Annotated in this window: 108 protein-coding genes and 1 tRNA gene (2 of these 109 only partly in view); 60 read left to right on the top strand and 49 right to left on the bottom strand. The window is 68.8% G+C overall.

What is annotated here, in order from left to right; genetic code table 11:
- On the bottom strand, positions 1 to 231 hold the beginning of the coding sequence (locus TMO_RS11175) for an SOS response-associated peptidase family protein (RefSeq protein ID WP_081598874.1). 270 nt of this gene lie to the left of the window's left edge; the window shows 231 of its 501 coding nt (coding positions 1–231); it begins with the start codon at positions 229 to 231; its stop codon lies off the left edge, out of view.
- Positions 232 to 276: 45 nt separating this feature from the next.
- Between TMO_RS11175 and TMO_RS11170 the strand changes: the two genes are divergently transcribed.
- The 3 genes from TMO_RS11170 to TMO_RS11165 all read left to right on the top strand — a co-directional run bounded on the left by TMO_RS11170 (position 277) and on the right by TMO_RS11165 (position 1874).
- Positions 277 to 864 (top strand): SOS response-associated peptidase, encoded by a 588-nt coding sequence (locus TMO_RS11170; protein WP_014745732.1) that lies wholly within the window; start codon positions 277 to 279, stop codon positions 862 to 864.
- 215 nt (positions 865 to 1079) lie between these two features.
- Positions 1080 to 1253 (top strand): hypothetical protein, encoded by a 174-nt coding sequence (locus TMO_RS31665; RefSeq protein WP_014745731.1) that lies wholly within the window; start codon positions 1080 to 1082, stop codon positions 1251 to 1253.
- 132 nt (positions 1254 to 1385) lie between these two features.
- Complete coding sequence (locus TMO_RS11165; RefSeq protein ID WP_051045504.1) at positions 1386 to 1874, top strand: hypothetical protein; 489 nt, start codon at positions 1386 to 1388, stop codon at positions 1872 to 1874.
- A gap of 40 nt (positions 1875 to 1914) precedes the next feature.
- Here the strand turns inward: TMO_RS11165 and TMO_RS11160 are convergent, their stop codons facing one another.
- Positions 1915 to 2241 (bottom strand): DUF6894 family protein, encoded by a 327-nt coding sequence (locus TMO_RS11160; protein WP_041604926.1) that lies wholly within the window; start codon positions 2239 to 2241, stop codon positions 1915 to 1917.
- Positions 2242 to 2425: 184 nt separating this feature from the next.
- Here TMO_RS11160 and TMO_RS11155 point away from each other — a divergent pair, with 184 nt between their 5' ends.
- The 4 genes from TMO_RS11155 (at position 2426) to TMO_RS11140 (ending at position 8871) form a co-directional block, all read left to right on the top strand.
- A complete protein-coding gene (locus tag TMO_RS11155; RefSeq protein WP_014745728.1) occupies positions 2426 to 3178 on the top strand; it encodes an ImuA family protein in 753 nt (250 codons plus the stop codon).
- Positions 3093 to 4604 (top strand): DUF6504 family protein, encoded by a 1512-nt coding sequence (locus TMO_RS11150; RefSeq protein WP_041604925.1) that lies wholly within the window; start codon positions 3093 to 3095, stop codon positions 4602 to 4604. The genes TMO_RS11155 and TMO_RS11150 overlap by 86 nt, the downstream gene beginning before the upstream one ends.
- Positions 4604 to 7870, top strand: coding sequence for an error-prone DNA polymerase (locus TMO_RS11145; RefSeq protein WP_014745726.1), 3267 nt, complete (start codon positions 4604 to 4606; stop codon positions 7868 to 7870). The genes TMO_RS11150 and TMO_RS11145 overlap by 1 nt, the downstream gene beginning before the upstream one ends.
- A 677-nt stretch (positions 7871 to 8547) precedes the next feature.
- On the top strand, positions 8548 to 8871 hold the full coding sequence (locus TMO_RS11140) for a DUF736 domain-containing protein (protein ID WP_014745725.1): 324 nt from the start codon (positions 8548 to 8550) through the stop codon (positions 8869 to 8871).
- Positions 8872 to 8945: 74 nt separating this feature from the next.
- Here the strand turns inward: TMO_RS11140 and TMO_RS11135 are convergent, their stop codons facing one another.
- Together TMO_RS11135 and TMO_RS11130 are read right to left on the bottom strand one after the other, a co-directional pair.
- A complete protein-coding gene (locus tag TMO_RS11135) occupies positions 8946 to 9779 on the bottom strand; it encodes a class I SAM-dependent methyltransferase (protein ID WP_014745724.1) in 834 nt (277 codons plus the stop codon).
- A gap of 63 nt (positions 9780 to 9842) precedes the next feature.
- Positions 9843 to 10100, bottom strand: a complete 258-nt coding sequence (locus TMO_RS11130) for a helix-turn-helix domain-containing protein (protein ID WP_041604924.1) — start codon at positions 10098 to 10100, stop codon at positions 9843 to 9845.
- Between the two features lie 236 nt (positions 10101 to 10336).
- Between TMO_RS11130 and TMO_RS11125 the strand changes: the two genes are divergently transcribed.
- The 25 genes from TMO_RS11125 to TMO_RS30390 all read left to right on the top strand — a co-directional run bounded on the left by TMO_RS11125 (position 10337) and on the right by TMO_RS30390 (position 30722).
- On the top strand, positions 10337 to 10621 hold the full coding sequence (locus TMO_RS11125; RefSeq protein ID WP_014745722.1) for a hypothetical protein: 285 nt from the start codon (positions 10337 to 10339) through the stop codon (positions 10619 to 10621).
- A gap of 179 nt (positions 10622 to 10800) precedes the next feature.
- Positions 10801 to 11085, top strand: coding sequence for a transcriptional regulator domain-containing protein (locus tag TMO_RS32915; RefSeq protein ID WP_416069006.1), 285 nt, complete (start codon positions 10801 to 10803; stop codon positions 11083 to 11085).
- 187 nt (positions 11086 to 11272) lie between these two features.
- A complete protein-coding gene (locus tag TMO_RS31660; RefSeq protein ID WP_041604923.1) occupies positions 11273 to 11680 on the top strand; it encodes a DUF2285 domain-containing protein in 408 nt (135 codons plus the stop codon).
- Between the two features lie 106 nt (positions 11681 to 11786).
- Complete coding sequence (locus tag TMO_RS11115) at positions 11787 to 12074, top strand: helix-turn-helix transcriptional regulator (RefSeq protein ID WP_014745720.1); 288 nt, start codon at positions 11787 to 11789, stop codon at positions 12072 to 12074.
- Positions 12075 to 12089: 15 nt separating this feature from the next.
- Positions 12090 to 13163 (top strand): replication initiator protein A, encoded by a 1074-nt coding sequence (locus TMO_RS11110; RefSeq protein WP_014745719.1) that lies wholly within the window; start codon positions 12090 to 12092, stop codon positions 13161 to 13163.
- Complete coding sequence (gene parA / locus TMO_RS11105) at positions 13160 to 13798, top strand: ParA family partition ATPase (protein ID WP_014745718.1); 639 nt, start codon at positions 13160 to 13162, stop codon at positions 13796 to 13798. The genes TMO_RS11110 and parA overlap by 4 nt, the downstream gene beginning before the upstream one ends.
- On the top strand, positions 13795 to 14040 hold the full coding sequence (locus TMO_RS11100) for a hypothetical protein (protein ID WP_014745717.1): 246 nt from the start codon (positions 13795 to 13797) through the stop codon (positions 14038 to 14040). The genes parA and TMO_RS11100 overlap by 4 nt, the downstream gene beginning before the upstream one ends.
- The gene (locus TMO_RS11095) at positions 14037 to 14501 is read left to right on the top strand and encodes a DUF2840 domain-containing protein (RefSeq protein ID WP_014745716.1); all 465 of its coding nucleotides are present in this window, start codon (positions 14037 to 14039) and stop codon (positions 14499 to 14501) included. Before TMO_RS11100 ends, TMO_RS11095 begins: the two co-directional genes overlap by 4 nt.
- Positions 14498 to 15016: a S26 family signal peptidase gene (locus TMO_RS11090; protein WP_014745715.1), complete on the top strand. Its 519-nt coding sequence runs from the start codon at positions 14498 to 14500 to the stop codon at positions 15014 to 15016. Before TMO_RS11095 ends, TMO_RS11090 begins: the two co-directional genes overlap by 4 nt.
- Before the next feature lie 2 nt (positions 15017 to 15018).
- Positions 15019 to 15930 carry a lytic transglycosylase domain-containing protein gene (locus tag TMO_RS11085; protein WP_014745714.1) on the top strand — a complete coding sequence of 304 codons (912 nt, stop codon included), beginning with the start codon at positions 15019 to 15021 and terminating at the stop codon, positions 15928 to 15930.
- Between the two features lie 244 nt (positions 15931 to 16174).
- Positions 16175 to 17914, top strand: coding sequence for a relaxase/mobilization nuclease domain-containing protein (locus TMO_RS11080; protein WP_041604922.1), 1740 nt, complete (start codon positions 16175 to 16177; stop codon positions 17912 to 17914).
- 120 nt (positions 17915 to 18034) lie between these two features.
- Positions 18035 to 20035 (top strand): conjugal transfer protein TraG, encoded by a 2001-nt coding sequence (locus tag TMO_RS11075; RefSeq protein WP_014745712.1) that lies wholly within the window; start codon positions 18035 to 18037, stop codon positions 20033 to 20035.
- A gap of 9 nt (positions 20036 to 20044) precedes the next feature.
- The gene (locus TMO_RS11070) at positions 20045 to 20473 is read left to right on the top strand and encodes a hypothetical protein (protein ID WP_014745711.1); all 429 of its coding nucleotides are present in this window, start codon (positions 20045 to 20047) and stop codon (positions 20471 to 20473) included.
- 14 nt (positions 20474 to 20487) lie between these two features.
- Positions 20488 to 20931: a hypothetical protein gene (locus TMO_RS11065; RefSeq protein WP_041604921.1), complete on the top strand. Its 444-nt coding sequence runs from the start codon at positions 20488 to 20490 to the stop codon at positions 20929 to 20931.
- A 232-nt stretch (positions 20932 to 21163) separates the two neighbouring features.
- Positions 21164 to 22084, top strand: coding sequence for a P-type conjugative transfer ATPase TrbB (gene trbB / locus TMO_RS11060; protein WP_014745710.1), 921 nt, complete (start codon positions 21164 to 21166; stop codon positions 22082 to 22084).
- Positions 22081 to 22401: a TrbC/VirB2 family protein gene (locus TMO_RS11055; protein ID WP_014745709.1), complete on the top strand. Its 321-nt coding sequence runs from the start codon at positions 22081 to 22083 to the stop codon at positions 22399 to 22401. Before trbB ends, TMO_RS11055 begins: the two co-directional genes overlap by 4 nt.
- Positions 22401 to 22673, top strand: a complete 273-nt coding sequence (locus TMO_RS11050) for a VirB3 family type IV secretion system protein (RefSeq protein WP_014745708.1) — start codon at positions 22401 to 22403, stop codon at positions 22671 to 22673. The genes TMO_RS11055 and TMO_RS11050 overlap by 1 nt, the downstream gene beginning before the upstream one ends.
- 4 nt (positions 22674 to 22677) lie before the next feature.
- A complete protein-coding gene (trbE, locus tag TMO_RS11045) occupies positions 22678 to 25116 on the top strand; it encodes a conjugal transfer protein TrbE (protein WP_014745707.1) in 2439 nt (812 codons plus the stop codon).
- Positions 25113 to 25877: a P-type conjugative transfer protein TrbJ gene (gene trbJ / locus TMO_RS11040; RefSeq protein ID WP_014745706.1), complete on the top strand. Its 765-nt coding sequence runs from the start codon at positions 25113 to 25115 to the stop codon at positions 25875 to 25877. Before trbE ends, trbJ begins: the two co-directional genes overlap by 4 nt.
- A 9-nt stretch (positions 25878 to 25886) precedes the next feature.
- On the top strand, positions 25887 to 26279 hold the full coding sequence (gene trbK-alt, locus TMO_RS11035; RefSeq protein ID WP_051045371.1) for a putative entry exclusion protein TrbK-alt: 393 nt from the start codon (positions 25887 to 25889) through the stop codon (positions 26277 to 26279).
- Positions 26280 to 26282: 3 nt separating this feature from the next.
- Entirely contained in the window at positions 26283 to 27581 is a 1299-nt protein-coding gene (trbL, locus tag TMO_RS11030; RefSeq protein ID WP_014745705.1) for a P-type conjugative transfer protein TrbL, read from the top strand.
- Between the two features lie 2 nt (positions 27582 to 27583).
- A complete protein-coding gene (trbF, locus tag TMO_RS11025) occupies positions 27584 to 28267 on the top strand; it encodes a conjugal transfer protein TrbF (protein ID WP_014745704.1) in 684 nt (227 codons plus the stop codon).
- Positions 28264 to 29244 (top strand): P-type conjugative transfer protein TrbG, encoded by a 981-nt coding sequence (trbG, locus tag TMO_RS11020; RefSeq protein WP_051045370.1) that lies wholly within the window; start codon positions 28264 to 28266, stop codon positions 29242 to 29244. The genes trbF and trbG overlap by 4 nt, the downstream gene beginning before the upstream one ends.
- Positions 29241 to 30431, top strand: a complete 1191-nt coding sequence (locus tag TMO_RS11015; protein ID WP_041604920.1) for a TrbI/VirB10 family protein — start codon at positions 29241 to 29243, stop codon at positions 30429 to 30431. The genes trbG and TMO_RS11015 overlap by 4 nt, the downstream gene beginning before the upstream one ends.
- A 3-nt stretch (positions 30432 to 30434) precedes the next feature.
- Positions 30435 to 30722, top strand: coding sequence for a DUF2274 domain-containing protein (locus TMO_RS30390; protein WP_014745701.1), 288 nt, complete (start codon positions 30435 to 30437; stop codon positions 30720 to 30722).
- Here TMO_RS30390 and TMO_RS11010 read toward each other — a convergent pair.
- Genes TMO_RS11010 through TMO_RS10995 form a run of 4 tightly spaced genes read right to left on the bottom strand, consistent with a single transcriptional unit; the run spans position 30672 to position 34874 of the window.
- Positions 30672 to 31625 (bottom strand): LysR substrate-binding domain-containing protein, encoded by a 954-nt coding sequence (locus TMO_RS11010; RefSeq protein ID WP_041604919.1) that lies wholly within the window; start codon positions 31623 to 31625, stop codon positions 30672 to 30674. The two genes, TMO_RS30390 and TMO_RS11010, sit on opposite strands and share 51 nt — an antisense overlap.
- 20 nt (positions 31626 to 31645) lie before the next feature.
- Positions 31646 to 32941, bottom strand: a complete 1296-nt coding sequence (locus tag TMO_RS11005) for an FAD-dependent oxidoreductase (protein WP_014745700.1) — start codon at positions 32939 to 32941, stop codon at positions 31646 to 31648.
- Between the two features lie 12 nt (positions 32942 to 32953).
- Entirely contained in the window at positions 32954 to 34099 is a 1146-nt protein-coding gene (locus tag TMO_RS11000; RefSeq protein ID WP_014745699.1) for a hypothetical protein, read from the bottom strand.
- Entirely contained in the window at positions 34086 to 34874 is a 789-nt protein-coding gene (locus tag TMO_RS10995) for a DsbA family oxidoreductase (RefSeq protein ID WP_014745698.1), read from the bottom strand. The genes TMO_RS11000 and TMO_RS10995 overlap by 14 nt, the downstream gene beginning before the upstream one ends.
- A gap of 115 nt (positions 34875 to 34989) precedes the next feature.
- On the opposite strand from TMO_RS10995, the gene TMO_RS10990 reads away from it, so the two are divergent.
- From TMO_RS10990 to TMO_RS10980, 4 genes are all read left to right on the top strand, one after another.
- Complete coding sequence (locus TMO_RS10990; protein WP_014745697.1) at positions 34990 to 35364, top strand: winged helix-turn-helix transcriptional regulator; 375 nt, start codon at positions 34990 to 34992, stop codon at positions 35362 to 35364.
- Positions 35365 to 35416: 52 nt separating this feature from the next.
- Positions 35417 to 35725 (top strand): hypothetical protein, encoded by a 309-nt coding sequence (locus tag TMO_RS31225; RefSeq protein ID WP_145978114.1) that lies wholly within the window; start codon positions 35417 to 35419, stop codon positions 35723 to 35725.
- Positions 35726 to 35874: 149 nt separating this feature from the next.
- Complete coding sequence (locus TMO_RS10985) at positions 35875 to 36465, top strand: TetR/AcrR family transcriptional regulator (protein ID WP_014745696.1); 591 nt, start codon at positions 35875 to 35877, stop codon at positions 36463 to 36465.
- Positions 36462 to 37367 carry an AraC family transcriptional regulator gene (locus TMO_RS10980; protein ID WP_051045369.1) on the top strand — a complete coding sequence of 302 codons (906 nt, stop codon included), beginning with the start codon at positions 36462 to 36464 and terminating at the stop codon, positions 37365 to 37367. Before TMO_RS10985 ends, TMO_RS10980 begins: the two co-directional genes overlap by 4 nt.
- A gap of 6 nt (positions 37368 to 37373) precedes the next feature.
- Here the strand turns inward: TMO_RS10980 and TMO_RS10975 are convergent, their stop codons facing one another.
- A complete protein-coding gene (locus tag TMO_RS10975) occupies positions 37374 to 37928 on the bottom strand; it encodes a Dps family protein (protein WP_014745694.1) in 555 nt (184 codons plus the stop codon).
- Between the two features lie 69 nt (positions 37929 to 37997).
- On the bottom strand, positions 37998 to 38480 hold the full coding sequence (locus tag TMO_RS10970; RefSeq protein ID WP_041604918.1) for a MerR family transcriptional regulator: 483 nt from the start codon (positions 38478 to 38480) through the stop codon (positions 37998 to 38000).
- A 331-nt stretch (positions 38481 to 38811) separates the two neighbouring features.
- On the opposite strand from TMO_RS10970, the gene TMO_RS10965 reads away from it, so the two are divergent.
- The 3 genes from TMO_RS10965 (at position 38812) to TMO_RS10955 (ending at position 41554) form a co-directional block, all read left to right on the top strand.
- A complete protein-coding gene (locus TMO_RS10965; RefSeq protein ID WP_041604917.1) occupies positions 38812 to 39561 on the top strand; it encodes a glutaredoxin family protein in 750 nt (249 codons plus the stop codon).
- A gap of 759 nt (positions 39562 to 40320) precedes the next feature.
- Positions 40321 to 40851 (top strand): hypothetical protein, encoded by a 531-nt coding sequence (locus TMO_RS10960; protein ID WP_014745692.1) that lies wholly within the window; start codon positions 40321 to 40323, stop codon positions 40849 to 40851.
- A 4-nt stretch (positions 40852 to 40855) separates the two neighbouring features.
- The gene (locus TMO_RS10955) at positions 40856 to 41554 is read left to right on the top strand and encodes a PIN domain-containing protein (RefSeq protein ID WP_014745691.1); all 699 of its coding nucleotides are present in this window, start codon (positions 40856 to 40858) and stop codon (positions 41552 to 41554) included.
- Positions 41555 to 41686: 132 nt separating this feature from the next.
- Here the strand turns inward: TMO_RS10955 and TMO_RS10950 are convergent, their stop codons facing one another.
- From TMO_RS10950 to sfsA, 9 genes are all read right to left on the bottom strand, one after another.
- On the bottom strand, positions 41687 to 43477 hold the full coding sequence (locus TMO_RS10950; protein WP_014745690.1) for a phosphatidylserine synthase: 1791 nt from the start codon (positions 43475 to 43477) through the stop codon (positions 41687 to 41689).
- The gene (locus TMO_RS10945) at positions 43474 to 47049 is read right to left on the bottom strand and encodes a DEAD/DEAH box helicase (RefSeq protein ID WP_014745689.1); all 3576 of its coding nucleotides are present in this window, start codon (positions 47047 to 47049) and stop codon (positions 43474 to 43476) included. The genes TMO_RS10950 and TMO_RS10945 overlap by 4 nt, the downstream gene beginning before the upstream one ends.
- A gap of 110 nt (positions 47050 to 47159) precedes the next feature.
- Positions 47160 to 47831 (bottom strand): Abi family protein, encoded by a 672-nt coding sequence (locus TMO_RS10940; protein WP_014745688.1) that lies wholly within the window; start codon positions 47829 to 47831, stop codon positions 47160 to 47162.
- A 113-nt stretch (positions 47832 to 47944) separates the two neighbouring features.
- Positions 47945 to 48439, bottom strand: coding sequence for a helix-turn-helix domain-containing protein (locus tag TMO_RS10935; RefSeq protein ID WP_014745687.1), 495 nt, complete (start codon positions 48437 to 48439; stop codon positions 47945 to 47947).
- Between the two features lie 270 nt (positions 48440 to 48709).
- Positions 48710 to 49132, bottom strand: a complete 423-nt coding sequence (locus tag TMO_RS10930) for a thermonuclease family protein (protein WP_228382219.1) — start codon at positions 49130 to 49132, stop codon at positions 48710 to 48712.
- The gene (locus TMO_RS10925) at positions 49129 to 50382 is read right to left on the bottom strand and encodes a tyrosine-type recombinase/integrase (RefSeq protein ID WP_041604915.1); all 1254 of its coding nucleotides are present in this window, start codon (positions 50380 to 50382) and stop codon (positions 49129 to 49131) included. Before TMO_RS10925 ends, TMO_RS10930 begins: the two co-directional genes overlap by 4 nt.
- A 180-nt stretch (positions 50383 to 50562) precedes the next feature.
- A complete protein-coding gene (locus TMO_RS10920) occupies positions 50563 to 51402 on the bottom strand; it encodes a JAB domain-containing protein (RefSeq protein ID WP_014745685.1) in 840 nt (279 codons plus the stop codon).
- Positions 51403 to 51433: 31 nt separating this feature from the next.
- A complete protein-coding gene (gene map, locus TMO_RS10915) occupies positions 51434 to 52228 on the bottom strand; it encodes a type I methionyl aminopeptidase (RefSeq protein ID WP_014745684.1) in 795 nt (264 codons plus the stop codon).
- A 150-nt stretch (positions 52229 to 52378) separates the two neighbouring features.
- Positions 52379 to 53170 carry a DNA/RNA nuclease SfsA gene (sfsA, locus tag TMO_RS10910; RefSeq protein WP_014745683.1) on the bottom strand — a complete coding sequence of 264 codons (792 nt, stop codon included), beginning with the start codon at positions 53168 to 53170 and terminating at the stop codon, positions 52379 to 52381.
- A gap of 161 nt (positions 53171 to 53331) precedes the next feature.
- On the opposite strand from sfsA, the gene TMO_RS10905 reads away from it, so the two are divergent.
- The 4 genes from TMO_RS10905 (at position 53332) to TMO_RS29405 (ending at position 56156) form a co-directional block, all read left to right on the top strand.
- A complete protein-coding gene (locus TMO_RS10905) occupies positions 53332 to 54357 on the top strand; it encodes an NAD-dependent epimerase/dehydratase family protein (protein ID WP_014745682.1) in 1026 nt (341 codons plus the stop codon).
- On the top strand, positions 54354 to 55157 hold the full coding sequence (locus tag TMO_RS10900) for a competence/damage-inducible protein A (protein ID WP_014745681.1): 804 nt from the start codon (positions 54354 to 54356) through the stop codon (positions 55155 to 55157). Before TMO_RS10905 ends, TMO_RS10900 begins: the two co-directional genes overlap by 4 nt.
- A 92-nt stretch (positions 55158 to 55249) precedes the next feature.
- Positions 55250 to 55335, top strand: a tRNA-Leu gene (locus tag TMO_RS10895).
- A gap of 308 nt (positions 55336 to 55643) precedes the next feature.
- Entirely contained in the window at positions 55644 to 56156 is a 513-nt protein-coding gene (locus tag TMO_RS29405) for a hypothetical protein (RefSeq protein WP_145978113.1), read from the top strand.
- Positions 56157 to 56167: 11 nt separating this feature from the next.
- Here TMO_RS29405 and TMO_RS10885 read toward each other — a convergent pair whose 3' ends face one another.
- Both TMO_RS10885 and TMO_RS10880 read right to left on the bottom strand, forming a co-directional pair.
- Entirely contained in the window at positions 56168 to 56665 is a 498-nt protein-coding gene (locus TMO_RS10885) for a hypothetical protein (RefSeq protein ID WP_014745679.1), read from the bottom strand.
- An 18-nt stretch (positions 56666 to 56683) separates the two neighbouring features.
- Positions 56684 to 57721: an SDR family oxidoreductase gene (locus tag TMO_RS10880; RefSeq protein WP_051045500.1), complete on the bottom strand. Its 1038-nt coding sequence runs from the start codon at positions 57719 to 57721 to the stop codon at positions 56684 to 56686.
- A gap of 277 nt (positions 57722 to 57998) precedes the next feature.
- On the opposite strand from TMO_RS10880, the gene TMO_RS10875 reads away from it, so the two are divergent.
- Positions 57999 to 58898, top strand: coding sequence for a 3-keto-5-aminohexanoate cleavage protein (locus TMO_RS10875; RefSeq protein ID WP_228382218.1), 900 nt, complete (start codon positions 57999 to 58001; stop codon positions 58896 to 58898).
- Positions 58899 to 58915: 17 nt separating this feature from the next.
- Here TMO_RS10875 and TMO_RS10870 read toward each other — a convergent pair whose 3' ends face one another.
- Positions 58916 to 59221, bottom strand: a complete 306-nt coding sequence (locus tag TMO_RS10870) for a cupin domain-containing protein (RefSeq protein WP_014745676.1) — start codon at positions 59219 to 59221, stop codon at positions 58916 to 58918.
- A 109-nt stretch (positions 59222 to 59330) separates the two neighbouring features.
- Positions 59331 to 59939 (bottom strand): TetR/AcrR family transcriptional regulator, encoded by a 609-nt coding sequence (locus TMO_RS10865; RefSeq protein WP_014745675.1) that lies wholly within the window; start codon positions 59937 to 59939, stop codon positions 59331 to 59333.
- Between the two features lie 264 nt (positions 59940 to 60203).
- Here TMO_RS10865 and TMO_RS10860 point away from each other — a divergent pair, with 264 nt between their 5' ends.
- From TMO_RS10860 to gltS, 4 genes are read left to right on the top strand one after another with little or no spacing between them, the layout of a single operon-like run.
- On the top strand, positions 60204 to 61235 hold the full coding sequence (locus TMO_RS10860) for an HlyD family secretion protein (RefSeq protein ID WP_014745674.1): 1032 nt from the start codon (positions 60204 to 60206) through the stop codon (positions 61233 to 61235).
- 2 nt (positions 61236 to 61237) lie between these two features.
- Positions 61238 to 63967 (top strand): ribosome-associated ATPase/putative transporter RbbA, encoded by a 2730-nt coding sequence (gene rbbA / locus TMO_RS10855; RefSeq protein ID WP_014745673.1) that lies wholly within the window; start codon positions 61238 to 61240, stop codon positions 63965 to 63967.
- Positions 63968 to 63974: 7 nt separating this feature from the next.
- Positions 63975 to 65087 (top strand): ABC transporter permease, encoded by a 1113-nt coding sequence (locus tag TMO_RS10850; protein ID WP_014745672.1) that lies wholly within the window; start codon positions 63975 to 63977, stop codon positions 65085 to 65087.
- Entirely contained in the window at positions 65084 to 66283 is a 1200-nt protein-coding gene (gene gltS, locus TMO_RS10845) for a sodium/glutamate symporter (protein WP_014745671.1), read from the top strand. The genes TMO_RS10850 and gltS overlap by 4 nt, the downstream gene beginning before the upstream one ends.
- Here the strand turns inward: gltS and TMO_RS10840 are convergent.
- From TMO_RS10840 to TMO_RS10795, 11 genes are all read right to left on the bottom strand, one after another.
- Positions 66270 to 68642 (bottom strand): xanthine dehydrogenase family protein molybdopterin-binding subunit, encoded by a 2373-nt coding sequence (locus TMO_RS10840; protein ID WP_014745670.1) that lies wholly within the window; start codon positions 68640 to 68642, stop codon positions 66270 to 66272. The genes gltS and TMO_RS10840 overlap by 14 nt on opposite strands.
- 180 nt (positions 68643 to 68822) lie before the next feature.
- The gene (locus TMO_RS10835) at positions 68823 to 70313 is read right to left on the bottom strand and encodes an ATP-binding protein (protein WP_187297771.1); all 1491 of its coding nucleotides are present in this window, start codon (positions 70311 to 70313) and stop codon (positions 68823 to 68825) included.
- 26 nt (positions 70314 to 70339) lie between these two features.
- Positions 70340 to 71341 carry a glycosyl transferase family protein gene (locus tag TMO_RS10830; protein ID WP_051045499.1) on the bottom strand — a complete coding sequence of 334 codons (1002 nt, stop codon included), beginning with the start codon at positions 71339 to 71341 and terminating at the stop codon, positions 70340 to 70342.
- Between the two features lie 20 nt (positions 71342 to 71361).
- Positions 71362 to 72741, bottom strand: a complete 1380-nt coding sequence (cobA, locus tag TMO_RS10825) for a uroporphyrinogen-III C-methyltransferase (protein ID WP_041604914.1) — start codon at positions 72739 to 72741, stop codon at positions 71362 to 71364.
- Positions 72725 to 72886: a bacterioferritin-associated ferredoxin gene (locus TMO_RS32170; protein WP_014745666.1), complete on the bottom strand. Its 162-nt coding sequence runs from the start codon at positions 72884 to 72886 to the stop codon at positions 72725 to 72727. The genes cobA and TMO_RS32170 overlap by 17 nt, the downstream gene beginning before the upstream one ends.
- Before the next feature lie 25 nt (positions 72887 to 72911).
- Positions 72912 to 75434: a molybdopterin oxidoreductase family protein gene (locus TMO_RS10820; protein WP_014745665.1), complete on the bottom strand. Its 2523-nt coding sequence runs from the start codon at positions 75432 to 75434 to the stop codon at positions 72912 to 72914.
- On the bottom strand, positions 75431 to 75838 hold the full coding sequence (gene nirD / locus TMO_RS10815; RefSeq protein WP_014745664.1) for a nitrite reductase small subunit NirD: 408 nt from the start codon (positions 75836 to 75838) through the stop codon (positions 75431 to 75433). The genes TMO_RS10820 and nirD overlap by 4 nt, the downstream gene beginning before the upstream one ends.
- 14 nt (positions 75839 to 75852) lie before the next feature.
- Positions 75853 to 78330, bottom strand: a complete 2478-nt coding sequence (nirB, locus tag TMO_RS10810) for a nitrite reductase large subunit NirB (protein WP_014745663.1) — start codon at positions 78328 to 78330, stop codon at positions 75853 to 75855.
- Between the two features lie 14 nt (positions 78331 to 78344).
- Positions 78345 to 79172, bottom strand: a complete 828-nt coding sequence (locus TMO_RS10805; protein WP_014745662.1) for an ABC transporter ATP-binding protein — start codon at positions 79170 to 79172, stop codon at positions 78345 to 78347.
- Between the two features lie 27 nt (positions 79173 to 79199).
- Positions 79200 to 80021, bottom strand: coding sequence for a nitrate ABC transporter permease (ntrB, locus tag TMO_RS10800; RefSeq protein WP_014745661.1), 822 nt, complete (start codon positions 80019 to 80021; stop codon positions 79200 to 79202).
- Between the two features lie 17 nt (positions 80022 to 80038).
- Positions 80039 to 81493: a CmpA/NrtA family ABC transporter substrate-binding protein gene (locus TMO_RS10795; protein ID WP_014745660.1), complete on the bottom strand. Its 1455-nt coding sequence runs from the start codon at positions 81491 to 81493 to the stop codon at positions 80039 to 80041.
- Between the two features lie 331 nt (positions 81494 to 81824).
- Here TMO_RS10795 and mobB point away from each other — a divergent pair, with 331 nt between their 5' ends.
- The 6 genes from mobB (at position 81825) to TMO_RS10765 (ending at position 87447) form a co-directional block, all read left to right on the top strand.
- Positions 81825 to 82391 carry a molybdopterin-guanine dinucleotide biosynthesis protein B gene (gene mobB, locus TMO_RS10790; RefSeq protein ID WP_014745659.1) on the top strand — a complete coding sequence of 189 codons (567 nt, stop codon included), beginning with the start codon at positions 81825 to 81827 and terminating at the stop codon, positions 82389 to 82391.
- A 116-nt stretch (positions 82392 to 82507) separates the two neighbouring features.
- Positions 82508 to 83683, top strand: a complete 1176-nt coding sequence (locus tag TMO_RS10785) for a benzoate/H(+) symporter BenE family transporter (RefSeq protein ID WP_014745658.1) — start codon at positions 82508 to 82510, stop codon at positions 83681 to 83683.
- A gap of 161 nt (positions 83684 to 83844) precedes the next feature.
- Positions 83845 to 85071 (top strand): MFS transporter, encoded by a 1227-nt coding sequence (locus tag TMO_RS10780; protein WP_014745657.1) that lies wholly within the window; start codon positions 83845 to 83847, stop codon positions 85069 to 85071.
- Between the two features lie 71 nt (positions 85072 to 85142).
- Positions 85143 to 86051 carry a ZIP family metal transporter gene (locus TMO_RS10775; protein ID WP_416069005.1) on the top strand — a complete coding sequence of 303 codons (909 nt, stop codon included), beginning with the start codon at positions 85143 to 85145 and terminating at the stop codon, positions 86049 to 86051.
- Positions 86052 to 86188: 137 nt separating this feature from the next.
- On the top strand, positions 86189 to 86572 hold the full coding sequence (locus TMO_RS10770) for an encapsulin-associated ferritin-like protein (RefSeq protein ID WP_014745655.1): 384 nt from the start codon (positions 86189 to 86191) through the stop codon (positions 86570 to 86572).
- A gap of 47 nt (positions 86573 to 86619) precedes the next feature.
- Positions 86620 to 87447 (top strand): family 1 encapsulin nanocompartment shell protein, encoded by an 828-nt coding sequence (locus tag TMO_RS10765; RefSeq protein WP_014745654.1) that lies wholly within the window; start codon positions 86620 to 86622, stop codon positions 87445 to 87447.
- Positions 87448 to 87553: 106 nt separating this feature from the next.
- Here TMO_RS10765 and TMO_RS10760 read toward each other — a convergent pair whose 3' ends face one another.
- The 9 genes from TMO_RS10760 to TMO_RS10720 form a co-directional block, all read right to left on the bottom strand.
- The gene (locus TMO_RS10760; RefSeq protein WP_014745653.1) at positions 87554 to 88771 is read right to left on the bottom strand and encodes an ABC transporter substrate-binding protein; all 1218 of its coding nucleotides are present in this window, start codon (positions 88769 to 88771) and stop codon (positions 87554 to 87556) included.
- Positions 88772 to 89099: 328 nt separating this feature from the next.
- Positions 89100 to 90782: a methyl-accepting chemotaxis protein gene (locus TMO_RS10755; RefSeq protein WP_014745652.1), complete on the bottom strand. Its 1683-nt coding sequence runs from the start codon at positions 90780 to 90782 to the stop codon at positions 89100 to 89102.
- Between the two features lie 200 nt (positions 90783 to 90982).
- The gene (locus TMO_RS10750) at positions 90983 to 91966 is read right to left on the bottom strand and encodes a branched-chain amino acid ABC transporter permease (RefSeq protein ID WP_014745651.1); all 984 of its coding nucleotides are present in this window, start codon (positions 91964 to 91966) and stop codon (positions 90983 to 90985) included.
- 4 nt (positions 91967 to 91970) lie between these two features.
- Entirely contained in the window at positions 91971 to 92858 is an 888-nt protein-coding gene (locus TMO_RS10745; RefSeq protein WP_014745650.1) for a branched-chain amino acid ABC transporter permease, read from the bottom strand.
- A 60-nt stretch (positions 92859 to 92918) separates the two neighbouring features.
- Positions 92919 to 94139, bottom strand: coding sequence for an ABC transporter substrate-binding protein (locus tag TMO_RS10740; RefSeq protein WP_014745649.1), 1221 nt, complete (start codon positions 94137 to 94139; stop codon positions 92919 to 92921).
- A 300-nt stretch (positions 94140 to 94439) separates the two neighbouring features.
- Complete coding sequence (locus TMO_RS10735; RefSeq protein WP_041604912.1) at positions 94440 to 95177, bottom strand: ABC transporter ATP-binding protein; 738 nt, start codon at positions 95175 to 95177, stop codon at positions 94440 to 94442.
- Positions 95170 to 95925 (bottom strand): ABC transporter ATP-binding protein, encoded by a 756-nt coding sequence (locus TMO_RS10730; RefSeq protein WP_014745647.1) that lies wholly within the window; start codon positions 95923 to 95925, stop codon positions 95170 to 95172. Before TMO_RS10730 ends, TMO_RS10735 begins: the two co-directional genes overlap by 8 nt.
- Positions 95926 to 96236: 311 nt before the next feature.
- Positions 96237 to 97256, bottom strand: a complete 1020-nt coding sequence (locus TMO_RS10725) for a fumarylacetoacetate hydrolase family protein (protein ID WP_014745646.1) — start codon at positions 97254 to 97256, stop codon at positions 96237 to 96239.
- Between the two features lie 50 nt (positions 97257 to 97306).
- Positions 97307 to 98083, bottom strand: coding sequence for a cyclase family protein (locus tag TMO_RS10720; protein ID WP_014745645.1), 777 nt, complete (start codon positions 98081 to 98083; stop codon positions 97307 to 97309).
- 246 nt (positions 98084 to 98329) lie between these two features.
- On the opposite strand from TMO_RS10720, the gene TMO_RS10715 reads away from it, so the two are divergent.
- The 4 genes from TMO_RS10715 (at position 98330) to TMO_RS10700 (ending at position 102164) form a co-directional block, all read left to right on the top strand.
- Positions 98330 to 99061, top strand: coding sequence for an FCD domain-containing protein (locus TMO_RS10715; RefSeq protein WP_014745644.1), 732 nt, complete (start codon positions 98330 to 98332; stop codon positions 99059 to 99061).
- A gap of 120 nt (positions 99062 to 99181) precedes the next feature.
- Positions 99182 to 100285, top strand: a complete 1104-nt coding sequence (locus TMO_RS10710; RefSeq protein WP_014745643.1) for a C4-dicarboxylate TRAP transporter substrate-binding protein — start codon at positions 99182 to 99184, stop codon at positions 100283 to 100285.
- Positions 100285 to 100845 carry a TRAP transporter small permease subunit gene (locus tag TMO_RS10705; RefSeq protein WP_014745642.1) on the top strand — a complete coding sequence of 187 codons (561 nt, stop codon included), beginning with the start codon at positions 100285 to 100287 and terminating at the stop codon, positions 100843 to 100845. The genes TMO_RS10710 and TMO_RS10705 overlap by 1 nt, the downstream gene beginning before the upstream one ends.
- Positions 100842 to 102164, top strand: a complete 1323-nt coding sequence (locus TMO_RS10700) for a TRAP transporter large permease (RefSeq protein ID WP_014745641.1) — start codon at positions 100842 to 100844, stop codon at positions 102162 to 102164. The genes TMO_RS10705 and TMO_RS10700 overlap by 4 nt, the downstream gene beginning before the upstream one ends.
- 25 nt (positions 102165 to 102189) lie before the next feature.
- Here the strand turns inward: TMO_RS10700 and TMO_RS10695 are convergent, their stop codons facing one another.
- Together TMO_RS10695 and TMO_RS10690 are read right to left on the bottom strand one after the other, a co-directional pair.
- Entirely contained in the window at positions 102190 to 104547 is a 2358-nt protein-coding gene (locus tag TMO_RS10695) for a penicillin acylase family protein (RefSeq protein ID WP_014745640.1), read from the bottom strand.
- Between the two features lie 175 nt (positions 104548 to 104722).
- Entirely contained in the window at positions 104723 to 105427 is a 705-nt protein-coding gene (locus TMO_RS10690; RefSeq protein WP_014745639.1) for a glutathione S-transferase family protein, read from the bottom strand.
- Positions 105428 to 105576: 149 nt separating this feature from the next.
- Between TMO_RS10690 and TMO_RS10685 the strand changes: the two genes are divergently transcribed.
- Positions 105577 to 107358: an SLC13 family permease gene (locus TMO_RS10685; protein WP_014745638.1), complete on the top strand. Its 1782-nt coding sequence runs from the start codon at positions 105577 to 105579 to the stop codon at positions 107356 to 107358.
- A 16-nt stretch (positions 107359 to 107374) separates the two neighbouring features.
- A complete protein-coding gene (locus tag TMO_RS10680) occupies positions 107375 to 108076 on the top strand; it encodes a glutathione S-transferase family protein (protein WP_014745637.1) in 702 nt (233 codons plus the stop codon).
- 10 nt (positions 108077 to 108086) lie between these two features.
- Here TMO_RS10680 and TMO_RS10675 read toward each other — a convergent pair whose 3' ends face one another.
- From TMO_RS10675 to TMO_RS10660, 4 genes are all read right to left on the bottom strand, one after another.
- Positions 108087 to 109085 carry a DnaJ C-terminal domain-containing protein gene (locus TMO_RS10675; protein ID WP_014745636.1) on the bottom strand — a complete coding sequence of 333 codons (999 nt, stop codon included), beginning with the start codon at positions 109083 to 109085 and terminating at the stop codon, positions 108087 to 108089.
- 259 nt (positions 109086 to 109344) lie between these two features.
- The gene (locus tag TMO_RS10670; protein WP_014745635.1) at positions 109345 to 110043 is read right to left on the bottom strand and encodes a class I SAM-dependent methyltransferase; all 699 of its coding nucleotides are present in this window, start codon (positions 110041 to 110043) and stop codon (positions 109345 to 109347) included.
- Positions 110040 to 112364 (bottom strand): patatin-like protein, encoded by a 2325-nt coding sequence (locus TMO_RS10665; RefSeq protein WP_014745634.1) that lies wholly within the window; start codon positions 112362 to 112364, stop codon positions 110040 to 110042. The genes TMO_RS10670 and TMO_RS10665 overlap by 4 nt, the downstream gene beginning before the upstream one ends.
- A gap of 319 nt (positions 112365 to 112683) precedes the next feature.
- A protein-coding gene (locus TMO_RS10660; protein ID WP_051045365.1) for a multidrug effflux MFS transporter crosses the window boundary here: on the bottom strand, positions 112684 to 112928 show its 3' end. It continues 1006 nt past the right edge of the window; only the last 245 of its 1251 coding nucleotides appear in the window; the start codon falls outside the window, past its right edge; its stop codon occupies positions 112684 to 112686.

Below are 112928 nucleotides of genomic sequence, written 5' to 3'. Positions count from 1 at the left end.
GGAACCCGTGGAGAAGAAGAACTCCGAGGCGGGCACAAGGCAGCGATGGCTCGGGAAATGCCGCCCCTCCGAGCGGATATTGATCGCCGGACGATCCTCCGGGCTCCTCGGCTTCAGGCCCCAATGGAGCTCGACGAGCTCGATGTCGTCGCCCGTCCGCCGAATGACCGGCGCAGGCTCGCCGGGCCTGTTTCGTGTCCAGTCTCCCCATAAGCTAAGCTGCCGACGCATCGAACTCAGTATATACGCAACCCAGCACCGAATATTGGGCCTCTCATGTGCAATGACTACCGCAGCCGCGTCGACCTGGACACGATCCGGCAGGACTTCAGCGACATCAAAGTCCGGATCCGTTTCCCGGAAGGCATCCCAAACCTGGAGCCGCGGGACGGCATCAAGATCACCGACATCGGAGCGATCGTCAGGGCCGCGCCCGACGAGCCCGGGACGGCCGACCTCGTCCAGCGCCGCTGGAGCTGGCCGGGGCCGAACAAACAGCCGGTCTACAACTTCAGGTCCGATGGCCGGGAGTTCATGAACGGCCGCTGCCTGATCATCGCCGACGGCTTCTACGAGTTCACGGCCCCAGAGGACCGCAAGGCCAAGCGGAAGCACAAGTGGCTCTTCACCAAGGCCGACGAGCCCTGGTTCTGCATCGCCGGCATCTGGCGCAGCACCGACGTCGGCGAGGCCTTCACCATGCTGACCACGGAGCCCGGTCCCGACGTCGCGCCCTACCACAACCGGCAAATCGTGGTGCTTCACCGGGCCGACTGGACGCGCTGGCTCGATCCCAAGGTCCCGGCCAGGGAGCTGCTGCGGCCGCTTGCTGCCGGAAGCCTGCGCGTGGAGCAGGTTGCTTGAGCGTCGGCACTCCTCGGAGGGCGGCCACCCCGCTCTTTGAGGCGCTATCCTTGGTCCGGCGCCTGGCCTGACGCCATCAACCCGTGAAGGGTCCGCTTACGCTGTCGCGTGCGGCCGCGGCGGCTTCGCCTTCGCGGTGATTGCGGCCAGCCGCCGGACACATCGGGCGCCTGTCGAGCGGGGACGGTCCCCGCTCCGAAGACAGGAGCCGACCGATGTCCGACAACCTCAGCCTCGCCCAGCAGCTCGCCTGGGACCTCGCTACCACCCTGATGGCCTGCGTCACCCTCTTCAAGGCCGGCAACGGCCTCTTCAGCGTCTGCCCGTCAGCCGAGTTCGACGGCGATCCCGACACGATCGTGACCGAATATGACCCGTTCGCCGCCTGAACGGGTCATCCGCCGGTCGGCCCGGACTTCCGAAACCGGATTCCGGGCCGGCCTCTCATCTGCTATTGCTGCCGACGCGCCGTGGAGGAGGTGGGAAGCGCGTCCGATGATCCATTCGTCATGGAGGACGCCATGTTTCTCGCCGTCGTGCTGACCATCCTGGGCCTCGGCTTCATCTGCTGGCTGCTGTTCACGCTCGCCGTCTACGCGCTGCCGTTCTTCGCCGCCGTGACCGCCGGCATGTGGGCCTACGGCACAGGCGCCGGCGTCCTCGGCTCCTTAGCGGTCGGCCTCATCGCGGGTGTCGCCACGCTCGTTGGCGGCCAAATCCTTTTCAGCACCATCCGCTCGCCCGTCGTGCGCCTGGCGCTCGCGGTGGCCTTCGCCGCACCGGCGGCCGTTGCCGGCTATCACGCCATCCTCGGCCTCTCGGCCATCGGCATCCCGTCCGAGACGTGGCGGCAGGTGTTCGCCGTAATCGGAGCGGCGATAGTCGGGTTCACCGCGGCGGCGCGTCTGACCCTGTTCACGGACCTCTCAGTACAGGCGCGCTCAGCGCCTGGCGGAGTTCCGCCGCAACCCCCTCCGGAGCCGCTGCGGCTGCCCGCTCCAGCCGAGTAATCTGCGGCGCCGCGACCGGGCGCAGCGCCGGCCTTGATCCCTAAGCGTGCTGGGTGACGCGCACCTCGGCCGTGACCTCACCCACCCTTTGGCCACGCTCGTCGCGCACCGCCACGAACAACTCCGTCGCGTCGCAGGGAACCAGGCTCTTGAGCATTTCAGCCGCGGCGACGGCGGCTTGCGCGCAGGCCGCCTCGGCATCCGGCATATCGACTCCATCATCATCGATCGTGCTGCTGCGACGGTCGCGAACGTCGAAGTAAAAGCGGGGCATTGTATCAGCGATCGTCAATTGCTTGTCGCCGGACCAATACCGCTCCGCCCAAGCGGTTGCATTCACCTGAGTAATGAACTCGGCAGTACCCATCCGGTCAGGTCGGGGTGCCTCTCGCGCAGGGTGAATTGCACCTCCCGAGACACCGAGTGGCTTCCCCGCAATCCCAACTTGCCACCCTTAGCTAATCCGCAGCTTCCCGGTGCGGCGGATTGACTCTGCGGCGAACAATAGAACATAACAGGAACATGGATCGGCTCGCAGCCGTTGGAGGACCATGGCGCATCCGCGGCACACCCGCGTTCTGGACGACTTGCGCGCGCAGATCGCGCGCGTCGAGCGTTCGGGGCGGACCCGCCGCGCCGTCCTGCCGTTCGGGGCGCCCGCCATCGACGGGCGCTTGCCGGACGGCGGCCTGGCGCTCGGCGCCCTTCACGAGGTCGGCCCGTCCGGACCCGAGCTGACGCACGCCGCCGCCGCCGGCCTGTTCGTCGGCGGCATCCTGGCACGCCTCAACGGGCCGGTGCTGTGGTGTCTCAGCCGCCGCGACCTGTTCGCGCCGGCGCTGTCGGCGGTCGGCCTGAAGCCCGAGCGCCTCCTGTTCGCCGAGACGCACGGGGGTGACTCAAGCGTGCTCCTCGTCATGGAGGAGGGCCTGCGCCACCGCGGCCTCGCCGGCGTCGTCGGCGAGGTCCGCAAGCTTTCCTTGACCGAGGCGCGCCGCCTGCAACTCGCCGCCGAGGCTTCCGGCGTCGTCGCGCTGGCGCTCAGGCGCTGGGCCGGGGCGGCCGTCACCGACCCGACGGCTGCGGCGAGCCGCTGGCGGCTGACGGCGCTGCCCTCGACGCCGCTGCCGGTCGCCGGAGTCGGCCGGCCGCGCTGGCGGGTCGAGCTCACCCGCTGCCGCGGCGGGGAGGCCGCCGACTGGATCATGGAGGGCTGCGATGTGCAGGGTCGTCTCGCTGTTCCTTCCGACGTGGCCGACCGATCGGCTTCGGCGGACGAACGGCACCGCGCTGCCGCCCGGTAGGCCGTTCGTCACCGCCGCGCGGGACGGCGCGCGCCGGGTGGTCGCGGGCGCCTGCGCTGCCGCGCGTTCCGCCGGGCTCCGTCCGGGCATGTCGATCGCCCACGCTAACGCGCTCGTCGCCGGGCTGGAGGTCGCCGACGCCGATCCGGACGCGGACGCCGCCGGCTTGCGCCAGCTCGCCATGTGGGCCGCCCGGCGCTGGTCGCCGATCGCCGCGCCCGACCCGCCGGACGGCATCCTCATCGATGCGACCGGCTGCGCGAATCTCTTCGGGGGCGAGGAGCCCATGCTGGCGCGAATCACCGGTACGCTGGAGCGGGCCGGAATCACCGTGCGCGCGGCCATCGCCGACACGCCGGGCGCGGCGCATGCCGTCGCGCGCTTCGGCGGTGAGCCCGTCAGCGTGGTCGCGCCGGGCCGGACGGCCGAGACGCTGGCGCGTCTGCCCGTCGCCGCGCTACGGCTGGAGCCTGAGGTGGCCGGCGATCTCCATCGCTTCGGCTTCAAGCGCGTGGGCCAGCTTTACGGCGAGCCGCGCGCGCCGCTCACCTTGCGCTTCGGCCCCGAGCTCGGCCGCCGCCTCGATCAGGCGCTCGGGGGCGCCTTCGAGGCGATCACGCCGCTGTTCCCGGAAGAGGCCCCGCGCCGCCGGTGCGCCTTTGCCGAGCCGATCGGCAGCGCCGAGGCGCTTGCCGGGGCGGCCGAGCGCCTCGCGGGGGACCTGTGCACCGACCTCGAACGGCGCGGCTACGGCGCGCGTTCGCTCGACCTCCTGTTCGAGCGCGTCGATCGCGTCACGCTCGCGCTGCGGGTTGGGACGGCGCGGCCCTCGCGCGACCCGCGCCACCTCGCGCGGCTCTTCACCGACCGGCTGGAGGAGGTGGACCCCGGCTGGGGCGTGGAGGCCATGATGCTGGTCGCCTCGCTGACCGAGCCGCTCGGGGCGCGCCAGTCCGCCCTGGCCGAACTGGGCGAGGGTGCCGGCCTGAGCGGCGACCTCGCCGAGCTGGTCGACCGGCTCGCCAACCTGCCGCAAGTCGCGCGGGTCTATGGCGCGGCCCCCGTCGAAAGCGACCTGCCCGAGCGGACGGTGCGCCGCATCGATCCGCTGAGCGTCGCGGCCGACACCGCCTGGCCGGCCCTGCCGCGCCCGTTCTGGCTGTTCGCGCCCGAGCCCGTGCAAACGGTGGCGCTCCTGCCGGACGATCCGCCGGCCCGCTTCGTCTGGCGCGGCCGCGCCTATCGCGTCCGGCGCGCCGACGGCCCGGAGCGCATCCATCTCGAATGGTGGCGGCAGCCTTCCGAGATCCGCGGCACCCGCGACTACTACCGGATCGAGGACGAGGAGGGCGGCCGCTTCTGGCTATTCCGCGACGGGCGCAGCAACGCCGGCGTGCGCTGGTTCATCCACGGGGTGTTTGGCTGATGGCCTATGCCGAGCTCCAGGTGACGACGCACTACAGCTTCCTGCGCGGGGCCTCGAGTCCCGAGGAACTGTTCGCGACCGCCGCCTTGCTCGGCCTGCCGGCGCTCGGCGTCGCTGACCGCAACAGCCTCGCCGGCATCGTCCGCTGCCATGAGGCGGCCAAGACCACCGGCGTCCGGCTCGTCGTCGGCTGCCGCCTCGACCTCGCCGGCGGCACGTCGCTCCTCGTCTATCCCACCGATCGCGCGGCCTATGGCCGGCTCTGCCGGCTGCTGACGCTGGGCAAGGGCCGGGCCGGGAAGGGCAAGTGCCGGCTGGCGTGGGCGGACGTGGCGGAGCACGGGGCGGGGCTCCTCGCCGTGCTGCTGGCCGGCGAGCCCGGCGACGAGCTGGCCGCGAACCTCTCGCGGCTGCGGGCGGCATTCGGGAACCGGGCGTATCTGGCGCTCACGCCGCGGTTCCGGCCGGACGAGGCGCTGCGGCTCCACGCGCTCGCCGGCCTCGCGGCGCGAGCGCGCGTGCCGACGATCGTGACGAACGACGTGCTGTTCCACGCCGAGGAGCGCCGCATCCTGCAGGACGTGGTCACGGCCGTGCGCGAGAAATGCACGGTCGACGCGCTCGGCTACAGGCGCGAGCGCCACGCCGACCGCTTCCTGAAAAGCCCGGCGGAGATGGCGCGGCTCTTCAAGGAGCATCCCGAGGCCGTCGCGCGGACGTTGGAGGTTGTGGACCGCTGCCGCTTCTCGCTCGCCGAGATCAAGTACCAGTACCCGACGGAGGCGTTGATCCCCGGCCTCACGCCGCAGCAGGCGCTCGAGAAGCTCACCTGGGAGGGCGCGGCCGAGCGCTATCCCGACGGCGTGGCCGAGAAGGTCGCAAAGCAGATCCGCCACGAGCTCGCGCTGATCGAGGAGCTCGCTTACGCGCCTTACTTCCTCACGGTGCGCTCCATCGTCGCCTTCGCACGAAGCCAGGACATCCTGTGCCAGGGCCGGGGGAGCGCGGCCAACAGCGCGGTGTGCTTCTGCCTCCGCATCACGTCGATCGACCCAGCGAGAAACAATGTCCTCTTCGAGCGCTTCGTCAGCCGCAACAGGGCCGAGCCGCCGGACATCGACGTCGATTTCGACAGCGATCGCCGCGAGGAAGTCATCCAATGGATCTACGAGCGCTACGGGCGCGACCGGGCTGCGCTCACCTCCACCGTCGTCCGCTACCGCTCGCGCGGCGCCATGGCCGACGTCGGCAAGGCGCTGGGCTTCCCGCGCGACGTCATCCTCCAGCTCACCCGGCTCGTCTGGTCCTGGTCGAGCGAGGGCGTGACCGAGAAGCACGCCCGCGAGGTCAACCTGAACCTCGGTGACTACCGGGTGAAGCTGGCGCTGCGGCTCCACCGTCACCTGATGGGCGTGCCCCGGCACCTCTCGCAGCATCCGGGCGGCTTCGTGCTCACCGAGGATCGCCTGGACGAGATCGTCCCGATCGAGCCGGCGCGCATGGAGAAGCGCGCCGTCATCGAATGGGACAAGGACGACATCGACGCCTTGAGGATGATGAAGGTCGACATCCTGGGGCTCGGGATGCTCGGCTGCATGCACCGCTTCTTCGAGCTGCTACGCAGCCACAAGGGCCTCGACTACGATCTCGCCACCGTCCCGGCCGAGGACGCGGCCGTCTACGACATGATCTGCCGGGCCGAGACGATCGGCGTCTTTCAGATCGAATCGAGAGCCCAACAGGCCATGCTCCCGAAGCTGCGCCCGCGCGAATGGTATGACATTGTCATCTCGATCGCGCTGATCCGGCCCGGCCCCATCCAGGGCCAGATGGTGCATCCGTTCATCCGGCGCCGGCTCGGGATCGAGACCTACACCTTCCTCACGCCCGAGCTCGAAGAGGTGCTCGGCCGGACGCACGGCGTGCCCTTGTTTCAAGAACACGCGATGGCGCTCAGCATCCGATGCGCCGGCTTCTCCGCCTCGAAGGCGGACGAGCTCCGGCGCAGCATGGCCACCTTCAAATACACGGGCGGGGTCAGCCATTTCGAGGCCGACTTCGTGGAAGGCATGGTCGCCAACAACTACCCGCGCGACTTCGCCCAAGGCATGTTCAACATGATCAAGGGCTTCGGGAGCTACGGCTTCCCCGAGTCTCACAGCGCCTCCTTCGCGATCATCGCCTATGCGTCGAGCTGGGCAAAGCACCATCACCCGGACGCCTTCCTGGCCTCGATCATCAACGCCCAGCCGATGGGCTTCTACTCGGTCGACGACCTCGTGGACGATGCGCGCCGGCACGGCGTCGAGGTGCGCCCGGTCGACGCCAACCATTCGCGCTGGGACTGCACGCTGGAGCCGTGCCCGAGCAGCACCGGCGGCTTCGCCGTCCGGTTAGGGATGCGGCTCGTGAAGGGCCTGCGCGATGCCGATGCGGCCCGCATCGTCGCCGCGCGCGGGCCCGCACCGTTCGCGAGCGTGGAGGAGGTGTGGCTGCGCTCCGGCGTGTCGGCCGCCGCTATGAAACGGCTGGCCGACGCCGACGCTTTTCAGTCCTTCGACCTCGATCGTCGCCAGACGGCCTGGGCCGCGAAGGGCCTGAAGGGCGAGCCGCTGCCGCTGTTCGCGGTGGCCGACCTCCGCGACGGGCTCATCCGCCCGGAGATCGAAGAGGCGGCGGTGACGCTCGTGCCGCTCACCGCCGGCGAGGAGGTGGTCGAGGACTACCGCAATCTCGGCCTCACCCTGCGCCAGCATCCGGTCGCCTTCCTGCGCCCGGAGCTCGACGCCATGAACATCCTGCCCGCGGCCGCGCTGAAGCGCGCCCGCGACGGGCGGCGCGTCACCGTCGCCGGGATCGTGCGCTTCCGGCAGATGCCGGGCAGCGCCAAAGGCGTCGTGTTCGTGACGTTGAAGGACGAGACGGCCTACGCCCAGCTTATCGTCTGGCCGAAGCTCTTCGAGCGCGAGGAGCGCCTAGTGCGCTCGGCCGAGATGATCGGCTGCACCGGCCGCGTGCAGAAGGACGGCGAGGTCATCCACGTCATCGCCGAGCAGCTTTACGACTTCACCGACATGCTGAGGATGATCGGAGCCGGCGACGACGGGCTGGCGGTTCCGCACGGCCGCGGCGACGAGATCCGGGGCGGCGGAGCAGGCCCGGACCCACGCTCGCCCAAGCTTCCGACGATGAAGCCGCGCGACGTCTGTATCCCCGATCCCACGGCGCCGGCTGCCATTCAGGTGCGCTCACGGGATTTCCGCTGAGGGACGCAAAGGGCCGTGCCCGGTATCGCCACTGCTGACCCGGCGGCCCGCGCGCGAGCGACCCGCCCGGGTATCGGGCGGAGCATCGGCCACCTTCGGGTGCCGCTGACCTGCCGTGGCAGGACCGGACGGCTTGATCGGTCCGCTTCGGCTCGCGATCGGCATAGGGGTGAGGTGACGTTTGGGAGCGCTTGGTCTCAGAGAAGCTCCTGCCCTCGTAGCGCTTGATGCAGGCGCGGCGACTCGGCAGCAGTTCCGCGAGCGGACCGCGTCGGAGGCGTTCCGTCCAGTCCAGAGTTGCAGGGAATGCACCCGCCGGTCTGCACGCCGGAGCCGCCGATCACGCTACGATCGTCTGCGACCTCTTGAGGCAAGGAGCCAATGCCCGCCACGTCTCCTGTGGAAGCGCTGTTCAGGTGCCGCGTCCCACGCCGCCTCTTCAATGGCCTGGTCTGGCCGAGGGCCGGCTTTGCCTCGGTCGCCTGAGCCGCAACGGCGGCCGCTCGACTTTCTTCCCCTGAGCTTCGCTCATTCCTCGCGAGGCAAGAAAGTCGCTCTGCCGCCGTCCTCCGCTCTGCTGCGGGCCTGAAGGCTGCGTCGTCGACCGCCCCCGGCCGGGCGACCGCCATCGAGGCCGCGATGGGCGCGGGCTCGAGACAGCGAAACAGGAGACTACCATGGCGACCATCGGCACCTTCAAGAAGTCCGGCAACGAGTTCACCGGCGAGATCGTCACCCTCTCGGTTCAGGCCAAGAACGTCCGCATCGTCCCCGAACAGAACCGGACCAACGAGAACGCCCCCTCGCACCGGGTCTTCGTCGGCCGCGCCGAGATCGGGGCCGCCTGGGAGAAGCGCTCGAACGAGGGCCGCGACTACCTCGGCCTCAAGCTCGACGACCCGAGCTTCACCGCCCCCATCTACGCCAACCTCTTCGAGGACGAGGACGGCAAGAGCCACAGCCTCATCTGGTCCCGCCCGAACGGCCGCCGCGGCGACTGAGCCGGAGGGCCAGGACGCCCCGCCCGATACCCGGGCGGGGCGTTCGCGCGCTTGATGGTCGCTTGCAGAGAGAGTCAGCGGTGGCCAACGCCCACATGGGCGTCGGACTCGATCCGCACCTCGCCTGCGCTCGTGCGGCCGAGGCGCTCGCGGATCGCCTCGCGCACCTGCCGGCGCTCGCCTTCGCCGAGCGCGGCATAAAGCGGGAACTGACGGTAGAGCCGGTCGACGTTGTCCGCCACCCATTCGGCCGAGGGCGCGGTCCACGCCCCAGTGACGGTCGTGACCGTCACCTCGCGCAGGCCCGCCTCGCGCATGTCTTCCGCCAGCGCGTCGGCGTGCATAAGCCGCCTCATCCCGGGCGCCGGGAATGACGGCGCCTCGCGGTCCGGAAACGCCGACCGGAACGCGTCCACCAGCACGAGCGCCGGACCCGCGCCTTCCTTACGGGTCCAGACGGCCACGGCCGCTCGCCCTCCGGGCCGCAGCACCCGGGCGAGCTCGGCAAGTCCCTTGCGGTGGTCAGGGAACAGCATGACGCCGAACATCGAGAACGCCGCGTCGAAGCCGCCGTCCGGCAGCTCAAGCGCCTGACCGTCCATCACCCGCGCCTCGCAGCCGGCGCGATCGAAGCCCTCGCTCCGCAGCCGCTCCCCGAGCCGTGCGACCATGCCGGGCGAGAAGTCGGTCGCGAGCACCCGCGCCCCGGCGCGGGCCGCCGCGAGCGTCAGCGCGCCGGTGCCGGCCGCCACGTCGAGCACGCGCTCGCCGGGACCCACGCCGCCAGCCAGCTCCAGCGCTTTCTCGGCGTACTGCCGCGTGAACGGCTCGGCCAGCGCCTCATAGTCTGCGGCCGTCGCGTCCCAAGTATCCGAATCGTGGATGATGGCAGCCGCCGAGTCGCTCACGCCTGATCTCCGGATGTTACACTATAACACCGTAGCGCTGCATGCGGAGCAGCCGCAACCTCGCTATTTGGTCCGAAGACCGTTCGCCTTCCCGGTTTCCCGGATCGCTTCCTCGTCCGGCGTGATCAGCGCGACCGGCGTCGTATCGAGGCGCTGCGCGAGCTCGAACAGGGTGATGACGGTCGGGTTCTCGAGCCCTCGCTCCAGATCGCTCACATACTTCTGAGAGAATCCGGCGCCCTCGGCGAGCTGCTCCTGGGTGAGCCCCTTCGCCTGCCTTGCCCTCCTGACGTTCCGCCCGACCAACCGCCGCATGTCCATGCGGTCAGCCTTGGCCAGCGGCGCCGATTGAGTTTATTACCTATAGTTCATAAGGTCTGTCCCGCGCTCACCGCTGATGCTCCTTGCGTCGCAGTGCCGTCAGGAAGATCAGGTTGAATGCCGAGAGTTGTTTTGGTGAATCTTTCGTCACCGGCGTATGCGGGCCGCTGCCGGCCCTCGTGAAAGATCTGTCTCCAATGAATGAGCGGCCGAGGCCGGCTCGGAAAGGAGGGACGATGCGGATCAAGGCCGAATTGGAACCCGATATTCAAGATGAAGCGCCGACCGTTTCTGCGCTGACCGACTACGACCGGCTGCACGTCGTCACCTACATGCGCCTGCTCGACTCGCTGGAAGACCCGACCGCGACTTGGGAGGAGGCGTGCCAGCTCGTGCTCCGCATCGATCCCGCACGCGAGCCGGCTCGCGCGCGCCGCGCCTACGACACGCACCTGACGCGCGCCAGGTGGATGACAGAGAGCGGCTACGCCGACCTGCTGCGAGAGGCTCGACTCCACTGACGGCGGGAGTTGGGCTTCGCCGGCATAGCGGTTCTCCGTAAAGCCGCCGATACGGCACTGCGGTTTTGCGCATCCCCGGATTAACCATTGGCCGTATGGCCAAGCCCGGTCTGGTAGAATCTTCCCATTCCTTCAACCTCTTGGGATGACTGCGCGCCTTGCGCGCACACGAATGGGAGATGCCAATGAGAGCCCAAGAGGCTTGGCGGCTTCCGGCCGCTTACCGCTACTCGCTCGACCTTGACGGCCAGGGCCTCGCCTGGGAGTTCCTGCGCCGCAATCCCAAGTTCCGCGACGAGGTTGCCGGTCCGCTCGCAGCTGCGTCTGCGTCGCCGACCGACGCGACTCGCCGCTCCCCGCCCAAGTCGACGATCTCGTCCAGTCGGCTGCCCTGGTCGGCGCCGCGCGACCCGCTGGGGCGATGGGGGTTGACCTTTCGCCCCGGACCCTGCGCTCCGGGCTGACGAGGTCGAAGCGATCTTCTGGCGACCCGACTGGCTCGTCGACGTCGTCTGCCTGATCCCGCCGCCGCCGCCCTGGACTGACGCGCCCCGCATTGTCTTCGATCCCTGGCGCTGGCCCGGCCGCAAGCATCTGCTCATCGCCGAGGACGGCGTCCACATCGTCACGACCGGCGCGCCCGCCGGCTCCTTGCGCCTCTGGCTGCCCCGGCGCAGCACGGTCCCGCCGCTCGGGACGGTGCTGGGCTTCTACGTCCATCCGGACGGATACGGGCAGGAGCGGACGGAAGCGGCGCTGCGGTTCTGGCGACTGGCCGCCGACCCGCCGGTTTCTCGCCGGCCACCAGCGCCGCTGGCCTGGCCGCGCCATGATCCGTTGCGCCTTGGCCTGATGCTCTGGGCGCTCGACCTCCAGCGAGCCGGCATGAGCCGGCGCGAGATCGCGCGCATCATGCTCGGAGTCGAGCCCGGCGCCGACTGGGCCGAGAGCGACGCGCGGAGCTGGGTGCGCCGGCTGCTGCGCGACGCCGAGAAGCTGATTGCCGGCGGCTACCGCGACCTGCTGCGCCCGCTGAAGCGGCGGCAGGGTCGCTCCTAGGCCCTCCTAACTTCGACCCTGAGCAACGGCCCTGGCGTGCCCGACCGTGCGCCTCGATGCGACGCGCTACCCCATGCGTCGCCTTCGAGCACACGGAGGTTAGCTCATGCCCGATCCGCTCGCCGGTCTCCCGCCGCGCTATCTCAGGACGCCTGAAGCGGCGCGCTTCCTCGGCCTCAGTGGCCGCACGTTGGAGAAGCACCGCACCTACGGCACCGGCCCCACTTACCGCAAGATCGGCGGCCGCGTCGTCTACGCGATCACCGACCTGCAGGCCTGGGCCGACCAGGGAGCCAAGTGCTCCACCTCCGATCCCGGCATCGGCGAGGTGCGCCCGGCCAAGCGGCACGCCGCCGTGTCGCCGGCCTACGCCGGCCACGCCGCCCGCCGCTGACCGCCCGCTGCTCCGATGCCGCGCAGCCGCTTCCACGCAAGCGAGCGGGCGACGCTCGACCCGTTCGAGGCGCTCGCCGGCGACGTGCCGCCGCGCGACCAGCGCGACCTCATGGAGCGGCCCTTCTTCTCCCTCGCCAAGGCCAAGCGCGTGAAGCCCATCCTCTACAAAGCATCCGGAACGGAGGTCCAGGTCTATGCCGTCCCCGAGCACGGGCTCGCCACCATCTGGGACGCCGACATCCTGATCTGGGCCGGCTCCCACATCGTCGAGGCGCTCGATCGCGGCCTGCCCACCTCGCGCTTCTTCCGCTTCACGCCCTACCAGCTCCTCACGGCGATCGGCCGCGCGACCGGCAACCGGGAGTACCAGCTCCTCAAAGGTGCGCTGACGCGGCTCCAATCCACCGTCATCCGCACCACGATCCGCCACGGCGAGCAGTGGCGCCGCCAGCAGTTCTCCTGGATCAACGAGTGGGAGGAGCTGACGACCGCCCCGGGCCGGTGCGAGGGCATGGAGTTCGTGCTCCCCGACTGGTTCTACCAGGGCGTCCTCGACCGGCGGCTCGTCCTCACCATCGATCCGGCCTACTTCCGGCTCACCGGCGGTATCGAGCGCTGGCTCTACCGCGTTGCCAGGAAGCACGCCGGCCGCCAGCCGGAGGGCTGGCGCTTCGACCTCAAACACCTGCACGCCAAGAGCGCCAGCCAGGCGCGGTTCTCCGATTTCGCGCTCGATCTGCGCCGCATCGTCGCCCGCCAGCCGCTCCCCGGCTATGCGCTCGCCCTCGAGCACGATGAGACCGGCCGGGCGCTGATCGCCATGCGTCCGATGCCGCTCGCCGCGGCTGTGGATAAGCTGGGGACGAGCGAGATCGCATATCGGGATTTCGGGCGCACGGATATCGGGACTTCGGGCGCATCCCTATCGGGACTTCGGGCGCACGCGGACTCGCCGGGATCCCAGCTTTCACTAGAGCTTCGCGCCGATCGGCCGGACTCTAACTTCCCTAACTCAGAATCTAACTTTGTTGTTGGGGCCGACCACAACGGTGGAAAACGCCGCGCCGGCACGGGAGGCGCCCCGTGATTGTCGCGCTCCTCAACCAGAAGGGCGGCGTCGGGAAGACGACGCTTGCGCTGCATCTCGCCGGTGCTTGGGCCGACAAGGGAAAGCGGGTGCTCGTCGTCGACGCCGATCCGCAAGGCTCGGCGCTCGACTGGTCCGAGCAGCGCTCCCGCGAGGGCCTGCCGCGGCCCTTCGGCGTGCTCGGCCTCGCCCGCGAGACGCTGCACCGCGAGCTGCCGGAGATCGCCGCCGGCTACGATCGGGTCGTCATCGACGGGCCCCCGCGCGTCACCGGCATCGCGCGCTCGGCGCTGCTCGCCGCCGACCTGATCCTCGTGCCGGTGCAGCCGTCGCCGTTTGACGGCTGGGCCTCGGCCGAGATGCTTCGGTTGCTCGACGAGGCGCGGGTGTTCCGCCCCGAGCTGCGCGCTCGCATGCTGCTCAACCGCTGCGCTGCGCGCACGGTGATCGCCCGCGAGACGGCCGAGGCGCTGGCCGACCATGACCCGCCGGTGCTTGGCAGTCGTGTCGGCCAACGCATCGCGTTTGCAGACACCGCGCGCACCGGACGGCTCGTCCACGAGGTGCCGGCCGGGCTGATCGCGGCGCAGGAGATCGCCGCCGTGGCGGCCGAAATCGACGGGCTGGCGTCATGAGCGGCCGCGACGCCAAGCGCTCCTTCGCCTCCCGGCCGTCCTCGCCGGATGCCTGGGTTCGCGCGCCGGACAAGCCGGTCACCGCGGTCGAAGCCTACACCGCGCGGCTCACGATCGACGTCACGCCGGAGCTGCGCGGGCGCATCAAGGTGACCGCGTTCCGGCGCGGCCAGACCGTCTCCGACATGCTGCGCGCGCTGCTCGAGCGCGAGTTCCCCGACGACGCCGGCAGCGCGCGATGAGCGGCCTCACGCACGTCGAGCTCCTCTGGATCGAGGGGAAGATCGAGCGCTGGATCCGGTTCGGCCGGATCGCGCACGAACAAATCCTGGACCGCCGCCGGCGCGTCGTCGCCTTCGCGCCGGGCAGCGTCTTCGCCTTCGCCCGCTGGGCGTCCAACGACTACGGCACGCTCGTCTCCCGCGTCGACATCCTGCGCGCCTGCGGCCCCGGCGAGCCATGCTCGACCGTCCCTGGCGTGACGCCCGGCGGCGAGGTCCTGCTGCGCATCTCGGGCTGGCCGAAGGTTCAATCCGTGCTCGCCGCGGTCGACGCCGTCGACGCGCTTGGGCTGCCGCCCGAGGACGCGTGCCCGGACCATTGGCGGCATGTCCACAACCGCATCAGCGCCGGCCAAGAGCCGCGCCCTTACGCGCGCGATCGGCATCGCGCCTGGCTGCTCAGACGGGAGATGACGGCATGAGCGAGTTCAAATGGAAGGTCCTCGTCACGACGTATATCGCGGCGTCCGTCGTGGCGCTCACGGCCTTCATCGAGCCGCCACCAAAGCTCGTCTGGAACGCCTCGGCCAGCGTGCCGGTGGGGCTCTACGCGGTGCAGCCACTCGGGCAGCCCAAGCTCACCGAGCTTGTCGTGGTGAAGCCGCCGGAGCCGCTTGCCGCCTTTCTCGCCGACGGCGGCTACCTCGGCTACGGCGCGCCGCTTCTGAAACGGATCGCCGCCCTTCCAGGTCAGACGATCTGCCGCGACGGTGCCGCCGTCAGCATCGACGGCGTGGTCTGGACACAGGCGCGCGAACGCGACCGACTGGGCCGCGTGCTGCCGTCCTGGAGCGGCTGCCGCCAGCTCCGCGACGGCGAGGTGTTCCTCCTCAACTGGAACGAACCGGACTCGCTTGATGGCCGGTATTTCGGGGCGCTGCTGACCTCTTCCCTTATTGGTCGCGCCGTCCCCGTGTGGACGGACGAGGAGCGCTGAGGATGCGCTCGCCCTTGCTCTCGCCGCTGTTCGCGGCCGTCGCCTCCGCCGCGCTGATGCTGTTGGTCGGCCTCGCCCCGTCGAGTGCCGAGCCGATCAATCCTGTCGCCTACTCGCCGCTATCGTCCACCGTCTCGCCCGGCGCTCCTGTTGTCGAGTCGCCTCCGCCGGTCAGGGCCGTGCCGGGCAATTCCTACGCCGCCTTCGTGGCCGAGGCGTCGCACCGCTTCGGCGTGCCGGAGAGCTGGATTCGCGCCGTCATGCGCGTCGAGAGCGCCGGGGATCCCAGCGCCACGTCGCACAAGGGCGCGATGGGCCTGATGCAGGTCATGCCGCAGACCTGGGCCGAGTTGCGTGCCCGATACGGCTTCGGTGCGAACGCCTACGATCCGCGCGAGAGCATCCTGGCAGGCGCTGCGTATCTGCGGGAGATGCACGACCGCTACGGCACGGTCGAAGGCATGCTCGCCGCCTACAATGCCGGTCCCGGGCGCTACGACGACTATCTGACACGAGGCCGACCGCTGCCGTGGGAGACGCAGAACTACGTCGCCATGATCGCTCCGGTCATCGGCGGCGCGGTATTTCCGATGTCGGCCGGCGCGCCAGTCGCTCGCGTCACGAACCCGCTCGCTGCGCCGATCTTCGTTAGCCGCGCGGGCAGCCTGGGTCCGTCGGCGGTGCAAACGGCCGCCGTTCCGGGCGGCGCGCTCACCGCTGAGGAAGCACAGTTCATGGCCACGCTGACAGCCAGGTCTGCGTCGCTCGGAGCGCCGTCGGCGCGCAATCCGGCAGCCAATCCATCCGCCACCGCCGTGCAGACGGAGCGCACCGCCAGCGCCAATGAACTGCAGCCTGCATCCCCCTCCGGCGGCCTGTTCGTGCCGCGATCTCAGCCGGAGCCGCATCCATGAGCCGCTCAAGCACCCATCGCATTCTGTCGCAGTCCATCGCACGCTGGGCAGGGAGGCAGGCTGGGAGGGAGACCCCGACCGACCGATGGCAAGATAAAGGCCGCGATGTGCGCGGCGGTCGGTCGGGGGTCGAGGCACGGCAAAACAAGCACTTGGCACGATGTGCGCCGGGAGCCCGCAGCCTGTGCAAACGCCGCAACGCCTGGAAATTCTCGCAATTCCGCACCTCGCGCCGGATCGCACCATGAGCCGCGACGACGATCTGCGCATCCGCCCCGGGCGCATCCGCTCGACGCGGGCGCCGCGCACCAAGCCGTTCATCACGCAAGCGCTGGCCGCGGCCGAGAAGGCGGGCGGCGTTAGGCAACGGGGCTCGCGCTCAGGCGCCGGCCGCAGCGCGTTCGGACGCGGCCGGGCGGCCAGCCTGCGGGCGGGCAGCGGGCTTGGCCGCCACGCTCGGCTGGTGACCGTGAAGGCGCGGGTGGTGCGGCATGGCGCCAAGCGCGCGCCGCTCACCGCGCACCTCAACTATCTCCGGCGCGACGGCGTCACCCGCGATGGCTCGCCCGGCCGGATGTTCGATGCCGCCAGCGACGACGCCGATCACAAGGCGTTCGCCGGGCGGTGCGAGGAGGACCGGCACCACTTCCGCTTCATCGTCTCGCCGGAGGACGCCGGTGAGCTCGCGGACCTTCGGGCCTACACGCGCGATCTGATGGCGACCGCCGAGCGCGACCTCGGGACAAAGCTCGACTGGATCGCGGTCGATCACTGGAACACCGAGCACCCGCACGTCCATGTACTCGTGCGAGGACGGGCCGAGGACGGCCAGAACCTCGTTATCTCGCGCGACTATATCGGCCAGGGCCTACGCGCCCGCGCGTCCGAGCGGGCAGCGCTCGAGCTGGGGCCGCGCACTGAGCAGGAGATCCGGCGCGGCCAGGAGCGCGAGGTGGAGGCGGAGCGCTGGACCGGGCTCGACCGCCAGCTCGCGCGCGAGACGGTGAACGGCGTCGTCGACCTTCGGCCCCGGTTCGGCGAACGGCCCAACGAGATGCACGGGCTCAAGGTGGGACGGATGCGGAAGCTGGAGGCGCTCGGGATCGCCGAGCCGCTCGGCCCCGCACAGTGGCAGCTCCCCGACACCGCCGAAGCGAGCTTGCGCGAGCTGCAGCTTCGCGGCGACATTATCGCGCGCCTGCACCGAGAGATGGGGGATCAGGGCTTCGAGCGCAGCCCCGCCACCTTCGTACTCGACGGCGCCGCGGCGGGGGCGCCCGTGCTCGGTCGGCTCTCAGCGCGTGGGCTCGATGACGAACTCGCCGGCTCGGCGTTCGTTGTGATCGACGGCGTGGACGGGCGCGCGCACCACATCCGTCTGCCCGACTTGGACGCGGCGAGCGATGCGCCGGTCGGCGCCGTGGTCGAGGCGCGCTGGACCGAAGCAGCCGAGGGTAAGCGCCCCCGGCTGCTGGTGGCCGTGCGATCGGACTTCAGCTTGGAGGCGCAGGTGACAGCGGAGGGGGCGACCTGGCTCGACCGCCAGCTCGTAGGCCGCGCGCCGGCGGCGCGGGCCGACAGCGGCTTCGGCCGGGAAGTGGAGGAGGCGCTGCAACGGCGGGCCGATCATCTCGCGACCGAGGGCTTGGCGCGGCGGCAGGGCCGGCAGGTGGTGTTCGCGCGCGACCTGCTCTCGACGCTTCGGCGGCGCGAGCTCGACGGGGCGGCGGCGCGGATCGCGGCCGAGACCGGCCTTACCCATCAGCCCGCGGGCGAGGGCGAGCATGTCGCGGGCGTGGTGCGCCGGCGCGTGGCCCTTGCCTCTGGTCGCTTCGCGATGCTCGACGACGGCATGGGTTTTCAGCTCGTACCGTGGAGCGATCCACTGGAGAAGCGACTCGGCCAGCAGGTCGCGGGCGTGGCGCTGTCGGGCGGAGGCGTCGACTGGAGCTTCGGCCGGAAGCGGGGGCTGGGGATCGGATGAGGCCGGGGCGGCATCTGCGCGATTGCCTAGCCGTTCGCGCGACGCCCCCTCGAAGGGTCTTGCGCGGTCCGCCGCACGAACTCTGTCTGCTCCGAGATCATCGTTAGCTGGGGAGCGGCTGTGTACGCCACCAAGATCCTTTGGGGCCAGGTCATCACCGTCAGCCTGATCGCGCTGGCCTTTGTCTGGGGCGCGACGCAGTGGACGGCCTGGCGGTTGGGCTTCCAGCCGCAGCTCGGGCCGCCCTGGTTCGAGCTTGGCGGCTGGCCCGTCTATCACCCGCCGTCATTTTTCCTGTGGTGGTATTGGTACGACGCCTACGCGCCGGACATCTTTGTCGAGGGGGCGATCATCGCTGGGTCGGGCGGCTTCGTCACGATCGCGGTAGCGATCGCCATGTCGGTGTGGCGGGCGCGCGAAGCAAAGGACGTAACAACCTACGGTTCGGCGCGCTGGGCCAACGAGCGCGAGGTCCGCGCGGCGGGCCTCCTCGGCCCCGACGGCGCCGTGCTCGGTCGGCTCGGCCGCGACTATCTTCGCCACGATGGCCCGGAGCATGTGCTCTGCTTCGCCCCGACCCGGAGCGGTAAGGGCGTGGGCTTGGTCGTACCGACGCTGTTGACCTGGCCGGGCTCCGCCATCGTCCACGACATCAAGGGCGAGAACTGGGGCCTCACGGCTGGCTGGCGCGCGCGGTTCGGGCGCGTGCTCCTGTTTGACCCGACCAACGCAGCAAGCGCGGCCTACAACCCGCTGATCGAGGTCCGCCGCGGCGACTGCGAGGTCCGCGACGTCCAGAACATCGCCGACATCCTCGTCGACCCGGAGGGGAGTATCGAGCGCCGGAACCACTGGGAGAAGACAAGCCACGCGCTGCTTGTCGGCGCCATCCTCCACGTCCTCTACGCCGAGAAAGACAAGACGCTCGCCGGCGTCGCCACTTTCCTCTCCGATCCCAAACGCCCGATCGAGTCGACGCTCAAGATCATGATGGCGACGCCGCACCTTGGAGACAGTCCGCATCCGGTGGTCGCCAGCGCCGCGCGCGAGCTCCTGAACAAGTCCGAGAACGAGCGGTCTGGCGTGCTCTCGACCGCCATGTCGTTCCTGGGCCTCTATCGGGACCCGGTGGTGGCGCAGGTGACGCGGCGCTGCGACTGGCGCATCGCGGACCTCGTCGAGGACGATCGCCCGGTCACGCTCTACCTGGTCGTGCCGCCGAGCGACATCTCGCGGACCAAGCCGCTGGTCCGCCTGGTGTTGAACCAGATCGGCCGCCGTCTCACGGAAGAGCTGGAGGGCAAGCGCCGCCGGCACCGGCTGCTGCTCATGCTCGACGAGTTTCCGGCGCTGGGACGGCTCGACTTCTTCGAAAGCGCGCTCGCGTTCATGGCGGGCTACGGCCTGAAGAGCTTCTTGATCGCCCAGTCGCTAAACCAGATCGAGAAAGCCTACGGTCCGAACAATGCGATCCTCGACAACTGCCATGTTCGGGTCGCTTTCAGCACCAACGACGAGCGCACCGCCAAGCGTGTGTCTGACGCGCTCGGCACCGCGACCGAGATGCGGGCGATGAAGAACTACGCCGGCCACCGGCTGTCGCCCTGGCTCGGCCACCTGATGGTCAGCCGCCAGGAGACCTCGCGACCATTGCTCACCCCCGGCGAGGTCATGCAGTTGCCGCCGACGGACGAACTGGTGCTCGTCTCCGGCTGTCCGCCGATCCGCGCCAAGAAGGCCCGCTACTTCGAGGATCCGCAGCTGCAGCGCCGCATCCTGCGCCCGCCGACACCCGCCGACCTCACAGGAGATCCGCCACCCGGGCGCGACGATTGGAGCGCCGCACCCCCGATCGCGGCGCCCCCGCAGGCGCTCGCGGCCGAGCGGGCGGGCGACGAAGATCAGGCGGAGCCCAATGCGGGCCTGCGGCGCGAACCAAACCTGCCGGAGCAGGTGGCGCTCGCGCCAGAGGATGCCGAGGTGCGCCGCGAGTTCGCATTCGACAAGGACGGCGAGGACGAACCCGACGACGAGGCGGTCAGGGCTCGAACGTTGCAGCGCCGCTTCCGCGCCGTGGCGCGACAGGCTGCGCTCGACCCCGGTGACGGCATCGAGCTGTAGGAGCCGGGCATGCGCAAACACCGTCTGTCAGTTTATCTCGAGCCGGAGATCATGCGGGCGCTCGCCGCCTATGCCGAGCGTCGCGACCGCTCCCTGTCGCTCGTCGCCGAGGCGGCGATCGCCTCTTTTGTGACGCCGGACGAGACGGAACGGCAGGAGGCCGCCATCGCGGCGCGCCTGGACAGGCTTTCGCGCGCCGTCGAGCGGCTCGAGCGCGATCAAACCATCACGATCGAGACGCTGGCGCTGTTCGTGCGCCACTGGCTGACCGTCATGCCGAGCTTGCCGGAGCCGCACCAGGAAGCGGCACGCGCCAAGGGCGGCGAGCGCTACGAGGCCTTTCTCGAGGCGCTCGGGCGTCGGTTGGCGAAGGGTTCGCCATTCCGCCGCGAGGTCTCTACAGAGGTCGAGGGCGACCCGACGCTTCCCGCTGGATAAGCTGAACTCAGCCTATGGATCAGGAAGACGACCGTTCGCTTTCAGCGGTCTTCCTGGAGCGCGCCGAGGAATTCCTGAGCGGCGCCGCCAGCGCGGGCGGCCGTACGGGTGCGGACATGACGGAGCCCGTGCTGCACCTGACTTGCTGCGCCCTGGAATTGTCGCTGAAGGCCGTCGTCCTGCACCATGACGGAAGCGATGAACGCAACCGCGTCGAGATCCGCCACAGTCTAACCAAGGCTCTCGCCGCCGCGGACCGGGCCGGCTTCAGAGCCGTGCCGGGACTTGCGGCTGCAGCACGACACCTCAGCCATTCTTACGAGACGCATGGCTTACACGCCCTCGCAACGGCTTTCTCCCCCGACGACGTCTCGTCCCTTATCTCCATGTCACGAGCGCACATCGAATCTGTCCGAGCTCACATGGCCTCGCCGGCAGCTTCGCGACCGATTCCCTGACGCGAAAGCGTGGGCGGCTCCACACGACTTTTTCCGAGACTGTCGGCTTCGCACCCGGCCTGCCTTTCTACGCTACGGCACTACGCCTCCATTTCCCTGTTGCCCGGCGTGAGATCCGCGTCTTCTTAATCGTCCCCGTTCCGAAGAGCCGCGATCCGAGCGGCCACAAGTTACGGGGGCGCACGTGTCCGCACAAATCATCCGTGCTGAAGCCAGCGCACGCGGCGCCAGGATGCTGCGCACCGCGCTCGGGCCGTCGATCGCCACCTGGCTCGAGGAGCCCGCTGTTGTCGAGGTGATGCTCAACCCCGACGGCCGGCTCTGGGTCGACCGGCTTACGGCCGGCCTCGCCGACACCGGCGAGCGGCTCTCGGCCGCCGACGGCGAGCGCATCGTGCGGCTCGTCGCTCACCATGTCGGCGCGGAGGTTCATCCAGGCAGCCCGCGCGTCTCGGCCGAACTGCCCGAGACGGGCGAGCGCTTCGAGGGCCTGCTGCCGCCCGTCGTTCAGGCGCCGACCTTCGCGATCCGCAAGCCTGCGGTCGCGGTGTTCACGCTCGGCAACTACGTCGACGCCGACATCATGTCCGCCGGGCAGGCCGAGGTGCTGCGCAAGGCGGTGGGCGCGCGCAAGAACATCCTGGTCGCCGGCGGCACGTCCACCGGCAAGACCACGCTCACCAACGCGCTCCTGGCGGAAGTCGCCAAGACATCCGACCGGGTGGTCCTGATCGAGGACACGCGCGAGCTGCAATGCGCCGCGCCGAACCTCGTCAGCTTGCGCACCAAGGACGGCGTCTGCTCGCTCGCCGATCTCGTGCGCTCATCGCTCCGCCTGCGCCCAGACCGCATCCCGATCGGCGAGGTGCGCGGGAGTGAGGCGCTCGACCTCCTTAAGGCCTGGGGCACCGGCCATCCCGGCGGCATCGGGACGATTCACGCCGGCTCCGCCCTCGGCGCGCTGCGCCGCCTCGAGCAGCTCATCCAGGAAGCCGTCGTCACCGTCCCGCGCGCGCTGGTTGCCGAGACCATCGACGTCATCGCCGTGCTCTCGGGCCGCGGCGCCGATCGCCGCCTCTCAGAACTCACGCTGGTCGAAGGGCTGACCTCGGCCGGCGACTACGACCTCACCCCCGCAGGAGACCTTGCATGACTCCCCGTCTTCGTCATCGCCTGCTCGGCGCCGCCTCGTTCCTGGCGGTCGCCGCGTTGTCCGCGCCGGCCTACGCCGCCGGATCGAACATGCCCTGGGAAGCGCCGCTCCAATCGATCCTGGAATCGATCGAAGGCCCCGTGGCCAAGATCATCGCGGTGATCATCATCATCGTGACCGGCCTGACGCTCGCCTTCGGCGATACCAGCGGCGGCTTCCGGCGGCTGGTGCAGATCGTCTTCGGCCTGTCGATCGCGTTCGCGGCCTCGTCCTTCTTCCTGTCGTTCTTCTCCTTCGGCGGCGGGGCGCTCGTCTGATGCAGGCCGCCGCCGATCCCGTGCCCGGCTTCACAGCGCCCGTCCATCGGGCGCTGACTGAGCCGATCCTGCTCGCCGGCGCGCCGCGGGCGGTCGCGATCGCTAACGGCACGCTCGCCGCCGCGATCGGCCTGGGCCTGCGGCTGTGGATCGCCGGGATCGTCATCTGGCTGATCGGGCACGTGGCGGCGGTGTGGGCGGCCAAGCGCGACGCGCAGTTCGTCGACGTCGTGCGCCGGCACCTGCGCTACCCCGCGCATCTCGGGGTCTGAGGCCATGCTGAATCTCGCCGAGTACCGCAAGCGGCCGCAGGCGCTCCCCGACTTCCTGCCCTGGGGGGCGCTGGTCGAGGACGGCGTTGTCCTCAACAAGGACGGGAGCTTCCAGCGCACGGCGCGGTTTCGTGGTCCGGATTTGGACTCGGCGACAGCGTCCGAGCTGGTCGGGGCCTCGGCCCGACTCAACAATGCGCTGCGGCGGCTCGGCTCCGGATGGGCGGTATTCGTCGAGGCGCAGCGCCATCCGGCCGACCGCTATCCCGACAGCCGCTTCCCCGATGCAGTGTCGGCGCTGGTCGATGCCGAGCGCAAGGCGCAGTTCGAGGAAGCCGGCGCCCACTTCGAGAGTTCCTACTTCATCACCTTCGTCTGGCTACCGCCGGCCGAGGACGCGGCGCGCGCCGAAGGCTGGCTTTACGAGGGTCGGAGCCAAGGCTCGCATCTCGACTGGCGCGAGCACCTGACGGGCTTCGTCGACCGCACCGACCGCGTGCTCGACCTGATTGAGGGCTTCGTGCCCGAGGCGCGCTGGCTCACCGACGCCGAGACGCTCACCTACCTGCACGCCTGCGTCTCGACCAAGCGCCAGCGGGTGCGCGTTCCGGAGACGCCGATGCACCTCGATGCGCTCCTCGCCGACGAGCCGCTCGCCGGAGGCTTGGAACCGCGGCTCGGCGGTCATCACCTGCGCACGCTCTCGGTCGTCGGTTTCCCGACCGCGACCTTCCCGGGGATCCTCGACGACCTGAACCGGCTCGCCTTTTCGTACCGCTGGTCGACCCGCGCCATCTGTCTCGACAAGACGGACGCGACGAAGGTGCTGACCCGCATACGCCGGCAGTGGTTCGCCAAGAGAAAGTCGGTCGGCGCGATCCTCAAGGAGGTGATGACCAACGAGGCCTCGACGCTGCTCGACACCGACGCCGCCAACAAGGCGCTCGACGCCGACGAGGCGCTGCAGGAACTCGGCTCCGACCTCGTCGGCGCGGTCTACGTCACCGCCACGGTCACCGTCTGGGACGAGGACGCCCGCACCGCGGACGAGAAGCTGCGCCTCGTCGAGAAGGTGGTCCAGGGCCGCGACTTCACGGTGATCCGCGAGGGCGTCAATGCCATCGAGGCCTGGCTCGGGAGCCTGCCGGGCCACCTCTACGCCAATGTCCGCCAGCCGCCGATCTCGACGCTCAACCTCGCCCACATGATCCCGCTCTCGGCGGTGTGGGCGGGGCGGGAACGGAATGAGCATCTGAGCGGCCCGCCGCTGTTCTTCGCCAAGACGGAAGGGTCGACGCCGTTCCGCTTCTCGCTCCACGTCGGCGATGTCGGCCACACGCTGGTGATCGGCCCGACCGGCGCCGGCAAGAGCGTGCTGCTCGCGCTGATGGCGCTGCAGTTCCGGCGCTACGCGGGCGCGCAGGTGTTCGCCTTCGACTTCGGGGGCAGCATCCGCGCGGCCGCGCTCGCCATGGGCGGCGATTGGCACGACCTCGGCGGTGCGCTCTCCGATGACGCCTCCGAGCCGGTCGCCTTGCAGCCCCTCAGCCAGATCCACTCTTCCGACGAGCGTGGATGGGCGGCGGGCTGGCTCGCGGGGGTGCTCGGCCGTGAGGGCGTGACCGTCACGCCAGAGGTCAAGGAGCACCTCTGGTCGGCGCTGGTGTCGCTGTCGTCAGCCCCGGTCGAGGAGCGCACCCTCACCGGCTTGTCGGTCCTGCTGCAGTCCAATGACCTGAAACGGGCGCTCCAGCCCTATTGCGTCGGCGGACCGTGGGGCCGGCTGCTCGATGCCGAGGCCGAGCGGCTGGGCGAGGCCGACGTGCAGGCCTTCGAGACCGAAGGGCTGATCGGCACCGGCGCGGCCCCCGCCGTCCTCGCCTACCTCTTCCACCGTGTCGAGGGGCGGCTCGATGGCCGCCCGACGCTGATCATTGTCGACGAGGGTTGGCTCGCGCTCGACGACCCGACCTTCGGCGGCCAGCTCCGGGAGTGGCTGAAGACGCTCAGGAAGAAGAACGCCGCCGTCGTCTTCGCCACTCAATCGCTCTCGGACGTCGATCGCAGCGCCATAGCGCCGGCGATCGTGGAGAGCTGCCCGACGCGGATCTTCCTGCCCAACGAGCGCGCGGTCGAACCACAGATCGCCGCCATCTACGACCGCTTCGGCCTCAACGCCCGGCAGGTGGAGATCATCGCAAGGGCGACCCCGAAGCGCGACTACTACTGCCAGTCCCGACGCGGCAACCGGCTCTTCGAGCTCGGCCTATCCGACGTGGCGCTCGCCTTCTGCGCCGCCTCGTCGAAGACCGACCAGGCCGCCATCGCGCGGGTGCTCAGCGAGAGCGGCCGCGACGGGTTCGCCGCGGCCTGGCTCGCCCACAAGGGCCTCGCCTGGGTCGCCGACCTCCTCCCCACCGCAGCCAAGGAGCATGCACGATGAAGACCAAGCCTAAACTCCTGCGCGCGGCGCTCGTCGCCGGCGTCACCTTCGCCCTGCCGTTCGCCAGCTCGATGACGAGCGCGCCGCCGGCGCACGCCATCACCGTGTTCGATCCGTCGAATTACGCGCAGAACGTCATCCAGGCCGCGCGCGCCTTGCAGCAGATCAACAACCAGATCACCTCGCTCCAGAACGAAGCGCAGATGATCTTGAACCAGGCGCGCAACCTCGCGAGCCTGCCATACTCCTCCCTGCAGCAGCTTCAGCAGTCCGTGCAGCGGACCCAGCAGCTTCTCGGCCAGGCGCAGCGCATCGCCTACGACGTCCAGAACATCGAGCAGCAGTTCCAGCAGAGCTACGGCAAGGGCGGGTTCGGCTCCGCCACCGACGCCGAGCTCGTGAACGGCGCGCGCGAGCGCTGGCGGACTTCGGTCGCCGGCTTCGAGGATGCGTTGAAGACCCAGGCGACCGTGGTCGGCAACCTCGACACCGCGCGCGCGCAGCTCTCGGCGCTGGTCTCCGCCAGCCAGGGTGCGACCGGCGCGCTTCAGGCGACGCAGGCCGGCAACCAGCTCGTCGCGCTCCAGACGCAGCAACTCGGCGACCTGACGGCGCTGATGGCCGCCCAGGGCAGGGCGCAGGCGCTGGAGCAGGCGCGTCTGGCGGCCTCTCAGGAGCAAGCGAGGGAACAGCTCCGCCGCTTTCTCGCGCCCGGCGCCGGCTACCAGCCGACCGCCGTGCGGATGTTCCACGGCAACTGAGATCGGGCGATGCGTCTAAGCCCCCAGACGCTCGCCCGCGTCGCCGCCGTGGCCCTCGTCGTCGTCGCCGCTGCGGTGGCGGCGGTGCGGCTCGGCGGCGGTCCGGCCGGGGAGGAGAAGGAGGTCCGCGTGCATCCCCGGCCGGACGACCCTTTGGCTGCGGACCTCCTCCGCTGCGCCGAGCTCGGCCGCGCGGCCCAAGACGACTGGCTGTGCAAGCGCGTTTGGGCCGAGAACCGCCAGCGCTTCCTCACGCCTGGGAAGCCAGCGGCACCGGGTAAGCCTGTCGAGATGTTCCCGAGCACTCCCACGTGGCCCAAGGACCAGTCCCGTCTCCAGAACGGCGCCGCCGCGTCGCCCGACCAATCCCGGCCTTCGGCCGACCGGCCGAAGGACGAGTAAGCCATGGGCGGCACCGGCGTCATCGACCGCTTCCTCGAGGTCTTCACCCGTTACATCGATTCCGGCTTCGGCCTGCTCGGTGGCGAGGTGGCGTTCCTCGCTACCACCTTGATCGTCATCGACGTGACGCTGGCGGCCCTGTTCTGGGCCTGGGGCGCGGACGACGACATCCTCGCGCGGCTTATCAAGAAGACGATCTTCGTCGGCGTCTTCGCCTACATCATCGGCAACTGGAACAACCTCGCCCGCATCGTCTTCGAGAGCTTCGCCGGCCTCGGACTTCAGGCCTCCGGCGGCTCGGTCAGCTCGGCCGAACTGCTCCAGCCCGGCCGCGTCGCCCAGGTCGGGATCGACGCCGGCCGGCCGATCCTGGAGTCGATCTCCGGGCTCATGGGCTACATCAGCTTCTTCGAGAACTTCATCCAGATCGTCGTCCTCTTGTTCGCCTGGGCGATCGTCCTGCTCTCCTTCTTCATCCTGGCGATCCAGCTCTTCATCACCCTGATCGAATTCAAGCTAACCACGCTCGCCGGCTTCGTGCTTATCCCGTTCGGGCTGTTCGGCAAGACCGCCTTCCTGGCCGAGCGCGTGCTCGGCAACGTCGTGGCCTCTGGCGTCAAGGTGCTCGTCCTCGCCGTCATCGTCGGCATCGGCTCGACGCTGTTCGGCGAGTTCACCGCCGGCTTCGGTGGCGCCCAGCCGACGATCGAGGACGCCATGGCCGTGGTGCTGGCAGCCTTGTCGCTCCTCGGCCTTGGCATCTTCGGACCCGGTATCGCCAACGGCCTGATCTCCGGCGGGCCACAGCTCGGCGCGGGTGCCGCGGTGGGCACCGGTCTCGCCGCAGGTGGTGCGCTTGTCGGTGGCGCCGCCGCTGCCCGGCTCGGCGCCGGAGCGCTCGCGGGTGCGGCCCGTGGCGGCGCGTCCGTGGCCGGCGGCGCGGTCGGCGCGTATCGAGCGGGATCCGGCGGTCAGAGCGGCCTCGGTGGCGTGGCGGCCGGGACGGGAGGCGTCGCCAAGGCCGGCGCCATGGCGGCATCGAGCCCGCTGCGCCGCGCCGCCGCCTCGATGCGCGAGAGCTACGTCGCCGGGGGCCAGGCGGGCGCGTCCTATGCCGGCGGCCCGCCCGCGTCGGCCGCCACGGCGAGCGCCTCCGGCTCGCCCGACGGCCCGCCGGCCTGGGCGCAGCGCATGCGGCGCCAGCAATCCATGAGCCACGGGGCGACCGCCGTCGCCCATGCCGTCAAGTCTGGCGACGCAGGCGGCAGCGGCACCTCCATCAGCCTGTCCGAGAAGGAGTGAGGATGTTCAAGCGAGCGAGCGTCCGCTACGGCAAGACGCCGGAACCCGAGACCCCGTATCAGCGCGCCGCGCAAGCCTGGGACGAGCGCATCGGCTCGGCCCGCGTGCAGGCGCGGAACTGGCGGCTCATGGCCTTGGGCGAGCTGGCGCTTGTCGCCGGCTTCTCGGCCGCGCTGGTCTTCCAATCCGCCCGCGGCACCGTCACGCCATGGGTCGTGCAGGTCGATCGGCTGGGCCAAGCCCAAGCCGTCGAGCCGGCGGTCGCGGACTACCGCCCGACCGACCCGCAGATCGCCTGGCACCTCGCCCGCTTCATCGAGAACGTCCGCTCTATCCCGGCGGACCCGATCGTGCTCCGCCAGAACTGGCTCAAGGCCTACGACTTCACGACCGACCGCGGCGCGGCGGCGCTCAACGACTTCGCACGAGCGAACGACCCTTTCGCAAGGGTCGGCCGCGAGCAGGTCGCGGTCGAGATCTCCAGCGTCATCCGCGCGTCCGAGAACAGCTTCCGCGTCGCCTGGGTTGAACGCCGCTACCAGGAGGGACAGCTCGCGGCGACCGAGCGCTGGACCGCGATTCTGACCGTGGTGCTTCAGACCCCGCGCGACGCCGAGCGCCTGCGCAAGAACCCCCTCGGCGTCTACGTCCATGCCCTCAACTGGTCCCGGGAGCTCGGCCAATGACCCCGCCGCACATCCGTCGAGCCGGCACGGCGGCTCTCCTGCTTTCCGGTTTTGCGCTTGGCGGTTGCCAGACCTTCAAGCCGCCGGCCATCGACTACGACGCCAGCGTGCCGCCGCTGCCCACGCCCGTTGCGGCGACCGTGCAGGACACAGGACCCCGGCCGCTGCACCGCCCGCCCGCGGTCACGCCGTCCCGCGGCGGTCCGGCCGGCGGCAGTGAGGCGAGCGACCCCTTGGAGCGGGTCGCCGTGGCGAACCGCGCCGCTCGCATCGAGCCTCGCCGCGAGGGCTACTTCAACGCCGTCCAGGTCTACAGCTACAGCCCCGGCGCGCTCTACCGGATTTACGCCTCGCCTGGACGAGTGACCGACATCGCGCTCGAGTACGGGGAGCAACTCACCGGCACGGGGCCCATCGCGGCCGGCGACACGGCGCGCTGGATCATCGGCGACACCACGAGCGGCTCGGGCGAGACCTGGCGCGTCCATGTGCTCGTGAAGCCGACCCGGCCCGACATCGACACCAACCTCGTCATCAACACCGACCGGCGCACCTACCATCTCGAGCTGCTTGCGCGCGAGCGCACGCACATGCCCTCGGTGGCCTGGTTCTATCCGCAGGACCCAACGCGTCCCCGAACCGCCGTGCCGACCACGCCGGCACCACCCGATCCGGCGAACGTGCGCTTCCGCTATGCGATCGAGATCCAGGGCGATCCTCCTCCTTGGCGGCCACAGCGCGTCTTCGATGACGGGCGCAAGGTCTACATCGAGTTCGCGCCCGGCATCGTCCAGGGCGAGATGCCGCCGCTGTTCGTGATCGGCGCCGACGGCAAGTCCGAGGTGGTCAACTATCGCGCCTACCGGAACTACCTGATCGTCGACCGGCTGTTCGCGGCCGCGGAGCTGCGGCTCGGATCGGGGAAGAGCCAGCAGGTGGTGCGTATCGTGCGAACGGACGGGAGGCCGACGTCGTGACTGAGGAACGCCCGAACGGGGAGAAGGAGATAGCCCAGGAGCTGCGGCTGCGGCCTGAGCCGCCGCGGGTGACGCGGCTGTCGCGCAAGGTGCTGACGGCACTGGGTGCGGCGGCTGGCCTGGGCATCGGCGGCGCGCTGCTCTTTGCGCTCCAGACGCGCGACGGCGACGCGCCGGCCGAGCTCTACAACACCGACCGCAAGCCCACGGCCGATGGTCTCGCGACCTTGCCGCGTGACTATGCGGGGTTGCCGAGGGACGTGCCGCAGCTCGGCCCGCCGCTGCCCGGCGATCTCGGCCGTCCGATCGTCTCGGCCCAGAACCGGGGCCAGCCCGTGCCGGTGCCGCCTGCGGCCGCACCGCCGGTGCCGCAGGTCGATCCGGCCGAGCAGCGGCGGCTGCAGGAAATGGAGGCGGCGCGCGTGAGCCGGCTGTTCGCGCAAACGGAAGGTGCGACCCAGCCCTCCGCTCAGATCGGCAGCGCCGGCGGGGATGGGACGCAGACCGCAGAGCGCCGCACCACGGACGAGGCGTTCGTGCAAAACGGTCAGGACCGGAAGCTCGCCTTCCTCAACGCCGCCGTCGACCGCCGCACGGTCAGCCCGGACCGCGTCCGCGCGCCGGCGAGCCCTTACGTCCTCCAGGCCGGCAATGTCATCCCGGCGGCGATGGTCACCGGCTTGCGCTCCGACCTGCCGGGCCAGGTGGTCGCGCAGGTGACGGAGAACGTCTACGACAGCCCGAGCGGCCGCTATCTGCTCATTCCGCAGGGCTCGCGGCTCGTCGGTCAGTACGATGCCCAGGTCAGCTTCGGCCAGTCACGCGTGCTGCTCGTCTGGAACCGGCTGCTGCTCCCGAACGGCCGCTCGATCGTGCTGGAGCGCCAGCCGGGCGCCGACAATTCCGGCTATGCCGGGCTCGAGGACGGCGTGAACTACCACTGGGGCCGGCTGTTCATGGCCGCTGGCCTCGCAACCTTGCTCGGGGTCGCGACCGAACTCGGCCAGGACGGCGAGGACGAGATCGCCCGCGCCATCCGCGAAAGCGGCCAGGACACGGTCGGCCGCGCCGGCGACCAGCTCGTGCGCCGGCAGGTGAACGTGCAGCCGACGCTCACAATCCGGCCCGGCTTCCCCGTGCGGGTGATCGTCACCCGAGACCTCGTGCTCGAACCCTACAGGGGCTGACCGATGACAAAGCTGAAGCTCGGGCCGCTGGTCGAGGAGAAGCCGGTGCGGCTCACGGTCGAGCTGCCGGCGCAGGTCCACCGCGACCTCGTCGCCTATGCCGAGATCCTGCAGCGCGAGACCGGCCAGGCGGCCGAGCCGGCGAAGCTCGTCGCGCCGATGCTGGCGCGGTTCATGGCGACCGACAGGGTATTCGCCCGCATGCGGCGGAGCCAAGACGCTCGATCGACCACACCGTTGTCAAATCGCACCCAGCAGCATCGTGGAGATCGGAGTGAACCAAGCGAGTAGACGCTTGGCCGATCCGAAGCAGTGGTCCTTCAGACGGTCGCGCAGCATCGCAACCAGACGTCCGCGCACAGGGTTGTCGTTATCGGCGAGCCAAGCTGCCGTAACGGGCACAAAGGCATCCGTCTCCGCGATTGGACGAAAGGCCACGCCTGGATAACGCGCACCGGTGGCCGTCTCGCCCAGCACTGTCATCCCGAAGCCGAGGCCGACAAGGCCGAGCAGGACCTCTCGCGACACAAAATGCTGATCGGCAGGCAGGTAGCTGTCCCGGGCGATTCGCCCAGCCAGAAACGTGTAGAGCACGGCGCCCGTCTCCCACGTCCGGACGACGAGCCGAGTGTCGGCCAGCTCGCGCCACGTTACCGTTTCTTCCGCGGCCAGCGCGTGGTCCTCTGGGAGGGCGGCTATTAGCCTCTCATCCCATAGGTGCAGTGTCTGAAATTCGGGGGACGTAACTCCGAGCACCGTGACGGCGAGATCGATTCGGTGCTCGCGCAAGGCCGACAGCAGGTCTGGAGGATTGCCTTCGTACAACTCGATTGTGATGTCCGGCGCCTCAGCCCTCAAGGCGGCCAGAGCCTCGCGCAGGGGACCCGAGCTTAGGGATGTGTAGAAGCCGAGCGGCAGCTTCCCAGCCTCGGTCCGTGCAATTCGGCTGATGCTTGTGAGCGCGCGGTCTACTTCGAACATGATCCGGCGTGCTGAACGAAGGAGCTCCTGGCCCGCATGGGTGAGGCGCACGCCTCGGGCATGGCGCTCGAACAAGTTGGTATGAAGACGATCCTCGAGCTTCTGAACCTGTTGGCTCACTGTCGGCTGGATGACCCCGAGTGCCGCGGCCGCACCGCTGAAGCTGCCTGCGTCCGCCACCGCTATGAAGTAGCGAAGCTGGCGGAGTTCCACGGATCGCCTCCCGTCAGCCTCTATGCTGTTTCCGCCAGGAAGCGGTGGGCGAAGGTGACGGCCATCGCGCCTTCACCCACCGCCGAGGCAACCCGCTTGACGGAGTTGTGCCGCACGTCGCCTGCCGCGAACGAGCCCGGCACGCTCGTCTCGAGGAAGAAGGGCGCCCGCTCGAGCGGCCACTGCTCAGGCGGCCGCACCTCGCGGAGAAGGTCGGGACCGGTCACGAGGAAGCCCTGGCGGTCCCGGATGATGGCGGTGTCCTTCGCCCATTCGGTATGCGGCACCCCGCCGATGCACACGAAGAGCCGCTTGGTGTCGACCCATGCGCTCTCATCGGTGCCCATGTCCTTGAGCTCGACCCGGCGCAGCACGGTGTCGCCTTCGAGGCCTGCAACCTCGACGTTGAACCGGACATCGACGTTGGCCGCTTCCCGGATACGCTCGATGAGGTAGGCCGACAGCGAGGACGCCAGGTCGGGGCCGCGCACCAGCATGGTGACCTGCGCGGCATGTTCGGCAAGGTGCATCACCGCCTGACCCGCCGAGTTGCCGCCGCCCACCACGTAGACGTGCTTGTTGCGGCACATCGGCGCCTCGCTCGCGCCGGCGCCGTAGTAGAGGCCGGCGCCGAGGAACCGGCTCTCGTCCGGCAGGCCGAGACGCCGCCACTCGACGCCCGTCGCGCAGATGTTCGCGCGGGCCACCATCTTCGAGCCGTCGGCCATGTCGACATAGATGCGTTTGTTCTTGAACTCCGCCTTGATGCCCTCGCGCATCATGAGGAGCTCGCAGCCGAACTTCACCGCCTGCTGGCGGGCGCGCTCGGCCAGATCGGCGCCGCTGATCCCGCGCGGGAAGCCCATGTAGTTCTCGATGAGCGAGCTCGATCCTGCCTGGCCGCCGACCGCGTGGCGCTCGATCAGGACGACGCGCAACCCTTCGGAGGCCGCATAGACGGCCGCCGACAGCCCGGCGGGTCCGGCGCCGTAGATGGAGAGGTCGTACTCGCGCAGGCGCGGCTGCGTCACCCATCCGAGGCGGTCCGCGATCTCGCGGACCGTCGGAGCGAACAGGCGGGCGCCATCCGGCAGCTCGACCACCGGCAGGCGAACATTGGCGAGCTCAGGCAGACCCAGCTCGCGCCGGCAGTCTTCGTCGGAGGCAAGCTCAATCCACTCGAAGCCGACAACGCTGCGCATCAGGAAGTCGCGGACCACGTACGCCTCGGCGCTGTCCGCGCGACCGAAGAGGCGCACCTTCGTCGCCGCCTCTTCACCCGGCCGCTGAGGTGCATCCGCTGTGATTGTTGCCATGCTCGTCTCCCGTCAGGCCCACGCCACCCGGCGGCCAAGCGCGAGGCCGTAGTGCGACATCGCTTGGCCGCCAGCGAGGCGATCCGCCTCCCAGCGCACGAGTTCGGTGTCGAAATCCGCCCGCCAGGCCTGCGCTGCCAGCGCGAGCGCCCGCGCGTCGTCAGCGGCCTTAGCGGTCGCCCCGGCGGTGTGCGGGCGAACGATGAAGGCGGCGTCGCCGACGAGGCACACGCGCCCGAACAGCATCCGCGGCACGGCCAAGTCCAGGATTACCTGGACGAACGGCTCCGGCGTCGCGGCGATCAGCTTGGCGAAGCGCGGGTGCAGCTCTCCGACAGCCGCCTCGCGCATGCGCGCCGCCACCGCCGGGGCGACCCGCCCCTGCGGCACGGACCCAGCCCGGCGCTCGCCGGCGTCGTCGGTCAGGATCTCGTCGAGCTCGGGGCCCTCATCGACATGCACGTACCAGACCCAGTTCAGCCGCCGCTCGCCGGGCTGCGTCCGCGCCTCGGCGCCGGGGATGAAGTAGCAGAGCGCATGCCCGCCGGCGCGGGCGTCCGAGAACGTGAAGCTGTCGTCGAAGAAGTCGACGAGATCGGCCGGGGCGTCGCTTTCGTCGAGGGTTCCACGCCAGGCGATGTAGCCGGCATAGTGCGGAGCGACCTGCGGCAGGAGGCGGCCGCGTGCCGCCGAGCGCCATCCGTCGGCGCAGACCAGAAGATCGGCCTCCGCGTTCCGGCCGTCGCCGAGCCGCACCGTTACCGGCCCGCCGTTCGGCTCCTGGTCGAAGCCCGTGACCTCGACGCCGCGATGGCAGTGTTCGTCGGGAAACGCCGCGACCAGCGTCCGGTAAATCGCCTCCCAGGAGGTGAAGCGCTGAGGCATGGCGCTCAGCGCGCCCGACCCGCCGTCCGGCGACAGATATTGACGGTGGGTGCAACGGGTCATCGGCAGCGCCGGCGCGCCGACCTGGCTGAGCAACGCCGTCAGCGAGGGTTGCACGACAATGCCGGCGCCCCGGCTCGTCATCTGATGCGGAGTGCGCTCGTAAACCTCGACGGCGCTCCCGACCGAGCGGAGCGCGGTCGCAGCCGCCAGGCCGCCGATCGAGCCGCCGGCGATGGCGACCCGCAGGCCGTCGGCTTCATGGCCGCGCATCGGCCCGATCCTCAGCACCGGGCGCGACGGCTGGTGTCTGCGGCGCCGTCGCCAGCTCGCGCAGGGCGCGCACGACGAGCGGGGTGCGCTGCGCCCCTGAGAACAACACGAGATCCCCGACCATCACCGTCGGCACGCCGCTGACGCCGAGCGACCGCGCCGCCATTTCGTGCCCGATAACGTCGGCAAGCCCGTCGTCGCCATCGAGAAGCGCCAGCACGCGGGCCTCATCCAGGCCGGCGCTCGTGCCGATATCCGCGAGCACGACCTTGTCCCCGATGTCGCGGCCCTCGTGGAAATAGGCCGCGAAGAGCGCCTCGACGACACGGTTCTGAAGGGCGGAGCCACCCACCTCGCCGGCGAGCCAGATCAGCCGGTGCGAAGCGCGCGTGTTGGGGGTACGGGTGATGCGGTCGTGCCGGAACGCGATGCCCTCGCGCGCGCCCTCGGCGGCGACCTGTGCGTCGAGCGCCTGGCTGCGCTCCCAGCTCCCGAACTTCGCCGCGCGATAGGTCCGCCGGTCCATGCCGGCCGTCGGCATTTCTGGATTGAGCTCGAAGGGCAGCCAGCGCAGCGAGATTCCAAGGCCTTCGGCCGCGAGCGCCTCGATCGCCCGCTCGATTCGCCGCTTGCCGACATAGCACCAGGGACAGATCGTGTCGGAAACCACGCTCAGCTCGAGCCGCGGACCGGGCAGCCCCGTCTCGGACGAGGCGCGCCTTGTCTCGGTGGTGCAGCCCTCGCTGCAAACGCCGGCATCAGCCATTGACGTCATTCGGGCCTCCTGTGCCGTGAGACTTGGAGCACGTTGCCCCAAGCTATGTTCCAGGTAACGATCATGCTAGTAGTCACCCAAAGGTAACCTGAGGCGCTAGGCCCGGAGTGGCACCATGACTGACGACGGCCCCGGCGAGGTGCTGGACGAGCGCTATCCGGCGCGGCGCGTGCTGAACCTCATCGCCGACAAATGGACGCCGATCGTCCTCTACTGCCTCGCGGGCGGGACGCGCCGCTTCGGCGAGATGCAGCGGCGGATCCCCGGTTTGTCGAAGAAGATGCTGATCCAGGTGCTGCGCGGCCTCGAGCGCGACGGCCTCGTCCACCGGGAGGTATTCCAGGTCGTGCCGCCCAAGACCGAGTACACGCTGACCGAGCTCGGGCGGCGGCTCCACGAGCCGGTCGCGATGTTGTGCCGGTGGGCCGCCGACCATGTGGAGGAGCTTGACGCGGTCGAGCGCAACCGGGGAAGCAAGTCCGCTATCTGAGCAGGCCAGATTCAGGCGCCCGACACGCCATCCGGAGGTGTCGGCGGGGCCCATGTTCGGCATCTTCATCTTGCGCCTCGCCTCCATCTGCGTCAGCGGGCTGTACGGCGTGAAGCAGCATCGCGAAGTGCGTTCTGATCAAACGACCGCTGAGGACTGGCGTCACATCACTGCCACGCATGATGTTGCGGGTGCGGTCACGTTCGTGCGCCGCTGTATACGGCCTTGCCAAAATGAACGCCGGCCTGACGAGCTTGAATCCGGACGCACTGTCCTGTACCGTTCGGTAAAGATCGGAATGGGCGGTACAGATCCTCGAGAGATCCCCGCCACCCACCGACTGAACGGCGGAGGCTGCTGACAATGCTGCTCACGACGCGGCGAGATCTCAACGCGTGGGGCGCACTCACCTGCGGACGCCCAGTCCGCCGCCTATCCACCTTCGATACCAGCCCAGCAATGGGCTTGGCCGACGCACCTTGCGCTCGCGGCAAGACGAGGTGGTAGGCGATGCCAAGGACGGTTGCGGAGCGAACTGACGCCCTGCCGGCTCTGGCCGAGGTCTTCCGTGAGCACGGCTACGAGGGGGCGAGCCTCTCCATCATCGGGAAGGCGACAGGACTCGGCAAAGGCAGCCTCTATCACTTCTTCCCGGGCGGCAAGGAAGAGATGGCCCGGGCGGTGCTCGCCGAGATTGATGGCTGGTTCGAGGGCCACGTGTTCGCGCCGCTGCGCGAGGATGCGCGGCCGCGCGAGACGGTCGCGGCGATGTTCGACGCCGTTGAGACCTATTTCCGCTCCGGCGATCGGGTGTGCCTGGTCGGCGCGCTCGCACTGGGCGAAGTCCGCGAGCGGTTCGGCGACTCCGTCAAGAGCTACTTCGAGCGCTGGCTCGACGCGCTGTCGCTCGCTTTGGTGAGAGCAGGGTGGTCCGGAAACGACGCTCGGGCGCTGGCCCAAGAGGCCGTCGTCGGGATTCAAGGCGCCATTGTTCTCACCCGCGCCCTCGACCGCCCCGACCTGTTTCAGCAGATCGTCGCGAGGCTGCGCGAACGACTGGACCCGTCGTCCGATGCTGGGCCTTTCGGGAGCGCCTCATGACCCCTGCACCCCGGTTCGCTGATCGGTCCTACGACAGCTTTGGAGCGTTCTATCGCGATGTTTACGGTCATGCCGTCTCCGACCTGCGACGAGTCGGGCGCGTTGGAGCGACCCTCGTCGCCGCCACCCAGCAAGCAGGCGACTGGTCTGATGCCCCCGTGCCCGAGCTTGTCGTCACCCGGCTCACGACGGCGCCGGTTCGCGCCTCAATGGATCTGGGCGCGGGACGGTTCAGCGGCACTCAGCTTCAAGGGCAGTTCATCGTCGTCGCGCCGGCCGTCGCAACCACGATCCTTATGGACGGCAGGCACGGTCTCACCGCGATCGCGATTCCCTATCGCAGTTTGCTTGCCCTAGCGGGAACTGAAAGCGGGCTGCCGCAGGACGGCGATTTCGGCCCCCTCCACACCCGTTACAATCAAGATTGCGAGGTCGCCCGGCTCATCGGCCGGCTTTGGACCGAAGCGAAATCCGAATTTTCCCATGCGGCCCTGTATGCCGATGGCGCCCTGCTTCAGCTCGCGGGCGCTCTGCTCCGTCTGCGTGATCGGGCGAGTCGAAACGCCTCGACCGTTCTTGCGCCATGGCAGGCCAAGCGCGCGACCGCCTTTCTCGCGGACAATCTCGCCTCCGACGTCGGGCTCTGCGAACTCGCGGCGACGGTAGGCTTGTCGCCGTATCACTTCGCGCGCGCCTTCAAGGCCACCGTCGGCGAGCCGCCGCATCGCTACCTGATGACTCTGAGGGTGGAACGAGCGAAGCAGATGCTGGCAGGCACGGACGAGCCGGTGACGACGATCGCGCACGCCTGCGGCTTCGCCTCATCGCAGCATTTTGCGGCCGTGTTCCGGCGGCTGGCCGGCGTCACGCCGACGGAATACCGACGCCAAGCCCGGCTTTGAGCGGCATCAGGGGGCGACGTCGCTTCCCTCGCTCGGCTCGACTAAGACCAGCGCCTCCCGCACGGATGCGGCAAGCATTCCCTGCAGGGGGCACTCGCGGCGAATGGCGGCGAGCGCGGCGGCGGCGCGTTCGTGCGCGTAGAGTCGCCGGTCGAGCACGAGGCAGGTCGCGTTATCCTCGATGTCCTCCAGCGCGGGGCGGATGCAACGGATGAGCCCCGTCACCGTTGCGTGGTCGGCCTCCAGACACCGCGCCATCTCTCGCGCGACCGGAACGCCCCGCTCTTCGGCGATGGGCGACAGCGCAATCAGGTCAGCGAACCCGGCGGGCGCGAAGAGCCCGAGCGCGCGGATGCGCGCCGACAAAGGGACGAAGGAGCGCCGAAGCTCATTCGCCTGGGCGCTCAGCAACCCGCCGAGGGCGATACTCTCACGGCCTTCGATGTTCCAGCTGAAGCCCTGCGTCTTCATCCAAACCACCGCGGTCGACGCGAGCACTTTCGCCACACCAGCCGCTGCAACGCGCCGGTCAGCCAGTGGGATGGCGTAGTGTCGGTCCATACGAGTCTCCGGCAGGCTGGCGCGGCATCTCGAGCGCCTGGCCTGCCTTGGGGGAGTCGGGGGCGCTCTTCAGGGCAGGGACGCTCGCAGCGTGCGAAAGCCGTTTCCGTCTTCGAGTCCGCGCGGCGCCTGTGCCGAGGCATTCGGCTCGAGCCATGCGAGCCGCTGGCGCGCTCTCCGGGCCCGCCAGCGGATCACGTCCAGATGTCCCGAGGTGAGAGGAAATGACCCGCCAGTTGCGAGTTCCAGAACCGTCGTCCGCTTGTCCTCGAGATCGCTGACGAGCCGGGTGATCTCTTCGGCGTGCGCCCGTAGCACCGGCCCGGCGTCTTCGCCATGGGCCATCGCTCTGAGGATCTGAACGATCCTCGCGACGGGCAGGTTTAGCTCGCGCGCCCAGCGAATGAAGGAGAGCAGAGCGACGTCGCTCGCGTCGAAATCTCTGTATCCCGCTTCGCTTCGGCCGACACCGCCGAGCAGACCCACGCTTTCGTAGTAGCGGATCATCTTGGCGGACAGTCCGCTCCGCTTCGCTGCATCACTGATGTTCACCTCAGCCTCCCGGCCGGGGAACCGCCTGGGAGGCTGAGTGTCGCTCTGGCCGCGACGGTCTGGAGCCTCTTGAACACATGCTGGCGGTCACTCCCGCGGCTACGCCGACGATTTGAGACGTCGCAGTTATCCCTGCGTGCTCGGCGTGTGCGGTCAGGATTGTGCTCGGCTGTACACGTCCTTGCGGAAACCTGCGTCGGGCTAGGTGCTTCCGTCGTGGCTGGGCCGAAGGCGCGTCGCTCCGGGCTTGACCTTACAACCGTGGCAAACCTCAGAGAAACCGAGGCAGTCGGAGTCGCTGCCGCTCATCATCGCGGGAGGATCATTGAGCATGACAACTGCCGAGGCCAGAAAGGCAACGCTCTTCCGAATGGTGACGCCGGAGCACATCTGCCCGTTCGGCCTCAAGGCCCGTCATCTCCTGAAGAACAAGGGGTTCGACGTCGATGACCGCTGGCTCCGGTCGCGCGCCGAGGCCGACGCCTTCAAGGCCGAGCACGGAGTCGAGACCACGCCCCAGACCTTCATCGGCGGCAAGAGGGTCGGCGGCTATGACGACCTGCGCCGCCTCTTCAAGATGGACGTACCCGATCCGAACGCCGTGAGCTATCGGCCCGTGATGGCCGTCTTCGGCGTGGCCGCGCTTATGGCGCTTGCGACGGGCTGGGCCGCGGACGGCGAGTTGCTGACGGTGCGAGCCGCGGAGTGGTTCATCTCCTTCAGCATGTGTATCCTCGCCATGCTGAAGCTCCAGGACGTCGAGAGCTTCTCGAACATGTTCCTGAACTATGACCTCCTGGCTCGCCGCTGGGTGCCGTATTCCTACATCTACCCGTTCGCGGAGCTGATAGCGGGCGTGCTGATGGTCGCAGGCGCGTTGATGTGGCTCTCCATCCCCGTCGCGGCCTTCATCGGGACGGTCGGCGCCGTGTCCGTCTTCAAGGCGGTCTACGTGGACAAGCGGCAGCTCAAATGTGCCTGCGTCGGCGGCAGCAGCAAGGTTCCGCTGGGCTTCGTCTCGCTCACCGAAAACGTCATGATGGTGGCCATGGCGGCATGGATGTTGCTCCGTGCCCATTGAGCCAAGGCACCAAATACTTCGATGAGCGTGCGCACCGCATTAAGCAGGTGAGCGGGCCAGCGCGGGCAGGGTCGGGTTGGTTTCGTCCGACCCTCAAGTCCCAGCACTTTCGGCGTAGGAGCAAGCTAGAGTAGGCTGGCGTGCAAACGCGAAGGCAGTGGGAAGACCGGCAGCTATTTCATAGCGCTGCAGCGAGAACGAAGTTCGCATCTTCGTCGACGATGGGGCGCCGTTTCGGCGTAGGGCGACAGGATGATCTCGAGTAAGGCGGCGCGCCTGAGCGTAGACGATCGCTTCATGGCGTAGGAGGCGCGCCGGAAGGATTCGAACTCAGTGCCGCAGCCCCACCCCGATGGCATGTCGCTCATCGGCTGCAGCACAACGCCTCCCAGTAGGTCCTCGTTTCTCGCGAAAGCTGACGGCCCCGGCACCTCCCATGTCAACTTTGCGGCCGCAACTCGCGGAAACCCATGGGATAGACTATGTGCGCTAATCCTGCCGCCGTGTAGGTTCTCGCACTCGGTTCGGGGAATCACGGCCGCAATCATGCCGATCGGCTAGGGCTGCCATATGGAGATTGGTACGAGCCGAACTCATTGAGCGCGGGCTAAAGCCGGAGACAGTGCTGTGGAAGCTAACCTGTCAGTTTTTCAGGACCTTGTTCTCCGCTCTACGGGTGACCTTCGCTCAAGTGTCCGTGACGCTCTCGTGAAGCATGCGACGCCCCCCTGGAGCCATGACCAGAAGCGAGAGAACGACATGGCCGCCCATGCGGGCGCGGGCGCCGATCTCATTGCGTTCGTGCGAGAACCTGGCGATGGCGTCGATGCGGTCTGCCTCGTCCTCTGGTCCCGTGACGACGCTTACGAGGTCACCAATATCGTGCCTCGCGATGTCGGCGAGTTGGGTCACCAGCGCTACAACGCGGCTCTTCAGGACTTCATCGCTCGCGTTGCCAGACCCGCCGCGACCGCAGCCCGCTTCGAAATTCAGACGACCTCGGCCCAGCAAGGGTTAAACGACTGGCTACCGGCGGCCGCCGCTGACGCCCTGCGCCGGTTCTCCGCGACGGCCAACAAGTCCACCGGATCATCGCACCCTTCGGACCGGAAGCGCTGGTTCGCGTTCCTGCTCCAAGCCCATCGAGATGCTGGCTCATTCGACACCGACCGTCTCGTACGGTGGTTGACGGAAGTGGAAGGTTGGCCTGACGACAAGGCGCACGATCTGGCGATCGAGTACGAGTTCGGCCTCGCGCTTCTCAACGAATACGACCGCACTCGGACGTAGCCTGATGGCCGGCACCGCCATCGCGCGCATTTCGGCGCTCGGCGCGCCTGTTCTATGCTTCGACACCTGCACGGCGCTCGATCTCATGCGCGACCCGACCCGAGATGCCGTCCGGGCGCATGAGCGTCAGGCCGCTCTGGCCCTCCTGGCCGCGGCCGAAGGCGGAACCGATCTGGTGCTGTTGATAGCCGACCAGGTCGCGTTCGAGTTCAGGGAGAACGTAACGACCGTCGAGGAGGAAGCGATCCAAGCGCTCAGCCGGTTGAAGGCGCAAGTCCGCCGGATTGACGCCGTCGCTGCTGCTTACGGGAGCTCCGGGCATGCCAACTTGGATCACCTCGACGATCATGTGATGCGCGCGCGGACAGTCGCGAATCGTTGGATCGCCGCGGCGACGCCAGCGCAGCAGGGGTCGGATATCGCCTCGCGGGCCTTTCTACGCCTGAATCAGGCTCGGACGCCGGCCAAAAAGGGCAAGGATTCGATGAAGGACTGCGTGGTGATCGAGACTTATCTCGACACGGTAGCGCAGCTTCGCGCGGCGGCCCTCGCGTCCAAGATCGTCTTCGCGTCCTCGAACACGAAGGATTACGCCGGCGCGACGGGGACGACCCTAAATGCGGATATCGCCTCCGAGTTCTCCGCCCTCAATCTCGATTACGCGCCCAATTTGGCCGCCGGCAAACATCAGCTCGGCCTGTAGGCAAGTGTCTGCGGAGGTCGGGCGAGCTCGCATCCTACTCGGGCCGATGGCGCGGCCACGCCGTTCTGGCGGCTTTCGCTGGCTGCAGCGGGGGCATGATCCCGCCGTATGCGAGCCAAGTACGGCAGTCGGCTATGCCGATTCCGCCGCCAAAGGATCGACAGTCATCTCCGGGAAGATCGCTTCCAGCTTACGGAGCGCTTCGGTAGCTAAGCCCCGCGCTCGGACGTGGACGCCGATGTCGCCCCACGGGAAATCGGGGTCGGCAGCGGCCGACGCCCAGTTTAGGCTGGTGACGACGAGATCGTCTTTGTCCCAGGCCACGAACTTGCCATGCAGGGGGATCTTTCTCGTCCTGACGAGCGCGAGGCCGTTCGACCGAGCCTCCTCAGCGAGGACGCGAGCGTGCCTGTTCTTCAGCGGTCCGGTCGGCTTGGTGTAGACAACCGTGGCTCGGACGCCCTCGCGGCCGGCGGCGACTTCGCCCTGCATGAGTGCCCCAGGGCGCGCCGTGGAGCCGAGTAGGTTGCTGCCGACCACGAACCGTTCGCTCGCGGCACCGCTCGCGGCCCTGATCAACTGATCATGGGCGTCTCCCACCACGAGCGAGACTTCCGCACTTCCTCCCGGCGACGGGACCCGGCGTAGGTCGCGAGCCGTAATGTACATCTCCGTAGCGATCGTGTCGGCGAGCCCTCGCCGTCCAACCATATTCTGCAGCGCTACGGCGACGTCTGCCACCGCACGCTGATCGCGAAGGAGGACCGTCAACTCGACGGCTTGGAAGGGCGACGACAGCCAGTTGCAGGAGCCCACACCCGCGATCCAGCCGTCCTCTGCCGTATCGAGCAGTATCAGCTTCGCGTGTGACCCGGTCGAGCGCATATGGACCTTGAAGCGCCCGCGCAGGTCTCGATCTTCACCAACAACGCGAGCGATCTGGGAGGCCTGCGCTGCGTTCCGCCGCTCCGTCTCCTCGTCCTTCTCGGCCCCCCACAACAGGTCAAAGCTAACGCCGCGGGCGCACGCGGCCTTGATCGGGCCGGACAGGACGGAGAACCGCGCGGCATCCAGAAAGGTCGAGTGAATAACCACGCGTCGATGAGCGTCCGCCAGCAGGCGCTCCAGGCATCGACCCTGGGCCGACCCGCCGATGATGAGATTCGCGTCGTCGAAATTGCATCTGTGCACGACAGGTTGCGGATCGAAAATCTCCTTTGGACCCGCATAGGTGACGGGTACCTCCGTTGTTCCGCGGGGCAGGGCGGCCGCCTCGGCGACGAGCCCCCTGAGACTCGGACCTGCCGTTTCCGGAAGGCCCTGGGGGATCCCGTCGATGACTCGTAGAACCATGAACTCGTCGTCGCGCATGATGGCCGTTCGGCCGTCCACCAAGGCGACCTGCTCGTCCCAACCCCGCGCAGCGATGTCCGACAGACGGTTGAGGTTGGCGTCGTGCGACATCGACGGCCCACCGCCCTCGACCGAGACGACCCGCACCTCTGTCCCCGCGCGACGCGCCTCCTCGAGCCTGTACGGGGTCATCAGCCGGATCTGGCGGGTGGGAAAGAAATCGCCCGTCGCCCACTCGATGACAAAGCTGACTCGCCGCGAAATCCGCTTTGGATAGAAGGGAAGCGGGTTGCCGCTGCTCACGGACTTGAAGCCGAAGGGGCTGGCGCGAAACGCGACGGTTCCTTCTCCGACCGTGACCTCCACGAGGCGGAAGCGCATCAGCCGTGCGATTGAGGCGACGATGATTTGGGGCGGCAGGTCCGCCGCGGCCGCGAGCGCCGCGATCGACTTCGATTGGCGGGTGATCGCCCAGAGCACCAGCTCATCGATGACGCTCCACGCGCGGCCGCGGTCGATTCCGACCTTGCAAGCCACACGGAACACCGGGATAGCGATGAGGACGCTCACCGGCGAGCCCTCAGCTCCGCCGGGGCGACCAACGACGCCAAAGGCAGATCGCCTCGCTTCCGGCGCGCCAAATCCTCTATCGCGTCTACCATCTCTGTCAGGAACGACAGGTCGTGAGACTCGGCGTCCGGGTTCACGCCTCGGACCGCCTCGCGCATAAAGGCCAGGCTCCCGACGATGATCAGCTGCGACTTCGCGCGGCTGAGTGCTACGTTCATGCGGCGCCGATCCCGAAGAAAGCCGAGCGCCCGCCCGCCTGTCATCGCGTTGTTCCGAACGAGCGAAAGGACGACCACGTCGGCCTCGCTGCCCTGGAAGGAATCGACCGTCCCCACGAAAGCGCCGTTGCTGCGCACCGCCCTGAACTCGTCGAGATGCTTGAGTTCGCGGCCGCGAGCCGATGCCACGCGATGGTGGAGCTTCTCGACCTGCGCCTTGTACGGCGACAGGATTGCAAGGCTGGGCGGGTCCTCGGGGTCGCGAGCCCGCAACAGCCGGAGGACGTCCACGACGGCGTCCACCTCACGTGGGTTGTGCCACCGCGGCCGCGCCTGCTCGAAAGCTTCCACTCGACCGGTCGCGCTGACGTGCGGGAAGTCGACGACCACGACGGGGGAGGCAGGTAGCGCGCCGTGGTGCACCATCGGCGGCGGCTCCCTTTCGGCAGCCTTGGCGCGCTTTTCCTCTGTGGTGAGACGGCGATTGTAGAAGGCCTTGGAGACGATCTCGGCAATCGCCGGGTCCATCCGGCGTTGCTCGGTCAGGGTAGCGGCGACGGGGCGGTGGGCGGGGTTGGTGAGAGCGCGCCGCTCGTCGTCGTCGACTACCGTCCGGAAAGGCTCGAGCAGCCGAAGGGCTGCGCTTGACGTCTCGCGCAATGTATCGGCGTCGCCCCTGATCTCCTCAAGCTCATCGAGCTCGCCGTCCCGGAGGAGCGGTCCGATCATCTGCTCGGCGATGCTCAACGCTCGCTCGACGAGACTATGATCGCTTAAGATTTTCACGAGCCGATCGGCCTCGAACGGCGGCAGCTGGTGGTGGTCGCCGATCAGAAGGCGACGACCCGAAAGCATTAGGGGGCCGACCAGCTCCGGTCCGATCGCCTTTGCGGCCTCCTCAATTAGGACCCAGTCGAACTGCTCGCGCGCCTCGACGAGGCGCTCGACATCGGGGGAGTTCGCCGTCGAGATGACGATGTTGGCGGCGTCGAGAACAAGATGGGAGACAGCCCCCAGACCGGCGCGGTGATCGCGATCCACCGTTTCCTTTGCCGTCTCGAGCCGGCCGGCGGCCTCCTTCAAAGCCGTCACTCGCGCGCGGATCGGTGAGGGCGCGTCCGCCGCGAGAGTGCTGCGCGACAGTCGTTCGAGATAGTCGAGCCCGGCGCGATGAACCTCCTCGTCGCTCGTCGGCCGCTGATCGTTGGTGGTCGAGCGCACGACGAGGACGTCGGTGAGCGCTGCCTCCGCCAAGCTCTCCTTGATCTTTTGCTGGAGGTTGTCGAGTGCATCGTGACCCTGCGCGCTCACGAGCATTCGGGTGGAGCGATCGGCAACAAAGCGACGGCGAACCACCTCGGTCGCTAACTTCGTCTTGCCGACACCCGGCGGGCCGACAACGAAGTATGCGGGGAGCGTCGCCCAAAGGCCGGCGAGCGCTTCTTGCTTTGGCACGTCGAGGTCCAAGAAAGCGGGGTCCTTGCGATCCTCCTCGCTCAAGGTCTCACGGCTGGACCGACGAACGCGCCATGGGTCGGCGAGCATTTCGGCGAGGTCCACTCGCGTGTCGAGGGCCTTGATGTTGCGCAGCCGTCGGCCGATGACTTGCTCGGTCCCGGTGTCGCGCTCAGTGCGCAGGAAGAAGCGATCACCGTCTGGGAGCTCCTCGTCGATCTCGAACCGGTAGGCCCGCCGCCCACGGTGCTCGACGACATCGACGAAGCTCGCCACAACGTCGCCCGCCCGTGTCGCGCCCAGGCTAGACGCTTGGCTGATGCGCCACTTCGCCTCGGCGTCTTGATGCTCCTCCTCGAACAAACGCCTGAGCGCGTTGGCACTCTCGAGGAGGCCAACTTTCTTGGCGACGCCGTCTCGCTCGTTATTTGGCTCGGCCCGAAGCACCACGAAGCGGCGCCCTCCGGCGCGCCCACTTTCCAGCACCTCAATCGGATAAACCTCAAGCGCCTTAACGACGGCTTCGACGACCTGCACCAGCATGAGCGCACGTCTTATGGCGGCGGTCTCGCTCGGGACTTCGACTTCGCGCGCTTGCGCGGCGAACCCGCTCCAGTCGAGGGCGTCCGGTCCCAGCCGTCCCCTAGTCTCCTGCGCTTCGCGCGCGTTCGCGGTGACGATAACGCCTTGCGTCAGCGCATGCTCCTCGGCATCGCCGAGGCTGAACCTGCTGCCCCTGACCTCGGCGCCTTGGGCCACCGCGATATCCCATAGCGCGACGCCGCCGTCCCGGAAGGCTCTAAGGCGGTAGACCATGTTGTCGGTCACGAGCCGGAGCTGAGACCTGCCGGGATCGAATGCTTGCGGCACCAGCAGCGTGGCTCCCGCATCGAGGTCCGCCTGGACCCAATCGAGCTGCCGACGGTACTCGTCGCCCGCGATCTCGCCTTGGGAAGCGTCGTAGATGGCTTCGCCGAGCCTCGCTGCGGCGTCGAAGGTCAGGACAAAGGCGCCGGCGCGCGCGGTCGCGGAGCGCCCCACGGTGACGATCAGATCGTCGATGGCGCGCCCGATCGAGCCAGCCTCCAGGTGGTCCATGCGTCCGGGAGCGACAAGGCGCTTTAGGAGAACGCGTTCCGGCACCTGCAGCATGATCGGCACCTCAAGGCCGGCTCGGGGCACGATGTCACCGGACGCCCTGACTTCCGAGTCGAGGCACTCAGCAGCGAGAAGCCCGAGAGCGCGCCAGTCCTCGGCGAAGGAGTAGCTTTCCGCGCGGTTGACGGCGGTGGCGGGAGTCACTCTGGCGTGAGAGTGCTCGGCGACATCAGCGCTGAGCCATAGGCTCCACTCGAAGCCCCCGAGCTGAAAGTCGGGCTCATCCGCCCCCTCGGTCATGATCGCGTCCGCGGTCAGTCGGCCGTGCACGAGGCCTTGGGCATGGACGATGCCGAGCGCGGTCACCACCCGCTTCAGGTTCCGCCAGAACAGGGTGCGGGGTCTAGGCGCGCCGAGGTTGCGTAGCCAGTGCGGCCGCGGCGCGCGGCGCCGGCGCTCGACAAGAGGCTGGCCAACGCGTTCGAGGACGACACCGAAGTTCTCGTCGTCCTCCACGAACTCGAGTACGTCGACAATAACGTCCCGAGCGCCCGCATATGCCATGACCCGTTGCACCTGGCGCATCTCGTGATGCCAGAGCTGGCGAAGGTCGTCATCGACCGCCGTGCCCGTTTTGCGCCAGAGCTTGAGCGTTCGTTCGAGGCCGGTGATTCGATCCTCGACCTCGAACATCGCCGAACGCAGGGCCTCGCGGTCGCCGGCCGCCACGGCGTCGCCTACGAAGACGAAGCGCTCTTCCAGGCTCGATCTGCTGCGTTTCGGCCTCTTTGCGCTGACCATGAGGAACAACTCGCCCAAATCCGAACTAAAGGGAGAAAAAAAGCTAGATCACCACCTCGTGTGAGCCCGCACGATCGGCGCGAGCGTTTTGCACACAAGATTTCATCATCTCACTCGTCCTCAGTATCCGAGAGAGTGGGGCGGGCAAGATCGTAACCCTGTGGTGGGAAGACGGAAGGGAAACGGTCTACCGTGCCGCACCAGGCTGCCGCGGCCGGAGAAAGCCATCCCGTCACTTCCCGCATCGACCGGTGGTGCTTGCGCAGATCCCAATGCAGGATCGGTTCATGATGGGCGATGCGGTTGCGCAAGATCCTGATCGGCGTCAACGGCCGGGAGAGCTGCTTGCGGCTGAGCCGCCGACCGGCAGCCTTCATCGCGATCGCGTTCAGGGTAGAGCGCCACAAGTCCTCGTAGGCGGGACTGACCATGGCGGTCCAGAAGCTGAAGGTGAGCGCGGCCACCACCCGGCCGGGCAGGGGCTCTTTACCCTCCCTGGCGAGATCGGCGAGCGCTACTTCGACCTGCTCGCGCTGGTGCGGCGCCTGGAGCAGCCCCTCCGTCTCGAACCAGCGCTCCCCGTGGGCTGCCGCCATGACGGTATGGATGCGGTTGCGGAGCGCGAGTTCCAGCACCTGGAGCGGCGTGTAAAGCGCCTCCGAGAGCCGGGTGTTTAGGGCATAGAGCTCCAGCGCGGCCGTCCGATCGCCGCCGGCCCAGGCTACATAGCGAGCGAAGCGCTCAAGCGACAGCGCCGCCTCCATCTTGGCGACCGCGGTCACGACCGCCTCCGGCGAACCCTTGCCAACGGGTGGGGTTTCATCTATCTATACCTACGGACACCCCGGGACCGCCTCTGCCTTCGGCATGCGCCCGGGGTAAATCGTTTCTAGGCTCACGCGCCCCGCCGGTGCTTCGGCGTCTCGGCCCGCTTTTGAGCCTCGCGCGCCTCCCGCTTCTTCGCCTTTGCCTCGGCGAACTCCGGCTCCAGCTTCTGCACCCGTTCGACGAGGCCGGTCAGGTGGTAGACGTTGGAATTCCAATCGCCGGCCGCGGTCCGCCGCATCTCGCGCGTCACCAAGCCCGCCTTTTCGAGCGCTCGGATGTTGGTCTGGATCGTCTTCGGCTTGCAGCCGATTCGGTTGGCAAGGTCCGCCTTGGATGGGAACGGCGCGCGGGCCGGGTCGCGCCAGTAGTCGAGGAGCTGCGCCAGAATGTTGAACTGGAGCGGCGTGATGCCGAGCCGACTCTGGGCCTGGATCAGGATCGAGGGGAGGGCGGTGTAGCCGTGGGTGAGCACGGGCTTGCCCCAGATGCGCTCGTGGGACGAGATCGTCTTGCCAGGTTTTTTCGGAAACTCGACGACAGTCGCGGGTGCGGAATCGGTCATAGAGCTTGGTCCTTTCGCCACGAACCTACGAACCGGCCGGTCGCCCTTCAATGGATCGGGCCCACGTGGGTATGGCAATCTGTCGACCTACCCAAGTAGGGCTCTTTACGCTCGTTACGGCTTCACGGTGACACGGTATGCGATGTTTCAGTGGCAGCTTCGGGCCTAACCTGAGGTGGCGCGATAACCCACCCCTGGGTTATCAGGACTCCACACCTCTCTGATGAGCCTTGCTGAATGTCCGTAGGACCCCGGCGTTGGCGCATAGCGTCACCTACCTCCCTCGCGAGCACGGACGACACGGAGCATGTCGCCTATGCTCGCCCCGCCGATGCGACAACGGGCGATCACCCGATCGAAAACGACGACGCGTCCACTCCGGCCGCGCTCTGCAGTGCAGGTCACGGGGCGATGCAGCGCGACCCGCGCCAAGGCGAATTTCGCCAACTCTCCGCCTGACGCCTGCAGCTCCGGCGCGTCGAAATCCGCGAGACGGACCTCGATCCATTCCCCGGGATTCGTGTTGCTTCCGATGCACAGACTATCGCCATCACCGACATAACGGACGACGCCGGCGAAAACCTGACCCGCGCGGGAGGGCAGCTCGCCCTCGCAGGGATCGGCAGAAGCCGGCGTCGCAATCGCGAGTAGAAAACCTGCGCCCAGCCAGTGCAGCCAAATGCGATCGATCACGCCGCTTTCCTGTCGGATTTCCGAGCAGCCTTCTTGGCGAGTAGAGCCCGCACGAATTTGTCCCACCGCCTCATGCCGGCGCGCTTCTCGGGCATGTAGTTCCAACGGTCGTAGTTCTTGGAGCTCACGTCCTGCAGCGCGTGGTTCTGAATGCGATCCCGGATCTCCTTCGGTACGCCAGCCTTCCCGGCAAGCGTCTTCCAAGTCCGGCGCAGGTCCCGGTTCGTCGCGAACGGGATAACCCCTCGATCCCGCTGCCGCCACACGAAGCTGTAGAGCGTGCCGTGACTGACGGGCTTCGACGGGTCTTTCGCCGACGGAAAGAACCAACCGTGCGCGTTCGGCTTGATGGACTCGATCAGCTCCGCCGCGATCGAGGGGACAGGCACGGCGTGCGGCTGCAGGTTCTTAGTCTTCGACCAGTCGATGATGCGCTCAGCCGCGTCCCACTGGTCGACATGGAGGCGGGCGATCTCCTCCACGCGCTGGCCCGTCAGCATGATCAGCTGAACAGCGCGAGGATAGGACGGGTGGACCGGCACGTCGGGGCACTCGAGCCAGCGATAGAGCCGAACGAACTCGTCCTCGTCGAGCCATCGCGTGCCCTGCACCTTGGGCTCGGTCGGGATGCCCGACGCGGGGTTGTACACGAGTCGGAAGCGCCGCGGTGTGGCGCTGCGGTAGTCGTGCTCTGACTTCATGCCCCAGCTATAGGCCGCGTGGATGTAGGACCGGACGTGGTCGGCCATGGCGCGTGAGCCGCGGTCGTAGATCGGTCGGATGACCTCCACGATCTCCTCGGGCTCGATCTCGCGCGCCGGGCGGTTCCGCCCGAGCGTGTCGGCCACCTTGTTCAGGCCCTTCTCCGTCTCCTTCCAGGACGGCTTCCCGGCCGCCTTGAGGGCCTTCACGTAGCCCTCAAACAAGTCCGCCACCGTCCCCGGCCGGGTGTCGCCGGCGATCTTGATGCTGCGGCCCTTCTGGATCGCATCGGCGAAATCCCGCTTGAACAGCTCGCGAGCCTGAGCCAGCGATGTCGACGGATAGGAGCCGATCTTTCGCTTGAACCGGCGGCCGTCGCGCCATTGCTGCGCCATCCAATCGGCCGTCACACGAGTGGGCATCGGCTTCAGAGCGAGCACGAGCCGGCCCGTACCTCGACCCTCGCCGTCGATGAGGTTCTCCTGCTTCCCGGTGAGCTCGACCCGCTTCAACGCTTGCCTGATCTCGCCATCAGTAAGGCTCGGCACTCGGATCTCCTATCGGCTCTCCAGCCGGATCACCGCACGGGTGCGAGCTGGGATCGGTCGACGGGTAAGAGGGAGCGGCAAACGGGGTATTTTGCTCTCTCGATCCCCTCGAAACCGCCCCCAATATGCCCCGAGCCGCCCCCAGTGCGCAAGACAGAAAATGCCTGTGCCTATAAGTGCTTAAGCGTGATCGAACGTGAGTTTCAGAGGCCAAGTGGGGTGGTTGTGGACCAGAATCAGCGACGAGGCGGCGTGTTCCAGCGCCCGCTTCATCACCTCCCGCGCATAGACCGGCGTATGGTCGACGGTGCCCTGCTGCTGGATCTCGTCGGCGATCAGCCGGTTCTTGCGGTCCAGGAACAGCACGCGGAACTGCTCCACCCTCAGATGGCCCAGATCGGCCATCAGATAGTCCATCAGCGCCTGCCATGACGCGAACAGCGGCCGGTTGATGACCTCTTCGCGCATGGAGCGGATCTTCAGCCCCTCGGCCAGCTTGATCTGCGCCAGCACCGCCGGGCCGACGCCGTCTACGGCCTTCAGCCGGGCCGGCTCGGCATGCAGCACGTCGCCCAGGCTGCCGAAGGTCTGAAGCAGGCGCTTGGCGATCGGCTTCACGTCGCCGCGTGGAATGGCGGCGGCGATCAGCAGTTCCAGCAGTTCATAATCGGCCAGCGCATCGGCGCCCCGCTCCAGCAGCCGGTCGCGCAGGCGCTGGCGATGGCCGTGGTAATGGGGCTTCGCCGTTCCGCTTTCGGGCGCCTCGGGCAGCGCCGGCCGGGCGACGCGGCCCGAGGCTTCATCAAGGCCCGTCGCCGATGTCCGCACCGGGCCCGCCTCCTGCCACCAGGGCATGGATTCCACGTCCAGAACCGGCGGCTGCGGTGCGGCCGACACTGCCTGTGGTGCCTCTTCGGCAGGCCGCGCCGCTGCACGCGCGATCATATCGGCGGCGCGGGCGAAACCGGTCACCGGCGCCGCGGTGGTCTGGTTCGGGTCGGGGCGGCGCCGGTCGGTCATCGCGATCGTGGATCCCCTGCGGGTGCCGTGGTCAGGCGGCGATGTCGGTGCGATAGGGCGGCCGGTCGAGGCCGAGGGGAGAGCCGGTAAAGATCTCGTAGCCGGTCTCCGTCACCGCCACCGTATGCTCGAACTGGGCCGAGAGCTGGCGGTCGCGGGTGACGGCGGTCCAGCCGTCCGACAGGATCTTCACGTCGGGCCGGCCCAGATTGACCATGGGCTCGATGGTGAAGAACATGCCCGGCTTCAGCTCTTCGCCTTCGCCGCGACGGCCGTAATGCAGCACGTTGGGCTGGTCGTGGAAGACCCGGCCGATGCCGTGGCCGCAGAAATCCCGCACCACGGAGCATTTCTGCTTTTCCACGAAGCTCTGGATGGCATGGCCGATATCGCCGAAGGTGGCGCCCGGCTTCACCGCCGCGATGCCCAGCATCATCGAGTCGTAAGTGATCTCGATCAGCCGCTCGGCCTTGCGGGAGATCTTGCCGACCGGGAACATCCGGCTGGTATCGCCGAACCAGCCATCCAGGATGACGGTGATGTCGATGTTGACGATGTCGCCTTCGACCAGCGCCTTCTGATCGGTCGGGATGCCGTGGCAGACCACGTGGTTGACCGAGGTGCAGATCGACTTGGGGAAGCCCCGGTAGTTCAACGGCGCCGGGATGGCACCATGATCGAGGATGAAGTCGTGGCACAACTGGTCGAGGCGTTCGGTTGTCACTCCCGGTTGTACATGTGGAGTGATGAAGTCGAGGACGTCGGCGGCCAGACGGCCCGCCTTGCGCATGCCCTCGAAATCCTCGGGCGCGTGGATCTTGATCATCGTTTCCTGCTTTCCCCCGGCGTCATCCGCCGGACCGAACCGGGTGTTCTGCGCGACCGGGTGTTCTGCGCGATGGCTTCTTTGACTGCATAGATATTACACCAGCGGCCATCCGGCAATCGCGGGACATGCGCGTTTTCGTGACGTCGGTCATCTGCCGCTTGCAGAACCGGCGACCGGCAGCAGCCCCGTGAAGCCGATGCCCCGGGGCGTTGCCTCGAAGCCGAGTGCCAGAACCCCGACCCCGGCCGCGCGGGCGGCATCCAGCGCCGCGGCATAGGCCGGGTCGATATCGGCCGCGACGTCGACGCGCGCCGCATCACCGCGCATCACCGCATAGATCAGTATGGCCCGGGCGGCGCCGCTCTCTGCCAGCGCCGCCAGTTCCGCCAGATGGCGGGCGCCGCGGGCGGTGCGGGCGTCGGGAAACTCCCCCAGCCCCGGCCTGCGTGACAGGGTGACCGATTTGACCTCGACATAGACCGGCAGGCCGCCCGCCCCCGGGGCCGGGTCGACCACAAGGTCGACGCGTGAGGCCTGGCCATAGCGCACCTCGCGGCGGAGCGTCGTGCCGGCGCCGCCGAGGCCCGGAACCAGCCCGGCGCGGATCACATCCGCAACCAGCCCGTTGGCGCGGCCGGTGTCGACGACCACATGGGCGCCGCCTGCCACCTCGACCAGCACCCAGGACAACGGCAGCTTACGCTTCGGATCGGCCGAGCGCTGCAGCCAGATCCGGGAGCCGGGCTCGGCAAGGCCGGCCATGCTGCCGGGGTTGGCGACATGGGTGGTGGTCTCCGTACCGTCCTCAAAGACGATATCGGCCAAAAAACGCTTGTAGCGCCGCACGAGACGCGCAGGTTCCAGCGGCGGCGTGAAGACGAGGCCGGGATGGTCGGTATCGGAAAGGGCCGCCATCGGCCGGGGCAGGGTGTCGGTCATGGCGTCAGACTAGGCGCGGGCCTGCCATGGCGCAAGCGGTCGCCCGATGGCCTGCGGACTGGAAGCCTGCGGCGACCGCGGTCATAATCGCGACCGAACGCCATCAATCGGTCGGATGTGTGACGGGGACGAGCATGAACAGGCGCGGTTCGGGAACACAGATGCCGCGGCGCGCCGTGGTGACCGGGGCGGGCGGCATGCTCGGCCGGCACGTGGTCGCGCGGCTGACGCAGGATCCCGGCTGGGCGGTCACCGCCTTCATCCGCCCCGAAACCCCGGCAGAGGCGCGCGGCTGGCTGAACGCCCGGGGCGTGCAGCTGATCGAGGCGCCGCTGACCGACGCCCATGCCATGGCGGCGCAGACGCCCGATGATACCGATGTCTATCTGCATCTTGCGGCCGACACCTCCACCGACCCGCGCGACAGGGCCCGGCAATGGCAGACCAATGTGGCGGGCACCGCGGCGGTGGCCGAGGCGGTGCTGCTGACCCGCGTCCGCCGGCTGGTTCATGTCTCCTCGGCCTCGGTCTATGGCTTCGATCGCCGGCGGGTCGACGAGCATTGCCCCAAGGTCGGGGCCGATCATCCCGTGGGTTACGTGGCGAGCAAGGCGGCTGCGGAAGAGGCGGTGCAGGATGCGATCGCCCGCGGCGTGGATGCGGTGATCCTGAACCCGGGCCATATGCTGGGCGCCTGGGACCGGCACAACTGGGCCGGGCTGATCCGGCTGGCCGCCCGCGGCCGGCTGCCGGCGATCCCGCCCGGCGGCGGCAGTTTTGCAGGCGCCGCCGCGGTCGCCGATGCCGTGATTGCCGCCGCAGATCGTGCGATGATCGGCGAGAACTATCTTCTGGGCGGGCCCGAGGCGAGCTTTCAGGAGCTGATCCGCCGGGCGGGCGACATTATGGGCCGGCGGCTGACCGACCGGGTGGCGCCGCCCCGGCTGCTGATGGCGGTGGCGCAGACGCTCGGCCTGGTCTCGCGGCTGACCGGCCTGCGCCCGGCCATCACGCCCGATGCGGCGCGGATCACCTGCCACATGGTCGCGATCGACAGCGACCGGGCGAAGCGCGACCTGGGATATGCGCCGCCGCCGCTCGACAGCATCCTGCGCGAGACCATCGACTGGTTGATCCAGGCCGGCGAGATCGACGCGCCATCTTCAAGCACGGGACCCGTCCGATGACCGAGACCACCCCCACCCCGTCCATTGCCGCCGACACGAGCCCCGCCACAGGGGGCGGCTCCCGCACCGCCGCGGTGCTGGTCATCGGCAACGAGATCCTGTCGGGCCGGACCCAGGACGTGAATGTGCGGATGATCGCGACCAAACTCGCCCCGGCCGGCATCCGGGTGATCGAGGTGCGGGTGGTGCCCGATGTCGAGGCCGAGATCGTCGACGCCATCCACGCGCTGGAGGCCAAGGCCGATTACGTCTTCACCACCGGCGGCATCGGCCCCACCCATGACGACATCACCGCCGAGGCGGTTTCCAAGGCCATGGGCGTGCGGCTGATCCGCCATCCTGAGGCCGAGCGCCGGCTTCAGGCCTATTACCCGCCCGACAAGCTGACCGAGGCGCGGCTGCGTATGGCCAACACGGCCGAGGGCGCGACGCTGATCGACAATCCGGTCTCGATCGCCCCCGGCTTCCGGATCGGCAAGGTCCACGTGCTGGCTGGCGTGCCGCAGATTGCGGCCGCGATGATGGACAATGTCGTGCCCACGCTTGAAGGCGGGGCGGTCACCCGCGCCGTCACCCTGGTGGTCGACGGTGCCGAAGGCGAGATCGCCCAGCGCCTGGGCGAGGTTCAGGACCGCCATCCGACCGTCGAAATCGGCTCCTACCCCGCCTTCCGCGGCGGCAAGCCCTCGGTCAGCCTGGTGCTGCGCGGCACCGACGATGCCGAACTCGATGCCGCCGAGGCCGATCTTTCCAAGGTGCTGGGCGAGATGGCCGTTCCCATCCTCTTCCGGGAAGGGTAACGAGATGGCACCCGGAGGTACTGGACAGTGAAAGCCGTTCCCGGTATTGGTGCGTTCGCAGCGCACGGGTTACAATGTGCCTACCCTCGCGCGCGGACGTGGCGAAACCGGTAGACGCAGCGGACTTAAAATCCGCTTCCGTGAAGGAGTGCGGGTTCGACCCCCGCCGTCCGCACCACTCCCTCTTTTCGGCATGCATATTGCAACATTCGTCCCCGACAGGCTTCGTAATGCCGGGGACGTAACACCATGGATGTACAGGCACGCGGTGCGGGCGGCTTTCCCGCCCAGTATTTCAGCCAGGTCGGCAGAGCTGAACAGCTCACCCGCCTGACCGGACCGGCGGCACAACTTGCCGCCCTGGCGGTGCCCCCGGCAGAATCTGCCGGGGCGGCATCTTCTGCCGGCCGCATGTCTTCGGCAGGATTGGCGGCGCCGGCTGCAGGCGGGGCGAGTGCGACCAGTCAGACGCTGTTCGACGCCCAGATGATCGGCCAGGCCGAAGACAAGGTGGCAACTTCGGCGGATGAAGCCACGGAAGCTGCCGGTTCCTCTTCAGCCGGTTCCTCTTCAGCCGGTGCGTCCTCGGGAAGCGTGACTGCGTCGGATGACGACAGCGGCTGGTCGGCGGCCGAACGGGCTTTCATGGATTTCATGTCCATGACCCCGGCCGAACGCTACCGTCAGATGTTCCTGGCCGATGAAGGACTGACCGAGGAAGACCTGGCGGCGATGTCGCCCGAGGACCGGGCAAAGATCGAGACGAAGATCCGGGAGCGGATCGACGCGGCCGTCAAGGATCAGGCGACCGAGGGCGTGGGTGATACGGCTTCGGCGGATGCCGGCGCCGTGCCGCAGGCGCCGGTATCCGCGGGGACGCCACCGCCGGAGGTTGCCGGCGCTGATGCCGTACCTGGGACCGGCGCGCCGGGTGATGCTTTCGGTTTTGGTGACGGCAGCGACCTGGATGAGATGATCCGGCTCGCCACCCGGGCCTGATCCCGGACCCGTCATCTGCGGTCGGGGTGAGGCCGGGGGGCGCCCTCGAACAGCTCACCTTCCGCCCGGTCCAGATCCTCAAGCCCCTTGGCGAGGCTGGCGCCCCAGACCAGATGTGCCGCGATCATCAGCAGATTGCGGCGCCAGGGGTGGCGGGTTGCCGGTTTCAGGATCCGGGCGGCCGGGATCCAGCCCAGATAGCTGGCCGCCCAGACGGCGACGCCATAGCCGGCCCCCGCCGCCAGCCCGCCCCGCGGGCGCAGCAGGGCGAAGACCGCGCCCGACGCGGCGCCGAAAGCGAAATGGGCGAGCAGGGTATGGCGGCGCCGGGCCTGCTCGTCCTCGGTGCGGTCTGTGGTTCTGTCGACGATCTCACGCGGGGGCAGGGGGTAGCGGTCCTCTTCAGGCAACAGCGGCCGCATGCGGCGCATCGCGGCGGTCATCGCCACCGTTGCCATCACGCCGGCGATTGCACCGAGCAGGGTGGTGTCGAGACGGGGGGCTGACATCGGATCCTCCTCCCTCCGTCACGCGCGGGCCGGACGGCTGCGCCGGTGGCGCCCCGCCAGCCAGAGGCCCAGAACCAGCCCGCCCGCAGCCAGCGCCGCCATGCGCATCTGCCGTCCATTGCCGGCGCTCTCCGCCCAGCCGCCATGGACGGCATGGCTGTGCCGGCCGGGGCCGAACACCGCCGGATCGCGGCGGTCAGCGGCCCGCCGGTTGCGGGTCACTTGCGCCGCCCGGCCGAACCGCCCGGTCAGCTGGTCGGCAAGCCCCGGCATCAGCCGGTTCACAAGGCCGAGCCCGCGGGTGGCGCGGCCGACCCAGGCGGTCCGCCTGCGCCGGGTGACCGCCTCCCAGATCGCCTCTGCCACCGTCTCGGGCGGGTAGACCGGCGGTGTCGGGCGGGGGACGCCCTCGGCCAGGCGGGCCCCGGCATGGGCGAAGAAGGGGGTGTCGGTGGCGGGCGGATGCACCAGCGCCAGATGGATCCGGCTGCGGTCGTGGATCAGCTCGGTCCGCACCGCCTCGGTGAAGGCGGCGACGGCGGATTTCGCGGCGGCATAGGGGGCGAGCAGCGGCATCGGGCGCAGGGCCACCACAGAGCCGATATTGACGATCACGCCCTGGTTGCGGGGGCGCATGCGGGCGAGGGCGGTGCGGGTGCCGTTGACCACCCCCAGATAATCCACCTCGGTCACCCGCCGGAATTCCTCTTCCGCCACGTCTTCGAAGGGCGCGTAGAACCCGACCCCGGCATTGTTGATCCAGGCATCGATCCGGCCGTAGCGGTCCTCGATCGCCGAGGCGGCGGCATCCAGGCCGCGGGCGTCGGAAACATCGGCTACGGCGGCCACCGCCTCGCCGCCCTCGCGCAGGATGTCGTCGCGCGCATCGGCAAGGCCGTCGGCGCTGCGGGCGATCAACCCCACCCGCCAGCCGCGCCGGGCGAACAGCAGCGCGGTGCAGCGCCCGATCCCCGATGATCCGCCGGTGATGACCACCACCGGGGCCGTCTGGTCCCGGTCGCCTGCCTGCGGATGCCGTGTCGTGGTCTCGCGCATGATCAACTCCGTCTGGTTCCGGAAGGACGGGCCAGCACAACCCGCTTCGGCCACAACCCGGCTCGGCACGGCCGGGTTCCGGTGGGACCGACGGTCGGCCGCTGCCGCTATGCCTTTGCTGCTGCGGTGAGGGCGATATCGCGTACATGTGCCCGTCGTGGACGCCGACACCTCGGGTCGGCTTTACCGGCGGCCCCGCACTGTCCGGGGATCGTGTGGCTGATGATCGCGAAACCGATGATACCCTTGGTCGGCGACTGAACGGGACGGGAGTGCAATGATGAATACCAGCAGCAGGCGGCCGGTCTGGATCGAGGCCGCATTGAACGGTCCCTGGGGCCGCGACCGTCAGCCGGGTATTCCGGTGACGGAGGCGGAGATCATTGCCGATGGCATTGCGGCCGCCCGGGCGGGGGCGGGCATCATCCATGTCCATGCCTATGATCCCGAGACAGGCCGGCAGAATGATGATGGTGCCACCTATGCCCGGATCATCGAGGGTATCCGCGCCACCACCGATGCCCTGGTCTATCCCACCATTCCGCTTGCCGGTGCGGCGCTCACGGGTCAGGCCGCCGGCCCGGCCGCGCGTTTCGCCCATATCGACTTCCTGGCATCCCGCGGCCTCATCGAGATGGCGGTCATCGATCCGGGCACGGTGTGCTTCATCGATCGCCGCGACGGACCGGCGGCGTTGGCAAGCTTCGTCTACACCAACACCGAAGCCGAGATCCGCCACGGGCTGGCGCTTGCCGCAACCCATCGCCTGGTGCCGAGCTACGCGATCTATGAACCGGGCTTCACCCGGGCCGGTGCCCTGCTGGCCGGGCAGACGCCCGGCCTTGCCACGCCGCTCTACCGGTTCATGTTCTCCGATGCCTTCGCCTGGGGGTTCCCACCCCGCCGCTATGGGCTTGAGGCACATCTGGCTCTGCTCGGAGAGGCTGCCCCGGCTGCCCCCTGGATGATCGCCGGGCTGTGTGTGGATCTGGAGGATCTGCTGCCGCATGCGGTGGCGGCCGGCGGCCATGTCCGAACCGGGCTGGAGGATGCGCCGTTCGGCACCGAAACGGGCAATGCCGGTCTGGTCGCACGAATGGTGCAGATGGTCGAGGCGGCGGGCGGCCTGCCCGCCACGCCTGCAGAGATCCGGGCCGGGCTCGGTCTCGGCGACTGAGCCCGGCGGCCCTTGGATCAGCGCAGCTCGATCTCGACGAAGGCGAAGGGCTCGTCGCCGTCATTGATCACATTGTGATCGGTGCCGGCCGTGCCGGTATAGGACGCGCCGAAAGACCGCTCCACCGTCCGGGCGGCGCCGTCGGGGCCTTCGATGCGCAGCCGGCCATTGGCCAGCGGCACGACCACATAATCCAGATCATGGCAGTGAGACCCCGTCTCGGCGCCGGGGGCGAAGCTCCACAGCGTTACCCGCACCCGGTCGTCATCGACCTGAAGGGTGGGCACGGCCTGGGGGCGGGCGGGGGGGGTGGCGTCGGTCATGGTGGCTGGCACTCCCTGTATGTCGCCCGGCCGGGTCTCTCCCGCCGGTCGGGCGCGTCTTCCGATCCGGCCAGCATACGACGGCGCGCCGTCCCACCGCATCTGCCGATCACGGGGCCGGATGAAGTGCCGCACTCAACACGGCGCGGATCAGCGGTTCCAGCCGCGCGCGCCGGTCATCACCCACCAGATCGATCTTCAGCACCTGGCGAAACAGCACGATGCCCGTCATGCAGGCGGCGGCAAGGGCTGCGCGTTCATTGATCGCCTCCGATGTCAGCGGCGGCCTGCCTGCGTCGCGCTGCACATCCGCGGTGCGCGCCGCGATCGGATCGATCACATCTTCCAGAATGAAGTCGCGCAGGATCGGCGCCGCCTGGGCGCTGGACAGGGACTGGACCATGATGTCCATCGGGTCCACCAGCCCGAATGTCCGGTCCAGCAGCGGGTCGAAAATCTCGCGGGCGAAGGCCTGCTCCGGGGGATCGGTCTGCTCCTCGATCGTGGTTCGGGCCTGCACGGCCGCGCGGACCACCTCGATGAACAACTGCTCCTTCGATCCGAAAGCGCGATGGACCATGGCGACGTCGATCTCGGCATCGGTTGCGATGTCGCGCAGCTTGGTCTCTTCGTAAGGATGCCGGGCAAAGCGGATCATCGCGGCCCGCAGGATGCGCTGACGCGTGGCTGCGGATGATCGCTGAGCGTTTTCCGACATCGGGTGTCTCCATTATTTCGATTGTGGCGCTGCAGCACGGATCCTATCCTGTGCCGTGTCAACGGTTGTTGATTCAGGTCAAGGTGCCTGGCCGGTGTTGCCGCCAGGATCGTCCCTGATCGGTACTGCCTTCTCCGAAGATATTCCGGTTCTCGCCGATGGCGAGGCCGACCTGAGAAGGGGGTGTCGCAACCAATTTCATCTCTGTCGATAGAGGCTGCAACTTTCATGATCAAACGATCTCATATCATACCCGTTTTGGTTATGGCTGTTGTCGCTGCCGCCGGCTGGTATGCCTGGACCGGGCTTCGGCCCGACGGACTGCCCGACGGCATCGCTGCCGGCAATGGCCGGATCGAAGCGGTGGAGATCGACCTTGCGGCACGGATCGCGGGCCGGGTCCGGGATGTCCTGGTCCGCGAGGGGGATTTCGTCACCGCCGGCCAGGTGCTGGCGCGCATGGATACCGATCAGCTGGAGGCACAGCAGGCGGAGGCTGAGGCCCAGCTCCGCAGGGCACGGATCGGTGTCGAGACCGCCCGCAGCCTGGTCACGCAGCGCGAGGCGGAGAAGACCGCTGCCGGGGCGGTGATCGCCCAGCGCGAAGCCGAACGTGATGCGGCCGCCAAGCGCCTTGGCCGGACCGAGATGCTGTCGCGCCGTGGCAGCGTTTCCGACCAGATCCTCGACGACGACCGCGCGCGGCTTCAGGGCGCGGTCGCTGCGGTTGCGGCGTCACGTGCGCAGCTTGCGGCCGCGGAAGCTGCGATCGGCTCGGCCGCCTCGGGCGTGATCGACGCCGAGGCCGGGGTCGAGGCTGCGGCGGCGACCCTTCAGCGGATCCGCGCCGATCTCGCCGATGCCGAATTGAAGGCACCACGCGACGGGCGCATCCAGTTCCGTGTCGCTCAGCCGGGCGAGGTGCTCGCTGCCGGCGGCGCCGTGCTGAACATGGTCGATCTGGGCGATGTCTATATGACCTTCTTCCTGCCCACCGCTGAGGCGGGCCGGGTGGCGCTGGGCACCGAGGTGCGGCTGGTGCTGGACGCGGCGCCGCAATATGTGATTCCGGCCGAGATTTCCTTCGTCTCCGACGTTGCCCAGTTCACGCCCAAGACCGTCGAGACTGCGGTCGAACGCGAAAAGCTGATGTTCCGGGTCAGGGCCCGCATCGCACCGGATCTGCTCCAGAAATACATCCGCCAGGTCAAGACCGGTCTGCCCGGCATGGCCTATGTCCGACTCGCCCCCGACGTCGCCTGGCCGTCGACGCTCGATGGCACGCTGGTGCACTGACCATGACGGCGGTTGTCCGGCTGGATCGGGTTTCGCTGACCTATGGCAAGACACGGGCGCTCGACGCGGTGACGCTCGACTTGCCGGCGGGCCGCATGATCGGGCTGATCGGCCCCGACGGGGTCGGCAAGTCCAGCCTGCTGTCGCTCGTCTCGGGCGCGCGGGCGGTTCAGGCCGGGCGGGTCGAGGTGCTGGGCGGCGACATGGCGGATGCGCGCCATCGTCGCGAGACCTGCCCGCGCATCGCCTATATGCCACAGGGTCTTGGCAGCAATCTCTACGCCACGCTCAGCGTGTTCGAGAATGTCGATTTCTTCGGCCGGCTGTTTGGCCATGATCGGGCCGAACGGGCGCGGCGGATCGGGGATCTGCTGACGAGTACCGGGCTTGCCCCTTTCGCTAAACGGCCGGCCGGCAAGCTTTCGGGCGGCATGAAGCAGAAGCTGGGTCTTTGCTGCGCCTTGATCCACGATCCCGACCTGCTGATTCTGGACGAGCCGACCACGGGCGTGGATCCGCTGTCGCGGCGGCAGTTCTGGGATCTCATCGACCGCATCCGCGCCGACCGGCCGGGGATGAGCGTCATCGTCGCCACCGCCTATATGGAAGAGGCGGCCCGCTTCGACCACCTGGTGGCGATGGATGACGGACGGGCGCTCGCCACCGGAACGCCGGTTGAGCTTCTGGCCCGGACCGGGGCGCCGACCCTGGACGATGCCTTCATCGCGCTGCTGCCCGAAGAGGCGCGGCACGGTCACCAGCGCGTGGTGATCCCGCCTCGCGATGCGGCAGCGGATGGCGGGATGGCGATCGAGGCCGAGGGGCTGACGATGCGCTTCGGCGATTTCACCGCGGTCGACCATGTCAGCTTCCAGATCCCGCGTGGAGAGATCTTCGGTTTTCTCGGCTCCAACGGGTGCGGCAAGACCACGACCATGAAAATGCTGACCGGCCTGCTACCGGCGAGCGAGGGGCGTGCGCGTCTGTTCGGCGAAGAGGTCGATCCGCGCGACATCGAGATCCGCCGCCGGGTCGGCTACATGTCGCAGGCTTTCTCGCTCTATTCCGAACTGACGGTGCGCCAGAATCTGGAGCTGCATGCCCGTCTGTTCCGCCTGCCGGAAGCGGAGATCCCCGGGCGGGTCAGGGCCATGGCCGGGCGGTTCGATCTGGACACGGTGATGGATACCCTGCCCGCGGCGCTGCCGCTGGGCATTCGCCAGCGCCTGTCCCTGGCGGTGGCGATGATCCACGGGCCCGACATCCTGATCCTGGACGAGCCGACCTCGGGTGTCGATCCCGTGGCGCGCGACGTGTTGTGGCAGATCCTGGCCGAGCTGTCGCGGCGTGACGGGGTGACGATCTTCATCTCCACCCATTTCATGAACGAAGCGGAGCGTTGCGACCGGATCTCGCTGATGCATGCCGGCCGGGTGCTGGTCAGCGACCGGCCGGACGAGATCCGGCGGGCTCAAGGGGCGGCGACGCTCGAAGAGGCCTTCGTCGCCGTGCTCGAATCGGCAGGGGCGGGGGGCGGCGATGCCGCGGCGCCGGTCGTCTCCGATGCCGGCCCTGCGGCGACCACGGCGGTGGTGCCCCGCCAGCGTCGGTTCTTCGATCCCCGGCGGATGCTCAGCTACACCCGCCGTGAGAGTCTGGAACTGCGCCGGGATCCGATCCGGGCGACGCTCGCCCTGCTGGGCAGCGTGCTGCTGATGTTCATCATCGGCTACGGGATCAACATGGATGTCGAGGATCTGACATTTGCGGTGCTCGATCGCGATCAGACCACGACCAGCCGCAGCTATGTCCGGGACATCGCCGGCTCCCGCTATTTTATCGAACGGCCGCCGATCACCGGCTATGCCGATCTGGACCGGCGTATGCGCGCCGGTGAAATCGTGCTCGCGATCGAGATTCCGCCGGGGTTCGGTCGTGACGTCGCCCGCGGGCGGCCGGTCGAGGTCGGTGCCTGGTTCGATGGCGCCATGCCACAGCGGGCCGAGACCATCCGCGGCTATGTCCAGGGCATGCATGCACATTGGCTGGCGACCCGCGCCGCCGAGGCCGGCACTGCCGCGGCTGACGTCTTCACCATCCAGACCCGCTATCGCTACAACCCCGATGTGGCGAGCCTGGTTGCGATGGTGCCGGCGGTGATCCCGCTGCTGCTGATCCTGATCCCGGCCATGCTGATGGCCTTGAGTGTGGTGCGGGAAAAGGAGCTGGGGTCGATCGTCAACATGTACGTGACCCCGGTTACCCGCTTTGAATTCCTGCTCGGCAAGCAGCTGCCTTATGTGGCTCTCGCCATGCTGAACTTCCTGCTGCTGACGGCACTGGCGGTCTTCGTCTTCGGCGTGCCGCTGACCGGCAGTTTCCTGACGCTGGCGGCGGCGGCGCTGCTTTATGTCACGGCTGCCACTGGTATCGGCCTGCTGATCTCGACCTTCATGCGCAGCCAGATCGCGGCGATCTTCGGTACGACGGTGCTGACCATCCTGCCGGCGGTGCAGTTCTCGGGGCTGACCGATCCGGTATCGTCGCTGGAAGGTATGGGAGCAGCGATCGGACAAATTTATCCGACCACTCATTTCATCCTGATCGCGCGTGGCACTTTCTCCAAGGCGCTGGACTTCCAGGATCTGCAGGCCTCGTTCCTGCCGCTCCTGATCGCGATCCCGGTGCTGACCGTGGTATCGGCCATGCTGCTGAAAAAGCAGGCGAGGTAGGTTCCCCATGCATCTCTCGACCATCTTCCATCTGGGGGTCAAGGAGCTGCGCGGTCTGCTGCGCGATCCGATGCTGCTGGCGCTGATCGTCTATGCGTTCACGCTCGCGATCTACAGTTCGGCCACTGCCCTGCCCGAAACCCTGAACCGGGCACCGATCGCGATCGTCGACGAAGATGTCTCGCCGCTGTCGACACGCATCGCCAGCGCCTTCCAACCGCCGTATTTCGCATCGCCCGAGCACATCACGCCCGAGGAGATGGACCGGCGGATGGATGCCGGGCTCGACACCTTCGCGATCGACCTGCCGCCGGATTTTCAGGCCGATCTGCTGGCGGGACGTTCGCCCGAGATTCAGCTGAACGTCGATGCGACCCGGATGACCCAGGCCTTCAACGGTGCCGGCTATATCCAGAGCATCCTGACTGCCGAGATCACCGAATTCCTCCAGCGCTATCGCGCATCGGCCACACCGCCGGTCGATCTGGCGCTCAGGGCCCGCTTCAATCCCGAACTCAACAAGAGCTGGTTCGGCTCGATCATGAGCGTGATCGACAACATCACCATGCTGTCGATCGTACTGACCGGCACTGCCCTGATCCGCGAGCGGGAGCACGGCACGATCGAGCATCTGCTGGTGATGCCGGTGACGCCGGCCGAGATCATGATCGGCAAGGTCTGGTCGATGGGCCTCGTCGTGCTGGCGGCCTCGGCCGTGGCGCTGGTCTTCGTTGTCCAGGGGCTGCTGGGCGTGCCGATCGAAGGGTCGCTGCCGCTGTTCATGGCCGGTGCCGCCCTGCATCTCTTCGCCACCACCGCGCTCGGCATCTTTCTTGCCACCCTTGCCGGATCGATGCCGCAATTCGGCCTGCTGCTGATGCTGGTGCTGCTGCCGCTCCAGATCCTTTCGGGCGGCAACACGCCGCGGGAGAGCATGCCGGAATTCGTGCAGACGGTGATGCTGGCGGCGCCGAACACTCATTTCGTCATACTGGCTCAGTCGATCCTGTTCCGCGGAGCCGGGCCGGGGACGGTCTGGCCGCAATTCCTGGCACTGGCTGCCATCGGCTCGGCCCTGTTCGTCTTCTCTCTCGGCCGGTTCAGGAGATCGCTGCAATGACCGAAGTGGACAGCTTCCTGTCCTTCACCATCGCCATCCTGTTGCTGGTGACCGGCAAGATCCTGACCATGAAGGTGCCGCTGCTCGCGCGCTATGCCATTCCTGAACCGGTGGCCGGCGGCTTTCTCTGTGCGGCGGTGGTCGCCTTCGTCTTCTTCACGACCGGGCACCGGATCGGGTTCGCGCTGGATGCCCGCGATTTCCTGCTCCTGCTGTTCTTCTCGGGCATCGGCCTGCGTTCGGACCTGCGCACCCTTCTCAAGGGCGGCCGGCCGCTGGTGGTGCTGCTGGTGCTCGCCACCCTGTTCATGCTGCTGCAGAACCTGGCCGGCATGGGCATTGCCGGCATTTTCGGCCTGGATCCTCGGGCGGGGTTGATGGCCGGGTCGATCTCCCTGACCGGCGGGGTGGGGACCACGCTCGCCTGGGCGCCGCATTTCGTCGATGATCTCGGCATCCTCAACGCGCTGGAACTGGGCATTGCCGCGAACACCGTCGGCCTGATCGCGGCCTGTGTGATCGGCGGTCCGATGGCCGCCTGGTTGATGGCGCGCCATGGTGTGACACCATCAGGTGATGCCCGGCTCGATATCGGCGCCGCCAGCGACGGACCCGAGCCGCGGCTCGACTACTTTGCCGTGCTCTGGGCGATCTTCATGCTGAATGTGACGATCATGCTCGGCACGGCCCTGCATGCGGCGATCGTCGAGGCCGGCATCAATCTGCCGGCCTTCGTTACCTGCCTGATCGCCGGCATCCTGATCCGCAACCTGGCACCGATGGGGCTGAACCGGGCCGTTCTCGGCATGTGGCCGTCCCTGCGTCAGGGGCTGGCGCTGGTGTCGGACATCGCGCTCGGCCTGTTCCTGACCATGGCGCTGATGGGACTGCAGCTCTGGGAACTCGGCGGCGTACTGGGCTTCATCGTGGTCGTGCTGGCGGTGCAGATCGCACTCACCATCCTGTTCACCCTGTTCGTGGTGTTCCGGACGATGGGCCGCGATTACGAAGCGGTGGTGATCGCGGCCGGCTTCGGCGGCATCACGCTGGGCTCGACGGCGACTGCAATCGCCAACATGACCGCGGTCGCCCAGCGTTACGGCGCGGCGCACCGGGCCTTCATCATCGTGCCGCTGGTCTGCGGCTTCTTCATCGACATCGTGAATGCCGTGGTGATCTCGGTCATGGCCGGTTGAGGCCGGCCGAGACGATCGCCCGCCAGACCCGCTCGGGCGTGGCCGGCATGTCGACATGGCGCACGCCCAGGTCGTGGAGGGCATCTGCGATCGCATTGATCACCGCCGCCGGCCCGGCGATGGCCGAGGCCTCACCGCAGCCCTTGGCACCCAGCGGATTGGTCGTGCAGAGGGTTTCCATCGCGACCAGCTCCACCGGCGGCACGTCGGTCGCCCGTGGCATGGCGTAATCCATGAACGATCCGGTCAGCAGCTGGCCGCTCTCGGGGTCGTAGCGGCACACTTCCATGCAGGCCTGGCCGATCGCCTGGGCGGCACCGCCATGGATCTGGCCTTCGACGATCAAGGGATTCACGATCCGGCCGAAATCATCCACCGCCAGATAGCGGTCGACTTTCGTGGTGCCGGTCTCGGCATCGATCTCGACCTCGACGATGTGGCAGCCATAGGGGAAGGTGAAGGCTTCCGGGTCGTAATAGGTCGTCTCGTCGATGCCGGGCTCCATCCCCGGCGGGTAGTCGACCGGGGCATAGGCGCGGCCGGCGACCTCGGCGAAGGTCAGGCTGCGATTGGTCGACCGCATGCGGAAGATGCCGTCGGCCAGATCGACCTCGTCGGGCGTGGTGCCCAGCATATGGGCGGCGATGCGGGTCATCTTGGCGACCACCTTTTCGGTGGTCACCGCCAGCGCCGAGCCGCCGACCGACAGCGAGCGCGAGCCATAGGTGCCGACGCCATAAGGCACCTTCGCGGTGTCGCCATGGACGATCTCGATCAGGGCAGGGTCGATGCCGGTCTTGTCCGCTACGATCTGGGCGAAGGCGGTCTCGTGCCCCTGGCCGTGGGAATGGCTGCCGGTCAGCACCATGATGCCGCCGGTGGGCCCGACCCGGACGGTCGCCACCTCGAACTGCCCGCCGCCGAGCCCGGCCTCGATCAGCAGCTTCGACGGCCCCATGCCGCAGGCCTCCATGTAGAAGGCGACACCCATACCGCGGCGCAGGCCCTTCGCGGCCGACGCTGCCCGACGGGCGTCATAGCCATCCAGATCGGCGGCCTGACGGGCCAGATCCATCAGCGCAGGCAGATCGCCCGAATCATAGGTCCACAAAAACGGCGTGCGGTAGGGGATGGCCTCGGGCGGGATGGCGTTCATCCGGCGGATCTCGAACGGATCCATGCCCAGCTCCCGCGCGGCCGTCTCGACGATCCGCTCCATCACATAGGTCGCCTCGGGCCGGCCGGCACCGCGATAGGCATCGACGGGCGTGGTGTTGGTGAACACGCCCTCGACATGGACATAGACGTCGCGCAGGGCATAGGGGCCGGGGAAGGGGTTGGCATAGAAGAAGGTCGGGATCGAGGGTGCGAAGGTGGAGAGATAGGCGCCCATATTGGCCAGCGTGTGCACCTTCATCGCCCGGAACCGGCCGTCCTCCTCCAGGCCGAGCGATACCGTCGTCACATGGTCGCGGGCATAGGTGTCGGCCTGGAAGGCCTCCAGCCGGCTTGCGATCCAACGCACCGGCCGGCCGGTGCGTTTTGCCGCCACCAGCACCAGCACCTCTTCGGAATAGTGGTAGATCTTCATGCCGAAGCCGCCGCCGACATCGGGCGAGATCACGCGGAGCTTTTCCTCGGGCACCTTGAGCGTCGCGGCCGAGAGCGTCACGCGGATCGAATGCGGGTTCTGGCTGGAGGTCCAGAGCGTATAGTCGCCATGGCCGCGGTCATAGATGCCGAGCGTGCCGCGGGTTTCCATCGGGCTGGCATTCACCCGGTTCTGGATCAGGTCCAGCGTCACCACCCGCGGACTGGCGGCCAGGGCGGCATCGACTGCGGCCTCGTCGCCCAGATCCCAGTCGAAACAGCGATTGGTCGGGATATCCGACCGGACCCGGGCGGCTTCGGGGTCGAGAGCGGTGGCGAGATCGGTCTGGCAGGGCAGGGGGTCGTAGTCGACCTCGATCGCTTCCACCGCCGCATCGGCCTGGGCCTCGGTTTCGGCCACCACCGCCGCCAGCGGGTCGCCGACATGCAGCACCCGGTCCACCGCCAGCACGGGATGGGGCGGGTGGATCATCGCCGAGCCGTCACGGCTGGTGACCGGCCAGGCGCAGGGCAGGCCGCCGATGCCCATCTTTTCCAGATCCGCCCCGGTGATCACGTCGAGCACGCCGGGCAGGGCGCGGGCGGCGCCGGTATCGATCGACCGGATCAGGGCCGCGCCATGGGGCGAGCGCAGAATGCGCATATGCGCGGCACCAAGCTGCGCCGCCGCGTCGGCGACATACTGACCGGCCCCGGTCAGAAAGCGGGCATCTTCCTTCCGGCGAAGCGGTCGACCGATCTGTCCCATGGGCGTCCGGACCTCCCTGATTGATCTCTCCCTGCCCGATGGCCGGTCACGGCGCACATCTCCCCTTGCCGGACATCGCGCAGGCGGTCTCCGGAGGCCGTATTCTCGGGTCATATCGGGCTATGCAGGCGTTCTGCCGTCAATCAGGCTCACCCGGCGACGGCCGGGTGTAAAATAGAATTAATCGTCCGCGGGTATCGGCTTTTCTGATGACCGGAGCGGACGCCGGGCGGCGGGGGCGAGCGGCACAGTCAGGGCGAAACGCGCCCCCTCTCCGGGGCGGCTGTCCAGCGTCAGCTCGTGTTCCAGGATCTGGGCCATCCGCCGCGCGATCGACAGGCCGAGACCGACCCCGGCCGAGCGGTCGCGGCGGGCATCGTCGATCTGGGTGAACTCGGCGAAGATCCGCTCCTGATCGGCCGGATCGATCCCGGGGCCGGTATCGGCCACGGTGAAGCGCACCGCCGGCCGGCCGTCGAGATCGGCCGGGCCCGCGGTCAGGGTCACCGATCCGGCAGGGGTGTAGCGCACGGCGTTCGACAGGAAATTGCGCAGGATCCGGCCGGTGATCACCGGATCGGTGCGGATCCGCAGGCCCTCCGGCAGCGAAATCCCGACGCCGAAGCCCAGCCCCTTGTCGTCGGCTACCGGCTCGAATTCGCGGGCGAGATCATCCACCAGGGCAGCCGGATCGACATCCTGAAGCTGCGGCGTGACCGATCCGGTATCGAGCCGGGCGGTGTCGAGTAGATTGCCGAGCAGGCCGCGCATACCCGAGAGCGCCTTGCGCATGTCGTCGAGCGGCGAAGACAGGGCCGGGTCGCGATTGCGGCGGGTGATCGATCCGGCGAGCAGGCGCAGCGATTCGATCGGTTGCAGCAGGTCGTGGCCGGCGGTGGCGAGGAAGCGGGCCTTGGCGACATTGGCCCGTTCGGCGTGCTCTTTGGCCTTTTGCAGTTCCACGGTGCGGGCAGCGACCTCTCCCTCCAGCCGCTCGGCTGCGGCCTTGAGCGCCAGGGAGGCGTTCTCAAGCTCGCGGATACGGCGCCGGGCCGCCGTGGCCATCGGCTGGAAGATCAGCAGGGCTTCCAGCGCCAGGGTCAGCAGGGTGGCGATCAGCAGGGCGATATGCAGGTCGTGCAGCCGGTCGACGGCGGCCTCGCCTTCGGCCTGGAAGCGGGCGACGGCATGGTCGAGCACGTCGAGCAGGGGGCCCGGCCCTTCGCGCAGCACCAGCGCCACGGCCGGCGCATCGCGCGGGATCGGCGCGCGCGGGTCGGTGAGGACCGCTTCCATCGCCGCCAGATATTCCCGCACCCGCCGGTCGATCGCCGAGGGCTCGTCGTGGAACAGCCGCGCCATTGCGGGCGAGAGGCCGATCGCGTCGCCCATGCCCGATCCACCCTTCAGCAGCGCCTCGTGATTGCTGCGCATCTGGGCGATCACCTCGGCCAGATGCTGGCGGGCATCCTGGTGGTCCTGGGCCGAGACCGGATAGGTCAACCGGCCGACGAACAGGGCGCCGCGTTGCGACAGGAAGCGTTGCTGGCCGCTGACATTGATGATGCCGGCGGTGGCCCGTTCACGGCTGATCACCTGCGTCAGCACCAGGAAGGAGCCGATCGCAAGCGCTGCGACCAGCCCCAGGGCCAGCCGATAGCGCCAAGCCATCCGTGTCGGGTCGCCGCCGTCGATCCTCATCGCCGCCGGTCGCTCCAGAGGCTGCGGGCAAGGGCATCGGCATCCGATGGTGTCGCCGCACGGCCGGCGATGCGCAGCGCCACGGCCGCCGTGCCGATCACCGTTGCCTCGCCTTCGGCATCCTCGCCCTCGCCCCGCCAGAGGGCGGCGAGGCGGCCGGGGTCGTCGGGGCTGTCGGCCGGTGCCGCCGCCAGCAGGGCCGGCCAGTGCTCGACCTTTGAGGTACCCTGTTCGACCAGGCGCAGATCCACCGGCTTATGCGGCCGGCGCTCCCCCTCGCCACCCGCCCCCTTGACGACACCAAGCCAGCGCCCGGCATCCAGCAGCAGCGAGGCCTCGGCATGGCTGTCGAGATAGTTGGGATGAAAGACCCCGATCAGGGTCGCGGGCGCATCCAGCGGGTTCAGATGGCGGACCAGCGTGTTCACCGGCGAGCGCAGCCCCAGCACGCTGCGCAGATCGAGCAGCCGCTTGAGATCGGGCGAGAGCCCGGCCAGCGGCAGATAGACGAAACCCTCGCGCCCCAGCCGGTCGGCGGCCTCGGACAGATCCGCCGCCGGGGACAGCCCCAGGGCCGAAAGCCCCTGCAGGGCACCGACACCGCCGGTCTGAAGATCGTTGTCGCCATGCATCAGCACCGGCACGCCGGCCTCGCCCAGCAGCCGGGCGGCGAGCAGATACCAGGGCAGGCCGCGGGTGCGGCCCGCGGCATAGCTCGGCCAGTCGAGCGCCGGCCGGCGGGCGCCTTCCGGCGCCGGACCGATATGGGCGCGGGCGGCATCGACCAGCCCGGCCAGTTCCTCGGCCGTTTCGCCGCGATAGCGCATCAGCAGGAGGAAGGCCCCTGCCTGGACATCGAGTGCCGTGCCCGCAAGCAGGGGCGCGAAGGCATCGCGTGCCTCGCTGCGGGTCAGCGGTCGCGACCGGCCGGGGCCGCGGCCGATGATGCCGAGGGCCTGGGCAAGGGTGGCGACGGCGTCGGATCTGGTGTCGGTCATCGGCATTCCGCTGCGGAAGGTCAGGCGGCGTCGCGCCCTTCCGCATCTGCCGGGCGGGCGGCGGTGGCGGAAGCGGCGATCGCCTCTCCCACCAGTATCGTCACCGGACCGTCGGCGTCGAGCCCTACCAACGCATCGGACAGCATGGCGAGCGGCACGCTGACCGATCGGGCCTGCGGGCGCCCGGCCCATTCGACCGCGGCGGCGGGTTCCGCCGGGTCGCGCCCCGCGGCGATCAGCGCCGCCACGATCGCCGGCGCCCGGTCGCGGCCCATATAGATCGCAAGCGTGCCGTCGGCCGCGGCAAGCGCCTCGATCGCCCCGGGCAGGTCGCCCGCCAGATCATGGCCCGCCACCAGCGAGACCGATCGTGCGGCCCCCCGCAGGGTCAGCGGCCGGCGGAGATGGGCGGCGGCCGCGGCTGCGGCGGTCACGCCCGGAATGATCCGGGCCGGGATGCCGGCCGCGTCGAGCGCCCCCAGTTCTTCGTCGAGCCGGCCGAAGATCGCCGGATCACCGCCCTTCAGTCGCACCACATGCAGCCCCTCTCCGGCCAGCCGCACCATCAGCGCCGATATCGCCGCCTGGCGCACGGCATGGGCGCCGCAGCGCTTGCCGACCGGGATCCGCCGCGCCTCGCGCCGCGCCAGTTCCAGGATCGCGGGATCGATCAGGGCATCGTAGAGCACGACATCCGCCGCCTCGATCGCACGGGCGGCATCGCGGGTGAGCAGACCGGGGCCGCCGGGGCCGGCGCCGACCAGATCCACCCGGCCCGCCTGGACCGGGATGGCGTCGGCCGGCAGGTCATCGATCGGGATCTCGGGATGGTCCAGCAGCCGGGCGGCCAGATCGCGCCAGAAGCGGCGCCGGGCGGCCGGGTCGGTCAAACGCCGGGCGATCTCGCCGCGCCGGCTGCCGGCCGCGGTGACGGCGGCACCAAGGCCGGGCGGCAGCAGCGCTTCCAGCCGCTGGCGCAGCACCGAGGCCAGCGCCGGAAACCGGCCGCCGGTGTGGATCGCGATCTGCAGCGGCCCACGTCGCACCAGGGCGGGCAGGGTGACGTCGGACAGTGCCGGCCGGTCGACCGCGTGAACCAGGGCGCCGGCTGCGGCCGCGGCCTCGGCGATCAGGGCTGTGGTCGCATCATCGATCTCGGGCGCGATCACCACCAGCCGGGTGCCGGCAAGATCGGGCAGGGGATGGAGCGGCCGGATCAGGCGGCCCGCCAGTTCTGCGCAGGCGGGCGCATCGTCATGGATCCTGATCTCGGCACCGGTGCCGTCGAGCAGGGCGAGCTTTGCCGCCGCCCCCGGCCCGGCGCCGAAGACCATTACCCGCCTGCCGGTGAGACGGAGAGCGAGGGGAAGGCCGTCAGCGGTGTCAGACTGGTTCGACATGGGGCGTGGCCTCGCTGAGGATGGATCTGATCTGGTGGCGGCAGGATCCGCAGCCACCGCCCGCGCCGGTGGTCTCGGTCACCCGGGCCAGTCTCCGGTCGAGGGGGCCGGTGCCGGCCGCGGCGAGGATGGCGCTTCGGCCCACGCCCGCGCAGGCGCAGATCGCGGGGTCACGCCGGGCATCTCCGCCATCGGGATCGTGATCGGCCAGCAGCGCCAGGCGCAGGGCGGCGGGGGCGGCGGCACCGCGATCGGTTGCGGGGTCGAGCAGACGGGCGAGTGCGGTGGTGTCGGGCAGGGCATGGGGGGTGCCGGGCAAGCGCGATCACCGCCACGATCCGCCCGTCGGCGCCGGTCCAGGCGAGCCGCAGCCGGCCGCGGGCGGCATCGATCAGTTCGATCGCCGGCCCCGCATCGATGGCGGCGCCGAAGCCGCGGGCAAGGCGGGTGGCAAGCTGGCGCCAGTCTTCCGCCCCGGCTGGCGTTTCGTCCCCGGCCATGATCACCGCCCGGCCGGCTTCGACCGCATGGCGGACCCAATAGGCGGGCAGGCGCACGCCGCGGCGCAGCGGCCCGCGGGTCGCGCGATCGACCATCACCCCCGACCAGCCCGGCCGCCAGGGGGCGAGGCGGACGACCGCATGCTTCAGCTCCGGCTGGCCCGAGAGCGGGTCGGTGGCGGGGGAGGCGAGGTGGCCGATGGCGGCCTCGGCGGCGAAGGCGTCGGACCAGTGCAGGGGGGCAAAGACCTCGCCCCGGCGCTGCCCCGGATCGATCGTCACCTTCAGCAGCGCCGTGCCGCGCCGGCCGGTGATCCGGGCAAAACCGCCCTGGTCGAGTCCGGCATCCCGTGCATCGGACGGGTTGACCGCCAGCAGCGGCTCGGGCGCATGGCCGGCAAGCCGGGCGGTGCGGCCGGTGCGGGTCATGGTGTGCCACTGATCGCGCAGCCGGCCGGTGTTGAGCACCAGTTCGCCGGTCCGTTCGGGGCGTTCCATGGGCGGTCGGTGGCGGAGAGCCACCAGGCGCTGGGACGGCACCACCCGCGCGGTTCCGTCCCGGCTGCCGGCCGGCACCGGCCATTGCACCGGCTCCAGCGCGTCATATTGCTGGCGGGAGAGGCCGGCGAGGCCGGCGATGTCGAAATGCCGGCCGAAGCGGGCGGCGGCGGCGCCCGAAAGCCGGGCGTGTTCATCGAAAATCTCTGCCGGGTGGCGCCAGGCGAAGGCACGGCTGAAGCCCAGCCGCCGTGCCACCTCTGCGATCAGCCACCAGTCGGGCCGGGCATCGCCCGGCGGCGGCAGCACCGCGCGTTGCCGGCTGATCCGACGCTCGGAATTGGTGACGGTGCCGTCCTTTTCCGACCAGCCGGCCGCCGGCAACAGCACATGGGCCAGCGCCTGGGTGTCGGTGCCGGTCACGCAATCCGATACCACCACCAGCGGGCAGCGGGCCAGCGCCCGGCGGAAGCGGCCGGCATCGGGCAGGCTGACGGCGGGGTTGGTGCCGATGATCCAGAGCGCGCCGATCTTTCCCGCCTCCAGCGCATCGATCAGCTCCACTGCCTTCAGCCCCGGGCCGGTGGCCATGTCGGTGGCCTGCCAGAATTCGCCGACCAGCCGGCGTTCGGCGTCGGAGAAACCCAGATGTGCCGCCAGCTGATTGGCCAGCCCGCCGACCTCGCGCCCACCCATGGCATTGGGCTGCCCGGTCAGCGAGAACGGCCCGGCGCCCGGCCGGCCGACACGGCCGAGCGCGATCTCCAGGTTCAGGATCGCATTCACCTTGTCGGTGCCGGCGCTCGACTGGTTGACGCCCTGGCTGAACAGGGTCAGGCAGCGCGGCGTCGTCAGCACCATGTCGGCAAGGCGGGCAAGGTCGGCGGGGGCCAGATCGGTCAGCGCCGCGCAGGCGGCGATGTCGGGGCAGTCGGTGCGGGCGGCCTCGATCGCGGCGGGGAAGCCCTCGGCCGCGCGATCGGCCAGGCCGCGGCGCTCGGCCTCCACCAGCAGGAACTGCCAGAGGGCGACATCGCCGCCGGGGCGGATGGCGAGATGCAGATCGGCGGCGCGGCTGGTATCGGTGGCGCGGGGATCGATGACCACCAGCCGCGTGCCCCGGGCCGCGCGGGCCTCCATCAGCCGGCCGAACAGCACCGGATGGCACCAGGCGGCGTTGGAGCCGACCAGCACCGCCAGATCGCAGAGATCCAGATCCTCGTAAGCCCCCGGCACCAGATCCTCGCCGAAGCCGCGGACCTGGCCTGCGACGGTCGACGACATGCACAGCCGCGAATTGGTGTCGACATTGGCGCTGCCCAGGAAGCCCTTGGCCAGCTTGTTGGCGGCGTAATAGTCCTCGGTCAGCATCTGACCCGAGAGATAGAAGGCGATGCCGCCCGGGCCGCGTTCGGCCCGCGCCCGGCGGAAGCCGTCCGCCACATGGTCGAGGGCGGCATCGAGTGGTACCGGCCGGCCGTCGATCCGCGCCCGGGTCAGCCGCCCGGCACCGCCCAGCGTGTCGGCGAGGCTGGCGCCCTTGCCGCAGAGCCGGCCGCGATTGGCGGGATGGGCCGGGTCGCCGGTCACCGGCAGCAGCCCGCCCTGCCCATCCGGCCGTGCCAGCACGCCGCAGCCGACCCCGCAATAGGCGCAGGTGGTGCGGATGGCGGCCGGTGGCGGCAGGGCGGTCATTCCGCCGCCTCGGCGATCAGCCCGGCACCCGCAGGCGCCGCAGGGCTCAGCGGCCGCAACCGCACCAGCACCCGGCCCTCTGCGGAGACCGTGACCGGGTAGCGGGCAACGCAGTCGCGATCGGGGGCTGCCGCCCGGCCGTCATCCAGGCTGAAGACCCGGCCATGCAGGGGGCAGCTGACCGCGCGGCCATGGACCAGCCCGTCCGCGAGCGGCCCGCCCTTATGCGGACAGGCATTGGCGATGGCGGCGGGGGGGCCCTCTGCCGGCCGGAACAGGGCGATGCTGCCGCCCTGGTGGCGGATCACCCGGGCACCGCGCAGCGGCAGGTCGTCGAGCGTGCCGCAATCGATCCAGTCGGCGCTGTCGGCAAGGACCGCGGTCATGTCGGCGAGGATGGTCATGGGCTCGCTCCTCCTCACTCGGCCGCCCGGCGGGCGGGGACGTCGATCGCGGCGAACTCGGCGCCGGGTGCCGCGGCGATGGTTGCCCAGGGGTCGATCTGGGCATGGGTCTGGGAGGCCAGGAACCGGGCGGCGAGGGCCTGGCGTCCGGCGGCATCCGCCACCACCACGGCCTTGACCCGGTCCAGGCCGATGCGCTCGATCCAGGGTGCGGTGCGCTCCAGATAGCGGGCGTCCTCGCGATAGAACTGGATGAAGGCGAGGCACATCTCGATCACCTCGGCTTCGGTCGAGACCTTGGCGAGCGGGTCGGTGCCGCGCAGATGGATGCCGCCATTGCCGCCCACCACCAGCTCGTAGCCGCTGTCGACGCAGATGACGCCGAAATCCTTGATCGTTGCCTCGGCACAGTTCCGCGGGCAGCCCGAGACCGCCATCTTGAACTTGTGCGGCATCCAGGCGCCCCAGGTGATCCGTTCGAGCTTGACGCCGAGCCCGGTCGAATCCTGCGTGCCGAAGCGGCACCATTCCGAGCCGACGCAGGTCTTCACCGTGCGCAGGCCCTTGGCATAGGCATGGCCCGAGACCATGCCGGCGGCGTTGAGATCGCGCCAGACCGCCGGCAGATCCTGCTTGCGCACGCCCAGCAGGTCGATGCGCTGGCCGCCGGTCACCTTCACGGTCGGGATGTCGTAGCGGTCGACGATATCGGCGATGGCGCGCAGCTCCGTGGCCGAGGTCAACCCGCCCCACATTCGCGGCACGACCGAGAAGGTGCCGTCCTTCTGGATATTGGCGTGCACGCGTTCGTTCACGAAGCGCGAGGCCGGGTCGTCGACACCGGCACCCGGATGGGTGCAAAGCAGGTAGTAGTTGAGCGCCGGCCGGCATTTCGAACAGCCTTCGGGCGTTTTCCAGCCCAGCACCGCCATGGCCTGGATCGCGGTCATGGCCGGCAGATCGCCGAGCCGTGCACGAACCGCATCATGGCCGAGGTCGGTGCAGGTGCAGATCGCCGGATCGGCATCCTCTGCCTCCGCCGGTGCCGCCCCGCCCAGGCACAGGCCGAGCAGCGCCTTCACCTGGCCGCTGCACGACCCGCAGGAGGCGGAGGCCTTGGTATGGGCGCGCACCTCGTCGAGGCTGGTGAGGCCCTGGCCCGCGATCGCCGCGGTGATCGTGCCCTTGCACACGCCGTTGCAGCCGCAGATTTCGGCATCGTCGGCAAGAGCGGCCACGGCGGCGGTCGCGGCATCGGCACCCGTGGCCGAGGGGCCGGCGGCGAAGGCCGGGCCGAAGATCAGCCGGTCGCGCAGGGCGCCCAGCGGCTCCGCCTTGCGCATGGTTTCGAAGAACCAGGGGCCGTCGGCGACATCGCCATACATGACCACGCCGTCCAGCCGGTCGTCGCGGATCACCAGCTTGCGATAGCTGCCGCGGGCGGCATCGCGCAGTGTGATCTCTTCGGCATCCGCGCCGCCCAGACTGCCGGCCGAGAACACGTCGACGCCCGAGACCTTGAGCCGGGTGGCGGTGGGGCGGACGGCGAAGCCGTCGCCGGGCCGGCCGGCCAATGCGCGCGCCAGCACCTTCGCCTGATCGTAGAGGGGCGCCACCAGACCGAAGCACTGACCGTCGAATTCGACGCATTCGCCGAGTGCGGCGATCGCCGGATCCGAGGTGCCGAGCCGGTCGTCGACCAGGATGCCGCGGCCGACCTCCAGCCCCGCCGCGCGGGCGAGACCGGTCTCGGGCCGGATGCCGACCGCCATCACCAGCAGTTCCGCCGGCAGCACCCGGCCGTCGGCGAGTTCCAGCCCCGCAACCCGGCCGGTGCCGTCGTCCAGGATCGCCCGGCTGTTCGCGGTGGTGACCGTGGTGATGCCGCGGGCGGCGAGGGCATCCGCCAGCATGCCGCCGGCCTCGGCATCCAGCTGGCGTTCCATCACATGGCCGGCCAGGTGGACCACCGTCACCTTCATGCCCCGCCCGGCAAGCCCCGCCGCGGCTTCAAGGCCGAGCAGCCCGCCGCCGATCACAACGGCCGGTGCGCCGGGCCGGCCCTGGGCCAGCATGGTGTCGACATCGCCGAGGTCGCGGAAGGTGACAACGCCCTTGAGCGCCGCCCCGGGCAGGGGCAGGCGGATCGGCTGGGAACCGGTAGCCAGCACCAGCCGGTCATACTCCAGCTGCCGGCCGGCGGCGGTGGTGACGCGCCGCGCGGCGCGATCGATGCCGGTTACGGCGTCGCCGGCCAGGAAGCTCACGCCATGGCGATCGAGGAAGTCGTCGTCCAGCAGACGGATGGCGGCTGCGGTCTTCTCTCCCGCCAGCACGGGCGAGAGCATGATCCGGTCATAGGGCGCATGGGGTTCGGCGCCGATCAGGGTGATGTCGCAGGCGCCGGGTGCGAGCGCGACCAGGTCCTGAACCAGACGGGTGCCGGCCATGCCGGCGCCGATGACGAGGATGCGGTCTCGGGGCGTGTTCATCGGGCGGCCTCCGCTCATTCCGCGGCGACGGCGAGCATCGCCGCCGCATCGGCATCCTCCACGGCATCGCCGTGCAGGAAGGACAGCATCTGGACCCGCGCCTCGATGAAGGCGGGATCGCGGAGCACCTGGGCGCGGCGGCGCGGGCGGGCGAGGGGGATGTCGACGATCCGGCCGATCCGCGCGGCCGGGCCCTCGGTCATCATCACCACCCGGTCGGCGAGCAGGGCAGCCTCGTCGACATCGTGGGTCACCATCATGACCGTCATCGACAGATCGGCCTGGATGGCCATCAACTCGTCCTGAAGCCGGGCGCGGGTCAGCGCGTCGAGCGCGCCGAAGGGCTCGTCCATCAGCAACACGGCCGGGCGCATGGCCAGGGCCCGGGCGATGCCGACCCGCTGGCGCATGCCGCCCGACAGTTCGTGCGGCCGGCGCGCGGCGGCATGGTCCATGCGCACCATCGCCAGATGCTCGTCGATCAGCTGTGCGCGGGCGGCGGCATCCATGGTCCGGCGATGCACCTGATCCACAGCCAGCGCCACATTCTCGCGCACCGTCAGCCAGGGCAGCAGGGCATGGGACTGAAAGACCATCGCCCGGTCGGGGCCGGGGGCATCGACCAGTTTGTCGTCGAGCAGGATCGCCCCCCGCTCGGGCGTGATCAGCCCGGCCACGATGTTGAGCAGGGTGGATTTGCCGCAACCGGAATGGCCGATCACCGCCACGAATTCACCACGGGCGATCTTCAGATCGATACCGCGCAGGATGGGGCGGACACCTTCGCGGGTGCGAAAGTCGAGATCGACGCCTTCGATCGAGAGATGCGGTCGGTTGGTCATCGGGATCGTCCCTCTCAGTGGGCCGTCTCAGTGGGAAAGGCGGCGCTGAACGGCGGCCATGGCGGCGTCGAGGGCGATGCCCACCAGCCCGATCAGGACGATCGCCACCAGGATGCTGGGGACCGAGAGGTTGTTCCACTCGTCCCAGATGAAGAAGCCGATGCCGACCCCGCCGGTGAGCATTTCGGCGGCCACGATCACCATCCAGGCGGTGCCGAGCGACAGCCGCATGCCGGCCAGCACATAGGGCAGGGCGGCGGGCAGCAGGATGCGGCGGAACATGGCAAGCCGGCCCAGGCGCAGCACGCGGCCGACCTGGACGTAATCGGCCGGCACGGCGCGCACGCCGGCGGCGGTGTTCAGGATCACCGGCCAGATGCTGGTGATCAGGATCACGAAGATCGCGGAGGGGTCGACTGCCCGGAACAGCAGCAGGCCGATCGGCAGCCAGGCGAGCGGGCTGACCGGGCGCATCACCTCGATGAACGGGGTGAAGGCGCGGGAAGCCGCCTGGCTGGTGCCGATCAGCAGGCCCATCGGCAGGCCGATCAGGCAGGCGAGACCGAAGCCCGCCAGCACCCGGCCCAGCGAATAGAGCAGCTGCCAGAAGATGCCCTGGTCGTTGGGCCCGGCGATGTAGAACGGGTCGGAAAACAGCTCGATACCGCGGGCGAGGGTTTCACCGACGCCCGGCAGATCGGTCGCCACCGTCTGCTGGATCAGCGTCCAGCCGCCGAGGGCGACGGCGAGGGTCAGAAGCGGCCAGACGATGCGCTCGGCCACAAGGCCGAGGCGCCGTCCGATGCCGGTGCCGGTCTTTGCGGCACCGTCGAGGGAGATGTCGGCCATGGGAACGGGCTCCTGGCTCAGGCGGCGCTGGCGCGCGGGGTGGTCTGGGCGGCGGCCAGTGCGGTCAGGTCAACGGCCGGGGCCTTGATCGCGAACTGGCGGATATAGCCGACCGGGTCGGCCGGATCGAAGCGGGTGCCGTCGAAGAACACATCCGGACCCATGGCGATCGGCCGCGTGGCCTCGGTCAGGGTCCAGGCGGAGGTGTTGACACCTTCGGGCTTGCGATCGATGGTCGGTGCGGCGATGTCCATCTGGGCCGCGACCTTGCGGTAGAGGTCGGGCTTGTAGACCGCGGCCGCGGTGGCGGCGATGTCGACCGGCCGGTCGATCTGGCCCCAGCGGATCATCTGGGTCAGCGTCCATTCGGCATGGCTGATCCAGGGGAAGTTGGCGGCATAGCGGCTGAAGACGTTGAAATCAGGCAGCGGGCGCGGTGCCTCGTCGGCGGCATAGCGGAAGGTGCCGGTCATCGACATCCGCACCACCTCGGCCGGTGCATTCACATAGGCGCGGCCGGCGATGATGTCGGCGGCCTCCGCCCGGTTCGCCGGATCGTCGAGCCACTGGCCGGCGGCGATCACCGCGCGCAGCATCGCCTCGTGGGTCGCGGGGTTCTTCTCCGCCCAGTCGGCGGCCACACCCAGCACCTTTTCGGGCTGATTGGCCCAAAGCTCGACGCTGGTGATCGCGACCTTGCCGATGCCGGCCTCGACCGCGCGTTCGTTCCAGGGCTCGCCCACGCAATAGCCGTCGCAATTGCCGGCACGCAGATTGGCGACCATCTGCGGCGGCGGGATGACGATGATCCGCAGGTCGGCATCCGGATCGATCCCGGCCGAGGCCAGCCAGTAGCGCAGCTCGTACATATGCGACGAGACGGGGAAGACCGCGGCGAAGGTGAGCGGCGCCTTGCCGGCGGCCTTGTCGGCATCGATCACCGCCTTCAGCGCCCGGGCGGTCATCGGCCGTTCGGCCATCGCCGCCGGGTCGGCCGCAACCATCCGGTCATGGAGCGCGTTGGACAGCGTGATCGCATTGCCGTTCAGGTCCAGCGACAGCGCGGTCACCTGCGCCTGGGGAATGGCGCCGAGGCCCAGGGTCGCGGCGATCGGCATGCCGGCCAGCATATGGGCGGCATCCAGCGCGCCGATGGTCATCTTGTCGCGGATATTGGCCCAGGACGCCTCTTTCGACAGGGTGACCTTCAGGCCTTCGCGCTTGAAGAAACCCTTCTCATGGGCGATGACCAGGGGGGCGCAATCGGTCAGCGGAATGAAGCCGATGGCAAGGTCGGTCTTCTCGGGCGCCACACCGGTCGCGGCGGCAAAGGCGCCGCCCGGCAGCAGCAGCCTTGCGGCGGCGAGCGTCGCGGCGGCCCCCAGCAGCCCCCGCCGGCTGATCCGGAAGCGGCGCGCATCCGCGGCGGCGGAGGCGTCGGGAGAGGCGGGCGGAATGATCTTGTCGGTCATGGGCTCAGGCTCTCGCAGATGGCGGCAGCAGGCGGGGGTCTCTTGGTATCGACACCAAGGTATCTACAAGATCCATGCCAAGCCCTGCATTCCGGCTGTATCCTGCGCTGCACAACGCTTTTGGAGCGGCGCGTGCGGGGCGAGATTGAGCGGCGTGACGCGAAGATATGCCTAATTTGTGGGCTATGTGTCTTATGTGCCTATTAAATAATCACATCCGAGTCTCTCATAGGAGCTTTCGGGTCTATATCGGGTCTATGGATCGACCCCGACTTGCCAACCGGCGGCGCGACGGGTATGCGGAACGGATCAGCCGGATCGGGGAGGGGACATGCGGATCATCGGCCTGGTGGGGCCCGGCAACAGCGGCAAGACCACGCTGATCGAGGGGCTGATCCCGCTGCTTGCGGCCGGCGGCCGGCGGGTGGTCACCGTGAAGCGCAGCCATCACCGTCCGGATCTGGATCGGCCGGGCAAGGACAGCGACCGTCATCGCCGGGCCGGGGCGGCCGCGGTCGTGGTGGGCGGCGGCGGCCTGGTCGGTGTGTTGCGGGAAGAGCCGGCAACCGCGCCGGACGGCGTTTCGGAACCCGATCCGGCGGACCAGCTGCGCCGCTGGCTCACCCTTGCCGGGCCGGCGGATATCGCCATCGTGGAAGGCTTCGCCGGCGCCGGCCATCCGCGGCTGGAGGTGCTGGCCCCCGGCCGACGCGATGCGCGCTGGCCGCTCTATCCGCGCGACGACCGGATCCTGGGCGTGATCGTGCCCGACCCGGCAGCCCTGACCTGCGCGGCCCTCGACCGCGACATGCTGGGTGGGCGGCCGATCTTCGGCCGCGACGACCTGCATGCCGTGGCAGGCTTCGTGATGTCGGAGGCGTGGCCCCGCTGGTCCTGATAAACCATCGGTTTAGTCGATGGAAACGTCATGACATTCGCGTGGAGCGCTTGCGCCCGCGGCCCGTATGGCGGAAAGTGCGGTCCTCTCCCCAGCCGTCTCCGGGACCCCATCCCTTGCCGCTCTCTTCGCTCTCCGCTGCCCTCATCGCCGCCCTGGTCGGCTTCGGCGGCACCGTCGCCCTGATCGTCCAGGCCGGCCAGGCCCTGGGCGGCACACCCGATCAGATCACCTCGGCGGTCACGGCCCTCTGTCTCGGCATTGCGCTGCCCGGTGCGCTGCTCAGCTTCCGGCTGCGCATGCCGGTGGTGCTGGCCTGGTCGACACCGGGGGCGGCCCTGCTCGCCGCCTCGACCCTTCATGCCGGCTGGGCCGAAGCGACCGGCGCCTTCATGGCGGCTGCGCTGATGATGATCATCCTGGGGCTGGTGCCGGCGCTGGGCCGGCTGGCCGCGAGAATCCCCGCAGCCGTCGCCGCCGCCATGCTCGCGGGCGTGCTGCTGCCCTTCTGCATGTCGCTGTTCCGCGCCTTCCAGAGCGACGCCCTGCTCGCGGGGCTGGTGCTGATCGTCTTCGTGGTCGCCCGGCAGCGCGCGCCCACTTTCGCCCTGCTGATCGTGCTGGTGGTGGCGGTCGCGGCGGTGGTGCTGGGTGGCAATTTCACCGCGCCGCATGACGGCGACCTGTTCGGCAGCCTGGTGCCGGTGATGCCGGTCTTCGATCCGGCGGTGATCATCAGCCTGGGCCTGCCGCTGTTTCTGGTGACGCTGGTTTCGCAGAACCTGCCCGGTTTCGTGGTGCTGGCCCAGGCCGGCTATACCGCGCCCACCCGGCCGGTGCTGACGCTCACCGGCCTCGCCTCTCTGCTGCTGGCGCCGATGGGAGCTCATGCGGTCAATCTGGCGGCGATCACCGCCGCGATCTGCACCGGCCCCGATGCCCATCCCGACCCGCGCCGGCGCTGGGTCACCGGCATCGCCTATGCGGGTTTCTACGTCCTGCTGGCCCTGTTCTCGGCACCGCTGGTCGATCTCTTCATGGGGCTGCCGCGCGACACCATCCAGATCATCACCGGCGTGGCCCTGCTCGGCCCGCTCACCGGGTCGATCGCGGGCATGCTGTCGAACCCCGACGACCGCGAGGTGGCGGTGATGACCTTCGCCGCCACGGCCTCGGGTGTCACCCTGTTCGGCATCGGTTCGGCCTTCTGGGGGCTGGTGACCGGCTTCCTGGTGCTGGCGGCCCGGCGCCTGCTGGCCCGGCGGCGCGGTGTGGTGCGCGGTTCCGCATGACCGGGGCCGTCAGGGTTGCAGCATGGGCGCGTGTGCGCACCGTCGCCACGCGCTAAGGTTTGCGGCGTCATCCGTCAGCGGAGAGCCGGAACGCCGTGTCAGCAGAACTGTCCCGTCCCCCTGAGCCCGGTTCCGGCGCGCCCCCGCCCCGAACCCTCCGCATGATCGCCGTGATGTGCCTGTGCGAAGTGCTGTCCATGGCGGCCTATGGGTGCTATCCGGCCCTGTTGCCGCTGCTGCGCGACGACTGGGCGCTCAGCAACGGCACCGCGGGCTGGATTTCCTCGGCCTTCTTCGTGGGCTATGTCGCGGCGGTGCCGGTGCTGACCGGTGCCACCGACCGGGTCGATGCCCGGCGGGTCTATATCGGCTCGCTGACGCTGATCGCGCTGGCCACACTCGGCTTCGGCAGTTTTGCCACCGGGCCGCTGTCGGCCGGGCTGTTCCAGGCGCTGGCCGGTGCCGGTTTCGCCGGGTCCTACATGCCCGGCCTCAAGATTTTGAGCGACCATGTCCGCGGCCCCAAGGCCAGCCGGGCGGTCGCCAGCTATACCGCCTGCTTCTCGTTGGGGGCCGGGCTGTCGGTCTGGCTGGCGGGGCTGGTGGCCGCCGCTGGTGGCTGGCAGGCCGGGTTCTGGACGGCCGGGGCATCGGCGGCGGCTGCCCTGGTTCTGGCGCTGGTCGCGGTGCCGGCAACACCGCCGCCCGCGCCGGCCGCCGGCATCCGCCATCGCCCCTGGTGGATGCCACCGGATTTCCGGCCGGTGCTGCGCAACCGCCGGGCCATCGCCTATACGCTCGCCTATGCCGGCCATTGCTGGGAGATGTTCGGCCTGCGCAGCTGGCTGGTGGCCTTTCTGGTCCATGCCGGCGCCGCGGCCGCCTGGGCCAGCAGCCTGGGCGGCGCGATCATCGCCTCGGGCATCCTCACCAGTTTCTTCGGCAACGAGATGGCGATGCGGCTCGGCCGGCGGCGCTGGATCACGGTCGCGATGTCGGTGACGGCGGTGCTTGCCGGCGTGACCGCGGCGGTCGCCGGCGCGCCGCTCGCCCTCGTGCTGGTGGTGGTGGCCGCCTACAACCTGATGGTCATGGCCGACAGTGCCTCGCTGACCGCGGGCGCGGTCGCCGAAAGTGACCCGTCGGTGCGTGGGGCGGCGATGGCCATGCATGCGCTGCTGGGGTTCGGCGGCGCGATCCTGTCGCCGATCACCTTCGGTCTGGCGCTCGACGGGGCAGGGGGCGACGGCGACCCGCTGGGCTGGGCGGCGGGTTTCGCGGTGCTGGCCCTGGGCGGATTGGCCGGCCTGGCTGCCTTCCGTCGGATCGGCGGCGGCGGTCCGCCACCCACTGTGACGATTTCGAGGGGCGACGGTGGCAACGGTTGATCCGTCATGCACGTGCCCCATATCCTGGGCCATGATTCGGGCAGACACAGGACCGATGATCGGAGGGCGCCATACCTGATCTCGCATCCATAGATCCGGTCTGGCTGGGCCTGGGCGGCAGCCTGCTTGCAGGCCTTGCGACCGGTCTCGGCGCGCTGCCCGTGCTGGTGATCCGACGGCCGGGCATCCGGCGGGAAAACCTGCTGCTGGGCGGCGCCGCGGGCGTGATGCTGGCCGCCGCCCTGCTGTCGCTGCTGGTGCCGGCGCTTGGAAGCGCGGTCGCCCGCTATGGCGCGCTCTGGGGGGCCCTCGGCATCGGGGTCGCCATCGGGCTGGGGGCCGCGGCGATCGCGGCCCTGCACGCCGTGGTGCCGCATCTGCATGTCCAGCAGGATGACGAGGCGGTCGAACACACCCTGCGCAGCCCCCATGGGCCCGGCAGCCCGGCCATGGTCGCGGCGGGCGGCGATGCGCTTCTGGTGGTCGATGGCGGTGGAATGGCGGCGATCGACGCCCGGCGGATGGCACCGGCCCTGCTGATGGTGCTGGCGATCGCGCTCCACAATCTGCCCGAAGGTCTGGCGGTCGGCGTCGGGCTCGGCGGCTCGGGGGCCGAGGGCGGCGGCGATCTGGGCCAGGGCGTGGCACTGGCGATCGGCATCATGATCCAGAACCTGCCCGAAGGCTTCGTCGCGGCGGTGGGCATGATGATGACCGGGGCCAGCCGCATGACGGCACTTCTGGTCGCCTTCGGCACCGGCGCGCTGGAAATCATCGGCGGCGGCCTGGGTGTGGCGCTTGCCGGGCTCGGTGCCGGTGTGCTGCCCTGGACCATGGCGTTCGCGGCTGGCGCGATGATCTTCGTCGTCAGCCATGAGATGATCCCCGAAACCCATCGCCATGGCCAGGAGATGGGGGCGAGCTGGGCACTGATTGCCGGCTTTGCCGTTATGACCGCAATCGCCGCCGGCTTCGGTTGAGGTCGGCTTCGGTTGAGAGCTGTGGCGGCGGGACAACCGGGACCATGAAAACACGAAGCGGCGGCCCTCTGGACCGCTGCCCTGGACGAGATGGCGCCGGCCGACCGGCGCGACGAAACGAAGAAGGAGACGAGCAGATGGCCGGAGAGGTCCTGCATGCCCCGCGCGAGAAGCTGAGCCGCCACACCCTGGCGCTTCATCATGCGATCTCGTCGCTGATGGAAGAGCTGGAGGCGGTGGACTGGTACCGCCAGCGGGCCGATGACTGCGAGGACGACGAGCTGCGCGAAATCCTGCTGCACAATATGCGCGAGGAAATCGAGCATGCCATGATGACGCTGGAATGGCTGCGCCGGAACGACGGCGACTTTGCCGAGCAGATCAAGACTTATCTGTTCACCGAAGGTCCGATCACCGAGGTGGAGGAAAGCGCCACCGGCAGCGGTGACGACAAGGGCGGCAACGGAGAGGGTGGCGGCGGTGACGGCCTGACCATCGGCCGCATGAAGAAGCGCCGCTGATCCGGCCTCGTCTGTCCCTTGCCGTCTATTGCCAGGAGTTTCACGAGATGGATTACCTGAACCGTTCCCAGGCCCCCTTCGGCACCGATCTCTGGCGCCGGATCGACGAGGCGGCGATCGATGCCGCCCGCGACGCGCTGACCGGTCGCCGCTTTCTGGAGGTCGACGGCCCCTATGGTGTCGGCCTGACCTCGATCGAGATCGGCAATGACGACTATTGCCGCGACCCCGGCCCCGACGAGGCGGGGGCTGTGATGAGCCGCGCGATTTCGGTGCCGATGCTGCGCAAGGGCTTCCGGCTGAGCGTGCGGCGCATCGCCTCGTCCACCGATCAGGGCCAGCCGCTGAACCTCGACCCGGTCGAGGATGCAGCCGAGGCCGTGGCCGCGCGCGAAGAGGAGATGATCTATTACGGCAACCCCGATTTCGGCCTCGAAGGCCTGTTGAGCGCCCGCGGCCGCCACGAGATCGAGGGCGGCGACTGGGCCAATATCGATCAGGCACTGCAGGACGTGCTCGCCGCGGTGAACAAGCTGGATGAAAGCGGTTTGCGCGGCCCCTATGCGCTCGCCCTGTCGCCCCGACTCTACAACTCGCTGTTCCGCCGCTATGACGGCAGCGACGTGCTGCAGCTGGAGCATATCTCCCGCGTCTGCACCGTCGGCATCTTCAAGGCGCCGATTGGAGGCGGTGTGCTGGTCGACCCTCGTGTCGGCGTGCTGGTGATCGGCCAGGATCTGCGCGCCGGCTATGGCTCGCATGACGGCATTCACCATCACCTCTACCTGTCGGAGAGCCTGGTGCTGCGCATCGACGATCCCAAGGCGATCTGCACCATCGGTGCCGATGTCGGCAAGGTGCCCGCCGGCAAGTGATCCGGTTCCGGCCCGACGACCGGGCCGGAACACCGAAACGCCGCCATCCGAAACCGGATGGCGGCGTTTCGTATTCAGAGGACAGTCCGGCAGGGGCCGGGCTGTTTTACTTCTTGACCAGCGGGCACTCACCCTTGTCCATGGGGCGGAAGGCCTGATCGCCCGGGATGGTGGCCAGCACCTTGTAATAGTCCCAGGGGCCCTTCGACTCCTCGGGCTTCTTCACCTCGACCAGATACATGTCGTGCACCATGCGGCCATCGGGACGGATATGGCCGTTCTTGGCGAAGAAGTCGTTGATCGGGGTCGCCTTCATCTGGTCGGCCACGGTCTTGCCGTCATCCGAGCCGGTGGCCTCGATCGCCTTCAGATACTGGGTGACGCCCGAATAGATGCCCGCCTGGAGCATGTTGGGCATCTTGCCGGCCTTCTCCTCGAACCGCTTGGCGAAGGCGCGGGTCTCGTCGTTCATGTCCCAGTAATAGCCGGTGGTGACCACCAGACCCTGCGCGACCTGCAGGCCGAGCGCATTGATGTCGTTGATGAACACCAGCAGGCCGGCCAGCTTCTGCCCACCCTGGGTGATGCCGAATTCCGACGCCTGCTTGATGGAGTTGACGGTATCGCCGCCGGCATTGGCCAGGCCGATCACGTCCGCGCCCGAGCCTTGAGCCTGGAGCAGGAAGGACGAGAAGTCGGTGGTCGGGAAGGGCGCACGCACGCCGCCCACCACCTCGCCGCCCGCGGCATTCACCGCGTTGGTGGTGTCACGCTCCAGCGCATGGCCGAAGGCATAGTCGGCGGTGATGAAGAACCACTTCTTCGCGCCCTGGCCGACCAGCGCCGAACCGGTGCCGGTCGCCAGCGCGTAGGTGTCGTAGACGTAGTGGATGCCGGTGGGCGAGCAGGCCTTGCTGGTCAGGTCCGAGGTGCCGGCACCGGCGTTCAGGTGCAGCTTGCCCTTTTCCTTGGCGATGTTCTGAACCGCCAGACCCACCGACGAGGTCGGCACGTCGACGATCACGTCGACGCCGTCGCGGTCGTACCACTGGTTGGCGATGTTGGACCCGATATCCGGCTTGTTCTGGTGGTCGGCGAAGACGACCTCGACCGGCACGCCCTTGACCTTGCCGCCGTAATCCTCCACCGCCATGCGGGCGGCGATGACCGAGGCCTGGCCGGTGACGTCGGCATAGATGCCCGACTGGTCGTTGAGCACGCCGATGCGCACGACATTGTCCGAGATCTCGGCCTGAGCCGCCCCCGCGGCGAGGCCGGTCATGGTCGCAAGAACCGCGGCAGCGATCGCGTTCCTGGTGTTCATCTGTATCCTCCCTGGGCGGATCGGGGCCGACGGCCATGGTCCCCGCGTGGTCCCGGCGGGTCTGCGACGGCCTGCTCTCCCTGCAGGAACGCCGCCGCCCGACATGCCCGTCGCAACCCGCTCCCCAGCGCGTCGGTCAGGCATGTCACGATCCGGAATGATCCGCATCCTTTGATCTGATCGGGAGATGTTTCATGGAACATGAAACCTCACTCCCGGGCCGTCTAGGGAAAGATGATGCTGTATTCGAGGGGCTGCATGAAAGGAAAAAACGCCGTCACCGCCCAAAAGCGGTAACGGCGTTCGTGGCTTCAACCAAGGGCGGGTTTCACGCGGCGCGGATATCGCCGAGGAAGCGATCGACCACCTGCTTCAGGTCATCGGCCTGACGATTGAGCCGTCCGGCGGCGTCCCGCACCGTGCCGGCGGTGGCACCGGTCTGGTTCGCGGCGGTGCCGACCGCGGCGATGCTGCCGGTCACGGCTTCCGTCGCCTGGGCGGCGGCCTGGGTGCTGCGGGCGATGGACAGGGTTCCGGCGCCTTGTTCCTGCACCGCGGCGGCGATGTCGCCCGCAATCTCGCTGATCGAGCTGATGATCTTCGCAATGCCGTCGATGGCGGTGACCGCCCGGCGGGTTTCTTCCTGCACGGCGCCGATCTGGCGCGAGATGTCTTCGGTGGCGCGGCCGGTCTGGCTTGCCAGGTTCTTCACTTCCGAGGCGACGACCGCGAAGCCCTTGCCGGCATCGCCCGCCCGCGCCGCTTCGATGGTGGCGTTCAGCGCCAGAAGATTGGTCTGGTCGGCAATGGCATCGATCAGCACCACCACCTCGCCGATCCGGTCGCCGGTATCCGACAGGCCGCGCACGATTTCGGTGGTGCGCCGCGCCTCTTCGGTGGCCCGTGCGGCGATGTCGGCGGCCTGGGTCACCCGGCGGGCGATGTCTTCGGTGGAGGTCGACAGCTCTTCCGCCGCTGCGGCGATGGTCTGGACGTTGGCATCGGCCTGGTTGGCGGCGCCGACCATGGTATCGGCCTGGCGGCCCGCCTGATCCGCGGCCTCGGTCAGCTCGGCGGCCGCCCGTTCCATGGCGCGGGCTGCGTCCAGCACCACCGACAGGGACTGGCGGGCATCGTCGTCGAAACGGCCGGTCAGCTCGTCGACCCGGTGGCTCCGCTCCAGCCGGGCCGCCTGTTCGGCCTCGCGCTGGCGGGTCAGTTCGTCGGCGGCGGCCAGCCCCTCGCGGACCACGCCGAAGGCGCGGACGATCGCACCGATCTCGTCGCGCCGCTCCGCTCCCTTCAAATTGATGCTCCGTTCGCCCTGGGCCAGACGCTCCAGCCCGCGGGTGACGGCCTTCAGCGGCGGTACGGTCGAGCGGATCACCAGCACGGCCAGCAGCCCCAGCACCAGCGCCGCCGCCGCGGCGATGCCACCCAGGCGCAGGGCCTGGGCCTGGAAGGCAGCCTCGATATCATCGGTATAGACACCCGTGATCACACCGATATCGGTCCCGGGCACGCGCTGGATGAAGGAGAGTTTAGGCTCCGGTTCACCGCCCTGCTGGCGGGGCCAGAGATAGGCGAAGGCGCCCCGTCCGGTGGTGGTGGCGATCTTGACGGCATCCGCCACATAGGCGACGCCATTGCTGTCCTTTGCGCCGATCATGTTGCGGCCGACGACGGACGGGAATTTGCCATTCATGAGCATGACGCCGGTCATGTCGATGGCCGACAGATATTCCTCGGCATCGTCATAGCGCACGGGCTCCAGGAGCGCGAGCCCCGTCCGGATCGCTGCCGCCCGATCGCCGCCGGTGGCCTCAGCGCGCGTGATCTCGGCCGAGACGATGGATACGCCCATTTCGACCAGAGCCTGCAGCTTATCCTGGCGGTCGGCGTAGAGGGTCTCGCGCAGGGTGGTGAGGGAGAGATAAATGGTTGCCGTCACGCCGAGCAGCGCGGCGAACAGCAGGATGCCAAGTTTGGCACCGGTCGAGAGGTTCTGCATCGTCCGGAACTCCGGGAAACCTCGGGGCCCGGGAAGGGCGCCGGATCGGGGGAGTCTAAACCGGCCCCATTAATCAATGGTTGAAATTTATTGCCAAAATGTGAGTCAGGCGCGCTGTATGGTTAATATCACGCGAAAAAGCCGCCATACCCCTGAGGTATGGCGGCTTTCGTAACGGCCACCGATGATGGCTGTGTCGATCAGGATTTGCGGCTGCGCCGCCGCTCCATGAAGGCCAGGTATTCGCCGACGATGCCGCGACGGAACAGCAGCACGCAGGCCACGAAGATCCCGCCCTGGATGATGGTCACCCAGGCGCCGACCTGCGCGAAATAGTTCTGGATGCCGGTGACCAGGAACGCGCCGACAGTCGGGCCGAGCACGGTGCCGACGCCGCCGAGCAGGGTCATCAGCACCACCTCGCCCGAGGCGTGCCAGTGCACATCGGTGAGCGTGGCGATCTGAAAGACCAGCGCCTTGGTCGAGCCGGCGAGCCCGGCGATGCCCGAGGACAGCACGAAGGCCAGCAGCTTGTAGCGGTTGACGTCGTAGCCGAGCGAGATGGCGCGCTGCTCGTTTTCGCGGATCGCCTTGAGCGTCTGGCCGAAAGGCGAGTGGATGACCCGGTGGATGAACAGCAGGCCGATCAGGAAAATGGCGAAGACGACATAATACATGGTCATGTCGTCATGCAGGCTGATCAGGCCGAACAGCATGCCGCGCGGGATGCCCTGGATGCCGTCCTCACCGCCGGTGAACGGTGCCTGAAGGGCCAGGAAGAAGACCATCTGCGCGAAGGCCAGCGTCACCATGGCGAAGTAGATGCCCTGGCGCCGGATGGCGAGCCCGCCGATGATCAGGCCGAGCCCGGCGCCGGTGAGGGTGCCGAGCAGGATGCCGATTTCCGGCGACAACCCCCAGACTTTGACCACATGACCGCAGATATAGGCGGCGAAGCCGAAATATGCGGCATGGCCGAAGCTGAGCAGGCCGACATAGCCCAGCAGCAGGTTGAAGCCCGAGGCGAAGAGCGCGAAGCACAACGCCTTCATCAGGAAGACGGGGTAGACGACGTGTGGTGCCGCGAGGCCGACCAGGATCGCGATCGCGACGCCGATCATGGTGAGGCCGGCGGCCTTCTGGCCGCGGGTGCTGCGGGCAGCGGGAACGGTATTGACGCTCATGGGATCACGCCGCCTTTCCGAACAGGCCCGCAGGCTTGATGAGGAGCACGATGGCCATGACCACGAAGATCACGGTGCTGGAGGCTTCGGGGTAGAAGACCTTGGTCAGGCCTTCGAGCAGGCCCAGGCCGAAGCCGGTGACCACCGCACCCATGATCGAGCCCATGCCGCCGATGACCACCACCGCGAACACGATGATGATGAGGTTGGAGCCCATCAGCGGGCTGACCTGGTAGGCAGGGGCGGCCATGACACCGGCGAAGGCGGCCAGCGCCACGCCGAAGCCGTAGGTGAGGGTGATGAGCAGCGGCACATTGATGCCGAAGGCCTGCACCATGGTCGGGTTCTCGGTCGCGGCGCGCAGATAGGCGCCGAGCCGGGTCTTCTCGATGATCGCCCAGGTCGCGATGCAGACGGCAAGCGAGGCGATCAGGATCCAGGCCCGATAGGTGGGCAGGAACATGAAGCCCAGATTGGTGCCGCCCTGCAGCGCCGCCGGGATGGCATAGGGCTGACCCGAGATGCCGTAGAGCTGGCGGAAGAAGCCCTCGATCATCAATGCGAGGCCGAAGGTGAGCAATAGCCCGTAAAGATGATCGAGGTTGTAGAGCCGGCGGATCAACAACCGTTCAAGCACCACGCCGAACAAACCGACGATGATGGGGGAGATGATCAGGGCGGCCCAGTACCCGATCCCGGCGTACTGCAGCACCAGCCACGCCACGAATGCGCCCATCATGTACTGGGCACCGTGGGAGAAGTTGATGATGTTGAGCAGGCCGAAGATAAGGGCCAGGCCCAGGCTGAGCATGGCGTAGAAGGCGCCGTTGATCAGCCCGAGAAGCAGCTGGCCGAAGAGGACCTGCGGCGGAATGCCGATCAATTCCATCATGAAGGATGTGCCCCTCGTGTCGGCGTCGGATGTGATGGGTGACGGTTGTTCAAAGGCTGATCACTTCGTGACCAGCGGGCATTCGCCCTTGTCCATCGGACGGAAGGCCTGGTCGCCAGGGATGGTGGCGAGCAGCTTGTAATAGTCGTAGGGGCCCTTCGACTCCGCCGGCGACTTGATCTGCATCAGATACATGTCGTGGACCATGCGGCCGTCCTCGCGGATGGTGCCGCCCTTGGCGAAGAAGTCGTTGACCGGGGTCTTCTTCATCTGATCGACCACGGTCTTGCCGTCATCCGACTTGGTCGCCTCGACCGCCTTCAGATAGTGCGTGACCGAGGAATAGATGCCGGCCTGGACCATGGTCGGCATCTTGCCGCCATTGCGCTCGCCGAACCGCTTGGCGAAGGCGCGGGTCTCGTCGTTCAGATCCCAGTAGAAGCCGGTGGTGAGCACCAGGCCCTGCGAGACTTCAAGGCCGAGCGAGTGCACGTCGGACAGGAAGACCAGCAGCGAGGCCAGCTTCTGGCCGCCCTGGGTGATGCCGAATTCGGCCGCCTGCTTGATCGAGTTGACGGTGTCGCCGCCGGCATTGGCCAGGCCGATCACGTCCGCGCCCGAGCCCTGAGCCTGGAGCAGGAAGGACGAAAAGTCGGTCGACGGGAAGGGCGAGCGCACGGTGCCCACGACTTCGCCGCCCGCGGCGGTGACGGCGTTGGAGGTGTCACGCTCCAGCGCGTGGCCGAAGGCATAGTCGGCGGTGATGAAGTACCACTTCTTGGCGCCCTGTTCGACCAGCGCGCGGCCGGTGCCGTTGGCGAGCGCATAGGTGTCGTAGGTCCAGTGGATGCCGGTGGGCGAGCAGGCCTTGCCGGTGAGGTCGGAGGTGGCCGCGCCGTGGTCGATCATCACCTTGCCCTTTTCCTTGGCGATGTTCTGCACCGCCAGGGCCACGGACGAGGTGGGCACGTCGAAGATCGCATCGACGCCATCGCGGTCATACCACTGGTTCGCGATGTTGGAGCCGATATCGGGCTTGTTCTGGTGATCGGCCGAGACCAGCTCGATCTTGGCACCGGCGACGGAGCCGCCGAAATCCTCGATCGCCATCCGGGCCGCATCCACGCCGCCGGGGCCCGACAGGTCGGTATAGATGCCCGACTGGTCGTTCAGCACGCCGATGCGCACCACATTGTCGGTGATCTGGGCCTGCGCCGCGCCGGCCGAGAAGGCGGCGACGACGGCGGCGGTGACGGCTGCGAGGGTCAACTTGAACGTCATGGCTTGAAAACTCCTCCCCTGAGGTCTTCTGCCTGAGGCGGTGATTACGTTCGCGGGACAGTTGAGGTCGGGTCACGTGCAACCGGTCCGGCCCGGCCGGCATCGGTCCTGGAACCGGCCGGGCGCGGGCGCGAACGCCGCGTGCGGACTCTTGGCGGGAGACAGGGCCTCGATCGGACCGGCAGACCTTCTGGATGGGTCCGTCACGTTCCGGAGGCGCGCCGCCGCGACCTTCTCTGGCCCGACGCCACGAGCGTGACGCCGAGAGTCGTGCCGGGACAGGCCCGGCCCCGGCGCCGGTCAGACGCCGAGATACTGCTTGAGCTTGTCCTGGCTGGTCGCGATGTCGTCAGCGGTGAGCATGTCCACCACATGACCTTCCTCGACCACATAATGCCGGTCCGCAACCGTCGAGGCGAAATGAAAGTTCTGCTCCACCAGAACGATGGTGAAGCCTTTCGCCTTCAGGGCGCGGATGATCTCGCCGATCTGCTGCACGATGACCGGTGCCAGACCTTCGGTCGGCTCGTCGAGCAGCAGCAGATTGGCGCCGGTGCGCAGGATGCGGGCGATGGCGAGCATCTGCTGCTCACCACCCGAAAGCTTGGTGCCCTGGCTGCTGCCGCGCTCTTTCAGGCGCGGGAACAGGCCGAAGACCTCCTCCACCGACATGCCGCCCTGTTTGATCACCGGCGGCAGCATCAGGTTCTCGATCACGTCGAGGCTGGAGAAGATCGCGCGCTCTTCCGGGCAGAAAGCGATGCCGGCGCGGGCGATCTGGTTCGAGGACATGCCGATGGTCTCGCGGCCCTCGAAGGTGATGCTGCCCTTGCGGCTGCGCACGATGCCCATGATGCATTTGAGCGTCGTGGTCTTGCCGGCGCCGTTGCGGCCGAGCAGGGTGACCACCTCGCCCGGATTGACGTCGACATTGATGCCGTGCAGCACGTGGCTCTCGCCGTACCAGGCGTTGAGATCGCGGACGGTGAGGAGGGGGGCGGCCGACGTGGCGGCCATCTTGCGGGCGGGCTCAGCCATGACCGGTTCCCATATAGGCCTGGACGACTTCGGGGTTCTCGGACACCTCGGCATAGGTGCCCTGGGCCAGGATCGCACCGCGCTGAAGCACGGTGATCTTGTCCGAGAGGTTCGCCACGACCTTGAGGTTGTGCTCGACCATCAGCACCGTCCGGCCCTTGGCCACGCGCTTGATCAGCTCGGCGATGCGGCCCACGTCTTCGTGCGCCATGCCCGCCATCGGTTCGTCCAGCAGCAGAACCTTGGGCTCCAGCGCCAGCGTGGTCGCGATTTCGAGCGCACGTTTGCGGCCATAGGGCAGCTCGGCGGTGATGGCCTCGCCATAGCCTTCCAGGCCGACATCCGACAGCAGCTCGTCCGCACGATCGTGCAGGCCGTTCAGCACCCGGTCGGAGCGCCAGAAATGGAAGGAGTTGCCGAGTTTGTGCTGCAGGGCGATCCGCACGTTCTCGCGCACCGTCAGATGCGGGAAGACGGCGGAAATCTGGAACGACCGCACCATGCCCCGACGCGCGATCGCGGCCGGCTGCTCGCTGGTGATATCCTGGCCGTCATAGAGAATCTGACCCGAGGTGGGGATCAGGAACTTGGTGATCAGGTTGAAGCAGGTGGTCTTGCCCGCCCCGTTCGGACCGATCAGGGCGTGGATGGTTCCGCGCCGCACCTGAAGGTCGACATTGCTGACCGCCGTGAAGCCCTTGAACTCCTTGGTCAGTCCCTTCGTCTCAATGATGATGTCCTGAGCCATGCATCTGTAAGCGTCCACGCCCACATGCGGCACGGCAACGCAATCGCGCAGACCTTCGGCCTGCGTGTGCGTGCACGACCCCGTGTGTTCACGGACGGCTCACTCCTCCCCTAGATGAGCGCGCGTTGACCGGGTGTTTCGGGAGACAGCGTCCGGTCGCAGCGAGGATCGGGTCCCTGTGTTCTTTTTGTAATTATATTTTATGTCGCAAGTCTTATCGGAATTCCGCAAGGCGGTCAAGGCGTCCGCGTTCCACGATTTGCGCCCCCGGGGGAGGTTGGCGCCTCCTGCGTGAACGCGGACGCCGCGCATCAAACCCGAGGTGGTGTGATGCGGTTCCGGAGCCGCCCGATGCCGTCGATTTCCAGTTCGACGACGTCACCCGGATCAAGGAGTTGGCCGGTTTCGATGCCGCAGCCATTGCCGACCGTGCCCGAGCCGATGAATTCACCGGCATGCAGGGTCTCATCCCGCGAAATATGGGCGAGAATCCGGTCGAACCGGTGCTGCATGGAGGCGCTGGAGCCCTCGCCCCGCAGCTCGCCATTGACGCGCACCCGCATGCCGAGGGCGTAGGGATCGGTCATCTCGTCGGCCGTCACGATCCAGGGACCGATGATGTTGCCGGTGTCGAAATCCTTGCCCTTCGCCGGCCCCAGACTGCCCTGCATTTCGGTGAACTGGGTGTCGCGGGCGGTCATGTCGTTGAAGATCGTATAGCCGAAGATGTGGTCATGCGCGGTCGTGGCCGGGATGTCGCGGCCGCCTTTGGCGAGTACGATCCCCAGTTCGAGTTCGTAATCCATCAGCTTCGAATGGCTTGGCCAGCGCACCGGCTGTTCATGGCCGATGACGCTGAACCGGTTCGCCTTGTAATAGATCGGCTGCTCGTACCACACCTGGGGCACGGTCACCGGCGGCAGGCCGAGTGCCTCGGGCGTGGTGCCCTTCAGCCCGGCCAGCAGGCGGCGGCCGCCCTCCATAGCCTGGATCAGATGGGTTTCGAAGACCAGGCAGTCGCGCATCTGGCGCGGCCGGGGCAGGGGGCTGCGGAACGAGATCGCGTCGAGCGCGACCACCGCATCCGCCGCCGCGCCGCCGCGTTCGGCTTCGGCAAGCAGCTCGGCCGCGCGGCCGAGCCCGTCGGCGCCGGCATCGATCAGCGCGAGCATCGAGGCGGCAAAGCCGGCCTCGGCGCCCATGCGGGCGGCGGCTGCGGTGGTGAGGTCGAGCACGCGGCCGCCATCGGCCATCAGCGCGCCGATGCGGCGGGCCTCGCCCGGCGCGGTTTCAAAGGCGCCGGCGCCGGGCACGAAGGTGAGCAGTTTCATCGGCAGGATCCGTGAAGAAGGGGAGGAGGGGCGTGGGCGGGGCGGCGGGATCAGTCCTCGAAGATCGCCACCGCCCGGGTCCAGCCTGCCGAGGCGCCGCGGATCTTCACGGGGAAACAGGCGACGGTGAAGCCGGTGGCCGGCACGGCTTCCAGGTTGTGCAGCTTCTCCAGATGGCAGTAGCCGATGTCGCGGCCGGCGCGATGGCCTTCCCAGATCAGCCCGGCATCACCGGTTTCCAGATATTTCTCGCGGGTATGGGTGAAGGGCGCGTCCCAGCTCCAGGCATCGGTGCCGGTGACCCGCACGCCGCGCTCCAGCAGGTAGAGCGTCGCCTCGCGGCCCATGCCGCAACCGGCATCGACATAATCGTCCTGGCCGTAGCGGCTGCCGGCGCGGGTGTTGACCATCACGATGTCGAAGGGCTGAAGCGTGTGGCCGATGCGGGCCAGTTCGGCCTCGACCTCGGCGGCGGTGACGACATGGCCGTCGGGCAGATGGCGGAAATCCAGCTTCACGCCCGGGCGGAAGCACCAGTCCAGCGGCACCTCGTCGATCGTGATCGCCCGCTCGCCCTTGTTCATGGTCGAGGCGAAGTGATAGGGCGCATCCAGATGCGTGCCGTTATGGGTGATCAGGTTCACCTGCTCCACCGCCCAGCCCTCGCCGTCGGGCAGATCCTCGGGCTTCAGCCCGGGGAAGAAGGCGGTGATCTGCGCGGGCGTCTGCTCGTGGTTCATATAGGTGATCTTGGGCTCGAAGCCGGGCGGATCCGAGCGGACACCGTTCTCCAGCATGATCGACAGATCGACGAAGCGGCGGGCCATGGACGTCATCCTCCTCAGGGATCGTGGGGTCCGCTTATGCGGCGAACCTCCGGTTGCCGGCATCATAGCGCGGCGCTTCATCGATCCTGCATAAAAAAATCGAAATTTCGAGTCAGAACGATGTATGATGGTCTCAGATCGATTTTGCAGCGCAATATCGTGTCGCAGCAAAACATCGGCTAAGAACACGCTCCCGCCACCCGATCCCCCGAATATACCCCCTCGCCACTCAGCCGGAGGCCGCCCATGGCCGATACCCTGCCCGACCTGCCGGAGGATGCCCTGTTGCCCGATGGCGCGCGTGCCGCGACCCTGTCGCTGGAAGCGCTGGAGCGCATTCGTCAGGACATCGTGGCGGGGGCGCTGAAGCCCGACACCAAGCTGCACCTGGGCAGTATGCGTGCCCGCTATGGCGTGGGGTTGAGCCCGCTGCGCGAGGCGCTCTCGCGGCTGGCGGCCGACGGGCTGGTCTCGTTCTCGGGTCAGCGCGGCTTTCGGGTGGCGCCGGTCAGCCGGGCGGATCTCGTCGACATCACCCGCTCGCGGCAGATCATCGAGGGGGCGGCACTGCGCCTTGCCATCGCCTGCGGCGGTGATGACTGGGAGGCGGAGATCGTCACCAGCCACCATTTGCTGCGCCGGGCGACCGAGCGCCATCTGGGGGCGGGCGACGATGCCGGCTGGGCCGCCTGGGAAGAGCGGCATCGCGCCTTCCATGCGGCCCTCGTCTCCGCCTGTCCGCTCAATGCCCTCAAGAGCTTCCGGGCGCTTCTTTACGACAAGGCCGAACGCTACCGGCGGCTGATGCTGGCGGGTCCCTTCCGGGCGGAAGAGGTGTCGGCCGAACACGACCTGTTGAGGGATGCGGTGCTCGCCCGCGACCCCGACCGCGCGGTGGGGGTGCTGGAAGAGCACATCGCCATCACCGCCGACCTGCTCGACGCTGAACTCGTGCGCATGGAGGCATCGGGCGGCTGATGCTGTTCCACCACCCGCCGGCACCGGCACCGATCACGGCCTTCAAGATGTCGTGGCGACCGAGCCCACCGGAGACGGCGGTTTCTGCAATGACGGGCTCCTCCTGGGAGGAAACGACAGATGACCAATACCGCTCCGGCCTGCGGCCTTCGCCGTGGCCTGACGGCAGCGCTGGCTGTCATGGGGCTCGGCGCCCTGGTGCTGCCGGTGGCACCGGCCAGCGCCGCCGAAACCATCCCGATCACGGTGACGGCCGGCCACCCGCCGGCCTTCCTCTGGGTCAAGACCCTGAGCGAGACCTTCATCCCTGGCGTGAACAAGCGGCTGAAGGATGGCGGCGACCAGTATCGCATCGAGTGGACCGAAGCCTATGGCGGCACGGTCGCGAAGATCGGCAGCGAACTTGAGGCGATCGAGGAAGGCATCTCGGATATGGGCTTCGTCGGCACGCTGTTCGAAGCGGCCAAGATGCCCCTGCACAACGTCACCTATATGGTGCCGTTCACCACCGACAACCTGTTCCTGGTGACCCAGACCGTCACGGCCGTGTCGAAGCGCGTGCCCGAGATGGACCAGGAATGGAGCCGCTACGGCCAGATCCCGCTCGCCGGCGCCTCGCTCGACAGCTATCACCTGTTCACCAACTTCCCGGTCAAGTCGATCGACGATCTGAAGGGCCGCAAGATCGCCGCCCCCGGCCCGGCGGCGAACTGGCTGAAGGGCACCGGCGCGGTCGCCGTCGCCGGCAATCTGCAGACCTATTACAACGACATCAAGACCGGGGTGTACGAGGGCACGCTGACCTTCGCGACCGCCGCCGCGGCGGCCAAGCTGCACGAGGTGGCACCCTATATCACCAAGGTCAATATCGGCGCCCAGTTCGCCGGTGCGATCAGCGTCAATGCCGATGTCTGGGCCGATCTGCCTCAGCCGGTGAAGGATGCCATGACCGCCGAGGCGGCGATCTATGCCGACACCTTCGCCAAGGCCCAGGTCGCGCGGGTGAACGCCTCGTTCAAGACCATGCAGGATGGTGGTGCCACCATCACCGAACTCTCGCCGGCTGAGCGCAAGCGCTGGGCGGATGCCCTGCCCAATGTCTCGAAGGAATGGGCCGACGAGCTTGAAGCCAAGGGCGTTCCGGCAAAGGCGGTGGTCCAGGGCTATCTGGATGGTCTGCGTGCGGCTGGCGTTCAGCTGCCGCGCAACTGGGACCGCGAGTGATGGCAGGACCCGGCATGAGCGGGCCGGGGCGGGTGGAGACGCCCGCCACGGCGCCGCGCACCGGGCCGCTCGGCCGGGTCGCGGCCCTCGCCAGCGCCGTCGGCACCGCCTGGATCCTGGTGATGATGGTGCTGGTCAATGCCGATGTTCTGGGCCGTGCGGCCTTTGCCGCACCGCTCAGGGGCGTGCCCGAATTCGTCGGGCTCTCCATCGTCGGCATCGTCTTCCTCCAGGCGGGCCACGCGCTCGCCTCGGGGCGCTTCACCCGGTCCGATGCCCTGCTCGACCGGCTGGCGGCGGCCCGGCCGCGGGCGGCGGCGGCGCTGGATGTCGTTCATCATCTGGCGGGCGCCGCCTTCTTCGCCATCCTCGCCTGGGCGCTCTGGCCCCGGCTGTTGCGGGCGATCGAAGCCGGCGACTATGTCGGTGCTGCGGGGGATTTCACCCTGCCGGTCTGGCCGATCCGGGCGCTGATGATCGCGGGCTCCGTGCTGGTCATCGGCCTTTATCTGATCCTCGCGGCCGCGGCCGCACGCCGTGCCGCAGGGGGGCGGTCATGACCGGTCTTGAAATCGGCCTGCTGTCGATCCTGGCGCTGCTGCTGTTGATCTGGGCGGGCATGCATGTCTCGGTCGCCCTCGGCCTGGTGTCGCTGCTGGCGATCTGGGAAGTGCGCGGCCGCTGGTCGGTCGCCGCCGCCGCCATCGCCCAGGCGGCGCTGGATTCGATCGACAGCTATGTCTTCGGCGTGGTGCCGCTTTTCGTGCTGATGGGCTATCTGGTCGGCGTCTCGGATCTGGGGCGCGATGCCTTCCGTCTGGCCGATCGGGTGGTCGGGCGGCTGCGCGGCGGCATGGGGGTGGCGACCGTCGGCGCCAATGCCGCCTTCGCCGCGGTCACCGGCATCTCGATCGCCTCGGCCGCGGTCTTCACCAAGGTGGCGGTGCCCGAGATGATGCGCCTCGGCTATCTGCCGCGCTTTGCGGTGGGCGTGGTCGCAGGCTCCTCGGTGCTCGGTATGCTTATCCCGCCCAGCCTGCTGCTGATCCTCTATGCCGTCGTCGCCGAACAGTCGGTGGGCGATATGTTCCTGGCCGGCATCGGCCCGGGGCTGCTGATGGCGCTGGTCTTCGGTATCTATATCGTGCTTCTCGCCCGCTTCCGCCCCGACCGGGTGCAGCCGCTGGCGGCGGCCCAGGCCGCAGCCGCCGCCCGCCGCGACCGTCCCGGCAATGTCTTCGCCGAAGGCGCGCCCCTGGTCGGGCTGATCGCCCTGGTGCTGGGCGGGATCTATGGCGGGCTCTTCACCCCCACCGAGGCCGGTGCGGTGGGCGCTGCCGGCGCGTTGCTGGTCGCGGTCGCCCGCAAGCGGATGGATGCCCGGGGCTTCTGGAAGGTGCTGGTGGAGACCGGCCATGTCACGGCGTCGATCTCGCTGCTGATCATCGCGGCCTCGCTCTACAGCCGCATGCTGGCGCTGACCGGCGTGCCCGAGGCGATGGGCGCGCTCTTCGCCGATGCCGGGCTCGGCCCGGTGGGCTTCCTGGTGGTCTATGTCGCCATCGCCGTCCTGCTCGGCACCATCCTCGATTCCAGCTCCATCCTGCTGATCCTGGTGCCGCTGGCCCTGCCGGTGGTCGACGGCTTCGGCATGAACCTGGTCTGGTTCGGCGTGGTGACGGTGATCGCGGTCGAGGTGGGGCTGCTGACCCCGCCTCTCGGCCTCTCGGTCTTCGTCATCCGCTCGACGCTCGACGACCCTCGCATCACGCTGGGCGACGTCTTCGCCGGCGCCTTGCCCTTCGCCATGCTGATGCTGCTGGTGATCCTGCTGATCAGCCTGATGCCGGCAATCGCGATCGCGCCGGTCGGGTGGTGATGCCACACGACCGGCAGTGCGGACCTCACCCCTCTGGGGTGAGGTCCAGCCGCCGCGGGAAGCGTTCGGCCACGGCGGGCGGGGTCAGCGGCAGTTTCAGATAGTCGCCCCCGCGCCAGAGCGGCACCTGATCGGCGAAGGTGCTGGAGCCGAGCCAGCCGTCCTGGCCGCCCAGAAGCACGAACCAGTTGGCATCCGGGTCGCCCATGTCAGAGACATGGCGCGACTGGGCGCCATAGCGGGCGGCGTGCAGCTCTTCCACCAGATCGTGGGCGGTCTTCATCGGCGTCTCGCGCGATCCGCCGACCGGCCAGTCGCCATAGGTGAAGAAGCTGCCGATCACCGGGGCCTGGCCCAGCAGATGCGACAGGCGCAACCGGTGCATGTCGCCCCAGGCGGGATAGTCGGCGAGCGCCGCATCGGCGGCGGCGAGGCCGTCCTCCAGGATCCGGCGGCGTTCGGCTTCGGGCAGAGCCGCCAGGTCGGCCGCCAGATAGCGGTTGAGCTGGGTCCAGCTGGAGGCGAAGGCAAAGCGGCCGTCGGTCGCTTCGGCCCCGCCATAGACCCCCGCCGCCACGCGTGAGAGCAGCACTTCGAAGGCGACCGGTGCCGCGGCATCGGCGGCATAGGCGCCGTCCCAGCCGGTGATCAGCTCCAGACTGCGGTGATTTCCGGCGACGCCGGCATCCCGCGCGGCTGCGGCCAGCATCGCCGCCAGCGCCTCGGCGAAATCCGAGGTCACATCCTGCTGCAGCCGTTTCAGATCGTCGACCGACACCGGCGCGGTGTCGCGCACCACGCTCTGCAGGTGCCGCACCCGTTCATCGGCCGAGAAGAACAACCCGATCGGCACCAGCCGGTCGGTATCGGTCGGCCGGTTGTTGGCGCTGGCCAGGAAGCCGGCCGCGGGGTCGCGGGCCGCCGGCAGTTCGCCGGCATCGACGAAGCGCGCCCAGTCGCGATCCGGGTCGCCGGCGCGCGCCACCAGATCCTGCGGGATGCCGTCGGGCCGGACCGGCAGCCGGGCCGCCAGCACCTGGCCGACATGGCCGTCGGTGTCCACCCACAGCATGTTCTGCGCCGAAACCGCATAGCGGCCGGCAAAGGCGGCGCGGAATTCCTCGCCGGTGCGGGCGCGCATGGCGCCGAGCAGGGCGCCGATCTCGTCGGAGACGTCATGGCCCAGCCAGCGCAGCGCGATCGCCTCGCCGGGGCGCGACGGGATCATCTCGCTGTCGGACACGACCGGGCCATAGGGCGAGACGCGGACGGTCACGGTCTTATCGAACCAGAAGCGGGTGCGGATGGTGTGGGTCTCGGTCCGGAAGGCATCGGCGGGCAGGGCTGACACGTCGTACAGCTCGCTCGACAGCGCCCGCATATTGGTGCCGCCCCAGGCGAGATGCGGGCTGCGGCCGACGGCGACGAAGGGCAGCCCCGGCGGCATCATGCCCACCGCCTGATAGGAGGGGGAGCGCATGCCCGCCAACAGCCAGAAATTCGGCAGGCTCATGCCCAGATGCGGGTCGTTGGCGATGATCGCCGATCCGCTTTCGGTCATCTGCCCCGAGACCGCCACCGAATTCGATCCGGTGCGCGACAGCCCGGCGAGTTCGGTCAGCAGACGTTCCAGCCGCGCATGGGTCTCGTTGGCGGGAAAGCTGACCACGCTGCCATGGCCGGCATCGGTGGCGCGGGCCCAGGTTTCGCGCCAGCGCGGATCCTGCGGGCCGTTGCGCGCACGCTCGCGCAGCAGCCCGGCCCAGGCCAGCCAGTTGATGTCGGTGCCGGCCAGCCGGCCGATGGTCAGGACGTCTTCCACCGTCCAGGGTTCGGCCCGGATGCCCAGCAGGCCGAATTCCGGCGGCCAGGGGCCACCGGCCCGGGCCAGGCGGTCCTGATAGTCGTTCAGCCCCTTCACGAAGGCCTCGACCCAGATGCGGGTATCGGGCGCGAGCGCCTGCGCTGTCGCGGCCGAGCCGCGACCGAAGCCCAGGATGCGCAGCGCATGATCGATGTCGTTGGCGACCGGCCCGCCCATTTCCGACAGCCGGCCCTGCGATACCCGCTTCATCAGGCTGATCTGCGCCAGGCGCAGATGGGCATGGACCAGACCCAGCGTATAGGCCAGGTCGCGATCGGTTTCCGCCTCGATGAACGGCACCTGTTCGTCCGACCAGCGCAGCGTGACCGGCCGTTCCAGGTCGAGCCCGGTGGTCGGGAAGGCGGCAATGCGTTGATCGACCGTGACCGGCTTGGGGTCGAGCGCCGCGCAGCCCGGCAAGATCAGGGCCGCCAGGGCCGCGAAGGTGCGGGCACGCCTGCCGGCGGGCCGGCGGAACGGCCGGCGGCGGCTGGCAGTGGCGGTCGATCGATCGGTCATGCGCGGACTCCGGCCTGGTCGGACAGCGACGGGATGATGGACGAGAGAGGTGGGGCGGGCCTGTCCATCCTGCACCAGGAGATGAGGCAGGATGGTGACGATCGGCACACCCCGAACCGTCTCACTCAACTTACGCCGTCACCGGAGGCCCGGATCAGCGCGCCGGCCATCGATATCAACGCTTCTGATACTGGGCGGCGCCGAACAGGGTCTGGAAGGCCTTGGGGTCGGTGGCGCTGCCGCTGCGCAGCTCCTTGCCGACATCCAGCCCCTTCGAGACCGCGGGCCGTGCCTTCATGGTCTCGTACCAGCGTTTCAGATGCGGGCGTTCATCGAAAGACTGGCCCTGGCGCTCATGCGGCACGATCCAGGGGAAGATCGCGATGTCGGCGATGGAATAATCGTCGCCCGCAACCCAGTCGGTTTCCGAGAGCCGCTTGTCCAGCACGTTGTAAAGCCGGCCCGCTTCGTTGGTGTAGCGGTCGATGGCGTACTGGATCTTCTCGGGCGCGTACTGGCGGAAATGATGCGCCTGGCCCAGCATCGGCCCGATACCGCCCATCTGGAACATCAGCCACTCCAGCACCGCATAGCGGCCGCGGGGGTCGGCCGGCATCAACCGGCCGGTCTTCTCGGCCAGATAGATCAGGATCGCCCCGGATTCGAAGATCGAGATCGGCCGACCTTCCGGACCCTCGGGATCGATGATCGCCGGCATCTTGTTGTTCGGGCTGAATTTCAGGAAGTCGGGCTGGAACTGGTCGCCGGCACCGATGTTGACCGGCCTGACCGTATAGGGCAGGCCCAGTTCCTCAAGCGCAATGGAGATCTTCCATCCATTGGGGGTCGGCCAGTAGAACAGGTCGATCGGGCTGGTCATGCGATCCTCGCGAGAATTCGATGGAGCTGCAGGGGGAGATGAGGTGCGCCAAGCCTGCGACAAGCAGCCCTCCGGCACAACAGCGTTGACCGAAGACGGCGCATCGGCAACCCTCGAACCCAAGCATGGCCGCCCGGAAAGACACCTGAATGACCCTGGACCAGATCCTGATCAGTGCGCTGCTCGTCATCGCGCTGGTCCTGTTCGTGCTCGGGCGGCCGCGCTACGACCTCGTAGCCCTGGGCACGCTGCTGACAGGCGTGGTGCTGGGGCTGGTCCCGGCGAAGGACGCCTTCTCGGGCTTCGGCCATGATGCGGTGATCACCGTCGCCGCCGTGCTGGCGATCAGCAGGGCGCTGGCCCTGACCGGGGCGCTGGAACCGCTGACCGGCCTGGTGCGCAAGGCCTCGGCCAACACCGTGACCCATATCCTCGTTCTCTGCGGCATCGGCGCGGTGATCTCGGCCTTCATGAACAATGTCGGCGCTTTGGCCCTGCTGATGCCGATCGCCATCCAGAGCACCACCAAGGCCGGACGGTCGCCTGCCGGCGTGCTGATGCCGCTCGCCTTCTCCACGGTGCTGGGCGGCATGGTCACCCTGATCGGCACGCCCCCCAACGTCATCGTCTCGGGCTTTCGCGCCCAGGCGATGGGGGAGCCCTATCACCTGCTCGATTTCGCCTGGGTCGGCCTGCCGGCGGCACTCGCCGGGCTGGTCTATATGGCGGTGCTCGGCTGGCGGCTGATCCCGGGCGACCGGCTGGGCAAGGGGGCCGTCGCCGATCTGATGGATGTCGGCGCCTATATGACCGAGCTGACCGTCAAGCCCGGCTCCCCGCTGATCGACCGCACGGTGGGCGAGGCGGAAGCGTCCTGGACCGACAGCGATCTGACGGTGGTGGGGCTGATCCGCGACGACCGGCGCATCTTCGGGGCCATGGCCCGGCAGAAGATCACCGAGGGCGACGTGTTGCTGGTGCGCGGCGAAAGCGAGGCGATCACCCGCCGCGCCCGGGCGGCGGGGCTGGATTTCGCGGCGTCCGAACGTCCCTCGGCCGAACATCTTCAGTCCCAGGATGTCGTGATGGCCGAGGTGGTGGTGGGTGTCGGCTCGCCGCTGATCGGCCGCCATGCGGGCGAGCTGGGCCTGCGCGAGACCTATGGCATCAACCTGCTGGCGCTGTCGCGTGAAGGCGCCGCCATCCGCTCCCGTCTCGGACGGGTGCGGATGCAGATCGGCGACGTGCTGCTGCTGCAGGGCGATTCCCGCCGGCTTCAGGCGGTGATGGCCGATCTGCGCTGCCTGCCGCTGGTGGAGCGCGACATCATCAAGCACGATCAGCGCCGCGGCCGGATTGCGCTCGGTCTGTTCGGCGCCGGCATCGCGCTTGCGGCATCCGGCCTGCTGCCGGCGGCGGTCGCCTTCGCCATGGTCGTGCTCGGGCTGGTGGTCACCAACGCCCTGCCGGTGCGCGAACTCTATACCGGCATCGAATGGCCGGTGATCGTGCTGCTGGGCGCGATGATCCCGCTCGGCGCAGCGCTGGAAAGCACGGGTGTGACCGGGCTGATCGCCGACGGCATTGTCGGCCTCGGCGGCGATGTGCCGGTCTGGGTTCTGCTGGCCGCCCTGCTGGTCGTGACCATGACGCTGTCCGACATCCTGAACAATGCCGCGACCGCGGTGATCATGGCGCCGATTTCCATCGCGGTCGCCCAGGGCATCGGCGTCTCGCCCGATCCCTTCCTGATGGCGGTGGCGATCGGCGCGTCTTCGTCTTTCCTCACCCCCATCGGGCACCAGAACAACGCCCTGGTCATGGGCCCGGGCGGCTATCATTTCGGCGATTACTGGCGGGTCGGCCTGCCGCTGGAGATCGTTGTCGCGGCGGTCTCCGTGCCGCTGCTGCTTCTGTTCTGGCCGCTCTGAGGACCGCTTTCCCGTCATGACCCGCAAGCCTGCCGACGCCGCCCGTGCCAATCCTGCACGCGCGATCGCCTTTCATCCGGGCGACACGCCCGATGGCGGGGCGGTCTCGCTCGCGCTTGCCGAACTGCGCCGGCCGGTGGTCGATCTGGCGCCGGTCGATCCGGTGATCGACCCGGCGGTCGCGGTCTTCATGGGCGACTGCCCCATGGCCTTCCGGCCGCCGGTGGTGGCGATCGCAGGCGGCGCGCCGATCGTCGGTGCGGCGGCGATCCTGGCGGCCCTGGCCGCGGCGGAGCCGTCGAAGCTGCTGCCGCGGCGCCCGGCCGAGCGGGCGGTGGCCGAACACTGGTCGGCCTGGATCGAGACCGATCTGGTGCCGCCGATGATGGCGTCGATCGCGCTCCGTCGCCTGGCGCCCCGCCATCTGCCCGAGGCGATCGAGCAGGCCCGCCAGGTGCTGAAGGACCGGGTGGCCCGGGTCGAGGCGGCGCTCGAAGACGGGCCGACGCTCGCCGGGCGCTGGTCCGTCGCTGACATGCGGCTGATGGCCTGGCTGCACCGGGCCGACTGGGTCGGGCTGGGCCTGGGCTCGCGGCCGGCGCTCGGCGCCTTTGCCGACCGTGCCTATGCAAAGCCGCGGATCGTTCTGGCGCTGGCTGCAACGAAACGGCCCCCCGTGATCGTGGATCACGAGGGGCGTGAAGGGCAGGGGGCGTGACCGCCGGTGGTCAGCCCTTGAGGTTGCGCCGCGGGTCGAGCTGGGGATGGGCCTCGGCCCAGTCCTTGACCGCTGCCTGAAGCGCCGGGTCGGGCTGGTCGGGCAGCACGATCTTCAGATGCACATACAGATCGCCCACGCCGCTGCGGGCCGGCACGCCCTTGCCCTTCAACCGTAGCTTGCGGCCGCTGCTGCTGCCGGCCGGCACGGTGATCCGGGCCTGGCCGTCCAGGGTGGGCACGTCGACCTTGGCCCCCAGCACCGCTTCGGCGAGCGTCACCGGCAGGTCCAGATGGATGTCGTTGCCCTCGCGTCGGAAGGTCGGGTGCGGGGCCACCTCCAGGCGCACGATCAGGTCGCCGCCGCCCTGGCCCTTGCCGCGGAGGCGCAGCTTGGTGCCGTCGGTGGCGCCAGCGGGGATCTTCAGGTCCAGCTCACCGGCGCCGCTCAGCGAAATCCGCCGGGTGGCGCCCAGCGCCGCCTCTGTGAAGCTGACGGTGATCCGCGCTTCCGTGTCGGGCACGCTACCGCCCATACCGGGACCACCCCTTCCGGGCCCACCCCCTCCGGCACCACCCATGCCGGCACCTCCCATGTCCGAAAATCCACCGGCGCGCGGCCCGCGGCCGCCCAGGATTTCCTCGAACAGGTCGGCGAACCCGCCGCCGAAGCCGCCATTGCGGCCGTCGAAATGGGTCTCGAAGCCGCTGAACCCGGCATTGCGCCCACCGCCGAAGCCGCCGGCTCCGAACCCGCCGCCACCGAAACCGGCGGCAACGCGCTCGCGGCCTTCCTCGTCGATCTCGCCCGCGTCATAGCGCTTGCGCTGCGCCGGGTCGCCCAGGATGTGCCAGGCGGCGCTGATCTGCTTGAATTTCTCTTCGGCCGCCTTGTCACCCGGGCGGCTGTCCGGGTGATATTTCTTGGCCAGTTTGCGATAGGCGGATTTGATCTCGGCATCACTCGCGGTCGACGCGACGCCCAGACGGTCGTACAGGATCCGGCTCACCGCTCGATGCTCCTCATGCTCTCTCGTGTCAAAGCCATGCGTGCGTGCCGGCGGGCCGCATCCCCTGCCGGGTGCCCCTGGCGGGGCCTCCCGGTGAACGGGCGGTGCCGCGCAGCCAGCCGCCGGACGGATCTGTCCGCACGGTATGGCGCGCGTCGCCTGCCGGCGCGAGCTGTCGCCTGATATTTAGGCATTCGGGTCCCGCTGCGCAATCTGGTGCCGCGGGAATGTTTGCGACGTCGTCAGGCCAGGGGGGCGGTCAGGCCAGGGGGGCGGGCAGAACCCGCCAGACCGTGGTCCGGCGCTGGGGCTTGTCTTCGATTTCGATCACCGTCGGCACGTCGATCACGGCCAGCGCCTCCACCCCGTCGCGGGGGGCATAGGCGCGGGCGGGGTCGCCCAGCAGCACCAGAACGCCATCGCCGGCCAGCGCCCGCAGCCAGGCGAAAACCCGTTCCGCCATCGGTTTTTCGTAGCAGACATCGCCCGCCATCACGATTTCGGGCCTGCCCGGCGGCGGCAGCTGCCCGACCAGATCTTCCGTCAGGGTGGTGATCTCGGCACCGTTGATGCGGGCATTCAGCCGCGCCGCCGCCGTGGCGAAGGGGTCGATGTCGACCGCATCCACCCGTGCCGCGCCGGCAAGGGCGGCCGCGATCGCGGCGACCCCGCCGCCGGTCGCGAAATCCATCACCCGCCGGCCCCGCACCAGTTCGGGCCGGTCCAGCACCAGCCGGGCCACGGCCTGGCCGCCGGCCCAGGCGAAGGCCCAGAAGGGCGGCGGCAGGCCGGCCTCGGCCAGCCGGGTTTCGGTCGCCTCCCAGAGCGGCGTCACCTCGCTTGCAAGATGCAGTCGGATTTCGGGCAGCAGGGGCGGTGCAGAGGGCAGGGTGGCGCCAGCTACGAAGGCTTCGGCATCGGCGGCAGAAAGGCCTGATCGGTGGCGGTCGTCGGTCATGTGCGGCTGTCCTCGATCTGATCGATGCGGATACGCAGGTCGCGGATCAGATCGGCCGCCTGCGGCAGATGGGGGGCTTCCATCTCCAGGATTGCACGAAACAGCCGGCATTTCGCCGGCACCGGATCGGGGGGCGTTGCGACACCGGCCCTGGTTGCGGCATCGACCAGCAGGTCGACCATGCGCTCCGCCCCATGCAGCCGGCCCCACAGATAGTCGTTCTCGCGCCAGGCCCGGCTGAAAAAGGCGCCGAAATGCTGCATGCCGATGCCCTTCAGCGTGGCGGCGGCGCCGCCCGGCTCCAGCAGCCGGGCATCGTCGGGGCTGATCCGCATCACGCCCACGGTCTGCGAGGGGTCCTGTTCGGCGCCGTCCAGAAGCGGCAGCAGCAGCACGTCCAGCCAGGCGAAACCGACATGGGCGGCAATCAGCCGGCGGCGGTGGATCAGGCCGAAGCCCTTGCCGGCATCCAGCGCCGCCAGCCGCGCGTCCAGTGCCCGGGTGGCGTCGATCAGCGCCAGCATTTTGGCCACCTCGCCCGCCGCCTCTTCCGGCGCCAGGCTCGCAACCCCGGCGGCCGCCTCGCCGCCGCCGCTGGCGCTGCGCTCGATCCGGGCGAGCAGGGCATAAAGATCGGCTTTCAGGCCGGCGAGGGCGTCGGGCGGCGGCGGGTTGTCGCCATCGGCGATCATGTTCACCACCCGCAGCAGGAAGCGCAGCCGCCGCCCCGCGAAGGCCGCATCGAAGCGGCGAAGGAAGGCGACCGGCCCGTCGCGCTCGGCCAGGGCGCGCACCGCGGGGACCAGCTCGGCCCGTGCCGTGCCGGCAAGCGGTGCGGCATCATCGCCCGCCAGCCCCGAAATGCGGGCGATCAGCAGGGCCAGCGCCTCGATCTCGCGGCCGGTCTTGAGGCGCAGATAGGCGTCATAAGTAAAACCGGCATCGGCACGCGCGGCCTCGTGGCCGGCCTCGCGGGCGATCGCCACCGCCTCGGCGTCCGATCCGGCGTCCAGCGCCGGCCCTGCGACGTCATGGACCCGGGCCTCGATCCGCCGCCAGGTCCGGCTCAGCGCATCCTGAATCTCGATGGCGCGGCGGTTGCCTTCGGCGATGTGCTCCAGCTCGTCGCGGATCGGCTCGTGGCGGGGGATGTCGGTCATTGCCGCCTTCATCGCCCCCAGGAAGCCCGGTGCGCGCAGATGGCCGTTCTCCAGCGCCAGATGGTCGCGGGGATGCGGGTCGACATAGACCAGCCGCCGGTCCACCGGCCGGCTTGCGGGATGGATCGGGATCCGCTCGATCGCCGCACCGAAAGGCTTGTTGTCGAGCACGGCGCCGTCGATCAGCCAGATCTTTTCAGGATCCACCCCGCCGCGCGCCTGGGCCGCGAAGCAGCCGGCGACGAAGCGCTGCCGGTCGGGCCAGCCGAGCCCGCGGGCGGCGAGCGCCTCGTCGATCTCGGCCAGATGGGCGGGCGGAAAGGCACCTGGGAAGGATGATGTCGCGCGCATGGCGAAGGCGAGCGCCGGCAGGCTGCCCGGGCCGAAATCGTCGCGGCGCACGCCGCTGCCGTCCTGCAGATAGGCGAAACTTAGCCGGTGGCGGTGGTCGCGCTCGGTCACCCAGGGCGGGTCCCCCACCGCCACCCGGCGGGGATGGCCGTGGAAATCGGTCGCGGTGACGACCAGATCGAGCGGCACGCCCCGTGGCATCAGCGATGGCGCCGCACCGGCGGCGACCAGATGCGGATCGGCCGGGGTCTGGGCGGTCAGGGCATCGAAGAACCGGCCGGCGAGGCCCGGTCCGTCGAAAGGCGGTTCGAACCAGCGGGCCCGCAGGAAGCGCGAGAGCTTTTCGGCGAAATCGGCTTCCGCCGCGGCCGAGGGGCCGAGCGCCAGCCGGCGGGCGATCGGTAGCAGAGGCCGCAGCACCAGCTTGGAAAACGGGCCGGCGCGGTTGCGCTCGGCCGTCAGCGCATCGACATCCGCCCCGTCCAGCCAGAGCGCGCGCAGGGGCTCCAGCGTCAGGTCATGGGCGAGTGCGCGGGCAAGGGTGACGGCATTGACGCCGCCGGCCGAGGCGCCGGACAGGATGTCGATCACCACCCGGATCGGCCGGTCGCGGCCGATATCCGCCAGCAGACCGGCATAGACCTGTTCGACCGGGTCGAGACGCCCCTCAGGCCGGCCGTGGCGGGCCGCGCCGACACGTTCCGACGCCCTGACCAGCCCGGCCAGTTCGCGTGTGACGCCATGAATATAGACGGCGAGCGAGATGCCGCCGAAGCAGACGACCGCCAGCCTGAGTTCGATCTCGCGCATTTCCCCAGGGTCCTTCCGGCGCCGTTCTGCCGCGGCGCTTTGTTCTGGCCTGCATCGTCGCGCAGTGCGAAAGGGGCGGCAAGCCCGGCGGTGACCGGCCCGGGGCGGGATGACCGGAATTTTTCAGGAATGTCCCGGGTTCTTGATACAGGTCAAAGCCGGCACCCGCGCCAGACGGCATCTTGTCTCTCGTGACCCACGTCTCCGGTCGCCGCCGGTCTACCGGACCACCGGCGCGGCCGACACTTCGGGGACCGCACCTTCTGGCTCGGTGCGGTCCCTTTTTTTATGTGGATCGGGTTTTTGTGCGGGGCGGGACCTATCCGGGGCGGCGCTCTGCGCCCCAGGCGATCCGGGTGCAGAGAAGCGTGCCGACCCCGCAGCCGACCAGCACGAAGACCAGCGGCCAGGCATCGTCGGCGCGGGTCCAGCCGATCACCTGAGAGGCGACGGCGCCGCCGCCCATCTGAAGAAACCCGGCCAGCCCGGCCGCCGCACCGACATTGCCGGTGCCGCCCGCCACCAGGGCGCGGGCGGTGGCATTGGGCAGGATGATGCCGTTGG

It is taken from the genome of Tistrella mobilis KA081020-065 (assembly GCF_000264455.2).
In the GTDB taxonomy this organism is placed as follows: domain Bacteria; phylum Pseudomonadota; class Alphaproteobacteria; order Tistrellales; family Tistrellaceae; genus Tistrella; species Tistrella mobilis.
Note: the sequence above shows the minus strand (reverse complement) of the source record. Positions and strands in the feature narration are given on the sequence as shown.

Coding starts and splice junctions, on each gene's coding strand:
- TMO_RS11170 (WP_014745732.1), top strand. CDS start 277: ATGTGCAATGACTACCGCAGCCGCGTCGACCTGGACACGATCCGGCAG.
- TMO_RS31665 (WP_014745731.1), top strand. CDS start 1,080: ATGTCCGACAACCTCAGCCTCGCCCAGCAGCTCGCCTGGGACCTCGCT.
- TMO_RS11165 (WP_051045504.1), top strand. CDS start 1,386: ATGTTTCTCGCCGTCGTGCTGACCATCCTGGGCCTCGGCTTCATCTGC.
- TMO_RS11160 (WP_041604926.1), bottom strand. CDS start 2,241: ATGGGTACTGCCGAGTTCATTACTCAGGTGAATGCAACCGCTTGGGCG.
- TMO_RS11155 (WP_014745728.1), top strand. CDS start 2,426: ATGGCGCATCCGCGGCACACCCGCGTTCTGGACGACTTGCGCGCGCAG.
- TMO_RS11150 (WP_041604925.1), top strand. CDS start 3,093: ATGTGCAGGGTCGTCTCGCTGTTCCTTCCGACGTGGCCGACCGATCGG.
- TMO_RS11145 (WP_014745726.1), top strand. CDS start 4,604: ATGGCCTATGCCGAGCTCCAGGTGACGACGCACTACAGCTTCCTGCGC.
- TMO_RS11140 (WP_014745725.1), top strand. CDS start 8,548: ATGGCGACCATCGGCACCTTCAAGAAGTCCGGCAACGAGTTCACCGGC.
- TMO_RS11130 (WP_041604924.1), bottom strand. CDS start 10,100: ATGGACATGCGGCGGTTGGTCGGGCGGAACGTCAGGAGGGCAAGGCAG.
- TMO_RS11125 (WP_014745722.1), top strand. CDS start 10,337: ATGCGGATCAAGGCCGAATTGGAACCCGATATTCAAGATGAAGCGCCG.
- TMO_RS32915 (WP_416069006.1), top strand. CDS start 10,801: ATGCCAATGAGAGCCCAAGAGGCTTGGCGGCTTCCGGCCGCTTACCGC.
- TMO_RS11115 (WP_014745720.1), top strand. CDS start 11,787: ATGCCCGATCCGCTCGCCGGTCTCCCGCCGCGCTATCTCAGGACGCCT.
- TMO_RS11110 (WP_014745719.1), top strand. CDS start 12,090: ATGCCGCGCAGCCGCTTCCACGCAAGCGAGCGGGCGACGCTCGACCCG.
- TMO_RS11100 (WP_014745717.1), top strand. CDS start 13,795: ATGAGCGGCCGCGACGCCAAGCGCTCCTTCGCCTCCCGGCCGTCCTCG.
- TMO_RS11095 (WP_014745716.1), top strand. CDS start 14,037: ATGAGCGGCCTCACGCACGTCGAGCTCCTCTGGATCGAGGGGAAGATC.
- TMO_RS11090 (WP_014745715.1), top strand. CDS start 14,498: ATGAGCGAGTTCAAATGGAAGGTCCTCGTCACGACGTATATCGCGGCG.
- TMO_RS11085 (WP_014745714.1), top strand. CDS start 15,019: ATGCGCTCGCCCTTGCTCTCGCCGCTGTTCGCGGCCGTCGCCTCCGCC.
- TMO_RS11080 (WP_041604922.1), top strand. CDS start 16,175: ATGAGCCGCGACGACGATCTGCGCATCCGCCCCGGGCGCATCCGCTCG.
- TMO_RS11070 (WP_014745711.1), top strand. CDS start 20,045: ATGCGCAAACACCGTCTGTCAGTTTATCTCGAGCCGGAGATCATGCGG.
- TMO_RS11065 (WP_041604921.1), top strand. CDS start 20,488: ATGGATCAGGAAGACGACCGTTCGCTTTCAGCGGTCTTCCTGGAGCGC.
- trbB (WP_014745710.1), top strand. CDS start 21,164: ATGCTGCGCACCGCGCTCGGGCCGTCGATCGCCACCTGGCTCGAGGAG.
- TMO_RS11055 (WP_014745709.1), top strand. CDS start 22,081: ATGACTCCCCGTCTTCGTCATCGCCTGCTCGGCGCCGCCTCGTTCCTG.
- TMO_RS11050 (WP_014745708.1), top strand. CDS start 22,401: ATGCAGGCCGCCGCCGATCCCGTGCCCGGCTTCACAGCGCCCGTCCAT.
- trbE (WP_014745707.1), top strand. CDS start 22,678: ATGCTGAATCTCGCCGAGTACCGCAAGCGGCCGCAGGCGCTCCCCGAC.
- trbJ (WP_014745706.1), top strand. CDS start 25,113: ATGAAGACCAAGCCTAAACTCCTGCGCGCGGCGCTCGTCGCCGGCGTC.
- trbK-alt (WP_051045371.1), top strand. CDS start 25,887: ATGCGTCTAAGCCCCCAGACGCTCGCCCGCGTCGCCGCCGTGGCCCTC.
- trbL (WP_014745705.1), top strand. CDS start 26,283: ATGGGCGGCACCGGCGTCATCGACCGCTTCCTCGAGGTCTTCACCCGT.
- trbF (WP_014745704.1), top strand. CDS start 27,584: ATGTTCAAGCGAGCGAGCGTCCGCTACGGCAAGACGCCGGAACCCGAG.
- trbG (WP_051045370.1), top strand. CDS start 28,264: ATGACCCCGCCGCACATCCGTCGAGCCGGCACGGCGGCTCTCCTGCTT.
- TMO_RS30390 (WP_014745701.1), top strand. CDS start 30,435: ATGACAAAGCTGAAGCTCGGGCCGCTGGTCGAGGAGAAGCCGGTGCGG.
- TMO_RS11005 (WP_014745700.1), bottom strand. CDS start 32,941: ATGGCAACAATCACAGCGGATGCACCTCAGCGGCCGGGTGAAGAGGCG.
- TMO_RS11000 (WP_014745699.1), bottom strand. CDS start 34,099: ATGCGCGGCCATGAAGCCGACGGCCTGCGGGTCGCCATCGCCGGCGGC.
- TMO_RS10995 (WP_014745698.1), bottom strand. CDS start 34,874: ATGACGTCAATGGCTGATGCCGGCGTTTGCAGCGAGGGCTGCACCACC.
- TMO_RS10990 (WP_014745697.1), top strand. CDS start 34,990: ATGACTGACGACGGCCCCGGCGAGGTGCTGGACGAGCGCTATCCGGCG.
- TMO_RS31225 (WP_145978114.1), top strand. CDS start 35,417: ATGTTCGGCATCTTCATCTTGCGCCTCGCCTCCATCTGCGTCAGCGGG.
- TMO_RS10985 (WP_014745696.1), top strand. CDS start 35,875: ATGCCAAGGACGGTTGCGGAGCGAACTGACGCCCTGCCGGCTCTGGCC.
- TMO_RS10980 (WP_051045369.1), top strand. CDS start 36,462: ATGACCCCTGCACCCCGGTTCGCTGATCGGTCCTACGACAGCTTTGGA.
- TMO_RS10975 (WP_014745694.1), bottom strand. CDS start 37,928: ATGGACCGACACTACGCCATCCCACTGGCTGACCGGCGCGTTGCAGCG.
- TMO_RS10965 (WP_041604917.1), top strand. CDS start 38,812: ATGACAACTGCCGAGGCCAGAAAGGCAACGCTCTTCCGAATGGTGACG.
- TMO_RS10960 (WP_014745692.1), top strand. CDS start 40,321: ATGGCCGCCCATGCGGGCGCGGGCGCCGATCTCATTGCGTTCGTGCGA.
- TMO_RS10955 (WP_014745691.1), top strand. CDS start 40,856: ATGGCCGGCACCGCCATCGCGCGCATTTCGGCGCTCGGCGCGCCTGTT.
- TMO_RS10945 (WP_014745689.1), bottom strand. CDS start 47,049: ATGGTCAGCGCAAAGAGGCCGAAACGCAGCAGATCGAGCCTGGAAGAG.
- TMO_RS10935 (WP_014745687.1), bottom strand. CDS start 48,439: ATGACCGATTCCGCACCCGCGACTGTCGTCGAGTTTCCGAAAAAACCT.
- TMO_RS10920 (WP_014745685.1), bottom strand. CDS start 51,402: ATGACCGACCGGCGCCGCCCCGACCCGAACCAGACCACCGCGGCGCCG.
- map (WP_014745684.1), bottom strand. CDS start 52,228: ATGATCAAGATCCACGCGCCCGAGGATTTCGAGGGCATGCGCAAGGCG.
- sfsA (WP_014745683.1), bottom strand. CDS start 53,170: ATGACCGACACCCTGCCCCGGCCGATGGCGGCCCTTTCCGATACCGAC.
- TMO_RS10905 (WP_014745682.1), top strand. CDS start 53,332: ATGCCGCGGCGCGCCGTGGTGACCGGGGCGGGCGGCATGCTCGGCCGG.
- TMO_RS10900 (WP_014745681.1), top strand. CDS start 54,354: ATGACCGAGACCACCCCCACCCCGTCCATTGCCGCCGACACGAGCCCC.
- TMO_RS29405 (WP_145978113.1), top strand. CDS start 55,644: ATGATCGGCCAGGCCGAAGACAAGGTGGCAACTTCGGCGGATGAAGCC.
- TMO_RS10885 (WP_014745679.1), bottom strand. CDS start 56,665: ATGTCAGCCCCCCGTCTCGACACCACCCTGCTCGGTGCAATCGCCGGC.
- TMO_RS10880 (WP_051045500.1), bottom strand. CDS start 57,721: ATGCGCGAGACCACGACACGGCATCCGCAGGCAGGCGACCGGGACCAG.
- TMO_RS10875 (WP_228382218.1), top strand. CDS start 57,999: ATGATGAATACCAGCAGCAGGCGGCCGGTCTGGATCGAGGCCGCATTG.
- TMO_RS10870 (WP_014745676.1), bottom strand. CDS start 59,221: ATGACCGACGCCACCCCCCCCGCCCGCCCCCAGGCCGTGCCCACCCTT.
- TMO_RS10865 (WP_014745675.1), bottom strand. CDS start 59,939: ATGTCGGAAAACGCTCAGCGATCATCCGCAGCCACGCGTCAGCGCATC.
- TMO_RS10860 (WP_014745674.1), top strand. CDS start 60,204: ATGGCTGTTGTCGCTGCCGCCGGCTGGTATGCCTGGACCGGGCTTCGG.
- rbbA (WP_014745673.1), top strand. CDS start 61,238: ATGACGGCGGTTGTCCGGCTGGATCGGGTTTCGCTGACCTATGGCAAG.
- TMO_RS10850 (WP_014745672.1), top strand. CDS start 63,975: ATGCATCTCTCGACCATCTTCCATCTGGGGGTCAAGGAGCTGCGCGGT.
- gltS (WP_014745671.1), top strand. CDS start 65,084: ATGACCGAAGTGGACAGCTTCCTGTCCTTCACCATCGCCATCCTGTTG.
- TMO_RS10840 (WP_014745670.1), bottom strand. CDS start 68,642: ATGGGACAGATCGGTCGACCGCTTCGCCGGAAGGAAGATGCCCGCTTT.
- TMO_RS10835 (WP_187297771.1), bottom strand. CDS start 70,313: ATGGCTTGGCGCTATCGGCTGGCCCTGGGGCTGGTCGCAGCGCTTGCG.
- TMO_RS10830 (WP_051045499.1), bottom strand. CDS start 71,341: ATGACCGACACCAGATCCGACGCCGTCGCCACCCTTGCCCAGGCCCTC.
- cobA (WP_041604914.1), bottom strand. CDS start 72,741: ATGTCGAACCAGTCTGACACCGCTGACGGCCTTCCCCTCGCTCTCCGT.
- TMO_RS10820 (WP_014745665.1), bottom strand. CDS start 75,434: ATGACCGCCCTGCCGCCACCGGCCGCCATCCGCACCACCTGCGCCTAT.
- nirD (WP_014745664.1), bottom strand. CDS start 75,838: ATGACCATCCTCGCCGACATGACCGCGGTCCTTGCCGACAGCGCCGAC.
- nirB (WP_014745663.1), bottom strand. CDS start 78,330: ATGAACACGCCCCGAGACCGCATCCTCGTCATCGGCGCCGGCATGGCC.
- TMO_RS10805 (WP_014745662.1), bottom strand. CDS start 79,172: ATGACCAACCGACCGCATCTCTCGATCGAAGGCGTCGATCTCGACTTT.
- ntrB (WP_014745661.1), bottom strand. CDS start 80,021: ATGGCCGACATCTCCCTCGACGGTGCCGCAAAGACCGGCACCGGCATC.
- TMO_RS10795 (WP_014745660.1), bottom strand. CDS start 81,493: ATGACCGACAAGATCATTCCGCCCGCCTCTCCCGACGCCTCCGCCGCC.
- mobB (WP_014745659.1), top strand. CDS start 81,825: ATGCGGATCATCGGCCTGGTGGGGCCCGGCAACAGCGGCAAGACCACG.
- TMO_RS10780 (WP_014745657.1), top strand. CDS start 83,845: ATGATCGCCGTGATGTGCCTGTGCGAAGTGCTGTCCATGGCGGCCTAT.
- TMO_RS10770 (WP_014745655.1), top strand. CDS start 86,189: ATGGCCGGAGAGGTCCTGCATGCCCCGCGCGAGAAGCTGAGCCGCCAC.
- TMO_RS10765 (WP_014745654.1), top strand. CDS start 86,620: ATGGATTACCTGAACCGTTCCCAGGCCCCCTTCGGCACCGATCTCTGG.
- TMO_RS10760 (WP_014745653.1), bottom strand. CDS start 88,771: ATGAACACCAGGAACGCGATCGCTGCCGCGGTTCTTGCGACCATGACC.
- TMO_RS10755 (WP_014745652.1), bottom strand. CDS start 90,782: ATGCAGAACCTCTCGACCGGTGCCAAACTTGGCATCCTGCTGTTCGCC.
- TMO_RS10750 (WP_014745651.1), bottom strand. CDS start 91,966: ATGAGCGTCAATACCGTTCCCGCTGCCCGCAGCACCCGCGGCCAGAAG.
- TMO_RS10745 (WP_014745650.1), bottom strand. CDS start 92,858: ATGATGGAATTGATCGGCATTCCGCCGCAGGTCCTCTTCGGCCAGCTG.
- TMO_RS10740 (WP_014745649.1), bottom strand. CDS start 94,139: ATGACGTTCAAGTTGACCCTCGCAGCCGTCACCGCCGCCGTCGTCGCC.
- TMO_RS10735 (WP_041604912.1), bottom strand. CDS start 95,177: ATGGCTGAGCCCGCCCGCAAGATGGCCGCCACGTCGGCCGCCCCCCTC.
- TMO_RS10730 (WP_014745647.1), bottom strand. CDS start 95,925: ATGGCTCAGGACATCATCATTGAGACGAAGGGACTGACCAAGGAGTTC.
- TMO_RS10725 (WP_014745646.1), bottom strand. CDS start 97,256: ATGAAACTGCTCACCTTCGTGCCCGGCGCCGGCGCCTTTGAAACCGCG.
- TMO_RS10720 (WP_014745645.1), bottom strand. CDS start 98,083: ATGGCCCGCCGCTTCGTCGATCTGTCGATCATGCTGGAGAACGGTGTC.
- TMO_RS10715 (WP_014745644.1), top strand. CDS start 98,330: ATGGCCGATACCCTGCCCGACCTGCCGGAGGATGCCCTGTTGCCCGAT.
- TMO_RS10710 (WP_014745643.1), top strand. CDS start 99,182: ATGACCAATACCGCTCCGGCCTGCGGCCTTCGCCGTGGCCTGACGGCA.
- TMO_RS10705 (WP_014745642.1), top strand. CDS start 100,285: ATGGCAGGACCCGGCATGAGCGGGCCGGGGCGGGTGGAGACGCCCGCC.
- TMO_RS10700 (WP_014745641.1), top strand. CDS start 100,842: ATGACCGGTCTTGAAATCGGCCTGCTGTCGATCCTGGCGCTGCTGCTG.
- TMO_RS10695 (WP_014745640.1), bottom strand. CDS start 104,547: ATGACCGATCGATCGACCGCCACTGCCAGCCGCCGCCGGCCGTTCCGC.
- TMO_RS10690 (WP_014745639.1), bottom strand. CDS start 105,427: ATGACCAGCCCGATCGACCTGTTCTACTGGCCGACCCCCAATGGATGG.
- TMO_RS10685 (WP_014745638.1), top strand. CDS start 105,577: ATGACCCTGGACCAGATCCTGATCAGTGCGCTGCTCGTCATCGCGCTG.
- TMO_RS10680 (WP_014745637.1), top strand. CDS start 107,375: ATGACCCGCAAGCCTGCCGACGCCGCCCGTGCCAATCCTGCACGCGCG.
- TMO_RS10670 (WP_014745635.1), bottom strand. CDS start 110,043: ATGACCGACGACCGCCACCGATCAGGCCTTTCTGCCGCCGATGCCGAA.
- TMO_RS10665 (WP_014745634.1), bottom strand. CDS start 112,364: ATGCGCGAGATCGAACTCAGGCTGGCGGTCGTCTGCTTCGGCGGCATC.